Origin of the sequence: Chryseobacterium soli (genome assembly GCF_000737705.1) — a bacterium.
GTDB classification, from domain to species: domain Bacteria; phylum Bacteroidota; class Bacteroidia; order Flavobacteriales; family Weeksellaceae; genus Chryseobacterium; species Chryseobacterium soli.
The window spans coordinates 980,412-1,095,754 of sequence record NZ_JPRH01000001.1 but is presented as its reverse complement, the minus strand read 5'-3'; the positions used below and the strand labels follow the sequence as shown (position 1 = coordinate 1,095,754).

101 protein-coding genes and 1 riboswitch (1 of these 102 only partly in view) are annotated in these 115,343 nt (G+C 36.2%); of the genes, 37 read left to right on the top strand and 64 right to left on the bottom strand.

The window, feature by feature from the left end; translation table 11 throughout:
* The 4 genes from hemN to IW15_RS05005 form a co-directional block, all read right to left on the bottom strand.
* Positions 1-858: the 5' portion of an oxygen-independent coproporphyrinogen III oxidase gene (gene hemN, locus IW15_RS05020; protein WP_034709697.1), read on the bottom strand. The gene continues 501 nt to the left of window position 1, outside the view; 858 of the gene's 1,359 nt are visible here — the first part of the coding sequence; its start codon is at positions 856-858; its stop codon lies beyond the left edge, outside the window.
* Positions 859-948: 90 nt separating this feature from the next.
* Positions 949-1,860: a sialate O-acetylesterase gene (locus IW15_RS05015; RefSeq protein ID WP_084681365.1), complete on the bottom strand. Its 912-nt coding sequence runs from the start codon at positions 1,858-1,860 to the stop codon at positions 949-951.
* A gap of 123 nt (positions 1,861-1,983) precedes the next feature.
* Positions 1,984-2,997 carry a WD40/YVTN/BNR-like repeat-containing protein gene (locus tag IW15_RS05010; RefSeq protein WP_034709696.1) on the bottom strand — a complete coding sequence of 338 codons (1,014 nt, stop codon included), beginning with the start codon at positions 2,995-2,997 and terminating at the stop codon, positions 1,984-1,986.
* A gap of 60 nt (positions 2,998-3,057) precedes the next feature.
* A complete protein-coding gene (locus tag IW15_RS05005; RefSeq protein WP_051881758.1) occupies positions 3,058-4,701 on the bottom strand; it encodes an APC family permease in 1,644 nt (547 codons plus the stop codon).
* A gap of 167 nt (positions 4,702-4,868) precedes the next feature.
* Between IW15_RS05005 and pnuC the strand changes: the two genes are divergently transcribed.
* From pnuC to IW15_RS04980, 5 genes are all read left to right on the top strand, one after another.
* The gene (gene pnuC, locus IW15_RS05000) at positions 4,869-5,534 is read left to right on the top strand and encodes a nicotinamide riboside transporter PnuC (RefSeq protein WP_034709695.1); all 666 of its coding nucleotides are present in this window, start codon (positions 4,869-4,871) and stop codon (positions 5,532-5,534) included.
* Positions 5,535-5,544: 10 nt separating this feature from the next.
* A complete protein-coding gene (locus IW15_RS04995; RefSeq protein WP_034709694.1) occupies positions 5,545-6,210 on the top strand; it encodes a hypothetical protein in 666 nt (221 codons plus the stop codon).
* Between the two features lie 94 nt (positions 6,211-6,304).
* Positions 6,305-7,072 carry a diaminopimelate epimerase gene (gene dapF / locus IW15_RS04990; protein WP_034709692.1) on the top strand — a complete coding sequence of 256 codons (768 nt, stop codon included), beginning with the start codon at positions 6,305-6,307 and terminating at the stop codon, positions 7,070-7,072.
* 30 nt (positions 7,073-7,102) lie between these two features.
* Entirely contained in the window at positions 7,103-8,128 is a 1,026-nt protein-coding gene (gene mltG / locus IW15_RS04985; RefSeq protein WP_034709690.1) for an endolytic transglycosylase MltG, read from the top strand.
* Positions 8,129-8,297: 169 nt separating this feature from the next.
* Complete coding sequence (locus IW15_RS04980) at positions 8,298-10,817, top strand: TonB-dependent receptor domain-containing protein (protein ID WP_034709687.1); 2,520 nt, start codon at positions 8,298-8,300, stop codon at positions 10,815-10,817.
* Positions 10,818-10,881: 64 nt separating this feature from the next.
* Here IW15_RS04980 and IW15_RS04975 read toward each other — a convergent pair whose 3' ends face one another.
* Genes IW15_RS04975 through IW15_RS04955 form a run of 5 tightly spaced genes read right to left on the bottom strand, consistent with a single transcriptional unit; the run spans position 10,882 to position 14,734 of the window.
* Complete coding sequence (locus tag IW15_RS04975; RefSeq protein ID WP_034709876.1) at positions 10,882-11,334, bottom strand: adenylyltransferase/cytidyltransferase family protein; 453 nt, start codon at positions 11,332-11,334, stop codon at positions 10,882-10,884.
* Between the two features lie 11 nt (positions 11,335-11,345).
* A complete protein-coding gene (locus IW15_RS04970) occupies positions 11,346-12,110 on the bottom strand; it encodes a methyltransferase domain-containing protein (protein ID WP_034709685.1) in 765 nt (254 codons plus the stop codon).
* Between the two features lie 11 nt (positions 12,111-12,121).
* Entirely contained in the window at positions 12,122-13,144 is a 1,023-nt protein-coding gene (galE, locus tag IW15_RS04965; RefSeq protein ID WP_034709683.1) for a UDP-glucose 4-epimerase GalE, read from the bottom strand.
* 19 nt (positions 13,145-13,163) lie between these two features.
* Positions 13,164-13,607, bottom strand: coding sequence for a hypothetical protein (locus tag IW15_RS04960; protein WP_034709681.1), 444 nt, complete (start codon positions 13,605-13,607; stop codon positions 13,164-13,166).
* A 2-nt stretch (positions 13,608-13,609) separates the two neighbouring features.
* Entirely contained in the window at positions 13,610-14,734 is a 1,125-nt protein-coding gene (locus IW15_RS04955; protein ID WP_034709679.1) for a DegT/DnrJ/EryC1/StrS family aminotransferase, read from the bottom strand.
* An 86-nt stretch (positions 14,735-14,820) separates the two neighbouring features.
* Here IW15_RS04955 and IW15_RS04950 point away from each other — a divergent pair, with 86 nt between their 5' ends.
* Positions 14,821-16,425 (top strand): S8/S53 family peptidase, encoded by a 1,605-nt coding sequence (locus IW15_RS04950; RefSeq protein ID WP_034709677.1) that lies wholly within the window; start codon positions 14,821-14,823, stop codon positions 16,423-16,425.
* A gap of 601 nt (positions 16,426-17,026) precedes the next feature.
* On the opposite strand, the gene IW15_RS04945 is transcribed toward IW15_RS04950, so the two are convergent.
* Entirely contained in the window at positions 17,027-19,561 is a 2,535-nt protein-coding gene (locus IW15_RS04945; protein ID WP_034709676.1) for a phosphoenolpyruvate carboxylase, read from the bottom strand.
* 191 nt (positions 19,562-19,752) lie between these two features.
* Between IW15_RS04945 and IW15_RS04940 the strand changes: the two genes are divergently transcribed.
* From IW15_RS04940 to IW15_RS04910, 7 genes are all read left to right on the top strand, one after another.
* Positions 19,753-21,237 (top strand): serine hydrolase domain-containing protein, encoded by a 1,485-nt coding sequence (locus IW15_RS04940; protein WP_034709674.1) that lies wholly within the window; start codon positions 19,753-19,755, stop codon positions 21,235-21,237.
* A 120-nt stretch (positions 21,238-21,357) separates the two neighbouring features.
* Entirely contained in the window at positions 21,358-22,035 is a 678-nt protein-coding gene (locus IW15_RS04935; protein WP_034709672.1) for a hypothetical protein, read from the top strand.
* A 75-nt stretch (positions 22,036-22,110) separates the two neighbouring features.
* Positions 22,111-22,842 (top strand): hypothetical protein, encoded by a 732-nt coding sequence (locus IW15_RS04930; protein ID WP_034709670.1) that lies wholly within the window; start codon positions 22,111-22,113, stop codon positions 22,840-22,842.
* A 76-nt stretch (positions 22,843-22,918) separates the two neighbouring features.
* A complete protein-coding gene (locus IW15_RS04925; protein ID WP_051881756.1) occupies positions 22,919-23,524 on the top strand; it encodes a hypothetical protein in 606 nt (201 codons plus the stop codon).
* 202 nt (positions 23,525-23,726) lie between these two features.
* Positions 23,727-24,890 carry an iron-containing alcohol dehydrogenase gene (locus IW15_RS04920; protein WP_034709666.1) on the top strand — a complete coding sequence of 388 codons (1,164 nt, stop codon included), beginning with the start codon at positions 23,727-23,729 and terminating at the stop codon, positions 24,888-24,890.
* 237 nt (positions 24,891-25,127) lie between these two features.
* Positions 25,128-25,589: a lipocalin-like domain-containing protein gene (locus tag IW15_RS04915; RefSeq protein ID WP_034709664.1), complete on the top strand. Its 462-nt coding sequence runs from the start codon at positions 25,128-25,130 to the stop codon at positions 25,587-25,589.
* A 62-nt stretch (positions 25,590-25,651) separates the two neighbouring features.
* Positions 25,652-26,308, top strand: coding sequence for a GDSL-type esterase/lipase family protein (locus IW15_RS04910; RefSeq protein WP_034709663.1), 657 nt, complete (start codon positions 25,652-25,654; stop codon positions 26,306-26,308).
* Between the two features lie 163 nt (positions 26,309-26,471).
* Here IW15_RS04910 and IW15_RS04905 read toward each other — a convergent pair whose 3' ends face one another.
* The 22 genes from IW15_RS04905 to IW15_RS04800 form a co-directional block, all read right to left on the bottom strand.
* Positions 26,472-27,824, bottom strand: a complete 1,353-nt coding sequence (locus tag IW15_RS04905; RefSeq protein ID WP_034709662.1) for a DEAD/DEAH box helicase — start codon at positions 27,822-27,824, stop codon at positions 26,472-26,474.
* Positions 27,825-28,130: 306 nt separating this feature from the next.
* Entirely contained in the window at positions 28,131-28,640 is a 510-nt protein-coding gene (locus IW15_RS04900; RefSeq protein ID WP_034709661.1) for a hypothetical protein, read from the bottom strand.
* Between the two features lie 29 nt (positions 28,641-28,669).
* Positions 28,670-30,319, bottom strand: a complete 1,650-nt coding sequence (locus IW15_RS04895; RefSeq protein ID WP_034709659.1) for an ABC1 kinase family protein — start codon at positions 30,317-30,319, stop codon at positions 28,670-28,672.
* A gap of 210 nt (positions 30,320-30,529) precedes the next feature.
* Complete coding sequence (locus tag IW15_RS04890; protein ID WP_034709658.1) at positions 30,530-32,038, bottom strand: carbon-nitrogen hydrolase family protein; 1,509 nt, start codon at positions 32,036-32,038, stop codon at positions 30,530-30,532.
* Positions 32,039-32,242: 204 nt separating this feature from the next.
* Entirely contained in the window at positions 32,243-32,761 is a 519-nt protein-coding gene (locus IW15_RS04885; RefSeq protein WP_131368501.1) for a hypothetical protein, read from the bottom strand.
* Positions 32,762-32,849: 88 nt separating this feature from the next.
* On the bottom strand, positions 32,850-33,386 hold the full coding sequence (locus IW15_RS04880) for a hypothetical protein (protein ID WP_034709655.1): 537 nt from the start codon (positions 33,384-33,386) through the stop codon (positions 32,850-32,852).
* 145 nt (positions 33,387-33,531) lie between these two features.
* Positions 33,532-35,061 carry a glutamine-hydrolyzing GMP synthase gene (gene guaA, locus IW15_RS04875; RefSeq protein ID WP_034709654.1) on the bottom strand — a complete coding sequence of 510 codons (1,530 nt, stop codon included), beginning with the start codon at positions 35,059-35,061 and terminating at the stop codon, positions 33,532-33,534.
* A 156-nt stretch (positions 35,062-35,217) separates the two neighbouring features.
* Positions 35,218-36,456: a phosphoribosylamine--glycine ligase gene (gene purD / locus IW15_RS04870; RefSeq protein ID WP_034709653.1), complete on the bottom strand. Its 1,239-nt coding sequence runs from the start codon at positions 36,454-36,456 to the stop codon at positions 35,218-35,220.
* 249 nt (positions 36,457-36,705) lie between these two features.
* The gene (purH, locus tag IW15_RS04865) at positions 36,706-38,223 is read right to left on the bottom strand and encodes a bifunctional phosphoribosylaminoimidazolecarboxamide formyltransferase/IMP cyclohydrolase (RefSeq protein ID WP_034709652.1); all 1,518 of its coding nucleotides are present in this window, start codon (positions 38,221-38,223) and stop codon (positions 36,706-36,708) included.
* Between the two features lie 171 nt (positions 38,224-38,394).
* Positions 38,395-38,958 carry a phosphoribosylglycinamide formyltransferase gene (gene purN, locus IW15_RS04860; protein ID WP_034709651.1) on the bottom strand — a complete coding sequence of 188 codons (564 nt, stop codon included), beginning with the start codon at positions 38,956-38,958 and terminating at the stop codon, positions 38,395-38,397.
* A 153-nt stretch (positions 38,959-39,111) separates the two neighbouring features.
* A complete protein-coding gene (gene purM / locus IW15_RS04855; RefSeq protein ID WP_034709650.1) occupies positions 39,112-40,104 on the bottom strand; it encodes a phosphoribosylformylglycinamidine cyclo-ligase in 993 nt (330 codons plus the stop codon).
* A gap of 277 nt (positions 40,105-40,381) precedes the next feature.
* Positions 40,382-40,933, bottom strand: coding sequence for an NADPH-dependent FMN reductase (locus tag IW15_RS04850; RefSeq protein WP_034709649.1), 552 nt, complete (start codon positions 40,931-40,933; stop codon positions 40,382-40,384).
* Between the two features lie 37 nt (positions 40,934-40,970).
* Positions 40,971-41,699, bottom strand: a complete 729-nt coding sequence (locus IW15_RS04845) for a pirin family protein (protein ID WP_034709648.1) — start codon at positions 41,697-41,699, stop codon at positions 40,971-40,973.
* A gap of 157 nt (positions 41,700-41,856) precedes the next feature.
* Complete coding sequence (locus IW15_RS04840; protein WP_034709646.1) at positions 41,857-43,020, bottom strand: MFS transporter; 1,164 nt, start codon at positions 43,018-43,020, stop codon at positions 41,857-41,859.
* On the bottom strand, positions 43,017-44,549 hold the full coding sequence (locus IW15_RS04835; protein WP_034709645.1) for a GMC oxidoreductase: 1,533 nt from the start codon (positions 44,547-44,549) through the stop codon (positions 43,017-43,019). Before IW15_RS04835 ends, IW15_RS04840 begins: the two co-directional genes overlap by 4 nt.
* 241 nt (positions 44,550-44,790) lie before the next feature.
* Positions 44,791-46,209 (bottom strand): MFS transporter, encoded by a 1,419-nt coding sequence (locus tag IW15_RS04830; RefSeq protein ID WP_084681364.1) that lies wholly within the window; start codon positions 46,207-46,209, stop codon positions 44,791-44,793.
* Positions 46,209-46,730, bottom strand: coding sequence for a nuclear transport factor 2 family protein (locus IW15_RS04825; protein ID WP_034709644.1), 522 nt, complete (start codon positions 46,728-46,730; stop codon positions 46,209-46,211). Before IW15_RS04825 ends, IW15_RS04830 begins: the two co-directional genes overlap by 1 nt.
* Before the next feature lie 24 nt (positions 46,731-46,754).
* Positions 46,755-48,608, bottom strand: coding sequence for a glycoside hydrolase family 13 protein (locus IW15_RS04820; protein ID WP_034709643.1), 1,854 nt, complete (start codon positions 48,606-48,608; stop codon positions 46,755-46,757).
* A 72-nt stretch (positions 48,609-48,680) separates the two neighbouring features.
* A complete protein-coding gene (locus IW15_RS04815; RefSeq protein WP_034709642.1) occupies positions 48,681-50,837 on the bottom strand; it encodes a glycoside hydrolase family 97 protein in 2,157 nt (718 codons plus the stop codon).
* A 108-nt stretch (positions 50,838-50,945) separates the two neighbouring features.
* Positions 50,946-52,022, bottom strand: a complete 1,077-nt coding sequence (locus IW15_RS04810) for a SusE domain-containing protein (protein WP_034709640.1) — start codon at positions 52,020-52,022, stop codon at positions 50,946-50,948.
* Between the two features lie 19 nt (positions 52,023-52,041).
* Positions 52,042-53,643 (bottom strand): RagB/SusD family nutrient uptake outer membrane protein, encoded by a 1,602-nt coding sequence (locus tag IW15_RS04805; RefSeq protein WP_034709639.1) that lies wholly within the window; start codon positions 53,641-53,643, stop codon positions 52,042-52,044.
* Between the two features lie 12 nt (positions 53,644-53,655).
* Positions 53,656-56,409 (bottom strand): SusC/RagA family TonB-linked outer membrane protein, encoded by a 2,754-nt coding sequence (locus IW15_RS04800; RefSeq protein WP_185097415.1) that lies wholly within the window; start codon positions 56,407-56,409, stop codon positions 53,656-53,658.
* Positions 56,410-56,746: 337 nt separating this feature from the next.
* On the opposite strand from IW15_RS04800, the gene metG reads away from it, so the two are divergent.
* Both metG and IW15_RS04790 read left to right on the top strand, forming a co-directional pair.
* Entirely contained in the window at positions 56,747-58,783 is a 2,037-nt protein-coding gene (gene metG / locus IW15_RS04795) for a methionine--tRNA ligase (RefSeq protein WP_034709637.1), read from the top strand.
* A 34-nt stretch (positions 58,784-58,817) separates the two neighbouring features.
* Positions 58,818-59,501, top strand: a complete 684-nt coding sequence (locus IW15_RS04790; protein WP_131368499.1) for a hypothetical protein — start codon at positions 58,818-58,820, stop codon at positions 59,499-59,501.
* Positions 59,502-59,630: 129 nt separating this feature from the next.
* Here the strand turns inward: IW15_RS04790 and IW15_RS04785 are convergent, their stop codons facing one another.
* The 5 genes from IW15_RS04785 to IW15_RS04765 all read right to left on the bottom strand — a co-directional run bounded on the left by IW15_RS04785 (position 59,631) and on the right by IW15_RS04765 (position 65,740).
* Positions 59,631-60,335: a class I SAM-dependent methyltransferase gene (locus IW15_RS04785; RefSeq protein ID WP_034709633.1), complete on the bottom strand. Its 705-nt coding sequence runs from the start codon at positions 60,333-60,335 to the stop codon at positions 59,631-59,633.
* Between the two features lie 279 nt (positions 60,336-60,614).
* Entirely contained in the window at positions 60,615-62,207 is a 1,593-nt protein-coding gene (locus IW15_RS04780; protein WP_034709632.1) for an efflux MFS transporter permease, read from the bottom strand.
* Positions 62,208-62,352: 145 nt separating this feature from the next.
* Positions 62,353-63,471, bottom strand: coding sequence for an HlyD family secretion protein (locus tag IW15_RS04775; RefSeq protein WP_034709631.1), 1,119 nt, complete (start codon positions 63,469-63,471; stop codon positions 62,353-62,355).
* Positions 63,472-63,494: 23 nt separating this feature from the next.
* Positions 63,495-64,805 (bottom strand): TolC family protein, encoded by a 1,311-nt coding sequence (locus tag IW15_RS04770; protein ID WP_034709630.1) that lies wholly within the window; start codon positions 64,803-64,805, stop codon positions 63,495-63,497.
* An 89-nt stretch (positions 64,806-64,894) separates the two neighbouring features.
* Positions 64,895-65,740, bottom strand: coding sequence for a helix-turn-helix domain-containing protein (locus tag IW15_RS04765; protein ID WP_034709629.1), 846 nt, complete (start codon positions 65,738-65,740; stop codon positions 64,895-64,897).
* A gap of 71 nt (positions 65,741-65,811) precedes the next feature.
* Here IW15_RS04765 and IW15_RS04760 point away from each other — a divergent pair, with 71 nt between their 5' ends.
* On the top strand, positions 65,812-66,285 hold the full coding sequence (locus tag IW15_RS04760; RefSeq protein ID WP_034709628.1) for an Mpo1 family 2-hydroxy fatty acid dioxygenase: 474 nt from the start codon (positions 65,812-65,814) through the stop codon (positions 66,283-66,285).
* Here the strand turns inward: IW15_RS04760 and IW15_RS04755 are convergent.
* Entirely contained in the window at positions 66,282-67,349 is a 1,068-nt protein-coding gene (locus IW15_RS04755) for a DUF2891 domain-containing protein (protein ID WP_034709627.1), read from the bottom strand. The genes IW15_RS04760 and IW15_RS04755 overlap by 4 nt on opposite strands.
* Positions 67,350-67,504: 155 nt before the next feature.
* Between IW15_RS04755 and IW15_RS04750 the strand changes: the two genes are divergently transcribed.
* The gene (locus IW15_RS04750) at positions 67,505-68,395 is read left to right on the top strand and encodes a DUF4349 domain-containing protein (RefSeq protein ID WP_034709626.1); all 891 of its coding nucleotides are present in this window, start codon (positions 67,505-67,507) and stop codon (positions 68,393-68,395) included.
* Positions 68,396-68,443: 48 nt separating this feature from the next.
* On the opposite strand, the gene IW15_RS04745 is transcribed toward IW15_RS04750, so the two are convergent.
* The 4 genes from IW15_RS04745 to dnaA all read right to left on the bottom strand — a co-directional run bounded on the left by IW15_RS04745 (position 68,444) and on the right by dnaA (position 71,650).
* A complete protein-coding gene (locus IW15_RS04745; protein ID WP_034709625.1) occupies positions 68,444-68,821 on the bottom strand; it encodes a hypothetical protein in 378 nt (125 codons plus the stop codon).
* Positions 68,822-68,889: 68 nt separating this feature from the next.
* Positions 68,890-69,588: an SAM-dependent methyltransferase gene (locus IW15_RS04740; protein ID WP_034709624.1), complete on the bottom strand. Its 699-nt coding sequence runs from the start codon at positions 69,586-69,588 to the stop codon at positions 68,890-68,892.
* 32 nt (positions 69,589-69,620) lie between these two features.
* Positions 69,621-70,094 carry a low molecular weight protein-tyrosine-phosphatase gene (locus IW15_RS04735; protein WP_034709623.1) on the bottom strand — a complete coding sequence of 158 codons (474 nt, stop codon included), beginning with the start codon at positions 70,092-70,094 and terminating at the stop codon, positions 69,621-69,623.
* A 101-nt stretch (positions 70,095-70,195) separates the two neighbouring features.
* Entirely contained in the window at positions 70,196-71,650 is a 1,455-nt protein-coding gene (dnaA, locus tag IW15_RS04730) for a chromosomal replication initiator protein DnaA (RefSeq protein ID WP_034709622.1), read from the bottom strand.
* A 134-nt stretch (positions 71,651-71,784) separates the two neighbouring features.
* Between dnaA and IW15_RS04725 the strand changes: the two genes are divergently transcribed.
* From IW15_RS04725 to IW15_RS04705, 5 genes are all read left to right on the top strand, one after another.
* A complete protein-coding gene (locus tag IW15_RS04725) occupies positions 71,785-72,198 on the top strand; it encodes an acyl-CoA thioesterase (RefSeq protein WP_034709621.1) in 414 nt (137 codons plus the stop codon).
* A 99-nt stretch (positions 72,199-72,297) separates the two neighbouring features.
* Positions 72,298-73,146 (top strand): prephenate dehydratase, encoded by an 849-nt coding sequence (gene pheA, locus IW15_RS04720; RefSeq protein ID WP_034709874.1) that lies wholly within the window; start codon positions 72,298-72,300, stop codon positions 73,144-73,146.
* Positions 73,147-73,668: 522 nt separating this feature from the next.
* On the top strand, positions 73,669-74,373 hold the full coding sequence (locus tag IW15_RS04715) for a hypothetical protein (RefSeq protein WP_034709620.1): 705 nt from the start codon (positions 73,669-73,671) through the stop codon (positions 74,371-74,373).
* 110 nt (positions 74,374-74,483) lie between these two features.
* Positions 74,484-76,712: a DUF2339 domain-containing protein gene (locus IW15_RS04710; RefSeq protein WP_034709619.1), complete on the top strand. Its 2,229-nt coding sequence runs from the start codon at positions 74,484-74,486 to the stop codon at positions 76,710-76,712.
* Positions 76,713-76,823: 111 nt separating this feature from the next.
* Complete coding sequence (locus tag IW15_RS04705; protein WP_034709618.1) at positions 76,824-77,255, top strand: hypothetical protein; 432 nt, start codon at positions 76,824-76,826, stop codon at positions 77,253-77,255.
* Positions 77,256-77,310: 55 nt separating this feature from the next.
* Here the strand turns inward: IW15_RS04705 and IW15_RS04700 are convergent, their stop codons facing one another.
* Entirely contained in the window at positions 77,311-78,588 is a 1,278-nt protein-coding gene (locus IW15_RS04700) for a replication-associated recombination protein A (RefSeq protein ID WP_034709617.1), read from the bottom strand.
* Positions 78,589-78,690: 102 nt separating this feature from the next.
* Here IW15_RS04700 and yidD point away from each other — a divergent pair, with 102 nt between their 5' ends.
* Both yidD and lgt read left to right on the top strand, forming a co-directional pair.
* Positions 78,691-78,942 (top strand): membrane protein insertion efficiency factor YidD, encoded by a 252-nt coding sequence (yidD, locus tag IW15_RS04695; RefSeq protein WP_034709616.1) that lies wholly within the window; start codon positions 78,691-78,693, stop codon positions 78,940-78,942.
* Between the two features lie 442 nt (positions 78,943-79,384).
* Complete coding sequence (gene lgt / locus IW15_RS04690; RefSeq protein WP_034709873.1) at positions 79,385-80,233, top strand: prolipoprotein diacylglyceryl transferase; 849 nt, start codon at positions 79,385-79,387, stop codon at positions 80,231-80,233.
* 79 nt (positions 80,234-80,312) lie between these two features.
* Here the strand turns inward: lgt and IW15_RS04685 are convergent, their stop codons facing one another.
* Positions 80,313-81,830 (bottom strand): bifunctional ADP-dependent NAD(P)H-hydrate dehydratase/NAD(P)H-hydrate epimerase, encoded by a 1,518-nt coding sequence (locus IW15_RS04685; protein WP_034709615.1) that lies wholly within the window; start codon positions 81,828-81,830, stop codon positions 80,313-80,315.
* A gap of 253 nt (positions 81,831-82,083) precedes the next feature.
* Between IW15_RS04685 and mscL the strand changes: the two genes are divergently transcribed.
* Positions 82,084-82,464: a large conductance mechanosensitive channel protein MscL gene (gene mscL, locus IW15_RS04680; protein ID WP_034709614.1), complete on the top strand. Its 381-nt coding sequence runs from the start codon at positions 82,084-82,086 to the stop codon at positions 82,462-82,464.
* 48 nt (positions 82,465-82,512) lie between these two features.
* Here mscL and IW15_RS04675 read toward each other — a convergent pair whose 3' ends face one another.
* The 3 genes from IW15_RS04675 to IW15_RS04665 all read right to left on the bottom strand — a co-directional run bounded on the left by IW15_RS04675 (position 82,513) and on the right by IW15_RS04665 (position 84,575).
* On the bottom strand, positions 82,513-83,472 hold the full coding sequence (locus tag IW15_RS04675; RefSeq protein WP_034709613.1) for a D-2-hydroxyacid dehydrogenase: 960 nt from the start codon (positions 83,470-83,472) through the stop codon (positions 82,513-82,515).
* A 90-nt stretch (positions 83,473-83,562) separates the two neighbouring features.
* Positions 83,563-83,967 carry an LNS2 domain-containing protein gene (locus IW15_RS04670; protein WP_034709612.1) on the bottom strand — a complete coding sequence of 135 codons (405 nt, stop codon included), beginning with the start codon at positions 83,965-83,967 and terminating at the stop codon, positions 83,563-83,565.
* 191 nt (positions 83,968-84,158) lie between these two features.
* A complete protein-coding gene (locus IW15_RS04665; protein WP_034709872.1) occupies positions 84,159-84,575 on the bottom strand; it encodes a carboxymuconolactone decarboxylase family protein in 417 nt (138 codons plus the stop codon).
* 60 nt (positions 84,576-84,635) lie between these two features.
* On the opposite strand from IW15_RS04665, the gene IW15_RS04660 reads away from it, so the two are divergent.
* From IW15_RS04660 to gcvT, 4 genes are all read left to right on the top strand, one after another.
* Positions 84,636-85,514: an AraC family transcriptional regulator gene (locus IW15_RS04660; protein ID WP_034709611.1), complete on the top strand. Its 879-nt coding sequence runs from the start codon at positions 84,636-84,638 to the stop codon at positions 85,512-85,514.
* A 141-nt stretch (positions 85,515-85,655) separates the two neighbouring features.
* Positions 85,656-86,165, top strand: coding sequence for an isopentenyl-diphosphate Delta-isomerase (gene idi / locus IW15_RS04655; protein ID WP_034709609.1), 510 nt, complete (start codon positions 85,656-85,658; stop codon positions 86,163-86,165).
* Positions 86,166-86,168: 3 nt separating this feature from the next.
* Entirely contained in the window at positions 86,169-86,639 is a 471-nt protein-coding gene (locus tag IW15_RS04650) for a hypothetical protein (RefSeq protein ID WP_117584541.1), read from the top strand.
* 8 nt (positions 86,640-86,647) lie between these two features.
* Positions 86,648-87,724, top strand: a complete 1,077-nt coding sequence (gcvT, locus tag IW15_RS04645; protein ID WP_034709607.1) for a glycine cleavage system aminomethyltransferase GcvT — start codon at positions 86,648-86,650, stop codon at positions 87,722-87,724.
* Between the two features lie 197 nt (positions 87,725-87,921).
* Here gcvT and IW15_RS04640 read toward each other — a convergent pair whose 3' ends face one another.
* Positions 87,922-88,275 (bottom strand): arsenate reductase family protein, encoded by a 354-nt coding sequence (locus IW15_RS04640; protein WP_084681362.1) that lies wholly within the window; start codon positions 88,273-88,275, stop codon positions 87,922-87,924.
* A 118-nt stretch (positions 88,276-88,393) separates the two neighbouring features.
* Between IW15_RS04640 and IW15_RS04635 the strand changes: the two genes are divergently transcribed.
* The 4 genes from IW15_RS04635 (at position 88,394) to IW15_RS04620 (ending at position 92,503) form a co-directional block, all read left to right on the top strand.
* The gene (locus tag IW15_RS04635) at positions 88,394-88,864 is read left to right on the top strand and encodes an acyl-CoA thioesterase (protein WP_034709606.1); all 471 of its coding nucleotides are present in this window, start codon (positions 88,394-88,396) and stop codon (positions 88,862-88,864) included.
* A gap of 35 nt (positions 88,865-88,899) precedes the next feature.
* A riboswitch (Fluoride riboswitch) is annotated at positions 88,900-88,967 on the top strand.
* Positions 88,968-88,998: 31 nt separating this feature from the next.
* A complete protein-coding gene (locus tag IW15_RS04630; RefSeq protein WP_185097414.1) occupies positions 88,999-90,306 on the top strand; it encodes a voltage-gated chloride channel family protein in 1,308 nt (435 codons plus the stop codon).
* A 148-nt stretch (positions 90,307-90,454) separates the two neighbouring features.
* Entirely contained in the window at positions 90,455-91,327 is an 873-nt protein-coding gene (locus IW15_RS04625; protein ID WP_034709605.1) for a LysR family transcriptional regulator, read from the top strand.
* Positions 91,328-91,567: 240 nt separating this feature from the next.
* A complete protein-coding gene (locus IW15_RS04620) occupies positions 91,568-92,503 on the top strand; it encodes a YeiH family protein (RefSeq protein ID WP_117584546.1) in 936 nt (311 codons plus the stop codon).
* Positions 92,504-92,606: 103 nt separating this feature from the next.
* Here the strand turns inward: IW15_RS04620 and IW15_RS22305 are convergent, their stop codons facing one another.
* The 9 genes from IW15_RS22305 to IW15_RS04580 form a co-directional block, all read right to left on the bottom strand.
* The gene (locus IW15_RS22305; protein ID WP_084681361.1) at positions 92,607-92,801 is read right to left on the bottom strand and encodes a hypothetical protein; all 195 of its coding nucleotides are present in this window, start codon (positions 92,799-92,801) and stop codon (positions 92,607-92,609) included.
* Positions 92,802-93,089: 288 nt separating this feature from the next.
* Entirely contained in the window at positions 93,090-93,284 is a 195-nt protein-coding gene (locus IW15_RS04615) for a hypothetical protein (RefSeq protein ID WP_034709603.1), read from the bottom strand.
* 167 nt (positions 93,285-93,451) lie between these two features.
* On the bottom strand, positions 93,452-94,699 hold the full coding sequence (locus IW15_RS04610; protein WP_034709602.1) for an MFS transporter: 1,248 nt from the start codon (positions 94,697-94,699) through the stop codon (positions 93,452-93,454).
* A gap of 74 nt (positions 94,700-94,773) precedes the next feature.
* Positions 94,774-96,345, bottom strand: a complete 1,572-nt coding sequence (rny, locus tag IW15_RS04605; protein WP_034709601.1) for a ribonuclease Y — start codon at positions 96,343-96,345, stop codon at positions 94,774-94,776.
* Between the two features lie 233 nt (positions 96,346-96,578).
* Positions 96,579-96,866 carry a cell division protein ZapA gene (locus tag IW15_RS04600; protein WP_034709600.1) on the bottom strand — a complete coding sequence of 96 codons (288 nt, stop codon included), beginning with the start codon at positions 96,864-96,866 and terminating at the stop codon, positions 96,579-96,581.
* Entirely contained in the window at positions 96,866-97,168 is a 303-nt protein-coding gene (locus IW15_RS04595; protein ID WP_034709599.1) for a hypothetical protein, read from the bottom strand. Before IW15_RS04595 ends, IW15_RS04600 begins: the two co-directional genes overlap by 1 nt.
* Before the next feature lie 137 nt (positions 97,169-97,305).
* The gene (gene porT, locus IW15_RS04590; RefSeq protein WP_034709598.1) at positions 97,306-98,088 is read right to left on the bottom strand and encodes a type IX secretion/gliding motility protein PorT/SprT; all 783 of its coding nucleotides are present in this window, start codon (positions 98,086-98,088) and stop codon (positions 97,306-97,308) included.
* A 3-nt stretch (positions 98,089-98,091) separates the two neighbouring features.
* A complete protein-coding gene (gene ubiE, locus IW15_RS04585) occupies positions 98,092-98,823 on the bottom strand; it encodes a bifunctional demethylmenaquinone methyltransferase/2-methoxy-6-polyprenyl-1,4-benzoquinol methylase UbiE (protein ID WP_034709597.1) in 732 nt (243 codons plus the stop codon).
* Entirely contained in the window at positions 98,820-99,389 is a 570-nt protein-coding gene (locus IW15_RS04580) for a hypothetical protein (protein WP_034709596.1), read from the bottom strand. Before IW15_RS04580 ends, ubiE begins: the two co-directional genes overlap by 4 nt.
* A gap of 102 nt (positions 99,390-99,491) precedes the next feature.
* On the opposite strand from IW15_RS04580, the gene IW15_RS04575 reads away from it, so the two are divergent.
* Positions 99,492-100,559 (top strand): 3-oxoacyl-ACP synthase III family protein, encoded by a 1,068-nt coding sequence (locus tag IW15_RS04575; protein WP_034709595.1) that lies wholly within the window; start codon positions 99,492-99,494, stop codon positions 100,557-100,559.
* A 70-nt stretch (positions 100,560-100,629) separates the two neighbouring features.
* Positions 100,630-101,835, top strand: coding sequence for a metallophosphoesterase (locus IW15_RS04570; protein WP_034709869.1), 1,206 nt, complete (start codon positions 100,630-100,632; stop codon positions 101,833-101,835).
* A gap of 164 nt (positions 101,836-101,999) precedes the next feature.
* On the opposite strand, the gene IW15_RS04565 is transcribed toward IW15_RS04570, so the two are convergent.
* Together IW15_RS04565 and IW15_RS04560 are read right to left on the bottom strand one after the other, a co-directional pair.
* A complete protein-coding gene (locus tag IW15_RS04565) occupies positions 102,000-102,752 on the bottom strand; it encodes a polysaccharide deacetylase family protein (protein WP_034709594.1) in 753 nt (250 codons plus the stop codon).
* Between the two features lie 84 nt (positions 102,753-102,836).
* Positions 102,837-103,802 carry an NAD-dependent epimerase/dehydratase family protein gene (locus IW15_RS04560; protein WP_034709593.1) on the bottom strand — a complete coding sequence of 322 codons (966 nt, stop codon included), beginning with the start codon at positions 103,800-103,802 and terminating at the stop codon, positions 102,837-102,839.
* A gap of 354 nt (positions 103,803-104,156) precedes the next feature.
* Between IW15_RS04560 and ggt the strand changes: the two genes are divergently transcribed.
* Both ggt and IW15_RS04550 read left to right on the top strand, forming a co-directional pair.
* Positions 104,157-105,845, top strand: a complete 1,689-nt coding sequence (gene ggt, locus IW15_RS04555; RefSeq protein WP_034709592.1) for a gamma-glutamyltransferase — start codon at positions 104,157-104,159, stop codon at positions 105,843-105,845.
* A gap of 189 nt (positions 105,846-106,034) precedes the next feature.
* On the top strand, positions 106,035-107,315 hold the full coding sequence (locus IW15_RS04550) for a dicarboxylate/amino acid:cation symporter (RefSeq protein ID WP_051881754.1): 1,281 nt from the start codon (positions 106,035-106,037) through the stop codon (positions 107,313-107,315).
* A gap of 76 nt (positions 107,316-107,391) precedes the next feature.
* On the opposite strand, the gene IW15_RS04545 is transcribed toward IW15_RS04550, so the two are convergent.
* The 5 genes from IW15_RS04545 to gyrB all read right to left on the bottom strand — a co-directional run bounded on the left by IW15_RS04545 (position 107,392) and on the right by gyrB (position 115,100).
* Positions 107,392-108,243 (bottom strand): diacylglycerol/lipid kinase family protein, encoded by an 852-nt coding sequence (locus IW15_RS04545; protein ID WP_034709590.1) that lies wholly within the window; start codon positions 108,241-108,243, stop codon positions 107,392-107,394.
* Between the two features lie 44 nt (positions 108,244-108,287).
* Positions 108,288-109,121 carry an RsiV family protein gene (locus tag IW15_RS04540; RefSeq protein ID WP_034709589.1) on the bottom strand — a complete coding sequence of 278 codons (834 nt, stop codon included), beginning with the start codon at positions 109,119-109,121 and terminating at the stop codon, positions 108,288-108,290.
* Positions 109,122-109,223: 102 nt separating this feature from the next.
* Positions 109,224-111,158 (bottom strand): DUF3857 domain-containing protein, encoded by a 1,935-nt coding sequence (locus IW15_RS04535; protein WP_034709588.1) that lies wholly within the window; start codon positions 111,156-111,158, stop codon positions 109,224-109,226.
* 2 nt (positions 111,159-111,160) lie between these two features.
* Entirely contained in the window at positions 111,161-113,053 is a 1,893-nt protein-coding gene (locus IW15_RS04530) for a DUF3857 domain-containing transglutaminase family protein (RefSeq protein WP_034709587.1), read from the bottom strand.
* A 112-nt stretch (positions 113,054-113,165) separates the two neighbouring features.
* On the bottom strand, positions 113,166-115,100 hold the full coding sequence (gene gyrB / locus IW15_RS04525; RefSeq protein ID WP_034709586.1) for a DNA topoisomerase (ATP-hydrolyzing) subunit B: 1,935 nt from the start codon (positions 115,098-115,100) through the stop codon (positions 113,166-113,168).
* Positions 115,101-115,343 lie beyond the last annotated feature (243 nt).

The window sequence follows — 115,343 nt, the reverse complement described above, 5'->3', positions numbered from 1 at the left end:
TCCCACCTCAATATACCCTAAATCCTGAAGCAGTTTTTTTCCATCTTCATACAGACGGCGTTTTTCTTCTCCACTTGGTAAATCATTTTCATCAAAACCTCTCTGTCCTACACCTTTTACCCATGGAACGTGGGCATAAGAATAAAATGCAAGTCTGTCCGGTTTTAATTCAAGCGTTTTGCGAATTGTATGTTCCATAGCATCCCAATGCTGATGCGGAAGCCCGAAAACAAGATCATGGCTGATCCCTCTGTATCCGATTTCTCTGGCCAACTCTGTTACTTCCTTCACTTTTTCAAAAGGTTGTATCCTGTTGATTGCTTTCTGAACTTTCGGATCATAATCCTGAACCCCAAAACTTACTCTGCGAAATCCAAGATCATATAATGTCTGAAGATGTTCTCTGGTCGTATTGTTCGGATGTCCTTCAAAAGAAAATTCAGGATGTTCAGCAATATCTACGCTTTCAAAAATTCCTTCCAGTAATGCTTTTAAATTTTTTGGAGAGAAAAAAGTAGGCGTTCCACCTCCAAGATGAAGTTCCTTTAATTTTGGTTTTTCATTAAAAAGTTCCAGATAAAGCTTCCACTCTTTCAGTACGCTTTCAAGATAAGGAATCTCAACACTATGCTGTTTCGTAATCCTTTTATGACAGGCACAGAAAGTACATAAAGCCTCACAAAAAGGAAGATGTATATAAATAGAAATTCCCTCTTCCCCATTTGTCTCGTTAAAAGACCTGATTACACTTTCTTTCCATTTTTCAGGTGAAAATGTAGTCTCATCCCAATAAGGAACCGTAGGATATGAAGTATATCTTGGTCCGGGAATATTATATTTATCTATTAAAGAATTCATTGAAAATTTAAATTTTATAGGTGAAACCTCAAAAAGGATTTCGTAATGCAAAATTAAAAATAAGTTATGGATTTTGAATCATGAGTTATATTAGGGTTTATTTTCGAAATTTATAATGAGTCTAAATACTTCATTCGCAAAATTTTCACCCAAATCGATATAACCTGCACTGTCATAATGCCATGGATCATTACCGTAATTGTATTTTTTCGTGGATCGTACAATGGCGGCGTTCTTATCATCATTGACAAATTTTTCCTGCGCATATTGTACCAGCTCTCCTTTTGGCCAGACTTTTCCTTTTTCATTTTTCCCTGAATCTGAAATTTTTCCGATCACCACAGGAAGATCATCCGTTAATAAAGCCGCCCGCATCTGGTTCATCAATACTTTCAGATGATCGTAATAATGATTGGCAATCTCCTCCGTATAGCCTGCATCACTTTCGCCCTGCATCCATAAAATCCCTGAAGGAACCAGCTCATCTTTTTTCCCATTTCTGTCAACATCAGTTTCGGCTAAGGCATTTTTTAATGTTTTCAAAAAATGATCATATTGATTGATTCCGTTTTTGCCCTGAAAATCGGCATCCCAACATCCGAAATCAGCTGCTGCAAGGCTATCGATAGAAGTTCCTTCCCTGGCATATTTGATCAACAGGATTTTATCCTTGGGAAATAATTCTTTCATCCTTTTTGCAAATGATAATTCTAATCCGAACCTGTCTGAAAGTATATTGGTTGTTCCGTCTGTTTTAAATCCTGTTCCGTGCCCTGGCTTTAGGGCTTCCCATTTTCCGGTTCCTCCATTTATTTCACCATCCGCTACAGAATTTCCCTGAAAAATATAAACATCTTTATAATTTTTCAAATCACTGGGAAGATCTTTATTGTATCCAAAACCGTTCATATTCGATTGTCCGGCTAATATGAACACTCTCATTTTCTGGCCGAAAAACAGAGCTGGAAGGAAGAGCATCAGCATTAATTTCATATTCTTCATGTACAATTTTGTGTAAAAGTAAGGCGAAGTAATTTTAAACAGACTGTATTCGTAAAGATATCTTCTATTTCTCCGATCTACATTTTAATTTGCTCAGTGATTATTTTTGTATCTAAAATCAAGTTAGAGTTTTATTTCGATAACGGCTATTCTGTCTTTTCCTGCCAGTACCACCGAGTTTTTATTTACCCATTTCCCAACGAAAAACCCTTTTTCATCTGAAATTTTTTTCCATGTCTTCCCAAAATCTGAAGAATAGCTTATATGCTGGTCTCCAATTGCGATGATTTCTTTTCCTTTGGAGCCCGGTTTAATTTTCACGCAGGTGGTATACCCTGCATTCTGCCCGGAAGCCTGAATCTTCCAGGTTTTTCCACCATCATAGGTGGTTGCAATATTGTTGATATTGGCTTCTTGTTTGGTATAATCTCCGCCAGCTGCAATTCCGAACTGGTCATCATAAAAATCTATAGAGTATATTCCCTGGGAAGATTCTCCCTGAATAACAGGCGTATTAAAAATTTCAAACTGGTCATTTTTACGCGTAAGCCTTATTATTCTTGACGCTTTACCTCCTGTTGCAATCCATACATAATTTTTAGTGGAAGCAATATTGGTATTGCTGGCTGCAAATGCCGCTTCCCCCTCTTTTAATTGAACGTCATTCTTAAGGAAACTCCATTGATTATTGTTATAAACGGTCAGGCGTAATTTTCTATACTCTCCGTCTGAATCACTAAAAGCATAAGCGAGACGATCATTGACAAAGTGAAAAGCATCATAAAAAGCAGTTTTCGTCATGTCTGTAAAAACAATCTGTGATGTCAGGTTCTTTTTATCAATCTTAAAAAAACGGGCAGGACTTTCAATATTAATGGTATAAAAATTATTTTGATCCTGAGCTAGTGTTCTAAACTGAAGTTTTTCATCGTACAGTTTAACCTGTTTCTGATGATCCGGGTTTTTAAGATCTACAAAACCAAATTTTGATTCCGTGCCACTGTACCATATTTTTCCATCATAGATTTCAAGAGCACGTATGCTGATCTTATCCGTGAATATCGTTTTGAAACTCACCTGCTGGGAAAAAGCCAGTATTCCGGCACAGGCCAGTGAAAGTGAAAATAGTTTTTTCATATCAGACAAAAATAAAAAATCCACAGAAATCTGTGGATTTTTTTACTTTATATTTTAGTACTAGTCTAAATTTGGTTTTTCTAAAGGCTCCTGTTCAGCTTTAAAAGTCTCTCCATATTCTCCGTTTTGAAGTTTAGAGTGTCTTTTACTGTAAAGGAAATAGATAACGACTCCAATCAGCAACCATGCAAAAGAATACTTTTGAGCTTCGATGCTTAAGTTGAAAATCAGGTATACATTAATAGCAATTCCTAAACATGCAATAACCGGTAGAGCAGGAACTTTAAAGTTTCTTTGTAAAGCAGGTTCTTTTACTCTTAATACCCAAACCGCTACACATACCATCGTAAATGCGAACAATGTTCCGAAGCTGGTCATGTGTGCCAGATCGTTAATAGGGGTAAGAGAAGCAACTACAGAAATAACTCCTCCTAAAATAATAAGGTTTTTGGTAGGAACTCCCGTAGTAGGATTTACTTTTGCAAAGGTAGCCGGGATCAATCCGTCTTTAGACATTCCTAAGAAAATTCTGGACTGTCCCATAATCATTACCATCAATACAGAAATCAGACCTACTGTCGCTGCAATCGTGATAATGTATCCTGCCCAGGCATATCCTGCAATATCAAATGCATAGGCTACGGGAGCTTTAATAGCGTCCGGATATTTTCCAAGTGGATTAAAATCAGTATAATGCATCATCCCTGTTAATACCAGGGAAACCAATATATATAAAAGGGTACAGATAATCAGTGAAGCAATAATCGCGAAAGGTACATCCTTCTTAGGATTAATGGCCTCTCCAGCCTGTGTTGAAACGGCATCGAATCCTACATACGCAAAGAAAATAGCGGATGCTCCGGCTACGACTCCTCCTATTCCATAGGCTGAATGGGAAACACCATTCTCGGTAATAGTTGTAGCTTCAGGAATAAACGGCGTCCAGTTCTGAAGACCATGCCCGGAATTAATAATAATAAATGCCCCTGCAACAATCACAAAAATAATCGCTGAAACTTTAAGGATTACAATAAAGTTATTTGCTTTTGCCGCTCCTTTTGTTCCTCTGATTAAGATTGATATTACAAACAATACAATCACCAATGCCGGAAAGTTTAAGAAAAGTTTCATATTGAAAATTTCCGGAGCACTGTTGTACATATCGATAGTCGCTTGAAATGCTTTTAATTTATCCGGAGATAGATTACCGTCTGCAATTTGTTTTGTGGCTTCACCAAAAGCTTTATGTGCTGTTCCAGGATCTGTTGTGAGCCACATGGGAAGATGAAGGCCAAACATTTTGAGCAGTTTCCCAAAATATCCGGACCAGGATACGGCAACCGTCATGGATCCCATGGCATATTCTAAAATTAATCCCCATCCTATGACCCATGCAAAAATCTCACCCACTGTTCCGTACGCATAGGCATATGCTGAACCTTCAACAGGAAGGATGGAAGCAAACTCCGCATAACAAAGCGCTGCAAATACACAGGCAATCCCTGCTATGACAAATGACAGCGCCAGTGCCGGCCCTGCATTATAATAAGCTCCTGTTCCCGTAAGTACAAAAATTCCTCCTCCGATAATTGCTCCGATTCCAATAGCAGTAAGACTCCATTTTCCTAAAACGCGTTTCAACTGACTCTTTTTGATATCAGCTTCATAAGCGCTCATTGGTTTCTTAACCCAAATTTTAGACATATTTTATTATTTATTAAAGATTTACGAAAATATAAAAAATTTAGAAATACTAACGTTTATTGGCAAACTTTCATCATTAAATTTAAATTTTAAAATATAAAAAACTGATTTACATACAATTTAACTCATTTTTCGGTCATTCTGAATTTTTCCTTATTTTTGGGCGCATGAATGTATACGATCTTTTTGTAAAGCCCTATGAAACGTACACTGCTTTACAAATTTTACTGGAAGCCACAGGAGCCTTGTTTGGAGTCCTGAGTGTTTATTTTTCCATTAAAAAAAACATCTGGGTCTACCCTACAGGGATTATTTCTACTTTGATCTATGTATATATCCTTTTTAATTTCGGTTTACTGGGTGATTGTATGATCAATGTATATTATACGGCCATGAGCATCTACGGCTGGGTGCTATGGGCTAAGAATTCCGAAGATAACATTCACGTCGAAGTTTCCTGGGCCACAAAAAGAGAATGGGTATTTGGTATTTTCCTTTTTATTTTAAGTCTGGCTCTGGTTACAATTATTTATTATTACAAACCTTATATTGATAATGCCTTCTCTATGGAAGGAACCAGTTTGGGACTTTATCATCTTGATTGGGCAAATTGGCTGGACGTACTCACCACTTCTATATTTTTAGTCGGCATGTGGTTTATGGCCAAACAGCGCATTGAGAACTGGATCTTCTGGATTATCGGCGATTTTATTTGCATGCCCATGATGATTTTTAAGGGACTTGGAATCACTTCGGTTCAATATTTGGTATTTACTATAATGGCTATCATCGGATACCTTAAATGGAAAAAAAGTTTTAAAGAAAAAAAATAGCAATAAAGTCATGAAAAATTTATTTAAAATAGCGGTAAGCATTTTTGCTATAGCTAGTTTATCATCATGTTTAGCGTATGCTGACGGATATGGCAGCAACGGTTCTTCCTATGGATATGGAGACCCCTATTATAATAACGGATATTATTATGCACCTTCAGGATATTATGGAAGCGGAGGTTATTATGGTAATGACGGATATTATTACAGAAACGATGTTAATTATTATTATGATAACGGCTCTCCCTATTATTATTATAACAGCGGAAACAGCAGAAGAAAAGTATATGTTGAAAGAAGATCTACGGTAACTTCACAGAGACCGAATAACGGATTCCAGAATACACGTACTACCAATAACAATGGTTATAATAACAGCGGCGGGTTTAACAACAACAGAGGAAATAATAGCAATAGCAACAGCACCCGAAACAGCGGCGGAGGTTTCAGAACGCAGAATAATACGTATCAGAACCAAAGCAACCAGAATAACCAAAACAATGGTGGTTTCAGAAATACACAGCAGTATAATCAAAACCAGAATCAAAACAACACCAGAAGCGAATCTTCAAGTGGTGGATTCAGAGGAAGCAGCCAGAGCAGTACACCGCCAAGCAACACGCAGCAGAATACCAATTCTAACCGACAACAACAAAGCGGAGGCGGGTTTAGATAAAACGATTATAAATAAGAAAACGAACAGCTAACACTGTTCGTTTTTTGTTTGAAATATAGTAATTTTGCTCGTTAATTTTATACAGAAGAAAAATATGGAATTTTATAAATATCAAGGCACGGGAAATGATTTTGTAATGATAGACAACCGTGACCTTCAATTCCCTAAGGATACAGAAATCATCGGGAAACTTTGTGACAGACGTTTCGGAATTGGTGCAGACGGACTTATTTTATTGGAAAATGATGATAAATACGACTTCAAAATGGTGTACTACAACTCCGACGGCGGTGAAAGCACCATGTGCGGAAATGGAGGAAGATGCCTGGTTGCTTTTGCATTTTTCCTTGATATTTTTGAAGACAGATGTAAATTCATAGCCATAGACGGTGAACATGAAGCTGAAATTCACAATGGGATCATCAAATTAAAAATGATTGACGTAAATATGATCTCTACTGACGGAAACGATACAGTAATGGATACCGGATCGCCGCATTATGTAAAATATGTTGAAGATTTGGTAAATTATAATGTTTTTGCGGAAGGAAACAGCATCAGAAATTCAGAAAATTATAAAGAAAAAGGCATCAATGTAAATTTTGTTGAAAAAATTACAGATGATGAAATTTTCGTAAGAACCTATGAACGAGGCGTTGAGGACGAAACTTACAGCTGCGGAACAGGAGTTACAGCTTCTGCTTTAACTTTTCTGCAAAAAAATAATCTAATCTCTGTAAAAGTTAAAACTTTAGGCGGAAATCTTAAAGTACATGCTGAAAAAAACGGAAATTTCTTCCAGAACATTTGGCTTGAAGGTCCCGCAAAGCAAGTTTTTAGAGGTAAAGTAGATCTTATTTAAAAACAAAAACTTTTAATCAACTTTTTAATAATGAAAAAAGCTGTACTCATTATCATTCTGCTCATTGTTATCGTGGCAGGATTTTTTGGTTTGAGATTTTATACGACGTATTACGGAAACAACGTAGAAAAAGACGGATATGTTTTGATTCCCCATAAGGCAAATTTTAAGCAGATCATGGATTCTATTGCTCCGTATATTAAAAATAAAGAGTCTTTCGAAACCGTGGCAAAAGATAAAGATCTGGAACAGAATTTTAAAGCGGGCCGGTATCATATTCAAAGCGGTGCAGGAAACACCCACATCGTCAATATGATCAAAGCGGGAAATCAGACCGCCAATACATTTAGAATCGGTGATTTCGGAGATATCTATCAGATGGTAGGTAAAGTGACGAAAAAAACAGAATCGGACTCTCTTCAGTTTGTGAATGGTTTTAATGCCATCGCTGTAGAAAAAGGTTATCAAAATGCGGAGGATCTGAAAAAATATTTCTTCATAGACAGTTACGATTTTTTCTGGACCGTAAGTCCGAAAGAATTTTTCAAAAAATTTGAAGATCAGTACAATGAATTCTGGACCAGTGACAGAAAAAGTAAGGAACAGCAATCCGGATTAACGAGAGATCAGATCTATGCGCTGGCTTCCATTGTTTATAAAGAATCAGGAGGTAAGAAAGATGAGATGAAAACGATTGCAGGATTGTATCTGAACCGTTATAGAAAGGGAATGAAACTGCAGTCTGATCCTACGGTAATTTATGCAATTAATAAACAGACTAATTTTAAGGAAACCATCAAAAGGGTTTTCTATAAGCAATTATCCACTCCGTCACCGTATAATACATATGCCAATGCAGGTATTCCTCCGGGACCTATTTGTGTGGTAGATAAAAACTCTGTAGATGCGGTTTTAAATGCAGAAAAAAATGATTATATATTCATGTGTGCAGATCCTGCAAGGTTCGGATACCATAAGTTTACGGCAAGTGCTGCGGAGCATGCAGTGAATGCGAAAGCCTATCAGGATTGGCTCAATTCAAAAAATATTAAATAAAAAATAAATTTAACTTTATTTTAACAATTCTATAATTAACAATTAGCATTTAAATACGACCTATACATTTCAAACAATAAACAAATCGTAATATTTTGAAATTCAACCCAATTAGTGATTTCACAATATTAAGAGTTATATTCTCACGATTTTACACAAAAAATACCTTATGAACCAGACGGAAATTATCAACATTTTCACAAAAAAAACCTTAGGGCTTACGTTTGTACTTTCGGCAGCAGCAATGGCATTTGCACAGGAAAAAGCACCTATTTCAGGAACGATCGTTAACAAGAGCAATCAGCCTGTTCCTTATGCATCTGTAACCTTCACCAACAAAGCCAACAAGGCATTGAGCGATGCAGCTCTGACCGATGAAAAAGGACTGTACAAGCTAGACCTGGCTCCTGGAAACTATGATATAACAGTAGAGGCAATTGATCACAAAAAAAATACGGTTAATAAAGACATTAAAGGACCTGGAAATATCGGCGCTCTATCTTTGGAAGCTGAAGCGACAAGTTCCATAAGTACCAAAACTCAGGAAATACAGGGAGTTGTTATTACTGCTGCGGCTACAAAACCTTATAAAGTAGAACTGGATAAGAAAACGTATGATGTAAAAAGTGACTTAACTTCTGTAGGTGGAAACTTACAGGATGTATTACAGAACGTCCCTTCTGTAACGGTAGATACTGACGGAACAGTAAGTATGCGAGGGAGTTCTAATGTAAGATTTTTAATTAACGGGAAGCCATCTGCTCTATTAGGAATTGATGACGGAGCGAATGCTCTTCAGGCTATTCCAGCTGATCAGATTGACCGAATTGAAGTCATTACCAATCCATCTGCAAAGTATGATGCATCAGGAACTGCAGGTATTCTGAATATCATCCTTAAGAAAAACAATAAACTAGGATTTAACGGGAGTGTAATCGGTACGCTGGGTTACCTGCCAAAAACAAATCTTAACGTCAATCTTAGCTGGAAAAAAGGGAACTGGAACTGGTTTTTAAATGGCGGCGGCGGCTACCAGGAAGGGAAAAATAAGAACAGAACTACGACTAATTATACATCAGGAACTCTTCTTTCTGCATATCAAAACAGCGAAAATAAGACTCAGTCAAACAATTACAATGCAACTGCAGGAGTGGTGTATGATATCTCTCCTAAGACTTCTATTAACTTGAGCGGAACGATCCGTACTTTTGATAATACCAGTAATAACCCGATCAATTATATCGATAATAATCTGGATGGCAGTACTGTATTATCAGCCCGTAACTCCATCGGGGCGAATACCAATACAGGAATGCAGGGAGATTTTGGAATTGATCATAAATTCGATGATAAGGGTCAAAATATTTCATTATCAGTAAGTTTACAGAGAAATCAGTCTAATAATAACTCCGATATCACTGCGACTACAAATAATATTTTCAGTTCTTTTACCAATACTAAAGTAAAAACGTTAAACAAAGCCTTAGTAGGGAAACTTGATTATGAACTACCAATTGGAGAAAATTCAATGTTTAATGCGGGTTACAAATTAGATTATAATGATAACGATTATGACTATTTTGCACAGAGGCAAGAATCATTAGATCCATCTCCATCCATCCTGGGCAGGTTTACAGGAGTTTCAAACTACACTGAAATGTTTAATGCATTTTATGCCCAGTTCAAAAGTAAAATAGGCCCTGTAAATTATCAATTGGGCTTAAGAGACGAGATTTCTAATGTTGAATTTTCTTATCCGTACAGAAATCCTCAATATCCAGATGCAAATACCAATGTGGTCATAAACAAAAAGAAAAACTACAACAACCTTTTCCCAAGTGTATTTTTAAGCTATGATTTTGCAAAAAACAATCAGATCTTATTAAACTACTCCAGAAGAATAGACAGACCAAGATCATTTTTCATGATTCCTATTCCTTCACCCAGTGATGTAAGAAACTTATTCCAGGGAAATCCGGATTTGAATCCTTCTTATATTGACTCTTTTGAATTAGGATATAATTTATCTAAAAGTAAAGTGACGATTAACCCGACTTTATATTACAGAAAGGAAAAAGATAATGTACAATTTGCAGTCATTCAAGATTTAACTGATCCGGGATCATTTACTTCTACCCCATTTAATGTGGGATCAGAAGACCGATACGGTTTAGATTTTAATGGTACTTATGATCCTTTTGCATGGTGGAAAATCATGGGAAATGTCGATTTATTTGGATATAAAACTAAAGGAGATCTTTATATAGATGGTAATTTCGTTCAGTCTTATGACGGAAGTGGATTCTCTACAAGAGCAAGATTAGCCAATACATTCAAACTTGACAAAACATTTAGTTTTCAAATTCAAGGAAACTTTAGAGGCGGACAAAAAAATGCCAGCCAGGAGCAGAAATCTACGTACTTCTTTAACTTGGGTGCTACTAAAACCATCTGGAAAGGAAATGGTACCGTGGCATTTAACATTCAGGATATATTCAATACCCGGGCTAGACAGGTTACTACTTTTGGATCCAACTATACCAGAGATATGTATATGCAGTGGCAGCCAAGACAGTTCTCTCTTTCTCTGACCTACCGATTCAAACAAGGAGAAAAAGTAGAACAGCCTAAGAAGAAAAAAGACATCAATGCTAATGACAGCGGCGATGATCAGCAAGGACCAATGTAAAAATATAAACATAAAAAATCCCGAAATGAGAATTTCGGGATTTTTTTATTAATCTAATTTTAGATTATTTTACGGTTTCAACATCTAAATTCTTTGCTTTTTCAGCTTCAAAAATTCTTTTTCTCAGGTCACTGGAAGAAAACCGATGATCTCTTTTGTTATAAAAGATCTCTATTCCTTTCTCTTCACAGTATTTTTTACCTGTAAAATCTCTATCCATATAATCATCTCCGATGATTCTGACATCGATTACAAAAGATTTTAAAATATCTTCCAGATCTTCTTCTGTATAATAAGGAATGATCTCATCAACTGCATTTACTGCCTTAAGCTGAATATAGCGTTCAACGATGGTTTGGGTCGGTTTGTTCTTGTTGGGACGATCGTGTGACGGATCGATCTGCAATCCAACGATCAGATAATCGCATACGGTTTTAGCTTCTTCAAGCATTTTGATATGTCCGGCATGCAATAAATCAAATGAGGAAAATGTAATGCCTATTCTTTGTGTCTTCATAGTGTTAATCATTAAAATTTTGCTGATATAAACGTTCTTTTAAATGGATAAAAGACTGGTGATTCGGGAAATAAACTTTGTAATTCTTTTTTATAGTCATTTTTAAACTGTTCTTTCAGTTCTTCCGGAAGTTTATCTATGTAAGGGAGCATTGCTGTTCCGGATGTAAATGTAAAAATAGCGTCAGCATTTTCAAGAACATGTGGAAATACTTTTTCATAAACGGTAATTTCACTTCCGTTATAATCAAACAGTATTTTTGCATAGTCTTCTATTTTCAATACTGTATATTCTCTCTGCCAGGAATTGTAAGCGCTTTTATAAGGCTCTCTTTCCGCAACTTTTCGAAGCTGTTGATGCACGATATATTCATGATTGGAAGGAATCTGTACTGCCAACTGGCCTCCTGGATTAATTTTACCGATAATTCTTGGGAAAAGTTCTTTATGATTGCTGCACCATTGTATCGCAGCATTGGAAATGATCAGATCAAAAGTTTCATTCAGACTGAGCTGTTCTTCAATGGATCTTTTTTCAAAAGACAGTCTGCTTGTTTTATAATGCTTTGCTTTTTCAAGCATTTCTGCTGAAGAATCTATTCCTATGACTTTAGAATCTTCTAAATAATCCAATAGTTTAGAGGTTAATTCCCCTGTTCCACAACCCAAATCAATCACAGAGAGATCGGATTTCGACTTCACAAGCTTTAATAAATCAAAGAAAGGAGCAGAACGCTCTTCTTTAAACTGATCGTATACTTCAGGATTCCAAGCCATACTACTCTATTTTATGCGTTTCTTGAATTCAGATAATTCTGCCACTGCCACACGGTTCTCAAAGATTCCTCCAGTGAAGTTTCTGACTTCCAGTGAAGTTCCCTTTCCGCTTTATCTGCGTTTGCATAGGCAGTCGTAATATCACCTTCTCTTCTTGCACAAATCTGGTAAGGTACCTCTACATGATTAGCATTTTCAAAAGCTTTTACTACTTCCAATACCGATGATCCTTTCCCGGTTCCTAGATTATAGATGTCAATTACACTTTCCTCACTGCTGTTATTCATTAGTTTTTTCAACGCGTCAACATGAGCTTTGGCAAGGTCTACAACATACACATAATCGCGGATCGGAGTTCCATCCTCTGTATCATAATCATTACCCCAAACACTTAATTTCTCACGTATTCCAGCGGCAGTCTGCATTACATACGGAACCAGGTTACTGGGAACTCCAATCGGAAGCTCGCCAATCAGTCCTGAAGGATGAGCACCAATAGGATTGAAGTATCTCAAAAGTGTAATTTTTCTGTTGTATGCTTTCGCAAAATCAACCAGAATCTCTTCTCCCATCTGTTTAGTTTTTCCATATACACTTTCAGGAAGTTTCAAGGGAGTATTTTCATTGATGGGCATTACCTCTGCCTGTCCGTAAACGGTACATGAAGAGCTGAATATAAAGTTAGAAATCGATCTTTCTTTACATTCCTGCAGAATATTGATTAAAGAGAACAGATTATTTTCATAATAATCTACAGGTTTCAATTGGCTCTCTCCTACTGCTTTATAGGCTGCAAAATTAATACAGCCTTCAATATGATAAGCATCAAACACCTGAGTCAGAAGCTCTCTTCTTTTTAAATCGAAAGGATAAAAAGCCGGCTTTTTACCTGTAATTTCCTCTATATTTTTTAAAATAAATCTTTCCGAATTGGATAAATCGTCTACAATAACGACTTCAAAGCCATTATTAAGAAGTTCTACCACAGTGTGGGAACCAATGTATCCAAGTCCGCCTGTAACAAGTATTGCCATTTTTTTTGTAATAAATTTTTTATTCTTTGTGTTGTCCTATTTGTTCTATTTCATTCTTTGCTGGAATATGTCTAAAATAATTTATAAGTAATGTTGGCCCTATTAATAACAAAGCAAATCCAAACAAAAAAGAATAAATATGTATTCCCCATTTTCCTTCATAATTGATATAGAAACTTATCAAACCCAAAATGATTATTAAAGCACTTGAAATATTCAGATACATAAAAAGTTTTTTTGACTCTCTGAAAATATGTATAAATGCTACAATCAATAATGTAAATATTATAAAGTTTAAAAGATACAAAAGGGTTTTAAATTTAGAATACTTTTCTACTAATCTATAACCTTTAAGTAAAACATTAATTATAAATGCTCCATAATAAATAATCCAACCTAAAATAAAAATGATTGTAAAAAAATAAGCAAACTTATTTTTAAGTATTCTTTCGTCGTGAAGCATAATTATCCCATAAACTCCAAGACAGCATCCGTAATATACTTCAGCTGCTCTTCATCCAATTCTGTGTGCATAGGGAGTGATATCACCTGATCCAGCAGTTTATCTGTATTTACAAAATCAGCATCATTGCTTTCCTGGAAATAGGCTTTTTGTTTTCTTAATGCTACCGGATAGTAGATCATAGCCGGAATCTCTTTTTCAGTTAAGAATTTTTGCAAATCGTTACGTTTACCATTAAGGATTCTCAACGTATATTGGTGGAATACATGTGTAGAATTCTCTGCTCTTTTTGGTGTAAGAATATGCTCATTACCGGCAAAAGCTTCATCGTAATAATCAGCAGCTTTTCTTCTTGACTCATTATAAGAGTCCAGATTAGGAAGCTTCTTTCTTAATACAGCCGCCTGAATACTGTCTAGCCTTGAGTTTACTCCTACCTCATCATGGTAATATCTCTCATACATTCCATGATTTACGATACCTCTTAGACGATGTGCCAGTTCATCATTATTGGTAAAAATAGCACCTCCATCACCATAACATCCAAGGTTTTTTGATGGAAAGAATGAAGTGGTTCCTACGGTAGACATGGTTCCGGCCTGTTTTACAGTTCCATCTGAAAATGTAAACTGTGAGCCTATCGCCTGTGCGTTGTCCTCAATAACGTATAGATTATGTTCTTCGGCAATTTTTAAAATTTCTTCCATATTCGCACACTGTCCGAAGATGTGTACTGGAATAATTGCTTTCGTTCTAGGGGTAATAGCTTTTTTAATCTGATCTGTGGAAATCGTGAATGTATCGTAATCTACATCTACCAAAACAGATTTTAGTTTAAGCAGATGAATAACTTCTACGGTTGCTGCAAAAGTAAAATCGGCCGTGATTACTTCGTCCCCTTCTTTCAGGTCTAAAGCCATCAAAGCGATCTGTAAAGCATCAGTACCATTGGCACAAGGAATCACATGCTTTACGTCTAAATAAGATTCCAATTCATTCTGGAAAGACTTTACTTCAGGGCCGTTGATAAAGGCCGCCGAATCCATTACATTTAAAACTGCATTATCTACGTCATTCTTTATTTTGTAATACTGACTTTGTAAGTCAACCATCTGAATTTTTTTCATAAACAAATATTTGTGTAAAAATAAGGAATTTAAAATCCTTTCAAAAATTTTATTGATTTTGTTTTATCTTTATATAAAATAACTCCATGAAAAAACTTTTACTCTTTTGTATTTTAACAGGTTACTCGGCCATGCAAGCACAAACGGCTCTTGTATTTGTTTATTTTACAGATAAACCCAATAAAGCCGCATTTTATGCCAATCCTCTTTCTGAACTTACCCAGAAGGCCCTCAACAGGCGTACTACATTAGGTATTTCGCTTAATGATCAGGATGCACCGATTGAAGCATCTTACCTCCAAAATCTGCAGAATCTGGGATTCACGGTCACCGATTATTCCAAATGGCTGAACGGAGCAACTGTAAATGCTACCCCGGCACAGATCACTCTATTGCAGGCACAACCTTATGTACAATCAGTGGAAAGTTTTGCAAGGAACTCTACCGGCGGAACAAAAATGGCGAATATCAATAAATGGGATAACATCTCAGGAACCCATAAAACGATCACTACGTTTGATTATGGATCAGGTGCTGCGCAGGTAGATCAGGTCAATTTAAGACCTCTTCATCTGGCAGGATACACCGGATCCGGAATATCTATTGCTGTGATTGATGCAGGCTTTCCCACAGTGGATACAGGGTCTGCATTTTCTAGATTATGGGCTAATAATCATATAAAAGCCGGCTATGATTTTGTCACTAAAACCAGTAACATTTACAATACTTCCCTGAGCACACACGGATCTGTTGTTTTAGGGGCTATTGGCGGCTATATAGAAAGTACTTTCGTGGGGTCGGCTCCTGATGCTGATTTTTATCTTTACCGAAGCGAAAATGCAACTGTAGAAATCCCCGAGGAAGAAATATACTGGATCGAAGCTGCTGAAGAGGCTGATCGTAAAGGCGTAGATATCATCACCTCATCATTAGGCTATTATACTTTTGACGATTCACGGTATAATTATACATACGCCAATATGAACGGAACGACCTCCTTCATTGCAAGGGCTGCAGAAATTGCTGCCAATAAAGGAATTTTTGTTCTGATAGCTGCAGGAAATTCAGGAGCCCAGCCATGGCATTATATTTTAACGCCTGCAGATAATGCAAAAGTATTCAGCATAGGATCTGTAGACGCATCAGGAAATTCATCTGGATTTTCATCATTCGGACCTAATTCCGCAGGAATTATAAAGCCGGACGGAAGCACGAGAGGTACCGCCACCACAACCGTCTACAACAATACGACAACCACTGCCAGTGGAACATCCATTGCCACTCCAATTGCTGCCGGAGGTGCTGCATGTCTGATCCAGGCATTTCCCACTATGAACAGAGATCTCATGAGAACAAAGCTAAGACAGACTGCCTCATTATATCCCAATCATACCGACCAGATGGGATATGGTATTCTCAATTTCGGAAGCCTGTATAATTCTACTCTGAATACCTCGGAACTAGTACGGAAAGAAAAATTTGCGATATTTCCAAACCCGGTTAAAAATATTTTGAATATTGCTTCTGAAAGTGATATAAAATCATTAGAAATTTATGATAATTTAGGAAGGTTTATCAGGAAAAATACAGGTGAAAAATCGATTAAGGTTGAGGATTTTGCCAAGGGTGTTTATTATCTTAAAATCCAGACTAAAGATCGGGTGTATTATGAGAAGTTCATTAAGGAATAGCTTTTTCCTGCTAATTTTTTTATCTCGCAGATCGAGCAAATCACGCGGATTAAAATAGCACCTTTGTGAACTTTTTGGGGTTAAATTTCTATAACCACAGATTTCTCAGATGAACACAGATGATTGTGTTTTTTAACTCACGCAGATTATTCGGATTGAGCAGATTTTTCCTTTTGTGGTCAATAAAAATATTTGATTTTTCCTAGCTTATATGAACTTACTATCCAGCATTATTTAAACTAAAGTGTTTTAAATCTTTTGTGACTTTGTAGTTTATCTTTCTATAACCACAGATTTCTCAGATGAACACAGATGATTATGTTTTTTAACTCACGCAGATTATTCGGATTGAGCAGATTTTTCCTTTTATGGTCAATAAAAATATTTGATTTTTTCCAGCTTATATGAACTTACTATTTAGTATTATTTAAACTTAAAAACTAAGTATTTTAAATCTTTTGTGACTTTGTAGTTTAAAATTTACACCACAGATTTCTCAGATGAGCACAGATGATTATCTTCAACTCACGCACATACTACAAAAAAACAAAATCCTCTCAATACGAAAGGATTTTGTTTTATCATGTTTTCGAAGATAATTTTATGCTGAATTTCTGCTTGCATTGATATTTCCAAACAGAGAACGAGTTACCAGCTTTCCATAGGCTTCTTTATTTCCCTCTCCTTTCTGGATCTTCATTAATGCATATTGTTGGATACTCAGAAGTGGAAGTACAATTTTCTCGCGAATCTTTACTGATTTTCGGGATAAAGGATCTTCTTCCTGAAGCATTTTAAATCCGGTAAGTTCCAACATAATATTCTTTGAAAGGTTATATTCTTCAAAAAGGACATTCCAGAATGCTCCAAATTTAGGATTACTTTTAATGTAGTACGTCAATGGGAAATAGGACTTATTCATACTCATCATTGAGTTTAAGACTAATGTTTTAAAGAAATCGGATCCTTTATAAAGATCTCTTACTTCTTCAAACCTTCCCTGTTCTTTCATCTGCTCCATGGCAAAACCGAATCCGAAGAATCCCGGTACATTCTGCTTCAGCTGAGACCACGAACCCACAAACGGGATTGCTCTCAGATCTTCAAATCTAAGCTCACTGTCGCCTCCTCTTTTTGAAGGGCGGCTTCCGATATTGGTTTTCCCATAATATTCCAGGGTACTCATTTCCTGAAGGTAAGGAACAAACATGGGATGCGCCTTCAGATCTGAATATTTTTTATAACTGATATTGGCAAGTTCAGTGATTAATTTTCTTTCTTTTTCAGTCAGATCTTTTTTGGAATTCTTGAACACATCATTTTCTACGCCGGCTGTTAAAAGCTGCTCAAAATTATATTTTGCCTGTTCTTTATTTCCAAAAATACTGGTGATGGTCTGCCCCTGAATCGTTAGTTCAATCTTGTTATTGGCAATGGTATTACCTTGCGAAGCGTAGAAATCGTGGGTCTTCCCACCACCTCGTGCCGGCGGGCCTCCCCTACCATCGAAGAAAACGACTTTTATACCGTTTTGCTCTGAAAGACTCGTAAGCACTTCCTTAGCTTTATAGATCTCCCAGTTCGCTTTCAGGTAACCACCATCTTTCGTTCCGTCTGAGAAACCGAGCATAATTGTCTGCTGATTTCCTCTTTTTTGAAGATGTTTTTTATAAATAGGATTCTGATACAGTTCACTCATCACCCTTTCAGCATTATCCAGACCTTCCATCGTTTCGAAAAGCGGAACAATATCCATATTGATGTCCTGGTCCTGATATCCGCAGATCTTAAAGAAAGCATAAACATTCATGACATCTTTTACGGCGTCAGAATTGGAAATAATATACCGGTTCATTCCCCTGAATCCGTTCTGCTGCTGGATTTCTGTAATTTGTGAAACCGTCAGTAATGTATCTTTTACGATATCTTCAAAATCTTCCGCACTTACTTTATCTGAGATCTGAATTAGTTTATTGAATTTTTCTTCCTGACTGGCTTCTTGATTTCCATATACTTTGGCAAATACATCATCTATTACTTTCTGATGAATACGGCTGTCCTGACGGATATCGAGCGTGGCAAAATGGGTTCCGAAAATTTTCACACGATCTCTGAAATTCACCAGCAGATCAAGGAACAATCCATTGTGCTCATTAACCAGAATCTTTTCTGCTTCATCCGTTTTTTTAAGAATATCTTCAGAGGTAATGGTTTTTCCATCGAAAATAGCACCGTATAGCTCTTCGCTAAGCACTCCCAACACTTCTGAAACACCTCTAAAACTTAATCTTCTTCTGATAAATTTCAGATGGCTGTAATAAGATTTCAAAATTGCTGAACGAAGTTCTTCTGCAACCCTTTTAGTTACATCAGCAGTTACAAAAGGATTTCCATCTCTATCTCCACCCGGCCAGAACCCAAGCTGAATAATATCTTCATGAAGATGAAAATGGCCGTTTCCAAAGGTTTTTCTGATCTTCGTAAACAATTCTCCTATGGTGTCGTAATAGACATATCTTAAATAAGAAATAATACTGAGTGCCTCATCCACCGGAGTAGGCTTTTCTTTATTCACAAAAGGGGTTTTTCCCAGCTGTTGCAGGAGCATATCGATATTGGTAACAGAGTCTGTAGTGATCGCTGTTCTCAGGTCCTGAATAATCCGTTGCACTGAGCTTGGATAAAACTGTGTAGGGTGAGCCGTAAACACAACTTTTACCGTGAAATCTTTAAGTTTCTCACGAACTTTTTCAAGTTTGTGATCCAGAAGTGAACGTTCAAAAAGATGAGTTACCGTACCACTGTCGCTTTCGGAATGAAGGCTCGGAAATGCAGCATCTTCAATACTGTCGAACAGTACGACCTGTCTTTCTATATATTGTATGATTTTGAAAAGCAATTCTAATTTCTGCTCTTCTGTATGAAGGTCTGTATGGCTTTTAAAGAATTCTTCAACAATTTCTTCGGGAGTTTTCCCGGCCTCATAGCCGTTCTTACTTTCCTCATAAAGAAACGGGAGAAGCATCCCGATATTCGTCATTTTATCATAAGGCAGGCTCATAAATAATGAATTGTAGATCTGGAATTTATTTTCCACGATCTGCCTGAATTTTTCTGCGCGTTGGTCGTGTATCATACTAACAAATGTAGGGGATTTTGTTTTTAATCGGAACGAATTTTTATTTAAAATTAAAAATAATACAGAGATTTTATACTCTTTATAGTCATAGGTATTTTAAAAAAGTTGAAATTTATCAATCATTACTAATTTAGTATAATCGTGTAACAAAATTAGCTTCTGTAATGTTTAATGTATAAATCTGCTCTATGAAAACTTCAATAAGATTAATTAAAAATGTACTTTTCATCGCTTTGATGTTAGTTCCATTTTTACTCTCTGCGCAAAAAGTATCGGACAGTATTGATGTTTTTCTTAAGAATAAGATGAAACAGTTACAAATACCGGGACTTCAATTAGCCGTAATCAGGGATGGAAAACTTGAAAAACTCAGCAGTTATGGGTATGCTAATCTTGAGTACCGGATTCCCACTGCAAAAAATACTGTTTTTTCGATTAATTCAATGACCAAAGCCTTTGTAGGAGTGGCCATTATGCAGCTCCAGGAACAAGGTAAATTAAAAGTTGATGACTCTATTTCATTATATATTGCTGACCTCCCTGATCAATGGAAAAAGATAACGATCAGACAAATATTAAGTAATGTATCGGGACTTCCTAATAATATTGACCAGAAAGAACAGTTATTGGGAGATGGTAATGAAGAAAAAAACTGGGAACTGGTAAAACAGCTTCCCATGGAATTCACTCCCGGAGAAAAATTCAGTTATAACCAGACGGGATATATCATTATAGGAAAAGTAATCACCGCATTAAGCGGACAGCATTTCACAAAATTCATTGAAGAAAATCAGTTCAAACCCTGTCATATGCTCGTTACACAGTTTGGTGATTCCAATGATATTATTCCCAACAGTGGCGGTGCCTATTCTACCATTATCAATACTGGCGACAAGTGGATCAACAACGGAAAGCTGCATACTGTTTTTGCAGATTTCCCGGTGTTCTTCAGGACCGCAACCGGCATTATCTCATCTGCTGAAGATCTCAGTAGATGGCTTATTGCATTACAGAATGGTCAATTATTAAAGGATACAAGCAGTATTTCACAACTTTTTACAACCACACAGCTCAATGATGGGCATATCGGCGGATTTAATTCATTAACAAACGGTTATGCATTAGGCTGGCCTACCGTAGTGCGGGAAGAATATCCTGCAGCAGCTCCTGTAGGCGGGATGCGTTCAGCATTATTTGTCTATCCTCAAAATAATCTATCAGTGGTCGTATTAACGAATCTGCAGGGTTCCAATCCGGAATGGTTTATCGATGAGATTGCCAGCTATTATCTTCCCGGCATGAAGATAAAAAATGGTTTCGGCCTAAGCCCCAACATGAAATTATTACGCAAAGAGCTTATTAAAAAAGGATTTAAGAATACCAATCTGATTTATAAAACACTGAAACAAAACAATAAAAATTTCAATCTGACAGAAGGCGAAATTAACGCATGGGGCTATCAGTTGCTCAGTCTGGACAAAAAGGAAGAAGCTTTATTTATTTTTCAGCAGAATACGATGTTATATCCTGACAGCTCAAATGTTTATGACAGCTATGGCGAGATTCTGGAGACAATGGGACATCGTAAAGAAGCTATTATGAATTATAAAAAATCTCTTCTTTTAAATCCTGATAATACCAATGCAAGGGATTATTTAAAGGATAAGCAATAACATTTTTCTTTTTTGCCTATTGACTATCTGCATTGGCGGCATATAAAATCGGACATTTTTCAGGAAATTATACTCAATGATTTTATATATTTGAAATTAATTACCTATCCATTGACAAGAATGAAATTTCAGTTTGGAATTATATTTTACAGTATTCTCGAAATAATAACATTATTATCAGGCGTTTATTTTTTTAAACTGGCTCCTATCTTTTCTGTTATCTTTTTCATTGCTTTTATTACCATCGCAACTCTTTTGTATAAAGAATATACCGATAGCAAAAGAAAACCTGAAGTAATGAATGAAAAAGAAATTCCCAAAGAGATCAATTTAAAAAAACCTCTAACCTATTCCATTACTACTATTTTCAGTTATTTGATTTTCATTATTGTCAGTGTTTTTTTTCTAATACTTTACATTGACAAAACCCCAAAGCAGGAAATTTTTATCATGATAATGCCGATCGCAGTAATTTTACTTTTTATCATACTCATTATTATGAAAATCCGAAAGGCATCAGATGTCATCATCTCGATTAATGCTGTTGGAATTCAATTATATAAAAAGCCAAGAATGAGCTGGGATATCATAGAAAATCAAAGGCTTAGAAGAAGGTATGTAAGTCATCGGGAATCACGTTTTAATGAAAGAGGAGAAATTAATTATCTACAGTTCTTTTGTAAAGGTGAAAAATTTGAAGTTATCATTAGTGAGCTTGAAATTAGCCCCGATCTTTTAGAACATTATCTTAATATCTATAAAAATCTTTACCAGAAAAACAATTCAATGGATAATTAATTTGTCATAAAAAGATGATATTACAACAGTAAAAATCTGAAATAATTACTTATCTTAAGTTCCTTCTAAAAACTAATGAAAAACATACTCCCTTTTATATTATTATTTCTCTGTCTCAGTGCGTATTCTCAGAACAGGAAAAAAGACACCTTAAGCAGCGGGATGCCGGATTGTACGGAATCTCGTAAGAATGACAGCATCTACTTTAAAAAAATAACTAATGAAGGGAGAAAAACAGATTATAAGTTGCTCAATAAATTAATTATAGAGCAACTTATTCCTGAAAATATTCCTTCCAAAGATCTTGTCATCTATCTTAGTGAAAAAGTTGTTGCCCTGATTTGTCCCGAGGGATCCGATTGGTGCGCCAGCGGTATTAATGTGAAAAATCCCAATTATAATGAGTCCCATTTTTGGACACCGCAAACCCTTAAAATTTTCAATCAGCATTTTAATAAAAATATCATTCCCAAAAAGATAGAAATCGGAGGTTCATATGCTCTTCAGTATATTGATAAGGAGCATCCATTTACCAATGAATCGACTCAGGAATATATTCTAAGACAAGATACTGGTGAGTACCTTCAGAAAAAGTATCATGTCGTCCATAATAAAGACCATACACCCGTTAATTTAGCCCTGTCCAACTCCATTCTTATGAATTTCTTCAATTCTTTAGACCAAAAAGTAATGGTTATTGTAAAATATAATCATGTAGGCAACAGAGGTAAAGAACAACGAATGACATTTCAGTATACCAACAAAAAATGGAACCTTATATCGCATGAAGCGTTCGATTTGAATTAATTAAAATCCGAAGTTCATGAAGTAAAATGGCAGAGATCAAATCCCATTTTTATAAATTTGCACAAACACCTTTCTCATGAAAATAATTTCTGTTGTCTTTGTTTTAACTTCCGGTCTATTTTTTTCGCAGACGGCTAAAACAATTCCCACTGATTACAGAAAAATTCCGGAAATATTAGATACTGTTGATTATCTGTATCCATTTGTGAAACCGGACAAAAAATACGCCTACTGGAAGGTGCTTCGGAACATCAACGACCCGGAAAAAGCCATCATTTATGAAAGTCAGATGCCGGATTACATGACTATCAATGAACCTGCTCCTCCACAAGGTTTTTTTCAGGAATGTGTAACGGAAAACTGTTTTTCATACGTCATAGCCTGTAAAAGCGAACGGGCAGAATATTTTACCAATGAACAGCAGTTAAGAGATTTTATAGGATCTGTTGATAATATCTCTGAAGCTCTTCTTGTTGCAAAAACATATGGCTACACTTTTGACTCAAAAAACATACTCGGCGGATCTTACAAAATGGAAAGTGATTATTTCCTGCTGTATCTCTCAAAACCAAAGGACTGCCCTGCTCCCAAAGAATCTTTTTTTATAAGAATCAATAAAAAAACCGGAAAACTGGAAGAAAAAAGCAATGGATTGTATAAGAATGACAACTGCACTCAATAGAATTTAACTCCTATTAGCACAGTCACCTACAAATGTATGTACCTAATCAGAAAACAAACAGTACTACCTACTTATACTTTAGCAGAAATTAAAGCAAAATTTCAATAGTTTTCATCATATTCAATCATAGTAATTTTACCACTTTCTTAACTTAAATTTCATTGGGCATTCCGTACATTTGAGCTACAAAAATTTAAGAACAATGCTTAATTTCGAGTTTAAAAATCCTACAAAAATACTTTTCGGGAAAGGCGAAATCGCTAAAATCTCTAATGAGATTCCTAAAGACGCCAATATATTAATGATTTACGGAGGCGGAAGCATCAAGAGTAATGGTGTATACGATCAAGTAAAAGAAGCACTAAAAAACCATCAGGTACATGAATACGGCGGGGTTCCTGCCAATCCTGAATATGAAGTTTTAGTGGAAGCTTTACAGGTTATCAAAGAAAAAAAGATCACCTATCTTCTGGCTGTAGGTGGCGGTTCTGTTATTGACGGAACAAAATTCCTTTCTGCGGCTGCCAATTATGCTGGTGAACCATGGGAAATCCTTAAAAAACCGGTACGAACTTTTGAAGGGGAAGGTATGCCTTTCGGAAGTGTTCTGACGCTTCCAGCTACAGGTTCAGAAATGAACTCAGGATATGTGATTTCGAGAAGAGAAACGAATGAAAAATTATCTTCCGGAGGTCCAGGACTTTTCCCTCAGTTTTCTGTTTTAGACCCTGAAGTCATCAGATCTATTCCTAAAAAACAGATCGTTAACGGAATTACTGATGCCTATACACACGTTTTAGAACAATATATGACCGCTCCTTCTTCTGCAGACCTTCAGGAAAGAATTGCGGAAAGTATCCTGATCAGTCTTCAGGAAACGGCTCCTAAAGTATTGTCAGATGACTTTGACTACAATGCTGCCGGAAACTTTATGTGGTGCTGTACAATGGCTTTAAATGGGCTGATTCAAAAAGGAGTTATCACTGACTGGGCAGTACACGCCATGGGCCATGAACTGACTGCTTATTTCGGAATTGATCATGCGAGAACATTAGCTGTTATTGCTCCTTCTCATTACCGTTATAATTTTGAAGCTAAAAAAGGCAAACTGGCGCAATATGCTGAAAGAGTCTGGGGAATCAAAGAGGGAACCGTAGAAGAAAAAGCAGAACAGGGAATCAAAAAGATGGAAGAATTTTTCCACAGTTTGGATATCAAAACAAAGCTTTCAGAATATACTGAAGAGTATCAGGGAACTGCTGAGAGAGTAGAAAAAGCATTTACAGAAAGAAACTGGCTGGGATTAGGTGAACATAAAAACCTTACCCCACAGGATGCCTCAAAAATTGTAGCCATGAGTTACTAAAAACAGGAAGCTGGAAATATGGCATTCAAAGAAGTTATTGATAAGCTATGGCTGGTGATACCACCACTCATCAGGAATTATCTTACTTCTTCTGATTTTATTTCAGTATAATTCAACAAATTTCCAGCTTCTTACTATAAACTTTATTTATTTATAAACATTCGTTTAAAAAACCGTAATTTCATTATAAATATTTCAAATTTATTTATATTTTAGCATATTCTTAAATTTGTGAAAATGAAAAAACAGCTACTTTTATTTGCCTTTTCAGCCTTGGCACTTACTTCTTGTGAAGATGATAATATTAAAGCATATGAGATCGATATGCTGAAAGGAGATTGGAAAGAAAGCAAGAGAGAGGTTATTTCTGGAAAAGACAATAAAACCGTGCTTAACACTCAAATTCCTACGGGATGCAGTGCAAAAAATACGCTTTATTTCAGAACTGACTTTTACACCAGTTATACCGCTTATTCCGGAAACGGAATAGACTGTCAGGTAAATGCAGCTACAACAGGTAAATTTACGTATGATGAGGAGAATAAAGCTCTGAACATTAAGTTTGATAATAATGATGAGGATAAATATAAAGTAATGATTCTTACAAGCCAGGATCTGAAAGTCATGACACTTTCCAACAATATTGACCAAAACGGCGACCAGGTAGCCGACTATACGTACATTACGTACAAAAGATAATCACAAACTCCCGTTTTATCGGGAGTTTTTTTTATTTTTATGGTACTCTTAAATTAGAAACAATGAAGAAGATTTTTTCAGCATTCCTATTGCTGTCTTTTGCCCTTTTCTTTTCACAGGAAACAAAGCCGATGTTTTGGCAGGACATTCAAAATTTCAAAAAATTAGATCAGGAACAGGTACCCCCAAAAGATGCTATTCTATTGGAAGGAAGTTCATCCTTTACAAAATGGACGGATGTTGCCAGCTATTTCCCGGACAAAACGATCATCAACAGAGGGTTTGGAGGATCCAGACTGACAGATCTTAATGATTTCGCCAATGACCTTCTTGATCCTTATCAGCCTAAGCAGATCATTATCTACTGTGGTGAAAATGATTTTGCCGATAATCATCAGCTGAAAGCCAACGAAGTGGTAAAAAGATATAAAACGTTCTACAAAAAGATCCGCGAAAAGTTTCCGAACATTCAGGTGGATTATATTTCAATGAAGTATTCTCCAAGCAGAAAGGAACTTTGGTCACAGATGAAAGAAGCGAATAAAAAAATTGCTGCTTTCATGAAAAAGGAACCGAATGCAGCATTCATCGATATTACAAAAGTAATGGAAGACGCTAACGGAAATGTAAGAAAAGACCTTTTCGTAGAAGATATGCTTCATATGACTCCGGAAGGATATAAACTGTGGACTAAGGTTATGAATCCTTATATGAAATAGAATGTTTCTTAACCACCCCGTCAAATCTTTGATTTGCCACCCCTCCAAGGGAGGGGAATTGGATCCTACGAATTAAAGTGGCTTGATAGGTTTTATTGTATTCTTAAAAATTCAAATAAGTTCAGCATAAAAAAAGCTTCACTGTAATAGTGAAGCTTTTTTATTATTTCTTTCTCTTGGATTTCGAGATGGTTTTTTGCTGAGCACGGTTGGCACCGAATTTTTTTGGAGTCTTTCTTTTTGAAGGTCCACCCCAGTTTTCTTTTTTGTTCTTTTCCTTTTTCTCGTGGAAAGCTCCCCCTCCTTCATAAAGTTTTACCTGAGCAGGATTCTTCATTACGATTTCATCTTCTTCAGAAGCAATTTTCTTAGGATTGATGGTTACTTCTTCAGGAAAATCAACAAATTTAAGTTCTTTATCCATCAATAGTTCGATGTCTAGGATTAAAGGTTCTTCTTTCTTTGTTACGAAAGTGATTGCTTTACCGTCTTTATCTGCTCTACCCGTTCTACCGATTCTGTGGATATATTGCTCCGGAACTTCAGGTGTTTCAAAATTGATAACATGGGTAACATCAGAAATATCCAATCCTCTAGCCATGATATCTGTAGTGATCAGACCACGTACTTCCCCGTTCTCAAAGCTTTTCATTGCTTTCAGTCTGTAGTTCTGGGATTTATTGGAGTGAATGACATCAAATTGTCCAGGGAAAAGTTCATCAAACTTAGTAAACAATACGTCGGCATTCTTTTTATTATTATTAAAAATCAATACCTTGGACATGTCTTCATTGTTTTTCAATAAATGTTCAAGAAGATTGATCTTTGTATTAAAGTTTTCTACCTTGTACGCCGTCTGATCAATTTTTTCAAGCGGAGTTCCTGATTTAGCTAATGATATTTCAATAGGGCCTGCAAAATACTGTGCCAGCATTTCGTCCACCGCTTCAGTCATTGTTGCGGAGAAAAGAATATTTTGTCTTTTCTCTTTCATCATCTGAATAATGTGAGACAACTGAGGTCTGAAACCTAAGTTAAGCATCTCATCAAATTCATCAATAATTAATTTTTGAACTTCTCTCAGGGAAATTGCATTATCAATAGCCAGGTCCATTACCCTTCCCGGTGTTCCCACCAATATATCGCACCCGTCATTGAAAAGAAGTTTTTGAGTGTTGATATTCTTTCCACCGTAGATCCCAATTACTCTTGCCGTAATGTTCTCCGTTAATTTTTCAATAATTTCTGCTACCTGTACTACCAATTCTCTTGTAGGAACCAAAACTAAAACACTAGGGTTTCCGCTTTTGCTGTATTTCCATGCTTTAAGCACCGGCAATAGATACGCTAGCGTTTTTCCTGTTCCAGTTTGTGCAATTCCCATTACATCTCTTCCTGAAAGTATGGGCTTCAGACTCTTCTCCTGAATAGGCGTAGGTTCAAATAATTCCAAATCCGCCAAAACATCAAGAATTTTAACCGGCAGGTCAAAATCTGCAAAAGTGAGTTTTTCCATTTTGCAAAGATAAGTATTTAATTAACTTGTTAAATGTACAATGTATAATGTATGGGTTAAAAAGTATAATGTGTGATGGAGAGTGTAAAAGGTAGAAAGTATAATGTACAATGTATAGCGTAAAGAATAAATATGCATTTAACTAATAATCATATAGTTAGATTATTTATTTGAGGTTATGCTATATATTGATTCTTTCTCAAATTATCTTTTATCATAAACCTTTATTAAAACAATTTTTGACAAAAATCCCACAATTCTGAAACTATGAAATACATCTTACTTTGTACCATGTATATCGTACATTTATTTCAGTTGTACACTTTTACTGATTATTTTAATATCATCATCGAGCCACTGACTTGATATAATAATTACATATCCTTTCTTTTTTGGATCTTTTTTAATAGGAAATTTATCTTCCTCCCATTGTGAACAATGAGTAGAAATTGGTTCTACCAAAGGTTTCCATCCTGTTTTTGAAAGGGTATAGGCATAAAAGGGATGCCAGCAGCTGGTACACCAGCCGGGATAGAAACCTATTTCGTCCTTTCCATCGCCATTCAAATCTTTAAGGTTATAAATGGCTCCGCTATTAGCGGGTGAAATGGTAAAAGGTTTTATATTTTTATCACTGAAATAAATTGTAGTTTCGCACTTTCCGTCACATTCATCACTGCAGTCGTTTACTTTTACAAAGGCATATTCCTTGGTGCCGTTGCCGTCAAAATCTCCTAAAACACCGTCCTTATCTGATTCCTGTGCGTATGATAGAGAAAAACAGCTTATAAAAAGAGTTATAATAAGGGTTTTCATGATTGTTTATAGTTTAAAATTGATTTGTTTTATTTTCTGGTTACCCTCAACAAAAGAATGATTACCAACAGGATAGAGAATAAAAATCCCAGGATTGCCACTACAGACATTTCTCCAATTCTAGGGCCCGCTTCAGAAACAAAAACGATCGCCGTTGCAATCATGTTAGCGCCTAAAATCATGGCTAACATGAGATTGACAGTGCTTGATTTAATCAGCTGGTTTGTCTTTTCTATATTTTTAAATTCGGTGGAAACGGTGAATTTATTTTCATCCAGTTTTTGAAGAACAGATCGGAGTTCTTTCGGAATTTCATCTACGTTATCCGTGAAATTCATCATTCTGTCCATTCCGGTTTTCAAAAGATTTTTGGGATTGATCTTTCGGGTAAGAATTTTTTTCGTGTATGGACTTAAGCTTTTCACGATGTCCAGATCAGGGTTTATGGTGCGCCCTACTCCTTCTATCAATCCGATTCCTTTAAACAGCAGATAGAAATAATCCGGCATATGCAGACGGTTATCTTTCAGAACATCTTTCATTTTATTGATGATCTCCTGAGGATTTATTTCTTTAAGGGAGGTGCTGTGTACAAAATTCAGAATATCTTCCACATCATTTTCAAATCTTCTCTCATCCGGAATTTCATAGCTTACAGCCATTTTTTTAAGTGATCTTACAATCTTGTGAGCGTTTTTAGCCACAAAACTGACAATAAGATTTTCCAGAATCTCTTTATCATTCGGCTGAATCTTTCCTACTGCTCCAAAATCAATGAAAACAACTCTGCCGTCTTTTTTAACTAAAATATTTCCGGCATGGGGATCCGCATGAAAGAAACCATAGTCTAAAATCTGGGAAACAAATAATCGTAATCCTACTTCAGAAATCTTTACAGGATCGATTCCATGGGCAATAAGGCCTGTTTTATCTGTTACCTTAATTCCATCAATAAATTCCATACAAAGAACATTATTGTTGGATAAATCTTCATAGATTTTTGGAACATATGTTTCTTTATTATTTTTAAAATTCCGGGCAAACTGCAGGATATTATTCTTTTCGTTGATTAAAGATACTTCCTCCAGCAATGATTTTTCAAACGTTGAAATAGCCTGTTTCAGATTAAGCTTTTCTCCAATATCAGAATAGGATGAAATGATTTTTTCAAGATCTTTAATTAAGAGAAGATCATCTTCAATAACCGTCTGAACATCGGCTTTCTTAATCTTCAAAATCACTTCACTGCCATCGAGCAATACAGCTTTATACACCTGTGCAATAGAAGCCGTAGCCAACGGAATATGCTGAATTTCCTGAAAGTAGTCTTTCACCGAGATATTGAATTCATTCTCCATGATTTCTTCCACATTCATCTCTACGGTTTCCACTTTATCCTGAAGTTTCTGCAATTCCTGGACTAATTCCGGCGGAAGCAGATCTTCTCTGTTGCTGAAAGTCTGGCCAAGCTTTACAAAAGTAGGTCCCAATTCTTCCAGCACCAGTCTCATTCGTTCATAAACGGTCCCTTTTGATATGATTTCATCGTCATTTCCTGCCTCTTCTTCCTGTTTATTACCGCTGTTCATTCTTGCCAGCATATCTTTAAATCCGTATTTGCTGAGTACGGAAATCAAACGGGCGGATCTTTTCAGTTTTCTTTGTTGCTTGTCAAACATATTTGTAAAAATAGTGAGTTATAAGGTTATTCCAAAAATTATTCCTATTCTAACTTCTATTGAGTAGACTCCAGATATCAGACGTCAGATACCAGACTTACAACCAGAGTATTAAAGCTTAAAAATATGTATAAATATATTCCGAATTTCTTTAAACTTTCTATTTTAAGAATTAATATAAAATCCCGCTGAATGAGCGGGATTATTATTTTATTGTGATCTAAGATACGTTTCATACAAATCATTTCTCCGGTCTTTCATTACCTGTACGGAACCATTGTAATGAAGGTCTTTCAGAAGATTGAGATCGACATCCACAATCAGGGTCATCTCTGTATTAGGGGTTGCTTCTCCTTTGATGGCATTGGATGGGAAGGCAAAATCTGAAGGGGTAAATACAGCAGCCTGTCCAAACTGGATATCCATATTATTTACTCCAGGCAGGTTTCCTACACATCCGGCAATAGCTACATAACATTCATTTTCTATGGCTCTTGCTGCTGCACAATGGCGCACCCTGATATAAGCATTTTGAGTATCAGTAAGATAGGGCACAAAAAGAATTTTCATTCCCTGATCAGCCAAAATTCTCGGCAGTTCCGGGAACTCTACGTCGTAACAGATCACAAGACCTATTTTTCCGCAGTCAGTATCGAAAACCTTGATCTCACTTCCTCCTTTCATTCCGTAGTATTTCCTTTCATTTGGTGTGATATGGATCTTTCGATATTCGTCAATCCTTCCATCGCGGTGAAGAAGATAACTTACATTATACAAATCATTATTTTCAAAAACCGGCATACTTCCGGAGATAATGTTTACGTTATAGCTGATGGCCAGTTCAGAAATTTTATTTTTAATCTGCTCTGATAATTTCGCCAGCTCTATCATACTGTCCCTTTCTGAAAGTTTATTGAAAGGCGCTAATAAAGGTGTGTTGAAAAGTTCAGGAAAGAGAACAAAATCTGATTTGTAATCCCCCATCACATTTACAAAAAACTCAACCTGTTCATAAAAAGCATTGATATCTTTAAAATGCCTCATCTGCCACTGCACCAATCCAAGACGGATGATGCTATCCTGCATGGTATTGGGTTTTTTGCTGTAATACACGTTATTCCACTGTAGTAAAACTGCGTTTTCTCTCGAAGATTCATCTTCGGGAAGGTATTTTTTCAGGACCCTGATCGGAAGGAAATTATTTGACAACTGAAAGGATAATACAGGATCATAGATTTCCTTATCTCTTACTTTCCGGATATATTCTCTGGCCGACATTTCGTGGCTGTATTTATGATAACTCGGAATTCTTCCGCCCAGAATAATGGATTTCAGATTCAGGAGTTCACAAAGTTCTTTTCGGGCGTCATATAATCTTCTTCCAAGACGCAGCTCGCGAAATTCGGGGTCTACGAACACTTCTATTCCATACAGAACATTTCCTGTGGAAGAATGGGTATTAAAAGTATAATTTCCTGTGATATCGCTGTAGGTATGTTCATCGCCAAATTCTTCATAATTCACAATGATGGAAAGGGCTACTGCGGCCAGTTTTCCATCTACTGTTATGCAGATTTGTCCTTTAGGAAACATTTTAGTCAGCTTTTCGATGCTTTTTTTAGACCATATCGATTCTGACATCTGCGGATATGCGCGCTTCATTGTTACGACCAATTCATCGTAATCCTCCACAGTCAGAGGTCTTGTCTCTATTTGCATTTGATGTAATTTTACTTAAATTTAAGAAAAAAATAATCAATCACACCCTTCATTATTGGTATGATTTTTCAATATTTTATGTGTATTTAACTACACTTAGCCTGTTTTTATTCAAGATATCCACTGAACTTCACGGAAATATCTGCGGATCCTAAGCTTTTCCCCACAATATATTCATTAAAGAAATCATGATTGTATTGAAAATTAGTAGGAAGAATCCGGCACGGTGAGTTCAGAAATAGTACTGAATTCCACAGAATCTTTCGCCGTATTGTACTGGATATGCATGGCACGCCATTTTTTATTGACTACGTCTTCTTTTTTGGAGAACTGTTCCTGAATCACAAAATGCTGCTTCATATGATCAAAATCCTCATATTTCAGTTTGAACGTATTTTTAAGCTTTTCATCTACCAGGAATTCATATCCTTTGTAGGTAAAATATCCATATTTTTTTGATTGGATTTCTTTATTGATTCGTGGTGAATTTTCTTTGATGAATACCGGCTGGTTGTTGGCTAATAGAAGTTCCACCTCTTTTTTCTCCGGCTCAACGATTCCCGAGACTGTTATAAATTTTACGGTTTTCTTTTCATTAGAATCTGCAATAAGTTCATCAATTTCTTTAATCAGTTTATTACTACTGATAATGGTATGGATGTCAGGATTTTTGGTACAGCTGGTCAATAGGATCAGAAGTCCTGCAAATAGAATTTTTTTCATGGTTTCGTTTTTCAAAGACTACTAAAATAGAAAAAAATGGTGAAAATTTATAGAAGTTCTTAAAATATTGAAAGTATTCTATCCTTTTTTATGTATTTCTGAATATAAAGTCTTCAGCAATTACAAACTGGTTATTAATCATTAGCAACTGATGCGGCTTTATTATCTTATCACCGAAGTGTCTGATTAAAACATGATGTTTGCTGCATACTTTTTCCAGTTTTTCCAGAATTGAAAAGGGAGCATTCAACAATTTCCCACTTCCTTTTTGAATATTCTGAAGAAATACCTGTTCATTTATTCCCGTTTTTATTTTGATATAGTCTTTCCAATGCCTCCAGCCCTTCAGGCTTTCTTCAATAGATTTTTGAATATCATCAACAAAGAGGTCTATTTTTTCAGGTGAAGAATTGATATACGTTTCACAATAGGTTTCATTATGGTTGATTAATAAGGGATGTTGTTTGTATAACGCAAGCACTCCGATTTCCTTTTTCTTTACAAAAGATTCTTTCTTATTCTTAAAATCAAAACGAAACGTTTTATTTTCAATACTAAGAATAATATAAGTAGTTTGAAAATCTTCTATTTTTACTGTTTTATTATGGAATTGTTCAATTAGCATGTTTCACGATGATCAATTTTTATTTGTAGTCTTATCTTCCTTAAGTTTGCATTTTAATTAAATTTAGAAAAAATACTCAAGTAATAATAAAAAAAATCCTGCTTATAAAAATAGGCAGGATTTATATTATCATTTTAAAGCAGGATTATTCCCACTCAATCGTTGCTGGTGGTTTGCTTGAAATATCGTAAGCGACTCTGTTGATTCCTCTTACTTCGTTGATGATTCTGCTTGAAACCGTATCTAAAAACTCATAAGGAAGTCTGCTCCACGTTGCCGTCATAAAGTCGATGGTATTCGCAGAACGAACGACTGCTGTATATTCATAGGTTCTTTCATCACCCATTACACCAACAGATTTCACAGGAAGCAATACGACGAAAGCCTGAGAAACTTTTTCGTAAAGGTCATTTTTATACAATTCTTCAATGAAGATATCATCAGCTTCCTGAAGGATTTTCACTTTTTCCGGATCTACAGCTCCCAAAATTCTGATTCCCAATCCAGGTCCAGGGAAAGGATGTCTGTGTACCAAATGATGTGGAATACCTAATTCTTCACCCACCTTTCTTACTTCGTCCTTGAAAAGTTCTCTTAAAGGCTCTAACAGTTCGAAATCCATTTCTTCAGGAAGTCCGCCCACGTTATGGTGAGACTTGATCACTGCTGAAGGTCCGTTTACGGACTGGCTTTCGATCACATCAGGATAAATAGTTCCCTGTGCTAAAAATTTCGCGCCTTCAATTTTATGGGATTCTTCATCAAAAACATGAATAAATTCGTTTCCAATGATTTTTCTTTTTTGTTCCGGATCGTCAACACCTGCTAATTTGGTAAGGAATCTTTCTGAAGCGTCAACCAGTTTAATATTCATATTAAAATGCTCGCCGTAATTTTCCATTACTTTTACATCTTCATTTTTTCTCAACAAACCGGTATCTACGAAGATACAGTTCAGCTGATCTCCAATGGCTTTGTGGATCAACACTGCCGCTACAGAAGAATCTACTCCTCCTGAAAGTCCAAGGATCACTTTGTTATCCCCTACTTTTTCACGGATTTCTGCAACTGTTTTTTCGATATAGTTGGTCAGTTTCCAGTTTTTCTCTGCATTACAAATACTGAAAACGAAATTTTCAAGCATTTTCCCTCCTTCTTCCGTGTGAGATACTTCCGGGTGGAACTGTACGCAATAAATCTTACGTTCAGGGTTGGAAATAGAAGCGATAACACCGGATTTTGCATTTAATTCAAAACCTGCAGGCAGCTCTCCTACTTCATCAAAATGGCTCATCCAAACTACTGAATTTTGCGCCACTCCTTTCAGTAAAGCATTTTCTTTAATGATATCTAAATGAGCTTTTCCATACTCACCTTTTTCACCTTTATTTACTTTTCCACCTAACAAATGTGCTGTAAGCTGCATTCCGTAGCAAATTCCCAATACAGGAATTCCCTGCTCATATAATTCTTTTTCAACTAAATGGGCATTTTCCGCATTTACAGAACTTGGACCTCCGGAAAGGATAATTCCTTTCGGCTGTTTTTCTAAAATGTCCTGTAATGGGGTGTTGAAAGGTAAGATTTCAGAATATACTCCCATCTCACGGATTCTTCTTCCGATAAGCTGGTTGTACTGAGATCCGAAATCCAATATAATAATACCGTTATTCATTGTATAATTGATTTTAATTTTGAAGATGTCAGACTTCAGATAGCAGATGTGAGACTTTTTAGTCCGGGATCTTTTATCTTATGACTGATATCTAAATTTTAACTTCTTTACAAAAAAAGACTTGGAAATGTTCCAAATCTTTTTTCGTGATTTTTATTAAAACTTCCCGATGTCTTCTCTGTAGAAGCTGTAGTCGAAGTGTACATGAGCTGCATCTTCGTAGACTTTCTTACGGGCATCGTCATAGGTAGCACCTGTGGCCACAATGTTGAGTACTCTACCCCCGTTAGAAACTACTTTATCGCCTTTTTTAACAGCGCCTGCATACAATAGCTGGCTATGTTTTACTTTGTCTTCTCCTACGATTTCAAAGCCTGTTTCTATATTTCTTGGATATCCTCCGGAACACATTACCAGACAAACTGCTTTTTCGTCTTTAAAAGTAAGCTGAAGGTCTTTTCCTTCCATACAGTCGTTGATAACGTCTAACAGATTGTTTTCCATAAGGGCCATCAATACCTGTGTTTCAGGATCTCCGAATCTCATGTTATATTCAAGAAGGTATGTTCCGTTTTTAGTTACCATTAATCCGAAGAAAATGATTCCTTTAAAACTGAATCCTTCCGTTTTTAATCCTTTAACAGTAGGCTCCAGGATATTCTTTTCGAAATCTGCTTCATGTTCTGCTGTAAATTCCGGGCTTGGTGCCACAGATCCCATACCACCGGTATTAGGTCCTGTATCCCCGTTTCCGGCTTTTTTATAATCTTTCGCTGCAATACATGGGAATAATTTTTCACCGTTTGAGAATGCAATAATTGAAGCTTCAAAACCTTCCAAATATTCTTCGATCACTAAGCGGATCCCAGCATCTCCATAAATCCTGCGGATCATGAAATCATGGATCGTAGCTTCAGCTTCTTCCAAAGTATCGCAAATAACAACACCTTTTCCTCCTGCTAAACCACTTGCTTTGATCACCAAAGGATATTCCTGCGTCTGTACATATTCTTTAGCTTCGTTATATGAATCAAATACTACAGCTCTTGCCGTCTTGATATCATAGGTCTGCATAAATTTCTTAGAGAAAGCTTTACTTCCTTCAAGACTTGCCACTTTTTGGTTGGGACCAAAAACTTTCAGATCATGCTTTTTAAATTCATCCTTTAAGCCTGCTACAAGCGGTGCTTCAGGACCTACGATCGTTAAATCTACTTTTTCTTTAATAGCAAAATCTCTCAGTTCTTTAATCTCTGATAAATGAACATTTTTCCCTATTACATCGGTTGTTGCATTTCCGTTGGCAAAAAACATTTTACTCACTCTTGAGTCTTTCTGAAGTTTTGCAGCCAAAGCAGATTCTCTTCCACCTTCACCTATGATTAATATTCTCATACTTTATATAATTAACTAGTCTATAATATTACAAATATATAATTTTGAATGCTATAAATACAATCTCAAAATATAATTTTCTTAGTGTTTTTCTTTCTTCTCAACAGCCATTTTTAACACCGTATTTACTGGTATTTCTTTCAAAACCTATAATAATTAAGGTTTCAAAGGTATTAGTACGCAGTTAGAATTAATAATTACTGTCTAAAAAATGAAAGATTTTCCACTAACATTTTAATCTTAATTTAATTAATGGAAAAAATGTCTAACTCCAGTAAACATCATCGGGATGCCATGCTCGTTGGCTGCTTCGATGCTGTCCTGGTCTTTTACACTTCCTCCAGGCTGAATGATCGCTTTAATTCCCTGTTCTGCACAGAAATCTACGACATCACGAAAAGGGAAAAATGCGTCAGAAGCCAATACTAAGTCTCCTGTGAATTTTTCTTTAGCTCTTTCAATCGCCTGCTGAGTAGCCCAGATTCTGTTTACCTGTCCGCCTCCGATACCGAAAGCCTGAATTCCATTAGAAACAACAATTGCGTTGGATTTCACATATTTTACTACTCTCTGAGAGAAAAGTAATGCTTTTTTCTGTTCTTCCGTAGGTTGTACATTTCCTACTACTTTAATATCATCAGAGAAGATACTGTCGTTGTCCTGAACCAGAATTCCGCCATCTACTTTCACCCAGGTCTGCTTATCGGAAACCGGATTTACAATTTTAATAATTCTTAGATTTTTCTTCTTTCTTAAAACTTCTAATGCTGCTTCGTCAAAATCCGGAGCCATTACAATTTCAAGGAATGTTTTGTTTAATTCTTCTGCTGTTGCTGCATCGATTTTGTAGTTCATTGCAACAATTCCGCCAAAGATAGAAATCGGGTCACATTCGAACGTTTTCTGGTACGTTTCCAATGCTGAAGTTCCGATCGCAACGCCACAAGGAGTAGAGTGTTTTACGGCACAACATGCCATTTCTTCTTTGAATTCGGTCACTACTTTCCAGCAAAGATCCATATCGCGAAGGTTGTTGAAAGAAAGTTCTTTTCCTCCTAACTGTTCGAAATCTTTCATTGCTCCGTTCTCGAAAGTAGAAACGTAGTAAGCTGCTGTCTGATGAGGGTTTTCACCATATCTCAGGTCAGACACTTTTTTGTAAGAAGCATTAAGATACGTTGGATAGTCTTCATCTAAAAGCATTCTTGAAATAGCTGCATCATAAGCTGATGTAAGGTTGAATACTTTTCCGGCTAATTTCTTACGGGTTTCAATGTAAGTATCACCATTCTGCTCCATTTCAATTTTTACCGTAGCATAATCTTCTACATCGGTAATTACCGTAACAGAGTCAAAGTTTTTGGCTGCTGAACGAAGCATTGAAGGACCACCAATGTCGATAAATTCTACTTTTTCATGTAAAGAAATATCCTTGTTTACATTTTCAAAGAAAGGATAAAGGTTTACGATGACCATGTCTATAAGCCCGATTCCGTATTCCTGAACCGTCTTCATATGCTCTTCATTGGAACGTACAGCAAGCAATCCGCCATGAACTTTCGGGTGTAAAGTTTTCACTCTACCGTCCAGCATTTCAGGGAAATCGGTTACCTCATCAATCTGAATGGGATGTAAACCTGCTTCCTTCAAATGTTTGAACGTGCCTCCTGTAGAAATCAACTCGTAATTTTGGGCTTCCAAAAACTGAGCGAATTCGGTCAATCCACTTTTGTCAGAAACACTTATTAATACTCTCTTTTTACTCATTTTACTTTCAATTTTTTACTTTTTACAGCTACTTCAAACTGTATTCCCGGTCTTTCACCCCCGGATTTACTTTTATTTTACTTAGATTTTCCTTGTGTAAAAATGTATCGGTTTAACAATGTAACAATGATTTATAAAACTGTTACATCCTTAGATGAATACATTCGTTTTTTAGTTTCCTAATACTTTATTGATCGCTATCGGGAAAATTTCATATTCAATATGATGTACTTTTTCGGCAACTGTTTCAGCAGTATCATCTTCTGTTACTTCAAATGATTTCTGAAGAATGGCTTCTCCTTCATCAATTCCCGGAGTGACAAAATGTACAGTCGCCCCGCTTTCTTTTTCTTTAGCTTCAATTACCGCATGATGTACATGCATTCCCCACATTCCTTTTCCTCCGAATTTCGGAAGTAATGCAGGATGGATATTAATTATTTTACCGGTCCAGTTTTCACAGAACTCAGGTTTCAGAATGGAAAGAAATCCTGCCAACACGATCAAATCTGTATTTTCAGGAATAACTTTGCTTAATTCTGCACTAAAGTTTTTTCCTCTTGGAATCAGTATACTTTCTATAGCATGATTCTTAGCTCTCTCCAGTCCGTAGCATTCTCTGTCGGCTACTACCAAGCTGATTTTCGCATTCTGAATAGCTCCCGATTCAATGGAATCTATAATTCTCTGAAGATTGGTTCCTGAACCTGAAACGAGTATGACGATGTTTTTCATTTTTATTTTGTGAGTCTTGTCAAGGTTTAAAACCCTGATAAGACTTTGACTGTTATAAACCAGCCCCGATTGCAGCGGCATCCTTTTTTGTTGCGGCCGGAGCGAAGCGGAGGCCGTAATAAAAAAGATATAGCGGAAAGCGGGATTAAGCTCCTAAAATTTTAAATCTATTTTTTCAGTTCCTTCCGTGATCTCACCGATTTCGTAAGCATCATCTAAAAGGTGTAATACTTTTTCTGCATGAGCAGGGTCTACCACCACGATCATTCCTACTCCCATATTGAATGTTCCATACATTTCTTCACGGGCAATATTTCCTCTTTTTTCCAATTCAAGCATTACACTTGGGATCTGGATTTTGGAAGCATCAATAGAAGCACACAGACCTTGAGGAATAATTCTTGGAATATTCTCGTATAAACCTCCTCCTGTAATGTGAGCAATACCGCAAACTGCTATTTCTTCCAACAGTTTATGAATGTCTTTGTAATATAATCTTGTAGGTACCAATAAGGTTTCATATAATGGTTTCCCTTCAAATTCTTCTGCGAAATCAGGGAAGATTTTTCTGACCAAAGAAAATCCGTTTGAGTGGAATCCTGAGCTTGGCAGTGCAATAATCTTGTTGCCCGGTTTAATTTTTGAACCGTCAATGATCTGATCTTTTTCTACAATTCCTACACAGAATCCTGCAACATCATAATCTCCCGGCTTGTACATTCCCGGCATTTCAGCAGTTTCACCACCAATTAATGCACAGTTATTATCTTTACAAGCTTCTACCATACCTAGTACGATTTCGGCAGCAATTTCAGAATCCAGCTTTCCACAAGCTAAATAATCTAAAAAGAATAAAGGCTTGGCCCCGTGGCAAAGAATATCATTAGCACACATTGCAAAGCAGTCTATCCCGATAGAACCGTATTGTTTGGAATCTAACGCTACTTTCAGCTTTGTTCCTACACCATCCGTTCCGGAAACCAAAACAGGATTTTTGTATCCACCAATCTCATAGAAAGCACCAAAACTTCCCAAATTGTTCAATACATTGGAATTGTGGGTTTCGCTTACCGCTTTCTTGATCTTGTCAACGGTTTTGTACCCTTCTTCTTTGTCTACTCCTGCAGATTTGTATGTGTTGCTCATGCTTTATAATTTAGCAATGTATCAGTCTAATAATGTAACAATGCTTTGAATTGGTAAACTGTTACATTGGTCAATTGGTACATTTTAATTTTTATTTTATATCAATTTTGTAAAATAAAAAAGCCGACAATCTTGGTAGATTATCGGCCGTTATTTTATCTCAGAATTTCAGAGTCCACAGTTTCTCCTTTTTTTGAAAAACATTCTTTGAAGGTGGACTGAATTTTCATCTCTTTTCTTTTTGCAAAAATAGTAATTTTAAATTAATATTCAAATTCTATTTTTCAAGGATTGTTTCAACGGCTGCAATCTTTTTTATTTTATCCTTTAATTCACTGTCTTTCTCTTCGTTAGAAATCTTCTGAGCTGCTTTATCAAAGTTATCATTAAAGAAAGGAAGTGAGAATGTTTCTACAATATTTCCTCCATGGAAAGGAAAACGCTTGGTTGCCGCTTCCAAAACACCTGCTCCACCTCTTCCTCCAGGTGCTGCAGACATCAATAGCATAGGAACTTCATTCCATACTGTTCTATCTTTAATTCTGGATACCCAGTCAAAAATATTTTTAAAAGCAGTAGAATATGTTCCGTTATGTTCTGCTAAAGAAACCAACAGTATGTCTGCACCATCAATTTTTGCTGCAAAATCCTTTGCTTCCTGAGGAACACCACCTGTTAATTCTCTTTCATGTTTGTAAATAGGCATTTCAAAAGCATCAAGATCGATTACCTCTACTTCTGCATTTTCAAATTGAGTGGATGCATAGGCCACTAACTGCTTGTTCATTGAAGCTGCCGAGTTGCTTCCTGCTATTGCTAAAACTTTCATTATTATGTATCTATTTTTTTATCGTTACAAATTTAGTTTATTTAAGATAAGAAGGCAATTCCATAGGGACTTCCATCAAAAGAATTTCTGTATCTTCCTCTGCTTCTATATTAAAACTTTGGGTATCCCAGATTCCTAATCCGTCTCTTTCATTCAGAATACGGTCTCCTACTTTAGCACTTCCTTTTAATACAAATGCATACACTCCGTTTCCTTTTTTATTGAGGGTATAATTTTTACCATTCCCTTTTGTAAAATTCGCCAGATTGAACCATGCATCCTGATGAATCCATACCCCGTCATCATTTTTATCAGGTGATAAAATTTGCTGGAATCCATTGATTTTTTCTCCTTCTTTAATATTTTTCTGATCGTATCTGGGCTCTACATCTGCTTCTCTAGGAAAAACCCAGATCTGCAGAAATTTAACGGCTTCATCCTTATTTTTGTTATACTCGCTGTGCATCACTCCGGTTCCGGCACTCATTACCTGTATTTCACCTTTTTTAATCACCGCAGTGGTTCCCATAGAATCTTTATGCTCTAAATCACCTTCCAAAGGAATAGAGATAATTTCCATGTTTTTGTGCGGGTGCGTTCCGAAACCCATTCCCTGAGAAACAGTATCGTCATTTAAAACCCGTAATACCCCAAAGTTTGTTCTGTCATTGTTCTGATAGTTTGCAAAACTGAAGGTATGGTAACTGTTTAACCAGCCATGATTGGCATGGCCTCTCGTATCTGCTTTATGATAAACTGTTTTCATATTGTCATTATTTATAGTACAAATGTACGGGTTGTGGGGATGGGAAATGTTGACGTAGGATAAGAAGTTTGGTTGATGGTTTTTGGTTGTCTGTTGTTGGTGTTTAGCCTGTGCGTTAAGCTGATGTCTGAAATCTAACATCTTGATTCTTATCCAATCAAAATGCTTCTTTTATCTTAGAATTTCTCTTCAAATAGAAAAGGATGCCGCAGATAATAATTGTACAGAAAATTAAAAAAACCAGGATTTCAGAGGTATAATTGGAAAAATTACCCAGTACATTCGTTACAACACCGGTACCGATTTGATTGGCTGCCATAAGAAATCCGGACACCAATACCGAAAGTGTGGGAAATTCCACCGTTCCCCAGCCAATGGATCCGGGAAATATACTGCCCATAAAAAAGCCGATGAAAAACATCAGTACCAGCAGGATATTGATATTTGGATCTATCAGAAGAATGAAAAGCAATACTCCAACCAGCAAAGGAGAGAAAAGAAAAATTCCGGACAGGTCATTTTTTTTAGCAAATAATCCAAAAAGCAATCGGTTCAGGGCAATACCGCCCCAAAATAATGAAAGTCCAAGGCTGGCTTTATTATTTTCCAGTCCTTTATTTTTAAGGATAATGCCTCCAAAGCTTCCAAAAGTTCCTTCAATACATCCATACAGCACTATGACGGCAAAAAAGATCCATAATTTCCGGGGAATTCTGAGGTGCCCCGGAAGTTCAAAAAATGCTCCTTTTTCCAGTTTTAAAAATAAGAAGGCTAAACATGCTATACTAACCACGATGAAAATACTTCCGGGAACATACATCCAGTTTTTGACATCCCCGATAAGGTTCATCATCAGTGGTGATGTAGAAGTTCCCAATCCTACCAAAAACTGCAGGAGTAAAATGGCGGAAGATTTTCCTTCTTCAAATAAACTTGCTGCTAAAGGATTCAAAGTGGTGATAGAAAGACCAAAACCCAGTCCCATGCATGCTACCAGAATCATAAGTATAGGAAACAGCAGGTGGGAATTCATATTATACTGTAACAGCCATAATATTCCGGTAGAAACGATCATCAGTACAAGGCCGGAACCTAAAACAATTTTAGGTCCTAATTTATTAACTAAAAATGGCGCTCCCAAACATGAAATAATGATACAGATTACCTGTGGAATGAATAGGTTCCCAAATTGTGATGAAGACAGTCCAAATAAAGACTGATCTGTAAAAGCCGTTCCCAGTGCCGGAAATACAACGAAATTAACTCCGGTTAAAAAAGCTAATATAAAGACAACAACGATGGTAACCGTTTTAGAACTCATGATGTCAGCACCTCATTTTTAAGATGATCTCCTACTCTCAGAGCCATTGCAATAATGGTAAGTGCGGGATTTACAGCGCCGCTGGACACAAAAAATCCGCCGTCTACAATATAAAGGTTTTGCAGGTCGTGGGCTTTACAGTTAGTATCCACCACTGAAGTTGCAGGATTAAGACCCATCTTTGTAGTTCCGTTTTGGTGAGCAGGTGAAGCGACATCCATTCCTTTACTGAAATAGAAACCTTTAAACAGAAAGGTCTCGAACTTCCCTGATGCTTTGAGCGCTTTTATTAATTCTGATTTAAGAAATTCATGTCCTTTCTGATTGTTTTCGGAATAACTTATTTTGATCTGTCCGTCTTCTACAGTCACCCTGTTTTCCGGATCGGGAAGATCTTCTGAAGTCAGCCAGAAATCAACGGCATGTTCTGCCATCAGCTCAAAAGTAAAACCGGGTGCCGCCACCGGACTGTCGGCTTTGATCTGATGAGGATCCGATTTTCCCAACATCTGGATGTGTCCCAATGGGAACTTATAGTCTCTGTTGGCATGGTAAAAATCATTAATCCCGAATGTTTTTCCAAATTTTGTTGGATTCGGTTCCGTATATAAGGCAACGAGTGCCGTATTCTGATGAAACATATAGTTCCGTCCCACCTGATCTGAAGTATTCGCCAACCCATTCGGAAATTGTTCGCTTTTACTTTCCAACAGGATCGCAGCAGAGTTAATAGCTCCTGCCGAAAGGATGACAAGCTCTGAACTGAGTGTTTTAGTTTCTCCATTCTGTTCTACTACGACTTCGGAGATTTTCGTCCCGGAAGCATCTGTATTGAGTTTCAAAACTTTTGTATTAACCATCAATTCAACATTGGGATATTCTAATGCTTTGGCTAATGCACAAAGATGGGCATCCCCTTTCCTTTCAGATGCATCGGGAAAACCATCAAAACGGTCTAAGATGTAGGGCGCATTTGCTGTTGTATGGGGTGTAAAATTAACACCAATCGGCAGTTCAAAAGGATGAAGTCCATAATCCGTTAATTCATCCACAATTTCCTGAATTCTTGGCTCATGTGGCAATGGCGGATTTGGATAAGGTTCCGAATCAAACGGTTCTGTAGGATCCGATCCTCTTTTACCATGAACATGAAAAAGCTTTTCAGCTTCCAGATAATAATTTTGTAAATCTTTATATTGAATCGGCCATGCTGGTGAAACACCGCCATAATGCTGTATTTCTCTGAAATCTTCTTCTCTTAAACGAAACAAAGCTGCACCGTAGAATTTGGTGTTTCCTCCAACATTATAATGCATTCCCGGACGGAATGGTTTTCCATGTTTATCCAGCCACAGATCGTTTGTGGTATATCTGTTTTTTTCAAAAACCTCAACGGAATCCCAGTTTTCTTTTTCTATCGGCACATAATCGCCTCTTTCAATAATCAGAATTTTTTTACCGGTATCGGCAAGTCTGTATGCCATTGTTGCTCCTCCTGCTCCACTTCCTATAATGATGATATCGTACATTTTTAATAATTTGATTACTCTAAATTATAGAATTAAAATCAGGAGCAGCTTAATAAAAGATTAAAATTCGATAGATAATATGAATGGGTATTGGAATTTAGATACCAGATGGCAGACATCAGACATCAGATATTAGACTTACAATCTGACCGTTATATCTAAATCTTTATTTTACTAACAAAAAAGCGGGCTAAAAGCCCGCTTATATTGATGGTATGATAATATAATTTTAAATTGAATTTTAAAAATGAACCTGTTGAATTTCTTCTTCGATCTCTTTTGGAGTTTCGTCTCCTGATTTTATAAAGATCATCGTAATCACTGCTGCAATGAGCATACATACACCTCCAACGACAACATAATCCATGGCCTGGTTTCCAAAAATATTGCTGACAATCGGACCTCCGAAAACTCCATTTATGATTTGCGGAATTACAATGAAAAAATTAAATATTCCCATATAAACTCCCATTTTTTTCTGTGGAATGGCATCAATCAGCATTGCATAAGGCATCGCTAAGATACTCGCCCACGCAAATCCAAGTCCGATCATAGAGAGCTTCAGGTAATCCACATCTTTAATGAAGTACATTGAGATCAGCCCTAACCCGCCGCAAAAAAGTGCCAGCGCATGCGTCTGTTTTTTTCCGATCAGTTTAGCAATAGGAGTCAGCAAGAACGCAAACGGAATCGCCCAAAGGTTATAATATCCGAATAATTTTCCGGTAAGATCTCCTGCTTTATTAAATTCCGCAGAATGGGTATCCTGTGGAGAAAGTCCGAAATGATGGGTAGCAAGGGCACTTGTTGTAAACACCCACATGGTAAATAAGGCAAACCATGAGAAAAACTGTACGGCTCCCAGCTTTTTCATAAGTAAAGGTATTTTAGCAAAATCCTTAAAGATATCACTGAATTTAGAGTGTTCTTCAACGATCTCTTTTCCGTTTTCAAATGATGCAAATTCCTGTGGAGAATATTCTTTAGTCGTTACTATTGTATATAGTATGGACAGTATTAAAACGCCCGCTCCTATATAGAATGCATAAATTACATTGTCTGCCACAAAACCGGCCTGTGCTACATTAGAAATCCCTAATTTAGTAAGCCAGTCCGGCAAATAGGAACCAACAACCGCTCCTATCCCGATTAATATAGTCTGTACTGAAAACCCGATGGTTGCCTGATGTTTTGGAAGCATATCCCCTACCAACGCTCGAAAAGGCTCCATAGCAACATTAATGGAAGCATCCATCATGGCTAAAAATATTACCGCTAAAAGCAATACATTCGCGGCCATCATCTGGGTTGCAGAAGCTGCGTTAGGAAGCATCACCAAACCAATCGCGCACAAAACCGCACCAATTAAAAAGTAAGGTTTTCTTCTCCCTAACGGGCTCCAGGTGTTATCGCCCATATGACCGATGATCGGCTGAACAATAAGTCCTGTGATAGGGGCAACGAGCCAAAACCATGATAATTCGTGAACATCTGCTCCGAAATTGGCTAAAATCCTGCTCGCATTTCCGTTCTGCAAACCGAAAGCCATCTGAATACCTAAAAACCCCATGCTCATATTGATGATCTGAGCCATGGAAAGATTTGGTTTTTTTACTCTTCCAAATCTACCCTTATCGTATTTCCCTTCCATCTCTGCCATTATTGTTTCAGTTTTTGGATTAATATATCTTCTATTGGCGTCTTTTCTACGACTACTTTATCCACGACCTCATTAGGAACGGTTACAGAAAGTACATATTGTTTTACTTTCCAGCTTCCGTTTATTTTTTCAACGACTCCGGAACCTCTGCAGATTTTCATCTGAGTATCCAGTAATTCGTCAAACCAAGCCAGTTTTCCGTCTTTACTGAAATAGATATTTCTTTTTAATGCTGTAAAATTCCAGGTTCTTTTTTTGTCAAAATGGGGTTTTGCCCAAACCATAAAAGCTTTTTTATCCCAAACTTCGGTGGCATCGGTTCCAATAAAGGTAGATTCATCTGCAAAATAATTGAAATAAGCTGTAAAATCTGCTTTCGCAGCAGCTGTGTTAAAAGCATCAAGCATCATATTGATCTCAGCTTTTTCTTTTCCCAATTGGGTAGCTGTCGACTGTGCAGAAATCCCTGTAAAGCTCAATATACAGAGCATCAGGGTATAGAATATTGTTATTTTTTTCATGTTTTAAAAGTAATTTATTTGAGATTATTTCTGTAACTCAATAATAAATGAAGTTTTTGCAGGAATTGTTAAGCTGTTTCGCAGAGAAATTTCCTTACCGGAAATCACTTCTTTTCCTTTTGAAGTTGTATTCAGGGATTCTGCAAAGCGTTTAAGATCTACTGTGGTATCCTTTTCATTATTATTGATCACCACCATTACACTTTCTTTGTCATTGTACCTGAAATAAACAAATACATTATCTTGTGGAATATAATTCTTCGTTTTTCCCGTGTGAATCACTTCTTTTCCTTTTCTCCAGTTCAGTAATTTTTGGGTAAACTGGTAATATTCTTTTTGTTCGGCAGTCTGATTAGAAGGCTTAAAAGCATTCTGCTTATCTGATTTCCAGCCTCCCGGGAAATCTCTGCGGATATCTGCGTCACCTCCTTTATTTTTATCCCCTCTCATTCCTACTTCAGATCCATAATAGATCTGTGGAATTCCCCGAACAGTAGAAATTAGGGTAAGAGCCATTTTGTAGGCCTTGGGATCTGCGTTAAAAATTTCATTCCATCTTTCGGTATCGTGGTTTTCAAAGAATACCATAACATTATTGATGTCTGGATATAGGAAATCGCTGGCAAAAACATTATAGAGTTTAGTTAATCCGCTATCCCATCCGTCTTTTTCTTTAAATGCTTTAGGCATATCACCGTAAAGCATAAAATCCATAACAGAAGGCAGATTAGAGTTATAATGCGCTGCCTCTCCAGTTTTTGAATCTTTTTGCCATGCTGAAATATATCCTGCGGTATTCAGCCATGTTTCCCCTACGATATTGAATTTTGGATATTCATCTGTAATTGCTTTGGCCCATTTTGCCATGGCTTCTTTATCATTGTAAGGATATGTATCTACCCTGAAACCTCCTAACTCAGCATATTCAATCCACCAGATGGAATTCTGGATCAAATATTTTAAAACTAAAGGATTCTTCTGGTTAATGTCCGGCATTGTGGTATCAAACCAGCCATCCAGGGCATATTTTTTATCAATTTCTGATGCGTTGGTATCAAACTGGGTAGTGGTTTTGTAATTGGAGCGGAAAAACCCTTTATCTCCTTCACTGAACTGATGAATCCAGTCTTTTTCAGGAAGGTCCTGTATCATCCAATGTGAAACTCCCCAGTGATTGGTTACATAATCCATCACCAGCTTCATATTTCTTTTATTCAGGTTACGGGAAAGCTCGCGGTATTCCTCATTGGTTCCGTAGCGGCTGTCAATGTTGTACAGGTCTGTTTGTGCATAACCATGGTAAGAATATACTTTTTCGTTGTCCTGATTTACGGGAGTCAGCCATACAGCGGTTGCCCCCATATTTTGGATATAGTCCAGATTGTTGATAATTCCTCGCAAATCTCCGCCGTGTCTTCCGTTGGGAAGGCTTCTGTTGGCTTTTTCCGTGAGTTGGGGATTGGAGTCATTCTTCTCATCGCCATTGGAAAAACGATCAGGCATGATAAGATACATTACATCTTTTGAACTAAAAGATTCTCTATTCGCAGAATTAGCTAACCTTTGCTTTAGTTCGTAAGTATAGGTACTTTTATTTTTAGTATCCTTTTTACTGGTAATCGTAAACTTCGGAACGTTAATCTCGTTTGTATTGACCGTAAGAAAAACGTAGTTAGGATTTTCAACCTTCTGGATGTTCTTTATTTTGATGCCGTCTGAAAGTTCAATTTCACTTTTGGCAATATCTTTTCCGTAGACTAAGATTTGTAGTTCAGGATTTTTCATTCCTTTCCACCAAAAGGCGGGCTCTACTTTCTGAATTTGAGAAAAAGCAACTGAAGCTATCGAAATAGCAAAAACCGTATATATTTTTTTCATGCTGGATCTGATTAAAAAACCTTACAGGCTGTGTCTACCTGTAAGGTTGTATTTATTACTGCATTCTGATCATTATTTTATTGGCTTGATGGAAATTGCAAAACCTCCACTTCTTGCCATTTTAAAATTCAATTTAGATTTGTCCGTAATCTGCTTTTTGTAGATGTTATAGCTTTGGGGATTGTCAATATAATCGGCATCTTTTCCATCTTCATACACGGTTGCTTCATATTTCTTCCCTTTGTCCAAGAATGAGAAATCTACTGTATAGTCGCGTTTGTTCTCATCAGTAATTCCCCCCACAAACCAGTTGTCTGTACCTTTTGCTTTTCTGGCTGTGATCACATAATCTCCCGGTTCTGCCGATAGAATTTTGGTATCATCCCAATCTGCAGCCACATCTTTAATAAACTGGAAAGCATCCATATGCTTTTTGTAGTTTTCAGGTAAATCTGCAGCCATTTGAAGCGGCATATACATGGTAACATACAATGCGAGCTGTTTTACTAACGTAGTTTTCACAAAACGTTTGTCTCCAGGAAAATAGTAATCTAATTTTGTCTGGAAGATCCCCGGCGTATAGTCCATAGATCCACCCATCCATCTTGTGAACGGAAGAATGGTCTGATGGTCTGCGTTGTTTCCTCCAAATGCTTCATATTCCGTTCCACGTGCTGCTTCTGCGGAAATATAGTTTGGATAGGTTCTGCTTTCTCCTGTCGGACGTACAGATTCGTGAGAATTGACCATGATTTTATATTCATTGGCTTTTTCTGCAATTCTGTAAAAATGGTTGATCGTCCATTGAGAATAATGATGTTCTCCTCTAGGAATAATATCACCTACATATCCGGTTTTTACAGCATCATATCCATATTTGTTCATCAACTGGAACGCTTTATCGGACCATCTTTCATAGTTGGTGGCAGAACCTGATGTTTCGTGATGCATGATAAGCTTAATCCCTTTAGAATGGGCATAGTCATTCAGCATTTTGATATCAAAATCCGGGTACGGCGTGATAAAGTCGAACACAAATTCTTTTGAATGTCCAAACCAGTCTTCCCAGCCAGTATTCCAACCTTCAATCAATAATCCTTTGAAACCGTTTTCTGCTGCAAAGTCAATATATTCTTTAACTTTTGTGTTATTGGCAGCATGTTTTCCGTTCGGAGTCAGTTTTGTGAAATCTGTTTTACCCAAATGCACATTTTCTGCGGTAGAGTAAGCCCATTGAGATTTTCCGATGATCATTTCCCACCATACTCCCATGTATTTTGTAGGGTGAATGTATGAAGTATCGGTATATTTTGTAGGTTCATTAAGGTTAAAGATCATTTTAGAATCCATTACTTCTTCTGCTTTTGGAGATACGATAATCGTTCTCCAAGGCGTTACCGAAGGCGTTTGAATATACCCTTTGGCCCCTTGTCTGTCTGCCGTAAGATGTGTTTTGAATTTAAAATTCTGAGCATCTACCTCTAAATGTGAAGCGGGATAATCTAATACAGCTGCTTCCGCAACGTTAACATATAATGGATTTTTACCTTCTTTTTTAAGCATCAATGGAGACTGAACTGCATTTTTAACCAAAGACTGAGAAGCATTGGCATCAAAAGCTTTATCCCATCTTGCCGGAATTTCAGATATTTTTGTTTCCTGATACTGATATTCCTGAGAATCATAGTCTGCAACAATCCACCAGGCTTTCATATCTGTTGGAAAATCGATTTCAGAATCTTCTTCTCTGATCACAAAATAATTAAGATTTTTCTGCTGCGGGAATTCATACCTGAATCCCAATCCGTCATTGAACAACCTGAACTTCACCACAATACTTCTTTCAGTAGAAGCCTGATTTAACGTCAATGCTAATTCGTTGTAATGATTGATATAATTCTTTTTCTCTCCTAGTATCGGCTGCCAGGTTTCATTTTTAGAATCTCTTTTTTCTTCTGTTTTTGTAAAACCGTTATTCAGATCAAATTTTGCATCTTCGGGCTTTGCAATTTCAGAGGCGAATTTTATAGAAGTATCTTTAAATAATCTCAATCCTAATTTGGAATCTTCCACCACGGTTACCCCATTATATTTCAGGTTGTAGTAAGGAACGCCCTGTTTCAGCTGAAAGTTCATTTCAAACTTTCCATCCGGCGATTGTAAAGATTGCGCATGTACACTCCCAAACATCATTGAGAGCAAAAATGCCCCAACTGTAATTTTCTTCATAATGACTATTTATATGCTTTAAAAATAAAGAAAGTGCTGCTAAAAAGCAACACCTTACTTTATAAATTCAATGTAAATTAATAATAAATGTTTACTTTTTATTGCGTCTTAATTTACTGGTATTACAGAAAAATCTCCCGTCATATCATTAAAGTAAACATTGTAAGTGAAGGCAGTAGTCACGGGAATATTTCCTCCTCCTACAGCTGCTGTTCCAAAAAACTCCTGAGCCACTCCCCAACTTGTTGTCCAGGCATGATTAGCTCTAAATTTAAATTCTCCAGAGCTTAACACTACGTTTTTCTTTACCCAAACATGCGGATCAAAAGTTGACTGGTCCATATTTACATCCGTATTCCAATCACTGGAAGCTGTTCCGATCATAGAAATTGAAGTGTAGGTCGTAGTTGGAGCAGGAACTGCAGTAAATGTATACGTTAATGCAGATGTATTAATTGTTAATTTATAATATCCAGCTGCTGAAACTGTAATATTGCCTGATGCACCACTTGTGCTTAATACCCCTGCGCTACCCATTCCATATTGTGTGTCCCATGATCCCGGAGTTTTAATTATTTTAAACCCTCCAGCAGCAAAATAACCTGTGTAGGTATAAACATTTGCCGTAGTAGTTTTTAAAAGCGGGTAAATTTTTGCATTTGCAGCTGCATTATCCCAAGCTCCTGCGGTAGCATCGCCAATCAGAAATAAATCGGTATAGGTATACACTGGTCCATTAATAAACGGTGTAACTTTTAAAGGAACTATATTTGAATAATGCGTTTTTGTTGAAACACTAGTCTTCAGTCTAACTTCAATATCAGTGGGTGTAGCACTGCTAACCCCTAATGATAATACGATGTTATTCAATTCATTAACAGTCATACTGTACGTTTTTACTCCAGGAGTAAGTGCTGTAGCTTTGAAGGTAGCAAAATTAGTTCCCTTCAAGGCAAATTCAAGTTCATTGGTTAATTGAACCTTTACCCCAAAATCAGAGTCAACCCAATTAAAAGTAACAGCTGCATCAGTAGGGTTAGTACTTAATAATACTACGGATGTTTTATCGGCTGATAGTACAGGGTTGGTACCGTCAGTTAATACTGCCAAATCTTCATCTTTTTCACAAGAAGCCAATAAAAATCCGGTAAGAATTATAGTGAATATTTTTAATAATTTTTTCATCTTAAAATAATATTTAAAATTAATATCCAGTGTTTTGAACTAAATTAGGGTTTGCAACAATATCTTTTGCAGGAATAGGATATAAGTTTCTATAGCTCTCAACAGCTTTTCCATCTTTTACATTTCCTTTCCAAGGCCAAACATAATCTCCGGTCGTAAATTTTCCAAAACGGATAAGATCTGTTCTTCTGGTCATTTCCCAAGATAATTCTCTTGCTCTTTCATCTAGAATAAAGTCTAAATTAATGGAAGTAACATTCCCATTCGTGTTCCCATACGCTCTCTGTCTCAATTGATTTACATACCCAATTGCTGTTGCCATATTTCCACTTCCCCCTCTTAATGTTGCTTCAGCATACATTAAATAAATATCTGCCAAACGGTATAATGGAATATCTGCTTCTACCCAGTTTTTGTCTGCTCCGGGAGTTCCATTGCTTTTAATATTTTTAAATTTGATGAAAGCATACCCATCATTAAAAGAACCTAAATCATTAATTTCAAGATTCTGTCCGGTAGTAAAAAAGTTACCTCTCTTGTCTGAACCATCAGTAGGAAATTTTCCAACAAAAGCTTTTGTCGTTCTAATTCCACTCCATCCCCCATTGATTCCAAAATCTGCGGCAGCCATTGAACCCCCGACCGAAGCATGAACTAAATAGGTTGTACCTCCATTGGTTTGGGTATTAAGTCCATCAAAATTAACCGTGAAAATTGCTTCCGGATTGTTAACATCATTATCTGCAAGGAACAAATCTCCATATTTGGATTTTAGAGAATATCCAGCTGCTATTACTTTATTACAATAGGTAACACAATCATTATTTCTTTGAGTTCCGGTATACACTCCGGCATTAAGATAAAGTCTTGCCAGTAGTGACCAAGCTGCCGCTTTGTCTGCTCTTCCATAAGCGTTTGATCTTGGTTCTTTCAGATCGTTGGCACATGCCAATAGTTCCTGTTCTACAAAATTAAATAAGGCAGTTCTCTCAATTCTTTGAGGTGGATTTACAGATCCCGGAAGATAATCTTCTTTTACAAAAGGTACATTTCCGAATAGATCTAATGCGTGATAATAAGATTGTGCTCTTAAAAATCTCGCTTCTGTACGCATGTATTTAGCCTGAGTTAAGTTGTCTCCGGTGATGTTATTAGCAGCCAGCTTTTCATCTGATACATTTCTCAAAAATTCATTACAATATGCAATTTCTGCGTAAATTCTGTAATAAAGTGCTGCAATAAATTCATTAGAAGAATCCCAGGTCATCTTATGGATTGTATGTAAGTTCCCATCATTCCAACCGATTACTGCTTCATCCGTAGAGATTTCCTGCATCGTATACATTAATCTTGTATACTGAGAAAACCCTCCGTTGATTCCATTGATATCACTGTCAGGATAATTTCCACCATCTCCGCTTACTTGCCCTCCCATCGCAAGACCACCATAGAGCTTAGCTAAAAGATTGGGATAATTTCCAAAATCCTTGTAAACATTTGCTGAAGTTGTATCGGTAATGGGTTCTCTTTCTAGATCATTAACACATGATGTTGCTGATAACAATCCAATCATGGATGCTGTTAACAATATATTTTTAAACTGAATTTTATTTGATTTCATCTTACTTATTAATTAAAATTGAAAATTAAAGCCTAAAGAATAAACTCTTGGCATTTGATAATAACCATTATCTATTCCTCCAAAAACTTCAGGGTCAACACCACTATATTTTGTAATAACAAAAACATTTTGAGCCATTCCATATACCCTTAGATTGCTTCCTTTATAGAAAATATCCCTAAAATTATAGCCAACGTTCACATTATCCAGTCTCAGGAATGATGCGTTTTCTACATATATATCTGAAAAGTATTGTGGAACCGAGAATTGGTAAACAGGTGCTGTTGAATATACGTTCTGTAAATATTCATTGGTAGATGCGGACTGTAATGAGCTATTGGATGCAGCATTGTTATATACATAATTTCCTAATACTGCTCTTGCACTCAATCCAAAGGTCCAGTCTTTATATGAAACTTTAGTAGAGAATCCTAAGATGGCATCAGGTGTGGTAGATTTATAATAATATTTATCTAATGTATTGATCTGTCCATCTCCATTTCTGTCAACATATACTCCGTTCATTGGTTTTCCATTACCGTCATATGCCTGCTGATACACCCAAAATGCGTTAGGTGCATATCCTACGGCATGGGCCTGAATCGTATTTCCAGATCCGCCATCAATTCCTCCCACAGGAATATTGAAAGTAGGATCTGCTCTATCTAAAAGATTGGTTATTTCCGGTTTGTAGTGGGTAGCATTAAAATTAAGTTCCCAAGTTGTATTTTGGTTTTTAATAGGGACTATATTAATACTTCCTTCTATACCTTTATTTTTCATATTCCCTACATTAAGTAAATTCTGGTTACTTAAATCTCCTGCTGCAATGGGGGAAAGAACCAGTAATTTCTCTGTATCTTTCTGAAATAAATCTATAGAACCATATATTCTATTGTTAAGAAACCCATAATCTAACCCTAAATTCTTACTGGTTGTAGTCTCCCAAGTAAGGTTAGGATTATATATATTAGCTCTGAACATATAGTAATATTGGTTTCCAAATTGATAATATGCTCCTTCATTACTCGGATTATAAGCTGCATACGCCGGATAATTAAATGGTTTGTTTCCATCCAAAGCCGGTAATTCCTGCTGTCCGGTTTTTCCCCAACCCGCTCTCAGTTTCAATGTGCTTATTGAAGATATATTTTTAATAAAACTTTCTTCATTTAATTTCCAGGCTACAGATACTCCCGGGAAATTACCCCAAAGATTATCTTTTGTTCCGTTATAAAAGCGGGAAGATCCGTCTCTTCTTAAAGATCCTGAAATAATATACTTATTGGCAACAGTGAATATGGCACGCCCATAGAAAGATATCAAGGTATTTTGGCTCTCAAAATCATTATTAATTTTAGTCGGAGCATTGCCTTTATAATTGATAGATCCTGGAATAATCGTACGGAAATCCTGGTAAGAATATCCCGCTGTAAGATCCACGCCTGTATTGATTGCAGAAATATTTTTTACATAGTTAAAATAAGTTTCCAATAACTTATTCTTTTTTTCCATGCTATAGATTGTTGAGCTTCCTGCATCATTTATACCGGGTCTATACATCGAGCTTACTTTTTTCTGCCCATCACTTTTTGTATAATCATACCCCGCATTTACGTTGAAATGAAGATCGGGAAGAAAATGAAATTTATAATCTAACTGGATGTTTCCCAATCCACGTAAAACAGATGAAACATCATGAATCCCATTGATCATCCCTAGTGGGTTAGAAGTGGCATTCACATTAAATCCGTTTGGAGATCCAGAATCCAGCCATTCATAATATCCTCCAAAATTAGAATTGCCCGAATACACAGGTTGTGTCGGATCAAAATAAGTAGCCGATTTTATTACTCCTCCATCAACAAATCTGTTGTCTGTAAAAGTACCTTTTGCATTTACGTTCAAGGATAAATGATTGTCAAAAAACTTAGGACTTAGATTCAGACCTACTGATGTTCTTTTAAAAGAGTTTGTTTGTACAATACCATTCTGCTCATTATATCCAATGGATAAGCGGTACGGTAATCCTTTAACCCCTCCTGTAAAAGCTAAATTATTATCTGTTCCCCAGGCTGCCTGATAAATCTTATCCTGCCAATTGGTGTTTGCATTCCCTAATTTCGCTTTATATGCAGGAGAAGCATAAGTATTGACAAAATTCCTGAATTCATCAGCATTTAAAACATCAACATTTCCCATTTTTGTAGAAACGGAGGCCACTGTTGAAAAATTAACTTTGAATTTGCCCGTACTCCCCTTTTTTGTTGTAATAAGGATCACCCCATTAGTTGCACGGTTACCATAGATGGCTGTGGCAGAGGCATCTTTCAGAATATCAAATGTTTCGATATCATTAGGATTTATAAGAGACAAAGGATCAGATGCCCCGTTTACCCCTACAAAATCCTGTGGTACACCATCAATTACAATCAATGGAGAGTTATTTCCATTTAACGATGCAGTACCCCTGATTCGGATAGCTGTACCCGATCCCGGCGCTCCATTGTTATTAGTGATTTGCACTCCGGGTGTTTTCCCCTGAATCAGCTGCCCGGCAGAAGTTGCTCCTCCGTTAAAGTCTTTTGCGGATACAGAAGTGATAGAGCCCGTAAGGTCGGCCTTCTTCTGCTTACCATATCCAATCAATACAACTTCATCAATTTTTTTCTCTTTTGTGGTAGAGTCTTGTATCTGCGCATGCATAATTGAGCTTGCCAATAAAAAAGCAGGCGCAATCTTTAATACCATTATAGAATTTTTCAAAATATAGTTTTTAAATAAGTTCGTTTTTTTCCAGTGTTTTTGGCAGGAAGCCAGTGATGCAATTTAAAAAAAAAATATAATTATCATAATTTTAATGAAAAATTATGATAATTTATGTACATTAAACGACATTAATACACTAAAACATTGTTTCACATATGATTACATTAAAATATGCAATGCATAGTATATACTTAGTTTTAACAATAAGTTAAACATTTGTTTAACTACAATTCACATTTAAAGTCGTAAAAGAAACTTATTGCTCATTATCGCTGCAGAGAAGAGGCAAATTCGGGAGATTATGCGTATCTTTGCAGACAAAATTTTACTATAAATGTCAAACAGAAAGATGATTACGGCAGCTTTGCCTTATGCAAACGGACCGGTTCATATAGGACATTTGGCAGGTGTATATATTCCTGCGGATGTCTACGCAAGATTTCAAAGAAGATTAGGAAAAGACGTAGCTTTTATCTGTGGTTCTGACGAACATGGAATTCCCATTACCATCAGAGCAAAAAAAGAGGGAGTTACGCCTCAGGATATCGTTGACAAATACCATGAAATCATTAAAAAATCTTTTTCTGATTTAGGAATTTCATTTGATGAATATTCGAGAACGACTTCTAAAAAGCATCATGAAACCAGCCAGGATTTCTTTAAAGTTCTTTATGAAAAAGGGAAATTCACGGAAGAGGTTTCTGAGCAGTATTTTGATGAGCAGGCTAATGAATTTTTAGCAGACCGATATATTGTAGGAACGTGCCCTAACTGCGGTAACGAAAACGCGTACGGAGATCAGTGTGAGAAATGCGGTTCTACCCTTTCGCCTTCTGAGCTTATCAATCCAAAATCGATGTTGAGCGGAAATGTTCCGATCCTTAAAGAAACAAAAAACTGGTACCTTCCTTTAAATGAATATGAAGACTTCCTGAATGAATGGATCATTGAAGGTCATAAAGACGACTGGAAACCGAACGTTTACGGACAGGTAAAATCATGGCTTACCGACGGTTTAAAACCACGTGCAATGACCAGAGATCTTAACTGGGGAGTTCCTGTTCCACTTCCGAATGCAGAAGGAAAAGTATTGTATGTATGGTTTGATGCTCCTATCGGCTATATTTCTTTTACCCAGGAATGGGCAGCGAAAAACGGAAAAGACTGGAAAGACTACTGGCAGAGTGAAAACAGTGATTTAGTGCATTTTATCGGAAAGGATAATATTGTATTCCACTGTATTATTTTCCCTGCGATGATGAAGGCTCACGGAGATTATATCATGCCTAAAAATGTTCCTGCATTTGAGTTTTTGAATCTGGAAAATGATAAAATTTCTACGTCAAGAAACTGGGCCGTATGGGCTCATGAATATGTTCAGGATTTCCCTGGGCAGCAGGATGTATTAAGATATTCTCTTCTTTCTTCAGCACCTGAAACCAAGGATAATAACTTTACCTGGAAGGATTTCCAGACGAAAAACAATTCTGAACTGGTTGGAATTTTTGGTAATTTCATTAATCGTGTTGCGGTTTTAATGCACAAATACTATGATGGAGTTATTCCACAGGGAGATATCAATAGTCCGGAATTAAAAGAAATCAATAAAACTGCAAAAGAGATCTCAGGATTTCTGGAAAATTATGAATTCAGAAATTCATTAACAGCTTTGATGAATCTTGCCCGTTTTGGAAATCAATATCTTCAGGCGGAAGAGCCTTGGAAAACCATTAAGGACAATCCGGAAAAAGCAGCTCAGTCATTGTTTGTTGCGGCTCAGATTGCTGTAGCTTTGGCTCAGTTATGTGAACCTTTTATGCCTTTCAGTTCTGAAAAGCTTTTAAATATGTTTAATGTTTCAGCTGTGAAATGGGATGATGTTGAGACTCAATCAGTATTAATCGAAAGCGGTCATACCATCAATGAAGCTTCTCTTCTATTCTCAAAAATCGAAGACAATGTTATTGAGGCTCAAATCCAAAAATTAGAAGATACAAAACAAAATAATAAAAAAACAAATCCTAACGCAAACCCTATGAAAGAGGAAATCACTTTTGATGATTTTACGAAAATCGACCTGAGAACAGCAACCATCATTGAAGCTGAAAAAGTAGAAAAAGCAGATAAACTTTTAAAACTGACTGTTGATACAGGTGTTGACGTAAGAACAGTGGTTTCAGGAATTGCTGAGAGCTTCACTCCGGAAGAAGTAATCGGAAAACAGGTAATGATTTTACTGAACCTTGCTCCGAGAAAAATTCGCGGGATTGAATCTCAGGGAATGTTATTATTAACGACAAAAGAAGATGGTAAATTATCTTTTGTTACGCCGGATGACAGCGATGTAAAAAACGGTATTGAAATCGGATAAATTCTAATTAAAACTATATAAAATGGGCATTTTTATGCCCATTTTTTTATTAATTATGGTTAACAGAAATGTCTTAAAGAAACTTTCCGGTTTTGAATTAGAAAAATATGTAATAGAAGGTAACCGCTTTACTCCCGAGGCAGTTCAGATGGCTTTTGAAGTTCTTGAGGAAAGAGGACGAACTTTTACAGACGAAGAAAAAATCAGTATTCAAAATATCATTCAAAACAAAAGGGAATCTGAAATAGCAAAAAAGAACGAAGAAATTGAAGACTGGAAAGACCATATTACTACAGATTCATCTGCCGTCAGATTATATTCAAGAGCATTGCTTTTGAGCTCAAGTATATTTCTGGGAACTTTTTATGGTGCTTTTTTGTTAAGTCTAAATTTTATAAAACTAAAAAAATACGCTTCAGCAGTATTTACTATGGTGTTCGGAATCATCTACATTCCTTTTCAATATTATACTTACAAATTTTTAATGGAAAATGGTTTTTCAAGCTCTTCGAGATATAGTCCCGAAATTCTTCCTTTAATTTTAGGTCCATTACTTTTAATTATAATCTGGGTTCTAATGATGCCTAAAAGACTTGTCTATAGAGCGCAGTCATTCATTTTCCCAGTAATTCTTGGAATTGCCATGCTGATTTTGATTTTCATCAACTATTATGAATTGTTTTCAAGTTATTTTTTACTAAGATTGGCTAAATTATAATATAAATTTCTAATGTTGAAAAAGTATAACCTTCAATATTTTAGATAAAGAAAGACGCATAAAATTTATGCGTCTTTTTTATTTTTATTCTAAAGATTACTCCGACTTTTCCGAAATGATACAGAATATTTATTTTTTCGTCAGTTTTGCCAGATAAGCATCTTCGTCCTGCACTACTTTTTCAATCGTGAATCCATTGTTTTCTGCAGCCTTTTGTAAGGTGGTAAAATCAAGATACAGCCATTTTATAGGATCTTCAGATTCTTCTTTATAGTGCACAACATAGTCCAGTTCACCATAATAACCTCCAGCCGGAATATATACTCCCCCATCTTCATCACGGTCAAACATATATAAGATATCTGTACCGTCAATAAGAATCTGACCGTTTTCGTTCAGTAAAGTATATAATTTCTGAAGGTACGTATCAATTTTTGAAAGGCTTTGAAAAATCCCGGTACCGTTCATTAATAATAAAACAGTATCAAAAGTTTCTCCTGAAAAATCCAGCATATTTTCACAAACCGCTTTTTTGATTCCTCTCAACTTACAGATCTCAATAGATTTAGGGGAAATATCCAATGCCAACACATCAAGGTTTCTTTCATTTTGAAGATACAGGGAATGCGAACCCGCTCCGGCTCCTATATCCAGAACTTTTCCTTCTGCTGATTCCAGGGCTTTCTGCTCGACTTCATTCATTTCTTCAAAATCCCTGAAAAGATATTCTACCGGAAGCTCATCAAGTTCAGAAATTGAAGTTTCGGTCTGCAGATCTTCAGGATTTTCATTGTGGTAATAGTCCCAAATCGCCTTACCCATTAAGTCTTTCATAGCTTTCTTTTAAAGTTCCAAAGATACGGCTTTTTACATTTAATAATCTGCACTGTCTTTTCAACATGAATCTATTTCCAAATCCATATTACCTGACCGACCAATACAATTCAAGTATTATTTAGAAAAGATTTTATAACGAGCATTAGTCATCCTTGTCGGGAATTGTTGAAAATACAGTACAAACAAAACTTAAAAATTAGCCTCAGCACCCCTAAAAACGTAAAACCCCAGCCTTACAAAAGGTCCAGGGTTTTACTAGTGAAAAACAAGGTATCTTTATATCGCAGGTCCTGCTGCGTCTTTTATATCTTCCAATAATCTTTTTCTTTCTCTAAGCCTCCTTCTGGCAATTACAGATTTTCCACTCAGCACTCTTATAAATTTTAAATACCGGAAACGTTCTTTTCCGAAGTGATGAGTGAGTATGTACACCAATACTCCAAATCCCACCAGAATGATGTACCCGAATATTTTTTTACCGGAGGCGATGACTGCATTCAGCTGGATGGATTTCATATTGGCAGCGATATTTTGAGGATTCACCATCATCCCGTCAATATATACTGCAAGATCTCCTACTGCTACGATCTGAAAACGGTATTGGAACCATGAATACAGCGTAGAGAAAAATCCGACCGCCAAAAAAGTACGCCATACAAGTACAAGTCCGATTGCTGCCAGCATTTCATCCATTTCCAATTTATCTAATGTATAGAACCAAACTGAAATGAATAAGGAGCACGTTCCATATCCCTTCAGGAACATGGGCAGATACCAGTTTTCATAATTAAACTCCAATACCATGGAAAAGTACATAATGATTGTATAACCCATCATTGCTGAGAATCCTGAAAAAATATACATTTTCAGCGGAATCTCTTTTTTAAACCAAAATATAGCAATCACTCCCGCCAAAATAATCCCCGGAATCATCAGAACACTCAATCTGGCATTGGTCAGCTGGTCATATCCCAGTACGCCGACAGCAAATGTATTTTGAATAGAAGTAGTTCCCAGGAACATTCCCAGCCAGAACAGCATAAACAATCCATGCTGAACATTATTCCTTTTAAATATGGCAAAGGACAGATAAGGTCTTTTCAACGTCATCTGTCGGATAGCCAGCAATGCAAAACTCACAAAAGAAGCTATACTTGCATTCATAATATTTTTGGAATTCCACCAGTCCTGCTGTTTTCCAAAAGAAAAAACATAAGCAGCAAATATAAAAGTGGAAACAAAAAGCAGAATACTGAGCCAGTCAATATAATGCAGCGGAACTTTTAAGGCAAAATATTTATCATGCATAAAAATCCAGTGAATGAGTGCAAGAATAAAGCATAAAATGGAAACAATGAGATAAAAATGCTGCCAGTTATACCGAATGGAAACATCCGCAGCATAATACGCCGCCACTTGATTCATCACTAAAACAAAGGTATAAAATGCTCCGTAAAACATACCCCGGTGCCCGATCATAGCCATTAACGGCAGGAATAATTCAATCGTCACCATCATTTTTAAAAATCCGATAACAAGTGATGTAAAAATAAAGATCATGGGCTGCTGGCTGGTAGCATTCACATAACTAAGTAATCCCAGTATTACAAGAAGCAGTATCATTTTGTCTCTGACTTTAAATCTCATTTTCATTCTGAGTACGACAGGCATACAAGCTCCCATCCCAATTGTGGTAGCATAATTTGCCCACATAAAATATTCTGTCATGGAGCCGGTACCACTTGCCACATAGCTGATATTCCCGGTATACACTCCACCCAACGGCATCACTACCGTAAGTAGCAATACAATCAGCAGCAGCTGTATGGGTTTTGGTACCCAATCATGATATAATCCTTTGTTGTACATTTTTTTGTTTTTTTTTGATATCAGATGTCAGACGCTAGATGTTAGACCTTACTTGTCAACGTATAAATTTCAGTAGTAAGAATATCATCTTATTCAAATAAAAATCTGAATGTCTGATGTCTGAAATCTAGCATCTTGGTTCTTATCAATCAATATTCACATTCATATTCATTCCCGCACTTAGCTTGGCTACATCTTCTTTTTTATTGGAAGACGTAAACTCTATCCTTACAGGAATACGTTGCTGTACTTTAATAAAGTTTCCGGTAGAATTATCTGTAGGAACGCTGGAATATCTTGAACCCGTAGCTGCAGAAACAGCCGTCACAATTCCTTCAAATTTCTGTCCGCCTAATGCATCCGCAGTCATCATTATCTTTTCACCGATTTTTACGTTAGGCATCTGGCTTTCGAGGAAGTTAGCGGTTACCCATTTCTGTCCATTCAGCACAATCGTAGCAACTTGTTGTCCGGGTTGAATTAACTGACCTTCAGAGATGGTTCTTCGACCCATAATTCCGTTATAAGGTGCGGTAATTACGGTATAAGACAGGTTAATTTTTGCCATATCCAACGCTGATCTTGTTCTCTTGATTTCAGCGTCATTAATCCCCAGTTTACTTTTAACCTCAGTAGTAGAAAGGTTGGCCGATTGCTTCTGATTCACCAATGTTTCATAGGCGGCCTTTTGAGCATCATATTCAGTTTTTATCTGATCATACTGCTGTCTGGTTACCGCTTCAGAAGCTAACAGGTTTTTGTATCGGTTTAAATTCTGTTCTGCATTCCATAACCTAGCTTTAGCACCCGCAATATTAGATTCCATCACACTTACATTATTGGAAACGGTATTAACGGATGAACTTGTTGCCGATCTTTGTGCCAATGCATTTTGATAAGCCGCTTCAGCCTGCCCTAATTGGGTTAAAAGCTCGCGGTCATCCAATACAACTAACGTATCTCCTTTCTTTACCTGCTGGTGCTCAATGAATCTGATTTCTTTGATATACGCTGAAACCCTGGTATTGATGGGATTTATAAACTCCTCCACCTGAGCTGCTTCTGTATAGGTTTTGTCTCCGATATGAAAATATTCGCGGATAAGCCAGAAGAGTCCGAATCCTATCACCAGAAAAACGATGATGTTGGAAATGATTGCTCTGATCTTATTCTTTTTATTTTGTTTATGTTTTGCAGATGCTCCGGATTGTACAGGTGCTGGAGCAGCTTGTGTATGTTGAGTATTTTGTTCCTTGTTTTCCATTATCTTGATTTTCAGTTTTACAATTAAAGAGTCCCTGTAGATTTCAGTACATTATAATATTGGTATAACACATTGATTTCTGCATTGGCAAAATCCAGTTCCGACTGCAGCTTCTGATTCTGCGCATCGATCATTTCAGCCTGTACGGCTAACTGATTCAAATATTTAGCTTCCGTAATCTTATAATTTTCTTCGGCTAATTTTTTCGCATCATCCAAAATTTCTGCCTGCTGTATTGATTCCTGGTATTTCACATAGGCTGCATTCACGGCCATATCTACATTCTGCTGTACCAAAGTCATCGCATCATCCGCCTGGGTCTTCTGCAATTCTCCAAGTTTTACCCTTTCTTTCGTTTTATACAGGTTGTCGATATTATAACTTAAAGAAACGCCGGCCTGCCATCCTCCGGAATACATATCCAACACAGGATTTCTTGTCGTGATCGGTCGTTGCATTGTATATCCTCCAAATCCTGCTACCGTAGGCATCTTATCGGTTTTAATGATTTCGATATTCTTATCGGCTACATCGATATTTTTCTTTGCAGATTTCAGTTGAGGATTAGTTTCATGGGCTAGATTGATGTAATAATCCATTCCGATACCCGTTTCTTTATTCGTTAAGCTTTCAATAGGAATAATTTCAGTATCTGTAGGCAGGCCTAAAGCAATACTCAGGTTGTAATTAAGTATTTTCTTATTGTTGGCTAAAGTTAAAATCCCCTGATCGAGATTTTTAATCGCCAGTTCTCCACGGATCACCTCATTTCGGGTCACCATCCCCTGCTGATAGAATTTCTGTATATTTTTCAGACGTTCCTGAGCCAGTTTTTTATTATTCTGGAAAACAGATTCCTGATTTAAAATCTTATAGACATCCAGATAATTGGAAATCACTAAAAATTTAACATCCTGCTGGTTTCTTTCTAAATCCAGTTCAGCCAGCTGCTCGCGGAGTCCGGCCAATTCAATAGACTTATTCACCAATCCTCCTTTAAAGATAAGTTGAGTGGCCTGTACGGCATATGAACTTCCGTAATGAGGCATCGGAATCGTTGTTGAATTGGAAAAATCACTGTCTATTGCAACTACATTTCCCAAATAAAACTGACTTGTAGAAGCCATAATGGTGGGTAATTTTTGAAGTTTTGCGACTCCTGTCTGCTGTTTGGCAATATCTATATTCTGAGCGGTTATTTTCAGCTGCTGATGATTTTGAACAGCAAGTTCTGCCACTTCTTTTGCGGTCAGCTGTTTAATTTCTTGTGAAAAAAACAGCGCAGGGAATAGTGCTATCACTAGTGATAGTGCTGTTTTTACATTCTTTGTCATTTTACCTTGTTTTACGAGGACAAAGTTACAGAGGAAACAGTGGCAAGGAAATGTTTGATACTTGGAAAAAGATGTTCAAATGTAGGATTTTAACTTTCGAACTGATGACGGTACTGAACAGGACTAAGTGCCAAATGCTTCTTAAAAAAGTGAGAAAATGAATATTGATCACTGAATCCAAGAATGGATGAAATCTCTGAAACAGGCTTTTTCGAAGAGTTAAGCAACACCTTAGCTTCATTCATTACAATAACGGCTATAATCTGACTTGCCGACTTGCCGGTAATGGTTTTAACCACAGAAGAAAGATGTCTGGTTGTAATCGACTGCCGTTGGGCATAAAACTCTACAGTTCGTTCTGAAAGATGATATTCTGCAAGATCGGTTAAAAACAGGAAAACAATCTCTTCCTGCCTGGACATCTGGCTCATTGAATTATTATCTTCATTAGAAATAATCCCGGCCATCTGGTAAATAAAAACAGAAAATAAGCTTTCGACAATTTCCTGTTTATAGATCATTTCCGTAGAAGAATCTAAAATAAATTTAAGGAAATTGACGCTTTTCCATACAATTTCCATCTCATCTTCCTGAAAAGGAACACCTTTATTCATCTGCTGCCGGAAATATCGGTACGCAATCAATCGGTTAAACTTCAAAGATAAAGCAGAAATAAATTCTCTTTTATAAGATACCATTCTGGACTGGAAATCATCACTTACAGAAACCATTTCGTAGACTGTCTGCGGGTCTGTTACCATAAACATATTGGCGGAAAGTTCAAGGTCGCTGAAATGTTGGCGGAGTTTTATCGTTCCTGTTTTAATAAAAATAAAAGCGGGATTATCGGGCCGGAAAGGCTTATCAGCGGAAATTCTCTCAAAGATATTTTCCTGGGTAAAAATCTCAACTCCATATTTTTCTAAGATAGACATAACGCAAATGTAATCAAAGTCTTCAGTGATTACAAAATTTTATTAAATTAGTCTTTTCCAAAATGGTCATCATGAGAAAAGTCGATTTATTTTTTGCGGAATACAGCGAAAGCCATAGAAATGCAGCTAACAAACTGATTCACTGGATCTGTGTCCCCTTGATTTTCTGGACAATATTAGGTTTTATCTCTCTCATTCCATCACCTCATTTTTGTGCACCGTATTTTGGATGCATCAGTATATTGAGTACAGTGATCATCATTTTGGTGAGTCTTTTTTATCTGAGACTGTCTGTTTTAATCAGTCTTATTATGATTTTCGTGATGGTTCTGATGGAACATTTAACCTATACCGTTAACATACAATTCGGAAAACAATCATGGATCGTCTACCTTTCTGTTTTCGTAATTACATGGATTTTGCAGTTTGTAGGGCACAAAATAGAAGGAAAAAAACCATCTTTTCTTAAAGACATCAAGTTCCTTCTCATTGGCCCTATCTGGCTTTTAAGTTTTATCTTAAAAAAAACAGGAATACGATATTAACCTTCGAGGGCATACACCGCAAAACTGGCCAGCCAGTGATCTCCGCCATAATTCCCCTGAAATAATAATGGAAGCCCGTTCGCTAAAAACACATTAGCCGTTTTCTGGAAATTCTTTTTCAACGGATGGCCGTCAGGAAGTGTTTTCGCAATTCCCTTCATACACCACGCTTTTGTAAATGACAATCCAACTAAATGGATCGTCTGATAATCGCTGAGATCGCTTACTACAGGTATTTTTTCTATGTTCTCTAAACTTCGCTTCTCATAAAAATTATTTAGCCACTGTACGTATTCTTTCTGGGAAATCACTCTACGCATCAGATCTGCAATTTCAAGGCTTGGCGAGAAAAAATCTGAACCGTCAGGCTCCAAATAGGCAGGTGTTTTCTGGTCTTTTAAAAAGAAATATTTTGCTTTTTCTACAAGCATGTTTTCAAACTCTTTATCTTTATTCGCCCGGGCCCAATCTATGGCAAAAGCCATCGCAAAGGCGGTATTGGGATGAACTCCGGTTCTGGTGGGATAAGTCTGCTTGGGAAGATATGTTTTCCAGGATGTTAAAATTCGGTCGGTTAAGGGTTTCAGATTCTGGTGCCAGAGCTTAGCTTTTGGATGGTCCCATGTGGTTAGCTCTTCATCAAGTTTCAGCAGCCACGCCCAGCCGTATGTTCTTTCAAAAGTACCTGTGAGTTCATATTTATTGAAATAATCCGCTTCCGACTGCAGGTTTTCTTTTTGAAAGGACTGATCAAGAATCTTTTCAATCTCTTTGGCTACCGAAAGGTCAGGTTTGGTCTTTAACAGCCGAACCAGCATCCAATGCCCATGCACCGAGCTATGCCAATCGAAACAACCATAAAAGCTTGGATGAAGCGCTTTTGGTGTTAAAGGAACTTCCTTTTCATTGTTAATGATATGGGCTGTTTTATTTGGGTATTCCTGATTGATGCAGTGAAGCGGTTTTTCGGATAATTTGACGGCCATTTCATCGGTCAGTTTCGGAACTTCCTGAGCATAGATTAAAAACGGAGCACATACGATTGCTAAAAGACTCTTTTTCATTTGATAAAAATATAAAATAATTTAAACTCCGACCTCTTTCAACAATTAAAAATGCTTCATTATTATTTTAAAAGTAAAATCCATTAAAAATTATCTATTTAAAAGCAAATCTACATTTTAAGCATAGTTTTTGATAGCATACAGAAAAAATAATCATGAAACGTCTATTGACATTACCTTTATTTTGTCTGATCTCTATGCATTGCAACAAACAACAGCCCCAGTCTGTCAATGCCGATCTTGTCGAGGTTTTACAGGAAGATAAGGCATTTGAAAATACTCCGCCACCACCGCCTCCCCGGGAAAGTCCTGTAAATAAAAGCACGATGGTTTCTTCTTCGCCTGTAACAGGTCAACAGGAACCACAACCCAGTGTGGAACCAATTTCTAAAAAGATCATTAAAAACGGAGAAATCAGCATCCAGGTGGGTGATGTCAAAAAAGCACAGCAACAGTTGGGGGATATTCTCAAAAAAAACAAAGCATACATACAAAAAGAAGAATACCAGAATACAGATACTGCTGAAAAAATAAGCCTGGTTATCCGGGTCCCGCATCAGGAATTTGATGGGCTTGTCAATTCTTTTTCAGACGGAATAGGATCTGTTACCTCAAAAAATATTTCTACTAATGACGTGACCGAAGAATATACCGATGTTTCCATACGGCTGGCTAATAAAAAGATTTATCTTGAAAAGTACCGCAACATGTTAAAAACTGCGGCCACCACAAAAGATATTCTGGAAATTCAGGAAAATATCCGTGAACTTGAAGATGAGATAGACACTTCTGAGGGGAGGCTTAGATTCATTGATGATCGGGTGGATTTCAGTACGTTACATTTAGACCTGTATAAAGAGAAAGTACGAAGTTCTGCAACTTCAAAGATTGGCTTTGGAAGCCGTTTTGCAGATTCTTTAACGGAAGGTTGGAATACTTTTGTAGGCTTCTCTCTCGGTCTTATAGCGCTTTGGCCGTTTTTATTGATCATTCCTCTTATTATATTTCTATGGAAAAAATGGAGGTCCAGAAGAAAGAATAAATAAAAAATCCGGCTATAATCAATAGCCGGATTTTTATGTATTGAATTAGAATTAAGCGTTGAAGTGTAATTTCACAGCTTCTAACACCTGTTCTTCAGACATTTGCTGAGAAGAGTCTAATGTAATTTTCAGATTTTTGTACTGTGCTGTATCTAAAAGATGGTTTTTCAATTCTTCCTGAGCAACGCCAGGGCCGGTCACAAATAATTCAACACTATTGGTAATGGCTTTTTCAATTTCCTTGAAATACTTCTCCTTGTGGGCATTCTCTGAATTGTGGAACGCATATTCGCTTGAATTCCCGCCAGTATTTTCTGATTGTATCGTATCAAAAATTTCAAACTCTGAAACATTCTGGCCGTCATTGTTTTTAACAATAACTGCTTTTTTTTGATCTAACCAAAGACCTGCTAATTTTTTTTCTGACATTATTCAATTTTTTAGTATTAGCTAAAGCGCAAGAATAATGCTAAAGATACGTTAAGGGTGTGTTAAACTTATTTTCCCAACACAAATACAGCAGGGATTTTATGAAGTTCTGGCTTGTGTTTCTGCCATTCTTTGATGGTTCTGGTTTTAATGAATTCATGCTCCGGATCGTTGATATTAGCTGCAATACAGAGTTTTGTATTAGGTGATAAAAACTTGCACAGATCTTCAAAAAGCGGATTATTTCTATAGGGAGTTTCCATGAAAATCTGAGTATATCCAGTCTTTTCAACCAAGCTTTCCAAATGAAGCATCTGTCTTTTTTTCTCTCCTTTTTCTATGGGAAGATATCCGTTAAAACTAAATTCCTGGCCGTTGAAACCACTGGAAATCAACGCTAAAATAATCGACGAAGGCCCTGAAATAGGGATTACTCTGATATTTTTTTCATGACACCATTTAACGATCAGATTTCCCGGATCTGCAATACAGGGAAGTCCGGCTTCTGAAAGCAACCCAAAATCCTGACCTTTACGCATCAGTTCCTGAGCTTCTTTAATATCAGCATTTTCCGTGTATTTATCCAGTAAAAACAGTTTTAAATCTGCTTGTTTTTTCTCAGGTGCAAAAAATTTAATAACCTTGCGAGCTGTTTTTTCATTTTCTACAAAAAAATAATCCGTCTGCATGATATATTCTTTCATGACCGGTGAAAAATGGCTGATAGAAGTATTTTCTGATAAATAAGCTGGAAGTAGGAAAAGCATTGTATAAGGTATAAATGGTGAATAAAATTAAGTTATTTTGAGTTTTTAATGGCTGAAAATTCAGTCATCAACTGTTGTGCAATTGTGTTACATCTGTTTTCCAGTAATTGGAAAACATGTTCAAAGTCCTTCATATCTCCCCAGTACGGATCGGGAACTTCTGTATCTGAATTGTTTCCATCGGCTTCTAAAAACAAAGAAATCTTTTGTTTCTGTTCATGAGGAGCTTTCGACATCACATCCTGATAGACTTTACGGTCCATACAATAGATGAGATCAAAATTTTCAAAATCTGAATTCGTGATCGGTCTTGATTGCTGCATTGAGATGTCTATTCCGTGGTTGGCGGCAGTTTTAACAGCCCTTTTATCGGGATGTTCTCCTTCATGCATAGAAATAGTACCGGCAGAATCTACAAAAAATTCACCGGAAAGTTTGGTTTTCATAATTCCTTCTGCTAAAGGGCTTCTGCAAATATTTCCCAAGCAGACCATCAATATTTTCATATTTTCAAATTATAACTGGAACTAAAATTTTAAACAAATCTAAATAAAAAATGAAGAATATCCCTATTCTCCATTTTCTTTATTGTCAGTAAATTATGATCTTACTTTTTGATTCTTTCGGAAAGATCTTTAACGTATTTTTTTACTTCTTTATCTATTTTAGACACATCTTTAATGGTATCACAAGCATACATTACCGTAGAGTGGTCTTTTCCGCCCATTTCCTCCCCTATTTTAGTGAAGGTGGCATTGGTGAGCTCTTTAGAGAAATACATCGCCAATTGTCTCGGCAGAGCGATTTCTCTTTTTCTTGTTTTGGATAAAAGCTGTTCTTTTTTGATTCCAAAATAGTCGCACACCACTTCCTGAATGTAAGGAATATTGATGATCTTCTTTTGGTTGGCAGCAATTTTACTGATGGTATCTTTTAATAGCTCAAGACTTAATTCTGTTTTGTATACCGTAGAATACGCAATTACAGAATTGATAACCCCGATAAGCTCCCTTACATTGGTTTTCGTTTCTGAAGCAAGGAAATCCAGCATATCATCAGTAAGGACGATTCCGTCTCTGCTTAATTTATCTACAATAATTTTTCTACGGGTCTGTAAATCCGGAGATTTAATTTCTGCTGAAAGTCCCCATTTGAAACGGGAAACAATTCTGTCCTGGATATCCATGATATCCGCCGGAGCTTTATCTGAAGTAAGGATAATCTGCTTTCCATTCTGATGCAGGTGATCAAAAATATGGAAGAAGCTATCCTGGGTAGCGGATTTTCCGGATAAGAACTGAATATCGTCAATGATCAATACATCGACCATCTGATAAAAATTAGCAAATTCTGTCTGCTTATGGGCCTTTGCAGAAGAAATAAACTGCTGAATGAATTTTTCAGAAGAAAGATAAAGAACTACTTTATCTGGAAACTGGCTTTTCACTTCTAAACCGACAGCCTGTCCCAGGTGGGTTTTTCCAACACCGTATCCTCCATATAAGAATAATGGGTTGAAAGCCGTTGCACCCGGTCTTTTAGCAATGGATCTAGCTACTGTAGCTGCAAACTTGTTGCTTTCCCCTTCTACATAGTTATCGAAAGAAAAATCAGACTTCAGGTTAGAGTCGATATTTACTTTCTTAATTCCCGGAACAACAAAAGGGTTGACGATATTTGATGAAAATCCCTGAGGCATTGTTTCCTGGGTTCTTGGAGTAGGGACGCTTTTCCCTTTCATATTCATAGTAACGGGTTTCTCTAAACCATTAGGTCTGTTTTCCATTACAGAATACCATAATTTAACTCCTTTTCCTATATTTTTCTTAAGGGCAGCAGAAAGAAGAGATAAATAATTATCTTCGATATATTCCTTGTAAAAATCACTCGGAACCATTAACGTAAGGTTATTATCAGCCAGGGAAATAGGCTGAACTTTATCAAACAGTAAATCGAAAGATTTTTCAAGCTTCTTTAAATCAGAATTGTCTTCAGCCGCGTTCAAATTGTCTCGCATGAACTGAAGGCACTTCCGCCATATCATCATTAAATTTTCATCCATATTTATGCCCCGATTGTTCTTAGTTAGTCCGTTTTTTAGAAGGAAGACAAAGGTCCACTTTTTTCTTTTTAAAAAAAAATATTGCGGGTATTGATTATTTAAAAATATATTTGTATGTATAATTTGAGACGAAAATGATACACACAAAACACTCATTACGAGTACGTTACGGAGAGACAGATCCCATGAAATATGTTTACTACGGTAATTACGCCGAGTACTTCGAAATTGGAAGAGTAGAGCTATTCCGAACCATAGGAATGTCATACGATGAGATTGAAAACCAAGGAATTTGGCTCCCTGTCTCAGAGTATAAAATTAAGTATTTGCGGCCGGCTTTATATGATCAAAAATTAGAAATCCATACCTACCTGAAAAAAATTCCGGGAGTAAAAATTGAATTTGAGTATGAAATTTACAATGAAGAGCATACTAAAATTACCGAAGCTTCCACTACCCTTTTCTTTTTGGATTCCAACACCAATAAAATTATCAAATGTCCCGATTTCCTGATCCGGCTGATTGAAAAAAACTGGAAAGAGGAATAATCTGTTATAATAATTAGGGTTTAGCCTATTTAATGATGATATTTGAAGTGAATAAAACAAAATGAGAAAAAAATAACTTTTTGAATTGATATGAAAAAGATGAAGATTGCATTTTTAGGTCCGCATGCCAGTTTTACCCAGCTGGCGACCACCCAGCTCTTCCCGAATGAAGAACTTTTACCGCAGGCCAATATTCTGGACTGCTTCAATGCTGTAGAAAATGGAGACGTCGACAAGGCAGTCGTTCCCCTGGAAAATTCTATTGAGGGAACGGTTTCTATGACCCTGGATTATTTATACAAAACCCCGGCGATTAAAATCGAAGCTGAAGCCGTAATGCCTATTGCCCACCACCTGATGATCCATCCTGAGAATACTATTGAGGATATTGAAATCATTTACTCACATCCTCAGGCGCTGGCGCAGAGCTTCCATTTCCTAGATACCCATTATAAACACTATAAAAGAAAGGATTTTTCGTCCACAGCAGCAGCAGCAAAATATGTTTCTGAAAACAAGGATATGAAGATTGCAGCGGTGGCTAATCAGTTTGCTGCCAATTTATACGGTTTACAGATTATCAACCGTAATATTCAGGATTTTGAACAAAATCACACAAGATTTATTGTGATTTCTAAGCAGAATACTCAGTACCAGAACAGCAGCCTTCAGATAATAGGCGAAAAATCAGGCTTACTGATTACTCTTCCTGAAGACCATCCGGGAGGATTACATCAGGTTTTATCTGTTTTTGCATGGAGGAAAATGAATCTCAGTAAAATTGAGTCCCGAACCTTAAAAACAGGACTTGGAAATTATTTTTTCTTTATGAATGTAAATGGAAAATGGGAGGACGTTCTGCATGGAAATGCTTTACAAGAACTTGAATCAATCAATGCAAATGTTGACTTCCTGGGAAATTATAAAGAATTCCTGTTGGAAAGTTAAAAACATTTACATTATTACACACAGCACTGCTTATCGTAAGCAGTGTTTTTTTTATGATCAGAATTGAAGTCAAAGGTTAATAAGATCATTGATCTCCGTTATATCCTGAAAAAAAACAAGAATCTGTCTTAAATTCCAGTTTTTTCTGCTAATAACAGCAAATCATTTTCATCTATTTTTAAAAAAAAATGAGAAATAATTAACTGTCCTGTTTTTCATCACTTATGTCAGTCGATTAAGTCATACTGCTAGATTGGCAGATATTACATATGACAAAACTGCTGCCTAAAAATTAAATTAATTCAATTTAAAGAGACATAATTAGTTAATAATTTTAACACAAAACCTAAATAATCATTTAAAAAACCTCGACCAACAAAGGAAACAAAGGATATTATCAATTATAATATAAACATATGTTTAATAAATTCACATAAAAAACACTATACAATTAAATTATATCAACACATAAGGCATGATTATTGCATTATGAAAAATTGAAAACTAATTAAAAATTTACACATGAAAACTAAGATTTACAGCTTACTAATGGCTGTTTCAGCAATCCCGGTTTTTTCACAAGTTGGGATTAATACCTCTACGCCAAGTGCGACTCTTGACGTTAACGGAACAGTGAAAGTTCGTAATATTCCTGCAACAACAGCATTGCCAGGATATCAAATTTTGGCGCTTAACGAAGGAAGTGCTCAAATATCTCAGGTAGACCCTCAGGTCCTGCTAAATACAAACACCAATACTTCAGTGTATGCTGCAAAAAAAACAGCAGGAATAAGTTTACTGAGTTTGGGATTATTTCCTGCAGGATTTAGGGCAGTTAACTTTCTGGCAGCAGAAAGAACATTGGGTGACACTGCTTTGTTTTCTGACACGGACAACTCCTATACCATCCCTTCTTCCGGAGTATATCAAATAGGATTTAGTTTCCGTTATGGTACAGGTCTTCAGGCGGCAATATTAGCCAACTCACCTGGTATTGGAATTGTCAGAACAAGAGCGGGAGTAGCTACCACTATCGATAACCGCCCTTTCAGTGGTGCGAATCTAATTCTTCTGAGTCTTACTATTTCTGAAGGCAGTATCAATTCATTGTACACCTTGCAGGCCGGAGATAAAATCTCATTAGGTCTTACCGGATCTTCATTACTTGATGCTGGATTATTAGGATCCAGTGTAAGTTCTTTTTACATTTACAAGGTATCTAATTAGAAAGACATTCAAATTTAATTACTCTACACAATTAATCCATCTCAGCTTCTGTGATGGATTAATTTTAACCTCTTCGCAAAGATTTATCTATATTTGGCAAAAACTATAGAATGAATGAACCTCTTCTTATTATATTAATTATAGCTGTTGTATTCATTTTCGGCCGGTTGAACAGTAAAATTAAAAGACTGGAAAATGAAGTTTCGCAGCTCAATAAGAGAATCAACTCTTCTTTAGATCAACCTAAAATAATACAAAATCAAAATCAGCAAGCGGATCATACGTCCATTGCAGAACAGAATAACACCTTAAAAACCAGTATACCCAAAGAGACACCTGTTACCAATGACAGTCCGGTATTACCTCAGGAAAAAGACTGGATTGCTCCTGTCATGGATTTTTTAAAACAAAACGCACTCACCGTTATCGGAATTTTCACGTTGGTTCTGGGAATAGGGTATTTTGTAAAATATGCCATTGATAATAACTGGATCGGTGAAACTGCAAGAGCCGGAATAGGTCTTTGCACGGGAGTTGGTATTCTGTTAACTGGATATTTTCTAAGAAAAAATTACAGTGTTTTTTCTTCTATCATCACGGGTGGAGGGATTGCTGTTTTATATTTTACTACTACCATTGCGTTCAGGGAATATCATTTATTCACTCAAAATACAGCTTTTGCAGTCATTACTTTCATCACAATCATCTCAATTCTTCTCCCCTATTATTATAAGAGTGAAATATTAATTATCTTCTCATTAATAGGTGGATTTTCTGCTCCTTTGATGATCAGTACAGGACAAAGTAATTATCATTTTCTTTTTACTTACCTTACTTTACTGAATATTGGAATGCTGGTTGTCGTATTCCTGAAACATTGGAGAAGCATCGGATGGGTCTCATTTTTATTCACTACTTTATATATTTTGTATTGGACTTACAATCAATCTCAGCTTCTCAGTATTGTATTTTACAGCATCAATTATATTATTTTTTATGTTTTTGCATTACAGGAATATCTCAGGAAAAAGACCATGTCTCCTTCCGACATATTGATGTTGGTATTGATTAACTTCTCCAGTATCATTGGAATGGTTTATATTTTCAACAAGCTCAATTATGAATCGTCAGCTATTTTCCCGATTATTTTTGCTTTAGTAAATGGAGCTCTTCTTTTCAGGGAGCATGCACAGAAAAATATCGGTATTGCTTATTCTGTTTTTGCCGGAATTACAATCAGCCTTGTTACGATTGCTGCTGCTTTGCTGTTTAAAGTCCATTTGATTACCAGTGTATGGGCTGTAGAAGCTACTCTATTGCTATTTATATGGAAAAAAACGAATCTTAAAATTTTTAAAACATGCTTTAGCGTTCTGTTTCCTTTAGTCATCATAGCGCAGATCATGACCTGGTTACAATACATTAATGCCAATCAATTATCGGTTGTCTTCAATCCGATATTTTTAACAAGTTTAGTAACTGTCATTTCGATGGTTGTGAATCTGTTTTTATTAAAAAAAATACATGAAACCCAGAAGCAGGGCTTTTTTCCTGAAACTATTTTTTCTACGATAAGCTATGCCGTGATCTATACTGCAATGCTGCTGGAGATCATTTACCACATTTCCGGAATGCAGGGATCCGTGATTATAAGCATTGGTGTCCTATTCAGCATTTATTATATTTTTATCTTACTGTTGTTAAAAGAGCAATTATCTCTTAACAGCAGCTTTCAAAACGGGCTGATTTATCTTTTACTTTTGCTGGTGGCAGTGCATGTGTCTTTTTCGGCATCAGAGATTTCAACATCTATTTTATCGCATAGAATTCCATTTAGTTTTTACTGGATACACTTACTATACTGGATGCCATTTCTGTATCTGTATGCTGTAACTCCCCGTTACTCTGATTTTTATACGGCAAAAACATCATACTGGATCATTTCTTTTGTTTTTGTGCTTTCGGTAAGCTCTACTTTCTATCACCTTTATATGTTAACTATGGCGAATGATATTCCTTCTTCCTATAAAGCAAGCCGGCATTTTAATATTCTGTATCTCCCGATCTTGTGGACGGTTATTGCAACCGTTTTTATTTACATCGGCTTACAAAAGAAAAATCCGGAGTATAATAAAATAGGTTTTGCACTTATCGGTATTATGGCAGTAAAGCTGTATGCTTATGATGTATGGCAAATGGACAATATTTCAAGGATCATTGCATTTATCATTCTGGGAGTTATCCTGCTGCTGAGTTCATTTATGTTTCAGCGGCTTAAAAATATCATTACAAATCTGGTTGATAAAAAAGAAATACAAGATGAAAACATGCAATCCTAACATCAACAAAAGCATATATTTAGATAATATGTAAATTATAATAAAAATTTATTCAGATTTTATAAAAATTAACTATATTTATCACGTTTTTAATAGTTATATATTCTGATTATGAAAAAAATTCTCTATTCTTTTTTCCTGTTATCTTTTGCCGCTTTATCCGCACAAAAGAATCCTTCCATAAAGTTTGCAGTAGCCAATGACGTTGTCGGGACTGTAGATATGTTCAATGCCAGAAAGAGCATCGTTCAGAGTTCAAATGTTTATAAAACCCAGGCTGCTCTGCCCCAGAATCTAAAAAAGTACAGTTACATTGCCGATCAGGGAATTACTGAGTTTAAAATCAAAAACGGATTTCAGGGTTTAGATAAAATAGCCTTGTCACAGCTAAACGAACAGTATAATATCGCACAGGACACTCCTGTCTTCATCGAAGGATATGAGTTTACCAACACCAAAACAATGGTATATGGAGATATTCTCATTAAAACTGAAGTTAAAGATTACAACGGTAAAAAATCTTTATTTATTACGACTAAATAGTTTTTCTATAGCATATTTATAACAAAGGATACTCTTTCGGGTATCCTTTATTGTATTAATATTTGTTCGTCCATTTTTTCTTAAGCTCTTCATAGATTTTCTTTTCAGTAGCATTATTTCCGGGTTCGTATATCTTTACGTCCCTGATTTCCTGAGGCAGAAAATCCTGCTCTACAAAATTTCCATCGTAGGAATGGGCATATTTATATTCTTTTCCGTAGTCCAGATCCTTCATCAGTTTCGTAGGTGCATTTCTGAGATGCAGAGGAACCGGAAGGTTTCCGGTTTGTTTTACAAGTGCCAGTGCATCATTGATGGCCATATAGGCGGAATTACTTTTAGGAGAAACTGCAAGATAGACTGCCGTTTCACTTAAAATAATTCTCGACTCGGGATTTCCAATGACATTCACCGCCTGAAAACAGTTATTGGCGATTACTAAAGCATTCGGATTAGCCAATCCTATATCTTCAGCAGCTAAAATAAGCATTCGCCTTGCAATGAATTTAATATCCTCGCCACCGGCAATCATCCTGGCCAGCCAGTAGACCGCGCCATTAGGATCACCGCCACGCATTGACTTGATGAACGCTGAAATAATATCATAATGCTGCTCGCCATTTTTATCATAGAGCGCCATCGTCTCCTGAAGAACTGAAAGCACATCTGCATTGATAATTTCATTTGTATCAGAGTTTTTATACTGATTAAGCACAAGCTCCACAGAATTGATCAGTTTTCTGGCATCTCCTCCTGAATATTGTATAAAAGCTTCTTTTTCAAGGATTTTAAAATCCGTGCCTTCATCTTTATTGTATCTTTCGGAAGCTGTATCAATCAGTTCTTCAAGTTTTTCATAACTCAACGCTTTCAGAATATACACCTGACTTCTTGAAAGCAAAGCGGAAACCACTTCAAAACTCGGATTTTCTGTGGTAGCTCCAATCAGGACAATCCATCCTTTTTCAACAGCATGAAGAAGTGAATCCTGCTGTGATTTATTAAATCGGTGAATTTCATCAATAAATAAAATAGGTGATTTTCCCGAAAACAGATTTTGATTCTTCGCATCTTCAATAATATCACGTACATCTTTTACTCCTGAAGAAACCGCTGAAAGTTTATAAAAATTCCTCCCCGATTTTTCAGAAACAATTTCTGCAAGCGTTGTCTTCCCGGTTCCCGGAGGTCCCCAGAAAATCAATGAATTCAGCGTATTGTTCTCTATCATTTTTCTTATCGTACCTTTTTCACCGGTAAGGTGCTCCTGCCCGAGAACTTCTTCTAACGTTTTCGGTCTTAATTTTTCAGCTAGTGGGATATTTTGATTCAAGATAATTTTAAATTTTTGAATGAATGTTTCAAAGTCTGACTGCCTGAAACTTCTAACAAATTTAAACTAATTTTCATTTTTTTACCCTATTTTTGCATTGTTTTGAAACTTACATTCAATAAAATCATTACTTTTCCGCTGGTAATTTTAATAAAATTTTACCAATGGTTCATCTCGCCGTTACTTCCTAAAAATTGCCGTTATGAGCCTACCTGTTCGCATTACATGGTGAAAGCGCTGCAGGTTCATGGGATATTTAAAGGATTCTGGCTGGGAATCAGAAGAATTTCAAAATGCCATCCCTGGGGTGGAAGCGGTTATGATCCCGTACCTCCAAAGAAATTAAATCAGTAAACCAACTATTAAATAAATAGAAATGAGTCATATTTTTTTCAGAATTTACCTCGTCGTATTTGTATGCGTCACTCAGTGTTTTTTTGCACAGGAATATCCCGGAGGCTTATCTGACGGAACTCTAAAAGTAAATGAAACCGCTCTTCCCGTAAAGATTTATTCTACTACAGAAGCAGGTGATCTTAATGCTTTTCCCGACAAAACTACCGAAAATAATGTTTTGGTTATTTTGAATGAATCAAGTTTTGAACCTTCTTTTTATAGCTTCACAGCAGGAACTCTTGCAAAATATAAAGCTTCAAAATATCAGTTGTTAGATAAAAACTTCAAACCGATCGGCAACCAGATTACAGGAGATAATATCAAAAACTTTAAGTATGCTGTAAAATCCAACAAGCAGATTACCGCTAATGATCATGTAACCCTTGAAACTCCTTTTTCCATCTGGGATCCTTCCAAAGGTATCCAGCTTGGTCCAATTACTTTACATTTCTACAGTTTAATGTTTGTTCTTGCTTTTGGTCTCGGTTATGTTATCATGAGTAAAATCTTTAAAATAGATAATGTTAACCAAAAATACCTGGAGCCTCTTTTTACCTGGACTTTAATTGGAACGATCCTTGGGGCGAGACTGGGACATGTTATTTTCTATCAGCCGGAATTATTTAAAGAAGATTTCTGGAGTGTATTTTTACCAATCAGCACCAAAAACGGCTTAAAATTCACCGGATTTTCCGGATTAGCAAGCCACGGGGCCACTATAGCAGTTATTATTACTACATTATATTATTCGTTCAAGATCATCAAGAAAAATCCTTTATGGGTTCTGGACAGAGTAGGAATTGTTGTAGCGTTGGGCGGCACTTTTGTAAGATTAGGAAATTTCTTCAACTCTGAAATCATAGGAAAACCGATTGATCCAACTTCTCCGTTTGCCATACTTTTCCCGCAACAGAGCAGTGAATACGGCGCTACGGTTCCCCGCTATCCTACTCAGCTATTCGAAGCATTCGGCTATATCTGTCTGTTTGTTTTGTTATGGATACTTTACAGAAAAACAAGTAAAAAATATCAGCAGGGATGGCTTTTCGGACTGTTTTTTATCATTCTTTGGGCCATCAGATTCTTTGTAGAATTCTTAAAAATGCCTCAGGGTGATGAGTTCATTCAAATCGGTGGATTGAATACCGGACAGGTACTTTCTATTCCGTTTATGATTGCAGGAGTTATCATTATGTTTATGTCGAATAAATTTAAAATCACTCAGGCTGAAAACGAAAAACCAGACTAGTACACATCTTCATTGAAGACGATCTATAAAAAAGGCAAATTTGCGATGATGCAAATCTGCCTTTTTTCTTTCCCATATGTTAGAGCTTTATGGCCGTCATTTTATGAAGCTCTTCAAAAACATTTCCAAATTCATTGATTACATCGGTAGGAAGCATCGACTCCTGCGAATGCTTTTCAGCGGCAAGATCGGCTGCCCTTCCATGAAGCCACACTCCCAGAATACAGGCATCTTCCTCAGAATATCCCTGAGCCATGAGAGAAGTGAGCAATCCTGTAAGAATATCTCCACTTCCACCCTTTGCAAGGCCCGCATTTCCTTTTATATTATAGAAAACGTTTCCTTCGGGAGTAACCACCTGGGTGTGATGGTCTTTTAATACAATATAAACATTCAGTTCTTTTGCTTTTTTCCGGGCTAATACAAGTCTTTCGAAAGAATCTACGGTACTTCCAAACAACCTCTCAAATTCCCTAGGATGTGGAGTTATAATGGATTTTTTAGGAATCATTTTCAAATTTCCTTTAGCTTTTGAAATCATATTTAAAGCATCAGCATCTAAAACCAAAGGTTCAGAATAATTTTTCAGAAATGATAAAAATGCTTTTTCTGTTTCAGGGTGGGTTCCCAAACCTGGACCAATTCCGCAAACAGCGTCTTTTTCCATATCAAAATGGTCAACATACTGATTTCCCCCTTCTAGAAACATCGCTTCCGGGCATGAAACCTGGAGGATGTCGTATCCGCATTTCGGAGCCAAAGTGAAAGTCAGGCCGGCACCGGTTTTCAAAGCTGATCTTGTAGCCAGTACTGCTGCACCTATTTTTCCATAGCTTCCACCACTAATCACCACTTTACCATACGTTCCTTTATGTGAAAAATCTTTTCTTGGTTTGAAAATATGCTTAACCAAGTCATCATCAATCACAAAATCATTCGTTTCTGTCGCTGAAATATATTCCCTGCTCAACCCAATGTCTAAAATGATAACTTTTCCGGCATATGGCCCTGTTTCAGGGTGAAGGAAACTTTTCTTCCAGGATTGAAAGCTCAATGTATAATCAGATCTTAAAACCGTAACTCCCGCATCAGAAAAACTATCTGCAAACAGTCCTGAAGGAAGATCAATGGAAATCTTAACATTTTCTTTTAAATTGATCTGATTAACCAGCCTTTTATAGATTCCTTCCAACGGTCTGGACAGTCCTGTTCCAAAAAGAGCATCAATAATCAGCGTTTTGCTGTCAAAATGATACTGATCGATCTCTTTAAATTCCCTGATCGAAATTCCGGAGACATCTTTTAGTCTCTTAAAATTAACCAATGCATTATCTGAAAACTTCATTTTGGGATCCTGTACAAATATATCCACATCAAACCCTTTCAGATAAAGCATTCTTGCGACTGCAAACCCATCCCCGCCATTGTTTCCGTTTCCGCAGAAAACAGCACATTTTCTATGATTCTTACAGTTCTCGGAGATCCAGTCTGCACATGCCAGTGAAGCTCTTTCCATCAATTGTACGGAAGATATAGGTTCGTGGGAAATTGTGTATTGATCACAACGGCGGATCTGTTCTGCAGTGAAAATTTTCATGATTAATCGTAAGTTTTAAGCAAATTACAAAAGATTTTTCTAATATTATCTACCTGTAATCTATTCCATGTGAAAATCTTCCTGTTCCGTTGTGCTTTAAAACAGCTTAAATTTAAATTCATTACTCAAATAAAATACAAGATCAATTATCCATTAATTCATTCTGTATCGAATAAAAAAACCTTAAAATTTCGCGTTTTTTACATTTTTTAATTATATTTTTGTGTATATACTAATTAAAAAAATATAAATTATGGGATTTGTTACTGAGTTTAAAAGTTTTGCTTTTAAGGGCAATGTGCTTGATTTAGCTGTCGGTGTTATCATTGGTGCAGCTTTTGGAAAAATTGTTTCTTCTCTGGTAGAAGACGTTATTACACCATTACTCCTAAATCCAGCATTAAAAGCTGCTGGTGCAGAAAACATTTCTAAACTTTCCTGGAATGGCGTGATGTATGGGAATTTCCTTTCTGCAATCATAAGCTTTTTATGTATCGCCTTGGTTCTTTTCTGGATTATAAAAGGAGCAAATAAAATTAGCAAAAAAGAAGATCCGGCTCCGGCAGGACCTACAGAAGACCAAAAATTATTGATGGAAATCAGAGATTTGCTGAAAAGTAAAAACACTATATAATATAAAAACACCTCAATTGAGGTGTTTTTTATTTTTATCTGATTCAGATTAATGGATCTGTAAAATGCTGGAGATCTGTTCTGCTAAAGAAAGACCGATTCTATCCTGAGCTTCCATCGTTGAAGCGCCGGTGTGGGGCGTCAAAGAAATTTTAGAATGCGTAAGAATATCTTTAGAAGGTGTTGGTTCGTTAATGAATACATCCAATCCTGCAAATCTTACCTTTCCGGAATCAAGAGCTTCTATTAATGCTTTTTCATCAATCACTCCACCTCTTGAACAGTTTACGACAGCAACGCCGTCTTTCATGATATCAAATTCATTTTTACCAATCATATATCCGTCTTTTTGAGCCGGAACGTGAAGGGTAATAAAATCTGAATGCTTCAAAACGTCCTGTAAAGGCTCAGTTTCAATATCTACGTTAATGAACTGATTGTTATAGAATTTTACTTTAATGCTTGCTCTTCCTATATTATTATCAGCAGCGATTACTCTCATACCAAGTCCTAAAGCAATTCTTGCCACCTCCTGTCCGATTCTCCCCATCCCTACAATACCGATGGTTTTCCCTCTTAATTCAATCCCTGCAGCATATGCTTTTTTAAGACCTGAAAACTCTGTATCCCCTACTACTGGCATTTTCCTGTTGGAATCCTGTAAGAATCTTGCTCCTGAAAACAGATGTGCAAAAACAAGTTCAGCAACCGATTCTGAAGAAGCTGATGGTGTATTGATCACATGAAGTCCTTTTTCTCTTGCATAATCTACATCGATATTATCCATTCCTACTCCTCCTCTTCCGATAATTTCAATCGAAGGACAGCCATCAATAATATCTTTTCTTACCTGTGTAGCACTTCGTACCAGTAATGTACGGATCTTGTGTTCATTAATGTAATCTACCAAAAACTCCTGCGGAACTTTTGCAGTAATCACTTCAAATCCTTTCTCAGTTAATGCATCAATCCCAGATTGATCCAAGCCATCGTTTGCTAAAATTTTCATAAATACAATTTATATTTAAAAATTAAAGAGATTTAAAGAGTAAAAAAATCCTTGTGATTTCTTATTCCTTAAATCTCTCCATTATCTGTTTTAATCTTCTTTAAAAACTTCGATAGTAACCTGCTTTTCTACCAAATCCGTAAATTTCCCTTTGTATCTTGTAGCTCGCACAAGGTGGTTGTCGATCCAGTGGTAGTTTCCGCCTCTTGGTTTTCCGCACAGTACGCTGTGGTATTTAAAACCATGCTTATCCAGCCAGTCTATTGTAATTTGTTTTAGATTTTCTGTTCTTGAAGTGAAAAAGCAGATCTGGTGTCCCTCGTCATACCATTTGTTCACGGTTTCCAAAGCATCCGGATAAGGTTCACAGGTAACCATTCTTTCTGGTTCTTCATTGGGAACATCATCTGTAATGGTTCCGTCAATATCAATTAAATAGTTTTTTACCCCGTCCTTAAGAATTGGACTTATATGCTCATTATATTCTAATTCCATCCATAAAAAATTGAATTGCAAAGTTAAGGTTTTTACATGTAAAGAAATCATTAAACTTAGTTTATATTGATTTTTAACATCATAAACATGCATTTAATGGATAAATTAAACATTTACCTTGCTATTTCTGCAATTATGGTTAAAATTTTTCATTTTTTATCCTCAAATTTCAATATAAAATTATGTAGAGGCTAAAATTTATCACCCAAACTTATCCGCAGCCTGTTCAAAGCATTCATTAGGGAGATACTGGCAGTTAATTCTACGACTTCTTTTTCTGGAAACTCTTGCTGCAATTCTTTAAGAATATATTCTGTTTCCTCTGTCAGATTCGTTACTGCGTCAGCCCATCTTAATACCAGGACCTGTCTGGTACTGAATGAAACAGAATGTTTATATCCGGGAATTTTATCTATTAAAGATTGTTCAAGTCCCATTTCCCGCAATTCATTGGAGTGAAAGCTGCAGCAATATGAGCATCCGTTTAACTGGGATATTCTTAATTCGGCAAGGGCGATAAGCGCGTTATCCATTCCGGAATTTCTGATACTTGTATGTGCCTGATACAAATGCCCCACTGTTCTTTTTGAAATTTCTTTATAATCCATACTTTTTTTTGACAAAGTTAGCGGTACGGCCATTTTTAAAAGAGTATAATAAACGGATCATTGAGTAAAAATAAAAGATTTACTTTTGCAAATCCAGACTTCACAGGAATGAACCACATACAGGAACTTATTGAAATAGAAATCACTGAACTTACAGAGTGGCAGGACAGATTCCGTACAAATAGCTTTTTTGAACTGGTATTCATTCTTAAAGGAAAAGGAATTCAAAGTATGGAGTATAAAACCCGGAATTACCAAAAAGACGATTTTTTTCTTCTTCCTTACTCCAAATGTCATGCTTATGAAATTACAGAGCCAACGACATTTTTGTTCATCCGGTTCACAGAGCATTATTTTAAAAATCTCAACAATACATCCATAGATTATCTGCAATGGTACAGCAGGCTTAATTATATTATCGGTTTTTATGATTTCAGTACCGGACTGCCTGTTGCGGATGAAAAAGATAAAAATCTGGTGAAGAAACTGTTTGAAATCATTTGGAATGAAAAAGCAAAGCCTTCAGAATATTCAGAAACCGTCACAGCCAATAGCTTGTCTTCCTTGCTGACCATCATCAGCTCAAAGTTGAATCCGGAAGTGTCTCAAAAAAATGACAGTAAATTTTCGGAGATTATTCGACACATCAATCAAAATATTATTGATGAAAACAAACTATCTGTTGTTTATCTTTCCGAGCGCTTCAATATTTCCAACAAATATTTCAGTGAGTATTTTAAAAGAAACAGTCATGAATCATTGAAAGAATACATTCAAAAAACAAAACTTCAGATTGCCGTCAACAGAATACAATGTACACAGACCCCTCTTCAGGAAATCGCCTGGAGTTTGGGTTTTACCGATGGAAGCCATTTAAATAAATCCCTGAAAAAACATTTTGGACTGACTGCATCTTTACTAAGAAAAGCGAAAAAATAGGATTAGTATAGTATATTTTAATGGCATTACTCAATGAAAAACACCATCATCAGGGCCTCTGGTTAGTCTCAGTATCGCTTTCGGATATGATGTTTCCCCAAAAATTTCCAAAATACATTTATTAAACTTACATTTGTAGAAATGGAAGAATTCGTAGTTTTAGTAACTCCTGAAGATGAAGTTTTGGGTCTGATGGAAAAACAGCAGGCTCACATCAATGGTTTGCTGCACCGTGCATTTTCTGTATTTCTATTCAATAGCAAAGGCGAAATGCTGCTGCAAAAAAGAGCTTCGGGAAAATACCACTCTCCCAACCAGTGGACCAATGCAGTATGCTCACACCCCAGAGAAGGGGAAACCTATCTTGAAGGCGCTAACCGCAGATTAAAAGAAGAACTGGGAATTGAGGCTGACCTTTCAGAAAAATTCAATTTTATCTATAAAGCAGACGTCGGCAAAGGCCTTTGGGAGCATGAGCTCGACTATGTTTTTATCGGAAATCATGAAGATGAGTTTCAATTGAATAAGGATGAAGTGGAAGAAGTGCGATATATTTCCATGGCCGATCTGGATACAGAAATAATGAATTCCCCTGAAAATTTCACAGAGTGGTTTAAAATCATTCTTGAAGAATATAAGCACCATTTTTAAGTGATGAAGAAAACAGCATTAGTAATAGCTTTTGCATTGGGAAGCTTTGCCTTTGCCCAAAAAGCACAGAGTTTTGACAGCTCCAATTATTCCATCAACATTCCCGAAGGATGGAAGTCTACCAACGACAGTGATATTATCAACATTTTTCCTACCAGCGAAATCGGAGCAATTACGATTTCGGAATATCACGATTTAGACCTTCCAAAGGCAGAAATGAAAAAATTTATTCTTGCTCTTTATCAGTCTAAGGAAGAGGAACAAAAGGTAAAAGAAAACAAAGGTAAAAAAGGATATACAGAATATTTTTACGAATATTTTGATGAAAAAGAAAAACTTTTCTGGATCACCAGGGCTTTCCAGAAAGATAAAGATCTTTATCTGGTTTCCATCAACTGCGGACAGAAATACTGGAACGGAAACTATATGAACCTTTTCAACGAAACTTTCAATAGTTTTAAAATAAAGAAATAAAAATTAATATGAAGAAAACGGCCTTGTACGACAAACACGTCTCTTTAGGAGCTAAGATCGTACCTTTTGCAGGTTATGAAATGCCTGTGCAATATTCCGGAGTAACGGAAGAGCATTTTGCAGTAAGAGAAAAAGCAGGATTATTTGATGTTTCCCATATGGGACAGTTTTTTGTTGAAGGTCCGGAAGCTAAAGATTTGCTGCAGATCGTTACCACGAATAACGTTGATGCTTTAGAAAACGGAAAAGCTCAGTACACTTGTCTTCCAAATGAAAATGGAGGTATTGTAGATGATTTGATCGTTTATAAAATTGAAGACGGAAAGTATTTCGTAGTGGTAAATGCTTCTAATATTGAGAAAGACTGGAACCACATTGTAAAGTTCAATAAATTCGATGCAGTTCTTACAAATGCTTCCGATGATATGTCTTTACTGGCAGTACAAGGACCAAAAGCTACTGAAATCCTTCAAAAGCTTACCGATATCAACCTTTCTGAAATTCCTTATTATCATTTCACTATAGGATCTGTTGCCGGAGTAAATGATGTTATTATTTCCAACACAGGATATACGGGAAGCGGAGGTTTTGAAATTTATTTTAACAATGATAATGCTGAATTGCTTTGGGACGAAATCATTAAGGCAGGTCAGCCTGAAGGAATTATTCCATGCGGATTGGCAGCAAGAGATACGTTAAGACTTGAAAAAGGTTTCTGCCTTTACGGGATGGATATCGATGATACCACTTCACCTATTGAAGCAGGATTGGGCTGGATTACGAAATTTGATAAAGATTTTGTGGCCAAAGATATTTTTGCCAAACAAAAAGAAGAAGGGATTACCAGAAAACTGGTTGGTTTTGAACTTCAGGATAAAGGGGTTCCAAGACATGACTACCCTGTTGTAGATGCAGAAGGAAACGTCATTGGAAAAGTAACTTCCGGAACGCAGTCTCCTATGAAAAAGATCGGTCTGGGATTGGCGTATGTAGACAAGCCACATTTCAAATTGGGTTCTGAAATATTTATTCAGATCAGAAATAAAAATATTCCAGCTAAAGTAGTGAAAACTCCTTTTGTATAACTGAATATAAGATCATATACAAAAACCCGCTGACCATTTCAGCGGGTTTATTTTTTTATTTTTATGAAAAACAGGCACGCATAACATTTCATCCCAACCTAGCCATTTATATTGAAAATAGTATATAATTACACCCTATTTTCTGCTAATGATTGTTATATTATTGATGCTATCATTACATAAAAACTAGTGTTGAATTAATTTTTTCCAAAAAAAGATTCCAACTCGGAAATATTCTTTTTGTCATTTCCAACAAAAACGTGGGTATCGGTAAGGAAAACCGGACGCTTTAAAAATGTATAATGATCAAGAAGTAATTCTTTATAATCTTCCTCCGTCAAAGTTTTCACATCGATTTCTCTCAGTTTAAGCTGAGTAGATTTTTTACTGAATAATGCTTCATAAGACCCTGTATGCTTATACATTGCTTCTAATTCTTCTTCCGTGATAGGATCTTTTTTGATCTCGCGAAGCTCCCAGTCTTTAAGGCTGAACTTTGCTAATATTTTTCTGCAGGTATCGCAGCTATTAAGATGAAATACTTTTTTCATTATTATTATTGAATTTCTATTATTACACAAATGTAACCTTTTAAAAGTTGATACATCTAAAGTCGTATTTATCTGAAGTTTAAAAATTATTAAATATCTTTATTCAAATTTTATAAAAATGCAGAACAAACCTATTACCTTCCAATTTATTTCAGAGCCTTCAGATGTCAATTATGGAGGAAATGTACATGGAGGAAGTGTTATGAAATGGATTGATCAGGCTGGCTATGCCTGTGCTACAACGTGGAGTGGGAATTATTCTGTAACGGTGTATGTGGGAGGCATCCGTTTTTATGAGCCTATAAAAATCGGTGAAATCGTACAGGTTGAAGCCCAGGTTATTTATACGGGTTCTTCAAGTATGCATATTGCCATTAATGTTTTTTCAAGAAATCTGAAACAGCCGGTTTTCGATAAAAAAACCCATTGCATTATTGTTTTTGTTGCGGTGGATGAAAATGGTAAAAAATTACCGGTCCCAAAATGGATTCCGGAAACCGAAGAGGAAAAGCAGCAGGAAAAATATGCTAAACGCCTTATGGATCTCAGAACACAGATTGAAGACGAAATGAAGCCATTTATAAAGTAAACGGATTGGTTTTTCATCGGTTATCATAATATTTGCAGGATCAAGGAAATGGTGTTCTTCCTTCCCCAACCGCTTTACAAAAGCTGATGACGCCTGATTAACAGATTATTAACAATAACTGATCAGGAATTATTATGTTTAAACCTCAACGAAATTTAAGTAAAACAATATCAGTGTACACCCGGTTTTTCTTTAGAAAATTTCCGGCAATTCCGTCTATTGCAAAATGGCTGTGCATCAGTATCATCATCGGTTTACTGGTAGGAACGGTATCTGCCGGCTTTCTGCAGTCGCTGCAATGGGCCACTGATTTCAGGGAAAATCATATCTGGGTTATTGCTTTTCTTCCGGTTGCTGGTTTTTTGATAGGCCTTTTATATTACCGCCTTGGCAAAGATATTGAAGCTGGGAACAATCTTCTGATCGACAGCATTCATGATCCTAAAGAAATTATTCCGTTCAGGATGGCACCTTTTGTCTATCTTGGAACGATGGCTACACATTTTTTTGGAGGTTCTGCAGGCCGTGAAGGGACTGCTCTTCAAATGGCTGCTGCCATTGCAGATCAATTGAGCAAACCTTTTAAACTCAACAAAGAAGAAAGAAAGATACTCCTTATTGCTGCCATCGCTGCAGGTTTTGGGTCTGTATTCGGAACTCCGCTGGCAGGTGCCGTTTTTGGCCTTGAAGTATTTTTAATCGGAAGAATTCGTTATAATGCTATTTTTCCGGCTTTTGCATCTGCCATACTCGCCGATTGGGTAACAGATCTCTGGCAGGTAAAACACACCCATTATCATATTGATCTGGTTCCTAAACTTGAGTTTCTACCTATTTTATACAGTATTTTGGCTGGTATCGCTTTCGGAATCTGCGCAGCAACATTCAGCAGATCTATTCATTGGGCCGGTTCGGTTTTTAAATCAAAAATTAAGTATCCTCCCCTGCGTCCTGTTGTTGGAGGTATCCTGGTCGCGGCGGCAGTTTTCGCAATGGGAACAACGAGGTACATCGGACTGGGAATCCCAGTCATTATAGAATCTTTTGAACAACAGCTTCCCCTATATGATTTTGCCTTAAAAATGATCTTTACGATCGTAACCCTTGCTGCAGGTTTTAAAGGTGGTGAAGTGACCCCACTGTTCTTCATTGGAGCTACTCTTGGAAGCGGCCTGTCACTTTTTATCCCACTCCCTTTCGGTTTACTGGCCGGTATGGGATTTGTTGCTGTATTTGCAGGAGCCACGAACACTCCATTAGCCTGTATCCTGATGGGAATTGAACTGTTTGGAGCGGAATCCGGGATTTACATTGCTATTGCCTGCGTGGTTTCTTATCTGCTTTCCGGACACAACAGTATTTATACAAAACAAAAAATTGGGGAACCCAAAAACAGCAGATATGGAAATCATCAGAATAAAAGTATGTCTGATATTGGGTGAAAAATTATAGATGTTAGATATCAGATCTCAGACTTTAGATTCATAAATATGGGTTTACATTTAGATTGATAAGTTCTATATTTTGTTCTCATCCATACATCCGGAAATTATTTATTTTTATTAAGTTCATTTATTTACACTTATACCAATGTTTGATTACAGATTAAAAGTTTTTCATACCGCTGCTGCCAGACTGAGCTTTACAAAAGCTGCAGAAGAACTGCATATTTCCCAACCCGCTGTAACCAAACATATCAAAGAGATTGAGAATCAGCTGAACACCAAATTATTTGACCGAAAAGGGACTTCCATCCAGCTCACTCAAAGCGGAAAAACCTTGTATGGATATGCCGAAAAAATCCGCAATCTGTACCGGGACATGGAGTTCGAAATCGGACAGATCAATCAACAGCATAAAGGAAAACTGATTATTGGAGCCAGTACAACCGTTGCACAATATATTCTTCCCGAGATTTTAGCAAAATTCAATACGTATTATAAAGACATTAAAATTGAGCTCCTTACCCATAATACGGAAGATATTTCAGAACTATTGAAGCAAGGCAAGATCGATCTGGGTATCATTGAAGGTGAGTCACAGTCTTCTTATTTTGATTATAAAATTTTTAAGCCTGACGAAATCGTTCTGGTCGCAAAAGCAGACCATCCGCTGGTCCATAAAAATCTGATTGTAAAAGATCTGTATACCCTGAACCTGATTTTCAGGGAACAAGGTTCAGGAACCCTGGAGTTTATCCAGAACCGTCTGAAAGAAAAGGGCATTCATATCGATGAACTGAATACAGTCATGCATCTGGGAAGCAGTGAAAGTATTAAAAATTATCTCCTCCATTCCGACTGTATGGCGTTCTTATCAATCAGTACAGTCCTGAATGAATTGAAATACAATTCCTTAACCATTATCGACATTAAAAATTTCAGTATTGAAAGAAATTTTCATTTTATCCTTCCAAAAGGCGAACAATCTGAGCTGATTAGGTTCTTTTTGTCTAAAGTGTGATTTGTCGTTGGCTGTCAGTTGTTAATTTTGGGTTTTTAGTGTTTGGTTTTTAGTGTTTAGGCTGTGCGTTGAATTGATAGCCTTATGTCTGATGTCTAGCATCTTGATTCTTTGCTCTAAAATTTCATTTCTAAACTTCTATTTTATCCATAACTAAAAGTTATTCTACATAACAAAATACAATATACTTTGTAATAATAAATTGCGGAATTTTGAAGAATGATTTCAAAACTTCATCCTATGAAATATTTCATTCAAAATGAAAAGTCTCAAAGAATACTATTTATCCTTTTGGCACTTCTGTGCCTTACTCCATTAGTTTCCTCTCCTATTGCACTGGCACTTGGTTTTGCACTGGCAGTTTGCATCGGAAACCCATTTGAAAAGCATCTTCACCGGTATATTCAGCTGCTGCTTCAGATATCGATTGTAGGATTGGGTTTCGGACTTAAGCTGAATGAAGCACTCCATGCAGGAAAAACAGGATTTACTTTGACCGTCATGAGTATTATTACGGTTATGGTACTAGGCTATTTTTTAGGAAATTTTTTTAAGCTGGAAGGAAAATTATCCTATCTTATTTCTGTTGGAACTGCCATCTGTGGCGGAAGTGCCATTGCGGCTGCTTCTCCGATTATAAAACCCAGCACCAAACAGATTTCTTTGGCACTCGCTATTATTTTTACCCTGAATTCTATTGCTCTGTTTGTTTATCCTGCCATTGGACATTTATTACATCTGTCTCAAGAACAGTTTGGGCTTTGGTGCGCGGTGGGAATTCATGATACAAGCTCTGTAGTCGGGGCAGCGGGAAAATATGGAAATGAAGCGCTAAAAATAGCAACGACAGTAAAATTAGCCCGTGCTTTATGGATTATTCCGGTATCTCTGATTACCATGTTTATTTTTAAGAATAAAGAAACCAAGATTAAAATCCCCTGGTTTATAGGATGGTTTATAGTGGCAATTGTTTTAAATACTTATTTTCCTGTCTTTGAAACGATCAGTACAGCCATCACCAATATCGCAAAATCCGGCCTCAATCTTACTTTATTTTTTATTGGTTCCAGCCTTTCAATAGAAACCTTAAAAACGATTGGTATAAAACCGCTGGCGGTTGCTGTACTTCTTTGGATAACCATAAGTATTGGAAGTCTTTTGTTTATTATTCATTAAAAACAACAGAAGCCATTTGACATTCAAAAGGCTTCTGTTTTATTAAATGTGGAAATGTTTATCTGGAAATAATTAAGTTAACGAAACGAAAGACGGTTGACCGTTACACTTCGTTACAAGTATATACTTGAGGGCAGGCAATGTATGAAGAACAGTATTTAGGGCCCGTTACAGCACCTGAACAACTGCATCCACACAGTGACAGATCAGGATTGATAAATTGAGTTCCGCCTCCAACAATCTCTTTAAGATCGGCTTTCTTTAGCTTTTTAGCGTTTTTAAAAATAGTGTTTGACATGTGATTTGATTTTTGGTGTTAATAATTTGTCTTACTTCTCAAAAATAATAAAAAAATACAGTATTAACAAAAAATTCAACAATAAAACAAATAATAAATACCTTTATTTAAATTATTAATCAAAATTAATATCCATATTACACCTTAATTAAATACAAATTTTAAAAAATCAATTATTATTTTTACATCAACTTCAATGCTGACATTACATATAATAAATAACCCCTCTGAAATCAAAGGGATTATTATTATTTACATATCGAATTATAGGTCTACGATAACATTATTTTAGATATTCGTACCACATGTGTATACCTGTGGGCATCCGAAATACGTTGAGCAATATTCCGGACCTGTTACGGCACCTGAACAGCTGCATCCGCATAGAGACAGATCCGGCTTGATTTTACCGATTCCTCCTACGATGTTTTTAAGATCTTCTTTCTTTAATTTTTTAGCGGTTTTAAACATGTTGTTTGTCATGGTTTTTAATTTTTAGTATTAATTATAGTTTTAGTTACTTCCCAAAGTTAAACAATTATCTATTATACAAAGCATAATTGATCGGTCTTTTTATTAATTTATTAGTATTGTTTCAGTCCATATGGGGTCAACAAAAAGCATATTGAAGTATTTCTTATATAATTCATCTACTCTGTAAAATCCAGATCTTTGTTATGGGTTTCTGAAATGGTAAAAGATGAATAGAATGCGAGGCCAAAAACAACGGCTCCCACCACTGCTGCACTCACGATCACAGAGAAGTTGTTTTTAAGATGATCAAAAGAAAAAATCATCACAGGCACTAAGCCTCTAACCATATTAGGAACTGTAGTGGTAGCAGTATTTCTGATGTTCGTACCGAACTGCTCTGCTGCCAGGGTGACGAACATCGCCCAATATCCTGTTCCCAATCCAAGCCAGACACAAAAGATATAATACTTGGTTTCTGTATCCGTATTTCCGAAAAGCATTATAGCCGCACCAACCAGCGTAAAGGCCAGCATATAAAAAATCGCCATTTTTCTGGATTTTAACAGATGAGAGATAAAACCACTTAACAGATCACCGACAGAGATGCCTACATACGCCCACATAATTGCTTTACCCGGGTTGATCTCTTTTATTCCCATTTCAGGCGCAAATTGATTGGCTAATACCGCCAGAATCCCAATACAGTACCAGGTAGGCAATCCTACTGCAATACATTTCAGATACCGTATCAGCCTGTCCTTATTGGTAAAAAAAGACAGGAAATTACCTTTGGAAAGAGATTGGTGGTCTATTTTTTTATAAATCCCGGATTCTGAAACGCTTATTCGGAGAAACAGAAGCATTATCCCCAGTACTCCCCCGATGATATAGGAAATATTCCATCCGCCTGCCAATTGTACGGTCAATTGGGCAACGACCGCTCCCATTAGTCCAAAGCCCGCAACCACCGAAGTTCCTATTGCTCTTAAATTTTTAGGAAGACTTTCGGAAACCAGTGTAATTCCCGCCCCTAATTCTCCTGCTAAGCCGATCCCTGCAACAAATCGTAATCCGGCATAGGAATATACCAAATGTTCTTTTGGAAAGTACGGTAAAAATCCACAAGCTATATTAGCCAGAGAATACACCAGGATAGAACCGAAAAGTACTGAAAGACGTCCTTTTTTATCTCCAAAAATTCCCCAAAAAATACCACCTATCAAAAGTCCTACCATCTGACAGTTCAGGATAAAGGTACCATCAGCGTCAGGATTGAGGCCTAAAGCCTTTAAGCTGGGAATCCTTACAATTCCAAATAAAAGGAGGTCATAGATGTCTACAAAGTATCCCAGCGCAGAAATAATAACCGGAATTGAAAAAATATATTTCAGTTTTGAAGACAAAGGTATTTCAGTCGTTGACATTTTTTAAATTTTGATAAAAATAAAAAACCTTTCAATTACTTGAAAGGTTTTTATAAAATATCTTGATCCGATTATTATCTTGCAATATTTACGGCTCTTGTCTCTCTGATTACCGTTACTTTAACCTGTCCCGGATAGGTCAATTCATTTTGGATTTTTTCTGAAATGTCGTAAGATAACTGAGAAGCAGTTTCGTCATTTACTCTTCCGCTTTCTACCATCACCCTCAATTCTCTACCTGCCTGGATCGCATAAGCACTTGATACTCCTTCAAAGCTTAATGCTGCCGCCTCAAGGTCTTTCAAACGCTGGATATAAGATTCCAGTACCTGACGTCTTGCTCCAGGTCTCGCTCCTGAAATAGCATCCGCCACCTGAATGATCGGAGATAGTAATGAAGTCATTTCAACTTCGTCGTGGTGAGCTCCAATAGCATTGATCACCTCAGCATTTTCACCGTATTTTTCAGCCCACTGCATTCCTAATAAAGCGTGAGGAAGTTCAGATTCCTGCTCAGGAACTTTTCCTATATCGTGAAGAAGACCTGCTCTTTTCGCTAATTTTACATTTAATCCTAATTCTGCAGCCATTGTCGCAGCAATATTAGCTACCTCTCTTGAGTGTTGAAGCAGGTTCTGTCCATAAGAAGAACGGTATTTCATTCTTCCTACAATCTTGATCAATTCCGGGTGAAGACCATGAATTCCAAGATCAATAATGGTTCTCTTTCCAACTTCAATAATTTCCTCTTCGATTTGTTTTCTTGTTTTTTCTACAACTTCTTCAATTCTTGCAGGGTGAATTCTTCCATCGGTAACCAATCTGTGGAGTGATAATCTCGCAATTTCTCTTCTTACCGGATCGAAACATGAAAGAAGGATCGCTTCTGGAGTATCATCTACAATAATCTCTACTCCTGTGATAGCCTCCAATGCACGGATATTTCTCCCTTCTCTACCGATAATTCTACCTTTTACTTCATCAGATTCGATGTTGAAAACAGATACTGAATTTTCAATAGCCTGTTCCGTTCCAATTCTCTGAATCGTCTGAATAATAATTTTTCTGGCTTCACTTTTAGCGTTTAACTGCGCTTCTTCCATGATGCTCTGTACATGTGCCTGAGCTCTTGTTTTAGCTTCTGCTTTCATGGATTCTACCAACTCAGCTTTAGCTTCTTCAGCGGTATAATTAGATATTCTTTCAAGAATTTCAACTTTTTTATTGGTAATGGAATCTAATTCCTGCTGCTTTCTATCTAAGGCTTCATTTTTCTTGGCATAATCAGCAATCTGCTTATCCAGGTCTTTTTCAAGTTTTCCTGTTTTGCTCAGTTCGTCGTTTACCTTGTTTTCTTTATCCTTAATTCTCTTCTCTCCTTCCTGCATTTTTCTTTCTCTTGACTGAATGTCTGCATCGTGTTGAGACTTCAATTCAAGGAATTTTTCTTTGGCCTGAAGGTTTTTTTCTTTCTTTATGGATTCGGCTTGTACGTTCGCTTTTTCTATTAAATTTTCGGCATTTTTCTTGGCATCATCTATAATAAATTTAGCTTTAGTATTCAGTGAACTTTTAGAGGATAGCATCCCTAAAACTGCACCTACTACTAAGCAGATCACGCTTATAATAATAGCGGTTGTTGTCATAATATATATTGAGTTTTAATTGTCATCATAATCATATTTATATAAAAAAAGCCCACAATAATTCAGGGATTGAGAGTAAACTCCTAATCAACACGATTTGAACTGATTTCCACTGTCTGTAATCCGGGAATCCGGCACGCCATTCGATGGACATTTGTTCGGTTATTGCTTAGCGTTGAGTTTACCTTAAATGTGTTAGAACTATTGTAGGCAGAACTTTTGGGAAAAAATATCTATTTCCCGTTTTCATCCAGTGACCGATTAATTTGCGTTAATCTTTCGTTGGTTGAATGTATATTTTTTTCGTAATTGAGAGAAACTACTTCCGCGTTGGTCCCCAGTTTAAGGGCACACATCGCCAAAGCATCCTGTTTATCTCTAACATCGAAGTTTTGTTCAAAATCTTTAATCATATTCTCTATCTGCTTCCCTACTTTACGCAAAGTTTCCTCCTCTGCTGCCGGTACGTTCAGCGGATATACTCTTCCAGCAATGTTTACGGTTATTCTTCTTACCTCCATTATAATCCACTGTTTTGAAGCTGAGCAATACAGAAATCAATCTCTTTCACTAATCTGTTAATATGATTTTTCATCAACCTATTGTGTTCAGGATTTCCTGATATTGCTGAATAAAGTTTTATATTTTTTTGTTCTTCTGCTAATACCTGATTTTTCCGCCTCTCTTCATCGTACTTCTTCTTCAGATCTTCATGTTCAGCATTTAGTTCTGATAATTTTTCAGCAAGACTTTTATAATTCTTTTGTAAATTCCAAATCTTTTTTTCTAATTCTGAAAAATTGTTTTCTAAATCTTGAAGCATTTCAGGTTTTGTATATTCTAACTAATAGCAAAAATAAAAAAATATTGACATTAATAAAAATAAAACGCTCTATATTTTAGTATCTATACAAAAAAGGAGGTGCAAAAGCACCTCCTTTATATTTTAAGTCCTATTTTTTATTCAAATTTTAACATAAAAAATACAGCTCTGGTCTGTAATGTAGATACTGCAGACGTCCAATAAGGAGGCGTTGTTGCATTATCTGCCACTTTTTCGTTGTTCATAAAGAATGTTCCTCTGATGGCTGGGGTCAGTTTAAATTTATTGAAATATAACTGGATTCCCATTTCAGCAGACCATGCAAAATTATGCGTAGTAGACCTGAAAACCTGCTGCATGTTATCATCAGTAGAGTCTGAATTCGACTGAAGATTAACAATATAGTTCACCCCTGCTGCCACATATGGTCGTGAGTTGTACCATCTCTGACCATGAAGTTCTAATAATACAGGAATGTCTACCAGAGTAGATTTGATTTCTCTTACTCTGTCTTTGTCCGTTAACGGAATTGGGATAAAAGCAGGATTGGTCAAAGTTCCAGCCGCGTACTGATCATTCGACTGTGTATTAAAAGTCAATTGCCTCTGAGCAAATTGTAAGCCTGGTTCCATTCTTAGATCCAGATAGTCGCTCAGTCTCCACTTACCGATAAGTCCGGCACCAAAACTGTAGCTTTCTTTGGATGTAACAAGATTCTGGTTACCATTCATACCGTATCTCGGGTTTAAGACAATACGATAGTCTAGTTTATTGCCGTTCAAATAAAAACCCCAACTGAATGTCTGTTCGTCGAAATCTTCCAACTTATCCATTCTGTTTCGGGTTCTGAATTGCGCATCTGCAAAAATGGCAATATTTACTGAGGCTAAAACCAGTGCTTTTAATAAAAATTTATTCATAGGTTACTTTGTTGCTTTATAAATTGTGGCTATACCTAAACTTAGTTTTTTATATTCAACTTTCTTAAATCCTGTATCCAAAAGAATTTGTTTCATCTTCTCCCCGAAAGGAAATGCATTTACAGAATCCGGAAGATATGTGTATGCCCTATTATCTTTAGAGATCAATCTGCCGATGGCAGGTAATACGTTTTTGAAATAAAACATATAAAATGGTCCTAAAAACCCCTCAACCTTTGAAAACTCCAGTATGTAAACACTCTTGTTATCTTTAACTACTCTTCTTAACTCTGCTAAACCTTTTCTAAGATTTTCAAAATTCCTCACTCCAAATGCAACGGACACAGCATCAAATCTATTTTCCTCAAAAGGTAAATTCTCCGCATCCCCCTTTTGCATGGAAATTTTGCCGTCTAAATTAAGTTTTTTTATTTTAATAACGCCAACATTTAACATTTGTTGCGATAAATCTAAACCAATTACTTTTGCATTGGTTCCTTTTTCAATTGTGATGGCCAGATCCCCCGTTCCTGTAGCCACATCCAGCACTTCTTGAGGGTTGTCATTTTTCATCCATTTGACCAGCGTATTTCTCCACAAAACATCAATTTTCATGGATAAAACATGATTTAAAAGGTCATATTTGGGTGCAATGTTGTCGAACATATCCTCTACCTGGCTCTTCTTGGGAGCTTCAGAATTGTAGGGAGTTACTTGGTTGATATCTTTTGTCAAAACTTATAATATTCTTTATAATAATTAAGGTAATCTTGTTTTCTGAAAATCTTGGATCTTGATTCTACCTGCTGTATATTCTTGATAAGCTTGTCATAATCTTCATCTACATTATAGTAAAAATCTTCAGTGTAGAGTTTATTGAAGCGTTTTGCCCCTCCAAAATATTCCTTCCCGTCAATGACGGTTTTATCAAGGTTCAAAAGTAATGAATCTTTTTTAAGATTATACCCATAATATTGGCGGTTAACATAATAATCCTGATGGGCAATGTTTAAAAGTCCGCGGATTTTATTCACTTCAAATGCAGAATCATACAGCATTTTCTTATTCTGGTCAAAAACTTTAATGGAATTTTTTCCCTGTTTCAGGTCTACATGCACATACTGGCCTGCTGAAATAATGCCCTCAGAGCCATTATTAATCTTATAATAGTACGTATTGGGTGTAGGGTTGTCTACCAGGAAATAATTTTTCTTTGCTAAAAAAAGGAAGTAGATCCCAAAGGCAGCGATAAACACCACAACAGCAACAAGTAAGCCTTTTAAGGACGGATTATTTTTCATAGGTTGTACAATACAAGTTTTGCAAATTTAATAATATTTTTAATTTTTCGTTATTAATATTAATTATTAACTTTGCGTCTTTAAAAAAAATCAAATAAACGAATGCCGAATACAATCATTATTGGTTCTGGATCCTATATTCCTAATAGAGTTATTGGTAGAGACTTTTTCATGAATTCTGAGTTCTACACAGAAGATGGCGTGAAAATCGAAAAGCCTGCTGAAGAAATTATTTCAAAATTCGTGGAAATTACAGAGATAGAGAACAGAAGGTTCATAGAAGACGATCTTTCCAACTCGCAAATCGGTTACGAAGCTGCCAAAATTGCTATTGAAGATGCAAAGGTAGACGGAGAGGAACTGGATTATATTATTTATGCCAGTAATTTCGGAGAGGTTACGATAGACGGATATGTAAACTTCATGCCCAATATGGCAGCGAGGGTAAAAAATAAGCTTGGAATCAAAAACAGAAAATGCATCACCTATGATATGATTTTCGGTTGCCCGGGCTGGGTAGAGGCTATGATTTTAGCCGACAACCTGATTAAAGCTAAAGCAGCTAAAACAATCCTTGTGATTGGTGCTGAAACATTAAGCCGCGTTACAGATCCGCATGACAGAAACAGAATGATCTTTGCTGACGGTGCAGGTGCAGTCGTAGTAAAAGCTACTGACGAAGAGAATGTAGGAATTATTGCCCATAATACAATCTGCGACAACGGTCCGGAATTGTGTTACCTGGAAAATGCATCTTCCATCAATGCAGATGCCGATCAGAAACGTCTTTTTGTAAGAATGCAGGGAAGAAAAATCTATGAGTACGCCCTTAAAAACGTACCTGTAGCCATAAAAGAAACCATTGAAGATGCTGATCTTTCGATTCAGGATATCAATAAAATATTGATCCACCAGGCTAATGCTAAAATGGATTATGCAATGATTGAGAGACTTCATAGACTTTATGATGTGAAGGACTATGATCATTCAATCTCACCAATGACGATTCAGGAATTTGGAAATTCTTCTGTAGCGACTATTCCTACCATGTTTGATTTAATAATTAAAGGAAAAATGGCAGGTCAATCGTTTAAAGATAAAGGTAACATTGTGATGACTTCGGTAGGTGCCGGAATGAATATCAATGCTATCGTTTACAGATTTCCTTAAAAATATTTTAATTAACAAAAAATATAAAAAGCACAGGGAATTATTCTTTGTGCTTTTTTTAAACATTATTATGCAAAGAAATTTTTTACTTATTGCTGCAGTCTTCTTATTTCTAGAAGCGTATATCTATCAGGCAATAAGAACATTAACGGATAACTCCTGGATAAGAGCCGGATATTGGATTTTATCTTTGGCGGTTTACGGCTTTTTCGCTTACGAAGTTTCCCACTTCCAAAGATCAGACAGAAGCACTGTGAGGGCTCAGATTATGATCTCTCTATTTTTAGTTTTTATTTTACCTAAAATTTTCATCGTTCTGTTTTTGTTGATTGATGATATTTTCAGAACGGGAGGGTATTTAATCGGACTAACGAGGCCAACCGAGAACTTTTTCCCGGAAAGAAGAAAGTTTTTAAACATCATGGGGCTTGGTTTAGGAGGTGTACTTTCTGCATTATTTATTGATGGAATCACTTTTGGGAAATACCGTCATAAAGTAAGAAGAGTGAGAATAAATTTCACCAATCTTCCGAAAAGCTTTAAAGGCTATAAAATCATACAAATCTCAGACGTCCACAGCGGAAGTTTCTCAGACCCAAGTAAACTGGAACATGCCATTGATCTAATTAATGAACAAAACCCTGATTTGGTTCTATTCACAGGAGATATGGTGAATAATATTGCGGATGAATTCAAACCGTTTATTCCTTTATTTTCAAAGATCAAAGCTAAAGATGGGAAATTTGCGGTACTGGGAAACCATGATTACGCAGATTATGTGACATGGACTTCACTTGATGCAAAAAAGAAAAATCTGGATACACTTATCGATTATGAAAAACAGGCAGGTTTTGATATGCTTCGAAATGAACATAGAGTAATTGAGAAAAACGGTGAAAAAATTTATATTCTAGGCGTTGAAAACTGGGGATTAAAACCCTTTCCACAATTTGGAAAACTGGATGACGCTTTGAAAGGAGTCCCGGAATCAGCAACAAAGATATTAATGAGCCATGACCCTACCCATTTTGATTACGTGGTTAAAAAACACCCAATCGACGTTCATTTAACACTATCCGGCCACACACATGGAATGCAGTTTGGTTTAGATTTAAAAAACATAAAATGGTCACCTGTACAATATCGTTACCCGAAATGGGCTGATTTATACGAAAGTGAAGGTAAAATGCTTTATGTAAACAGAGGTTTTGGTGTATTAGGGTACCCTGGAAGAGTTGGGGTTTTACCGGAAATTACGCTTTTTGAATTGGCTTAATATTTTTCTCCCTCGGATATTTTTTAATTCATGGAAATATTTGTGGAATTTTTGTTTAAATTATTTCTCGCAGATTTCACTGATTAAGCAGATTTCTTTCAAATAATTAATCTAAAAAGAAAACAAACATCTGTGTAAACCTGTTAATCTGAGAGAGAAGAAAATTAAAAAATATAATCTTTCATACGGGAAGTAGCCATCTCCTTCTCGTTGATCCAGCTAAGGAGGGCATCTAATTTGTCCTCCATTTTTTTGCCTGAAAATAAGCTTCTGTAGAAAGGAATTTCAAACGGGTACTTTTTAAAATCAGTAAACTGCCACGAGTTCAGATAGATCAGAACGAAATCATCATTCTTCAATGTTTCGAACACCATATTCTTGTAGTATTTCATCGGCAGAACCTGGAATACAAAATCATTATACGGTAACTGGCTGTAAGGAGAGATACTTTCCGGAACAATACTCAATCCGTCTTCTTCAGTGATCTCTGTGTTTCTTTGTAAGCGTTTGAAGGGAAAAAGAATTTCCGCATTATCAATATTGGAAACATAATTGAATTCCAACATTTTTAAATCTTCCTGACGAAGCCGGATATCTTTCTGACGAATTCCTCTTATTTGTTTTTCTAAAAATTCTTCCGTCTTTTTTTTAGCTTCTTCAATTTCCCGAAGATTTGAGTCTTTATTATAAAAAGCAATTTCATGCCCTTGGGATGAAATTGCTTTTATAAGATTTTGGAGTTTTTCAGTGAGAGAAATCTCAATAAAAAAGCTCGCTTTATTGTCATGAATATCTAAAGTTCTGAGAATAGCTTTTGTATTATCTTCTGTAATTTTCAGTCTTTCAACATCAGAGATCTGAACACCATTTTTGGCCTTAGCCTCAATATTTATTACATTAAAAGTGAATAATACCATATAAACTATTTTCTATATAAAATTTATAAACTACATTAAATCAGACGTTAAAAGTGTTTTTATTTAAACTAAAACTTTAAATAATTAATTTTTCTCTAATTTAACTTTTAAATTCTTGATCATGTCCTTAGACATTTCGGAAATTCCAAAATCGTATGTCAGTCCCCAGTCTTTTTTAGCAATGGAATCATCAATGGATGACGGCCAAGAATCTGCAATAGCCTGTCTGAAATCTGGTTTATAATCAATCTTAAAATCCGGAATTTCTTTCTTGATTTCTTCCGCCAGTTCTTTTGGAGTGAAAGACATTCCACCCAAATTATAAGACGAACGGATCGTTAGACTTTCTTTTGGAGCTTCCATTAATTTCAATGTTGCATTGATGGCATCATCCATATACAACATCGGCATTGCTGTATTTTCTGAAATGAAACTGGTATACTTTCCTTCTTCAACAGCTTCGTAAAAAATCTCTACAGCATAGTCGGTAGTTCCTCCACCCGCTGGAGTTTTCCATGAAATCAATCCGGGATACCTGATGCTTCGCACATCTACTCCATGCTTATCAAAATAATATTCGCACCATTTTTCACCTGCCATTTTAGAAATCCCATACACTGTAGTAGGATTTAAAACAACATCCTGAGCTACATTTTCTTTGGGAATTCCTTTTCCAAAAACTGCGATTGAACTTGGCCAGAAAATCTTTTTAAGCAAACCTTCTTTAGCCAATTCACAAAAGTGAAGCAATGGCTCCAGGTTTAATTTCCATGCGAAAATAGGCTGCTTTTCTGATGTTCCTGACAGAAGAGATGCTAAGTGGTAGACTGTTGTAATTTCATAGTCTTTAATCACCTGTTTTACCAATTGGGTATTGGTAACATCCATTCTTTCGTAATATCCGGCAGAAGTAATTCCTTTCTGCCATCTATCCAATCCTGAAGCTACTACATTTTCGGCTCCGTGGATTTCAACAAGTCTGTTCGTAAGTTCGGTACCGATCTGTCCCAGGGCACCCGTAATCAATATTTTTTCCGTATAGGATTCCATTTTATACTTTTTTTAGAATTGTACAAAAGTAAAAAAATCATGCTAATCATAATAAAAAAAGGTTCATTTAAAAAATACCACTATTTTTAATGTGAAAAGGAAATTAAAATAAGACTTTAAAAAAGGATCTCTCTGATAATTTTTCATCAGTTATACTTTTAAAAAAATAACATTTACTATAAAAGTCACTCATTATATCAATAAAAAGGCTGTTATACCAGTAATATAATTGTATAAATTCATAAAAATCATATAAAATATAACCTGGATAAAAAAGGAAGAATACACGTTTCATGGCGACAGCAATGGTTCTCATTAAAAAAATATATACTTTTGTTCTTTAAACTCAATGGTATGAAAAAGATTTTTATTGCTACCGTACTTTTAGCCGGAAATTTTTACTGGGCTCAGTTCACCGATATCAACATCGTAAAGGAAGTTAAAGTAAAAAACAAAGGGGTTGTAGTCTCTGCACATCCTTTGGCGAGTGAAGCTGGAGCAAAAGTGTTAAAAATGGGCGGTAATGCATATGATGCTATTATTGCCACACAATATGCCCTGGCAGTTGTGTATCCTCAGGCCGGAAATATAGGCGGCGGCGGTTTTTTGGTGGGAGTAAAAAATAACGGTGAGAAATTTACGCTGGATTACCGGGAAACGGCTCCTAAAAAAGCTTCCCGGGATATGTACATTGATAAAACAGGGAAAGCCAATACCGATTTATCTCAAAACGGAAGATTAGCAGTAGGAATTCCGGGAAGTATCGCCGGTTTTTTTGCTACTCTGAAATATGGTAAGCTTCCTATGGATAAAATTATCCAGCCTGCTATTGATCTGGCCGAACAAGGCTTTGCTATTACAGAAAAAGAAGCTGATATGCTTAATACCCATAAAGAAAGCTTCCAGAAACATAATTCATCTTCTATAATTTTCGTAAAAAATACGCCCTGGAAAGCAGGTGATATTCTGGTTCAAAAAGAACTGGCAGAAACACTGAAGCTTATTCAGAAATTAGGAGCAAAAGGTTTTTATGAAGGAAAAACAGCTGCTCTTTTGGTAGCTGAAATGAAAAGAGGAAATGGAATCATCACCATTGAAGATTTAAAAAATTATAAAGTTGCCGAAAGAAAAGCACTGGAATTTGATTATAAAGGAAATAAGGTAGTTTCCATGCCTCTACCCTCCAGCGGCGGTGTTCTTTTAGCTCAAATGCTCAGAATGGCGAGCTTTGAAAATCTTGAAAAATACCAGCAGAATTCTACTCCGGCTGTACAGATTATGGTAGAAGCAGAACGAAGAGCTTATGCTGACCGGGCGGAATATATGGGCGATCCGGATTTTATCACGGACAAAACCAATTATCTAATTTCTGATGAATATCTTAAAGGAAGATGGAAAAGTTTCAGCTTCAATAAAGCAACGCCCAGTTCGGAAGTAGGAAAAATCATTAATCAGCCTAAAGAATCCACTGAAACCACCCATATTTCTGTAATTGATAAGGAAGGAAACGCAGCATCGGTAACCACCACATTAAATGGATATTACGGAAGCAAAGTAATGGTTTCGGGAGCCGGATTCTTTTTAAATAATGAAATGGATGATTTCTCTATAAAACCTGGAGTTCCTAATATGTTTGGGGCTGTAGGTGGTGAAGCGAATTCAATTCAGCCTAATAAAAGAATGCTTTCTTCGATGACCCCTACTATTTTACTAAAAGATGGAAAACCCTTTATGGTAGTGGGAACTCCAGGTGGAACTACAATTCCGACTTCGGTATATCAGTCTATCGTAGACATTGTGGACTTTAAGTTAAATGCCAATATTTCCGTGAATGCTCCTAAATTCCACCATCAGTGGCTTCCGGAAACTGTAACGGTAGAAAACAATTTCCCGGAATCAACGATCGCAGATCTTAAAACCAAAAATTATGTGGTTGAAAAGGTTAAACTGATTGGAAAAACAGAAATGATCGTCATTGACACTAATGGAAATATTCAGGCTGTTGCAGACGGAAGAGGTGACGATTCTGTTGCTGTTGAATGATAATTGGTTGATGGCTGTTAGTATTTGGTGTTTAGTTTTTAGTGATCTTGGTACTGATTGGTGTGGTAAGAAATAAAAGATTTTTCAAAATGCTGTGGATCAGCTGAGAATGTATTTTTATGACTTTCGTCATGAATCCCGATAAAATTTTCTTATTTTTCGCCATTCAAAAATCAAAAATCATTGCATTTGAAAGCTAAAAAAATACACCACCAACTTTACTTCCAGGTTATTATCGCGATTATTGCCGGTATCTGTTTAGGAAGATTTTATCCTGAATTGGGAGAAAAAATGAAGCCATTGGGCGACGGCTTCATTAAACTGGTAAAAATGATCATCGCTCCGGTTATCTTCATTACCCTTACTTTGGGAATTGCCCATATGACCGATCTTAAAAAAGTAGGAAGAATTGCGGTAAAGGCCATGATCTACTTTTTTACTTTTTCTACATTAGCTTTGATCATAGGGTTGATTGTAGGAAATATTTTACAGCCTGGATCCGGATTAAACATCGATCCTGCGACACTTTCCGGTGATGTTTCCCAATACCAGCAGAAAGCACACGAATCTACGCTTACAGGATTTATTATGAATATCATTCCTGAAACGTTATTCAGTCCGTTGATTGGTGAAAATATCCTTCAGGTACTGCTTGTTTCGGTATTAATGGGAGTGGCTTTAGTGTTAACGAAAGAAAAAAGCAAAAGAGTAACGGAATTCCTCCAGGATTTGTCAACTCCTATATTCAAAATAGTCCATATGCTGATGAAAATGGCTCCTATTGGAGCTTTCGGAGCAATGGCTTTCACGATTGGAAAATACGGTCTGCATTCTGTTATCAACTTATTATTTTTAGTAGGTACATTCTATATTACCTCTGCCCTGTTTGTGGTGTTGGTTTTAGGTGCTGTTGCCTGGTATAACGGGTTCAATATTTTTAAACTGATCTATTACCTTAAAGAAGAACTTTTACTTGTATTGGGAACAAGCTCTTCAGAATCTGCACTTCCTGGTGTGATGGAGAAGCTCGAAAAAGCCGGCTGTTCAAGAGCTATCGTAGGTTTGGTAGTGCCCACCGGTTATTCTTTTAATCTGGACGGAACCAATATCTACATGACTCTGGCCTCTTTATTTATAGCACAGGCTCTGAATATCCATCTTCCGATTGAAAAGCAGATCATGCTTCTTCTTGTGGCTATGCTGAGTTCAAAAGGGGCTGCCGGAGTTACAGGTGCCGGATTTGTTACGCTGGCTGCAACGCTGGCTGTTGTTCCTGAAATTCCTATTGCCGGCATGACCTTGATTTTAGGAATTGATAAATTCATGAGTGAATGCCGTGCTTTAACGAATGTCATTGGGAATTCTGTAGCTACTGTAGTGGTAGCCAACTGGGAAAAGCAACTGGATAAAGAGCAATTGCATTTTTGCCTGGATCATCCTCACGAGATTGAGAAAAAACTTGAGATGTAAAATAAGCATCTGTAAATAATAAACCCCGGTTTCAGCTAGCTGAAACCGGGGTTTATTATTTTAAAATTGTAAGCTATTATATAAGAATATTTAAGCTCGCAGGGGAAACTTTTACATGAACAGGTGATTTTATTTTATTAAACTCTCCATCAAGATGCCAGTTTGTGGTATTGACCTTAAATTCTATTTCTGAAACAGGAAGATACGTTACATAATCATCGTCTTTCAGTTTTTTAGTAAACATTCTATAGGCAAAAAGAGCGGAATAGGATAATGGAAATTTTTTCACCAGTACCATATCTACCAGTCCATCACTTTTGCTTGCATTGGGTGCGATGTACGCATTGTTTCCAAATTGGCGGGTATTGGCAATATTCAGCATAAGATATCTTCCATTGTACTTCTGATACTGCTCCTCGGAAAACTTCACCTTTATCGGTTTGTAATTAAAAAAGGTTTTAAGAGAAACCTTAATATAATTTTTAAAACCGCGGTCTGTTTTTTCAAATTCCTTGACCACTTTACCATCAAATCCTGTCCCTGAAACATTGATAGATAGTCTTCCATTGACCGTAAATGTATCAATTTTCCTGGATTTTTTAGCCGTCAGTTTTCCGAGCAATTCGTCCAAATTTTTGCTAAATTTCGTTTCATTGGAAAATCCGTTTCCTGAACCTGCCGGAAAAATTGCCAAAATTTTATCTGTACTGATAAGATTTTTTGCCACAGTAGAAATAGTTCCATCCCCTCCTATCGCTACAAAAATATCAATATTATCAAACTGTTTTTGGATAAAATCGTCTGTTCCCTGAATAGATTCTGAGATATAATACAGAGGGTCCTGAACCTTTTTTCTCAATTCATTGAGAAATGGCTGATAATTCTTTTTAGCTGAAAAAGGATTAATAATAAAAGCTACTTTTTCCATCACCGCAAAAATAGAAAATGCTTCTGTAATTGGGAAACAATAATTTACTTAATTTTCATTCTTTCTTTAAATTCCGGAGTTAAAGTACCTTTTAAATCCGCCCAGGAAACAGGAATGATAATATCTCCTGCGGCAAAAGCAGTGATTTCATATGGACTGTAATGAAAATATAGATTTTTATCATCAAAATAAAAATTATTTGAAACAGGAATTATATCTACCAAAAGCATCTCTGAATTTTTCACTTCACCTTTTTCATCGGTAGTTCCACTTGGTACCTTGTTAATATTGTTCATTAAAATAGGCTCAAGCTTGCTTTTAGAAATCGTAGTAATGTCTTTCAACTCCACTTTTCTATTGTTTTTAAGATCAAAAACTCTTTCTACATAGCCATATTCGTCATGAGCACCTCCGATATACGCATTTGAAGAGTATTGTATATGCATATAACCGTTGGTATTGGAAACCAGCTTCATATCAGAATCTGTATACCAGGTCTGTGCATTGGTGATATCTGAAATAAAATCTTTAGTGTCCTGCTCCGTAGAGGTGAAGTATTGTTTCTTTTCTTTTTCCAAATAGGCCTGAAGACCATTTTTAGAAAAGTCTCTGCTTCCTTTATTATTCAAATAAATGCTGTCCAAAAGCTTTTGGTCTTTTATTCCAGGAAAAACAAGGAGCTTAGAGGTATATCTAAGGCTCAAGAATTTACCTATTTTAATGGAATCATCTACTTTAACAGAATCTACTTCAAACTTTTCGGGCTGGGCAGTTTGCTCGGTTTGTGCTGTATTTTCCTGCTTAGTCTGCTCCGTTTTTTTACACGCAGAGAAAATAAAGAAAGAGGAAAGCGCCAGAATGGCAGTTGTATTTTTCATATTATTATTTTGTATAGATATGCAAAAACCATTCAAAAGATGAATGGTTTTTAAAAATATTCTGTTTTTAATGTAAACATTGTTTACATTTTACATCAAAAATTATTTCTTAATGAGGCTTATTACCTGGTTTTCATTTTTAGAAGCGGTTTCCCATATTTTTTTAAATGCGGGATAATATTCTTTAGGATAATCCGGGCTGGCGACTTTCGTTGTTGAAGTTACTTCCAGCTTATTTCCTTTCTGTTCTACCGCATAACTATATTCTATTTCCTTATCTTCCGTTACAATTCTTTTATTTTTAGGCATTTCTTCAATAGTGTACCCTTCTGGAATTTCTAATATTACTTTTTTAACTTTAGTGTATGGAGTAAGAAAATCTATACGGTACTTTCTTTCCCCAGTCTGGTCAAATTCATTGGAATTTTTACTTAAAAATAACATTGGATTGATGATTATTTTCTTTCCAACTCTATCAATTAAGTTTTCTGAAGAAAATTTCATTGTGCTTTCAAATTCTCCATTATCTAATACTTTAGAATTAATGTCAGTAAAATCAACATCAAAATTTTCTTTATATTGCTTTTTGTACTTATCTGCATTTTCATCATAGCCTTCTTTTGTCAGCATTGCAAATGTCCCTTTATTTTTTTCAGTATAATTTCCAGTAATCAATCCATTGTCATCAATTTTCACGTCAACATTCAGATATCGAAAGCTTGTTTTAGAATTCACCATTTGAATTTGTTTCGCACTTTCTTTTGAAAACACAATACCATATTGATTCCAGTCTCTTGCAGGCAATTCATCTAATGATGACTGCTTAGAAGTCGCGTCATATAAAAGGTACCCCTCTTTATTTTCTATTGCTGCAATAACAAAATCTAATTTTGAAGCATCTGGAAATGCCATATTAATTAATCCATTATCTACAGTAGAAATAGCCAAAGGCTCAGCTTTCAATCCGGCTTCTCTCAGCATCAAGATTAAGAAAAGGTTGATATCCCCGGCATTACCACTTTTGGTTTCTAAAAGTTTTTTGAAACCATTTTCCGTTCCAATACCTCTTTTCTTATTCCATGTAAAGGTATCTCTTACATATTTGAATATTGCATTCGCTTTTTCAGTATCATTTTTCATATTCAAAACATCTGCCGGCATATTTTCCTTTGCCAGTTTAGTCTTTTCTAATTGCCCTCCAAAACTCTTATTTTCATAAAGCATTTTACGCATTTGCTCCCATGACATAGAATATTGCTGAACATTACCAGAAAAAGTAGTGGAATGCAATTCTGCACTTATTTTACCTCTGTAATTTCTATCATTATTCACAAATTTCTCTGTTTTAAAACTTTTCACGTTATCAAACCCAAATTTATAAGTTTTATACTGTACATCATTTGCATGACTTTCATCAATTAGTCTATAGTTTGGAGTAATTGCGCCTACATAATTTATATTATACAACACATTAATAGGTGTATTTAGAACATATTCAGTATATAAGGACGGAATATCATCTTCTATGGTCACTTCCGGAACCGAAAATAAGAATGGAGATTCAATTTCATATCTATACTCTAATACTGAACCGTCTTTAACATTTGGAAATGCTAATTTAGCGATCAGAATATTTTCATCTTCTTTACTTTTATACCTCGAGTCTTTATCTATTTTTGTAGAAACTACTTTGCCATTTTCAAGATTATAGGTAGAAGCTTTCATATTAGAAAGATATTCATGAGCTCCTCCAGTCTGAAAAAGTGGAATTTCAAGATTAAGCCATTTTTCTGCTTTATCTTTATTGTATATTTTTATTCTGTAAAAATATCTTTTACTAAGCAGACCTGAAGTACCACTAATTACAAAACTTTCGGATCTATATAAAAATTCTGCAGGAGCATTTTCATCAATCAAAGACTTGGGTTTTGACAAATCTGCTTCATTAAATTTAGGAGGGGTAAGAAATTCATGTTTCTGAGCATTAAAAACAGTTAAAGTTATGATGCTGCATGTGAATAATATTATTTTTTTCATGGTTAGATCTTCGTAATTAGAATTTTTGTGTTATCAATGTTCATTATTTTTTTCCTGAAACTGATATAGTTATTGTATTTTTCCTTAGTGTATATTCCTTTTTTTATTTTTATAATCCTTTGTACTTTAAGATTGTCTCCATTTTTCACAACCTTCAATGTGTATTCTCCAAATTCAGAATTAAGACTAAAGTCATCCGGTATTTCTTCTATTTTATAATTTTTTGGAATTATGAAATCTATATCATACTCATCCTGAAAAGCCTGTCCTATTTCAAATGGAAGTTCTCTGTTTTCATCATTCTTATAGATATTACTTGAATATATTGGCACTGCTCTAAACATCATACTGCTGCCTGCTTTTTTTGAAAAATTAACGGCCTTAAAATCAACATTAAATTTGGCAATAGCATTATCCTTATCATTCACAAAATTTTTCATTTCAATTTTTTCAAAATTCAAAACGTCAAATTTCTTTTTAAGTATTTCATTTTTCTCTGTTGGAGATAGACTTACAAAACCAAAATTATAATCATACTGGCTTCCGGCAAATGACATTAGTGCTTCCCCATCAATACTATTATCTTCATTAATTTTCACCTTCAACATTTGTTTTTCTGTATTCTGTTCAGCGGAAGAGCTTGGTGTATTAATAAATTCTATTCCATCTTTTTTAATGGCAAGCACATTTCTATCTGTAGTAGAAAAACTCAGATGATTAAAAGCAATCTGCTGGGATGTATTTTCAAGCCAAATATTCCCTTTTTCAGTGGGAACCATTAAAATCGCATGGTTACCACCCATTTTAGGGAAGTCCGGATCAAATAAAACTTGAGATGGGTTTGAATTGATTACACAATAGTAAGAAGGAATCCCTGCTTCATCCAATAATGTCTTCATATAATTGGTAAGGCCTTTACAATCTCCATATCCTTTTTTGTACACTTCATCAGGAAGCATTGGCTGCCAGCCTCCAATACCTAAAGCTACAAATATGTATCTCGTTTTTGCCTGCATATATTGGTAGAGCTTTTTCACTTTTTCTTCTGTAGAGCCCTGAAGATTAAGAGATGCTACTTCGGCTTTAATAGACGGTGTGGAGACCGACACAGGCTGTAGAATATTATTATAATACCAAGTGCCAAATTCTTTCCAGCTGTTGATACCTCCTTTATGCCCTTCAAGATTAAACTGAGCTAAAGAAAAACTTACTTTTGGTAATATTTTTACAGGTTGCGGAAGTAATGATAATCCATCAATAGCCGCAACATTTTTATAAGCATAAGATTTTTCTTCTCCGCTGCTATTCTCCTGAACATTTGCATAATTATATTGAGATGCATACGTTTTCGTTCTGAGCTCTATTCCCGATTTATTAATAACCTTAAACTGCGCTTCTTCCAGGGAAGTATTAAGTGTTGAGAATGGAACAAAATCCGGAATAAACACAGTATTTTCATTTGTAGTAGTATATGAAAAATCTACGGTATAAGGATATTGTACAGAAGAATACGGCAACACCAAAATTCTACTATCGGAATAAAATGAGCTTTGTGAATTATTCGAAAAATCACTAAAATCAGACTTTGAAAAGCTTTTTACTTTTTTACCAGATTCATCATATATTGTAACTTTTACATCAGATACATGATCACCTTTTCCATAAGGAATGTAGACCATAGCTTTTGACACTCCATCTTTATTAAGAACTGTCGTAACGGTATTGTACTGATATTTTATTTCATCAATTTTATTGATTTGTACTGTCGTAAAATCCCTTCGGATAACAGCATCAGCGTTTTTCTTTAAATTTTCGGGAATGGCAGTAGCCGGAAAGGTCTGCGCATAATATATTGAAGCTAAGGAGAAAGCCCCAATACAAAGTATTTTCATCATATATATTAAAATTAGGCAAAAATAGTAAAATCTTAACAAATGTTAAAATTATTTTTTTGGCACAAAAAAAGGCTTCATTGCTGAAGCCTTTATGTATTTATTCCCAGATTAATTATGCATCAATCTTAGCATATTTAGCATTTTTCTCGATAAATTCTCTTCTTGGCGGAACTTCATCTCCCATTAGCATAGAGAAAACACTGTCGGCTTCTACTGCATTGTCAATGGTTACCTGCTTTAGAATTCTATGTTCAGGGTTTAGAGTTGTTTCCCAAAGCTGTTCAGGGTTCATTTCCCCAAGACCTTTATAACGCTGTACCTCAACACCTTTACCATCCGGAGATAATTCCAGGGTAAACTGCTCACGTTCTTTTTCGTTATAAGCATATACTTTTTTGTTACCTTTCTTTAATAAGTATAACGGAGGTTGTGCAATATAAATATATCCGTTTTCAATAAGCTCCTTCATAAATCTAAAGAAGAAAGTAAGAATCAGGGTAGAAATGTGAGATCCATCAATATCAGCATCGGTCATGATAACCACTTTATGATATCTTAGTTTAGCCATATTCAATGCTTTGCTGTCTTCTTCTGTTCCTACGGAAACACCAAGAGCTGTATAAATATTTTTAATTTCTTCGTTATCATACACTTTATGAAGCATAGACTTCTCAACATTCAGAATCTTACCTCTCAAAGGAAGAATGGCCTGGAAGTGTCTGTCTCTACCCTGCTTTGCTGTTCCACCTGCGGAATCTCCCTCCACAAGGAACAATTCAGATTCTTCAGGACTTTTTGATGAACAGTCAGATAATTTTCCGGGAAGTCCGGAACCGCCCATTGGCGATTTTCTCTGAACCATTTCACGAGCTTTCTTCGCTGCCTGTCTTGCTTTTGCCGCTAAAACTACTTTCTGAACAATAATTTTTGCTTCATTAGGGTTTTCTTCAAGGAAGTTGGTAAGCATTTCCCCTACAATTTTGTCAACCGCTCCTGAAACTTCAGAGTTTCCTAGTTTCGTTTTCGTCTGACCTTCAAACTGAGGTTCCATTACTTTTACAGAAATTACAGCAGTCAATCCTTCACGGAAATCATCACCGGTAATTTCTACTTTTTCTTTCTGAGGAATTCCTAAATCATCTGCATATTTTTTCAAAGTTCTCGTCAAAGCACGTCTGAAACCTGCTAAGTGAGTTCCCCCTTCATGGGTATTGATATTGTTTACATAAGAGTGAAGATTTTCACTGAATGAAGTATTATAACGCATAGCAACCTCAACCGGAATATCATCTCTTTCCGCTTCCATGAAGATCACATTCTCCATGATAGACTCTCTGTTTCCGTCAATATATTCAACGAACTCTTTTAGTCCTCCTTCAGAATGGAAAACTTCCGCAGGAAATGATCCGTCTTCGTTAGGATTTCTCTCATCAATAAGGGTTATTGTAATTCCTTTATTAAGGAAAGCCAGTTCACGTAATCTTGTGGCAAGCGTATCGTAGTTGTAAACCGTTTCCTGAAAGATTGTATTATCCGGTTGGAAGAAAACTTCTGTTCCTCTTTCGTCGGTAATTCCTATTTCAGCAACATCTGCAAGTGCTTTTCCTTCTGAATATTTTTGTTGATATAATTTACCGTTAAGGCTTACTGTAGCCACCAATAAAGTGGAAAGTGCGTTCACACACGATACCCCAACTCCATGAAGACCTCCGGATACTTTGTAAGAATCCTTATCAAATTTTCCTCCTGCTCCAATTTTAGTCATTACAACCTCTAAAGCAGATTTTTGTTCTTTTTCGTGAAAATCTACAGGAATCCCTCTACCGTTATCTTTTACAGAAATACTCTCTCCTTCATGGATGGTTACCAAAATGGTATCGCAATACCCTGCCAAAGCCTCATCGATAGAGTTATCTACTACCTCATAAACCAAATGATGAAGACCTCTTACTCCTACATCACCAATGTACATAGATGGTCTTAATCGAACGTGTTCCATGCCTTCTAATGCCTGGATACTACTAGCTGTATATTGTTTTTGACTCATATAAAATTAATAAATTTGCCTAATGCAAAGACCTACAAATATCGTGATTTTTTTCGACTTATGAAAGTTAAAATGTGTCAAAAAAGTATTGTTTTAAATATAAAAAACAGACTTTGGCCAGTATGATTATTGATGGTTCTTTTACCAACGAACTTTATACTTTTCAGAATCAATTTTTTATCACTTTAAAAGATAATCTTATCCTTTATTTCTTTTCAATCAATTTTTCGAATCTTCACAGCA

What these genes read in the sequence shown, in the direction of transcription:
- IW15_RS05015 (WP_084681365.1), bottom strand. Translation starts at nt 1,860, where the DNA reads ATGAAGAATATGAAATTAATGCTGATGCTCTTCCTTCCAGCTCTGTTT.
- IW15_RS05010 (WP_034709696.1), bottom strand. Translation starts at nt 2,997, where the DNA reads ATGAAAAAACTATTTTCACTTTCACTGGCCTGTGCCGGAATACTGGCT.
- IW15_RS05005 (WP_051881758.1), bottom strand. Translation starts at nt 4,701, where the DNA reads ATGTCTAAAATTTGGGTTAAGAAACCAATGAGCGCTTATGAAGCTGAT.
- pnuC (WP_034709695.1), top strand. Translation starts at nt 4,869, where the DNA reads ATGAATGTATACGATCTTTTTGTAAAGCCCTATGAAACGTACACTGCT.
- IW15_RS04995 (WP_034709694.1), top strand. Translation starts at nt 5,545, where the DNA reads ATGAAAAATTTATTTAAAATAGCGGTAAGCATTTTTGCTATAGCTAGT.
- dapF (WP_034709692.1), top strand. Translation starts at nt 6,305, where the DNA reads ATGGAATTTTATAAATATCAAGGCACGGGAAATGATTTTGTAATGATA.
- mltG (WP_034709690.1), top strand. Translation starts at nt 7,103, where the DNA reads ATGAAAAAAGCTGTACTCATTATCATTCTGCTCATTGTTATCGTGGCA.
- IW15_RS04980 (WP_034709687.1), top strand. Translation starts at nt 8,298, where the DNA reads ATGAACCAGACGGAAATTATCAACATTTTCACAAAAAAAACCTTAGGG.
- IW15_RS04975 (WP_034709876.1), bottom strand. Translation starts at nt 11,334, where the DNA reads ATGAAGACACAAAGAATAGGCATTACATTTTCCTCATTTGATTTATTG.
- IW15_RS04970 (WP_034709685.1), bottom strand. Translation starts at nt 12,110, where the DNA reads ATGGCTTGGAATCCTGAAGTATACGATCAGTTTAAAGAAGAGCGTTCT.
- galE (WP_034709683.1), bottom strand. Translation starts at nt 13,144, where the DNA reads ATGGCAATACTTGTTACAGGCGGACTTGGATACATTGGTTCCCACACT.
- IW15_RS04960 (WP_034709681.1), bottom strand. Translation starts at nt 13,607, where the DNA reads ATGCTTCACGACGAAAGAATACTTAAAAATAAGTTTGCTTATTTTTTT.
- IW15_RS04955 (WP_034709679.1), bottom strand. Translation starts at nt 14,734, where the DNA reads ATGAAAAAAATTCAGATGGTTGACTTACAAAGTCAGTATTACAAAATA.
- IW15_RS04950 (WP_034709677.1), top strand. Translation starts at nt 14,821, where the DNA reads ATGAAAAAACTTTTACTCTTTTGTATTTTAACAGGTTACTCGGCCATG.
- IW15_RS04945 (WP_034709676.1), bottom strand. Translation starts at nt 19,561, where the DNA reads ATGATACACGACCAACGCGCAGAAAAATTCAGGCAGATCGTGGAAAAT.
- IW15_RS04940 (WP_034709674.1), top strand. Translation starts at nt 19,753, where the DNA reads ATGAAAACTTCAATAAGATTAATTAAAAATGTACTTTTCATCGCTTTG.
- IW15_RS04935 (WP_034709672.1), top strand. Translation starts at nt 21,358, where the DNA reads ATGAAATTTCAGTTTGGAATTATATTTTACAGTATTCTCGAAATAATA.
- IW15_RS04930 (WP_034709670.1), top strand. Translation starts at nt 22,111, where the DNA reads ATGAAAAACATACTCCCTTTTATATTATTATTTCTCTGTCTCAGTGCG.
- IW15_RS04925 (WP_051881756.1), top strand. Translation starts at nt 22,919, where the DNA reads ATGAAAATAATTTCTGTTGTCTTTGTTTTAACTTCCGGTCTATTTTTT.
- IW15_RS04920 (WP_034709666.1), top strand. Translation starts at nt 23,727, where the DNA reads ATGCTTAATTTCGAGTTTAAAAATCCTACAAAAATACTTTTCGGGAAA.
- IW15_RS04915 (WP_034709664.1), top strand. Translation starts at nt 25,128, where the DNA reads ATGAAAAAACAGCTACTTTTATTTGCCTTTTCAGCCTTGGCACTTACT.
- IW15_RS04910 (WP_034709663.1), top strand. Translation starts at nt 25,652, where the DNA reads ATGAAGAAGATTTTTTCAGCATTCCTATTGCTGTCTTTTGCCCTTTTC.
- IW15_RS04905 (WP_034709662.1), bottom strand. Translation starts at nt 27,824, where the DNA reads ATGGAAAAACTCACTTTTGCAGATTTTGACCTGCCGGTTAAAATTCTT.
- IW15_RS04900 (WP_034709661.1), bottom strand. Translation starts at nt 28,640, where the DNA reads ATGAAAACCCTTATTATAACTCTTTTTATAAGCTGTTTTTCTCTATCA.
- IW15_RS04895 (WP_034709659.1), bottom strand. Translation starts at nt 30,319, where the DNA reads ATGTTTGACAAGCAACAAAGAAAACTGAAAAGATCCGCCCGTTTGATT.
- IW15_RS04890 (WP_034709658.1), bottom strand. Translation starts at nt 32,038, where the DNA reads ATGCAAATAGAGACAAGACCTCTGACTGTGGAGGATTACGATGAATTG.
- IW15_RS04885 (WP_131368501.1), bottom strand. Translation starts at nt 32,761, where the DNA reads ATGAAAAAAATTCTATTTGCAGGACTTCTGATCCTATTGACCAGCTGT.
- IW15_RS04880 (WP_034709655.1), bottom strand. Translation starts at nt 33,386, where the DNA reads ATGCTAATTGAACAATTCCATAATAAAACAGTAAAAATAGAAGATTTT.
- guaA (WP_034709654.1), bottom strand. Translation starts at nt 35,061, where the DNA reads ATGAATAACGGTATTATTATATTGGATTTCGGATCTCAGTACAACCAG.
- purD (WP_034709653.1), bottom strand. Translation starts at nt 36,456, where the DNA reads ATGAGAATATTAATCATAGGTGAAGGTGGAAGAGAATCTGCTTTGGCT.
- purH (WP_034709652.1), bottom strand. Translation starts at nt 38,223, where the DNA reads ATGAGTAAAAAGAGAGTATTAATAAGTGTTTCTGACAAAAGTGGATTG.
- purN (WP_034709651.1), bottom strand. Translation starts at nt 38,958, where the DNA reads ATGAAAAACATCGTCATACTCGTTTCAGGTTCAGGAACCAATCTTCAG.
- purM (WP_034709650.1), bottom strand. Translation starts at nt 40,104, where the DNA reads ATGAGCAACACATACAAATCTGCAGGAGTAGACAAAGAAGAAGGGTAC.
- IW15_RS04850 (WP_034709649.1), bottom strand. Translation starts at nt 40,933, where the DNA reads ATGAAAGTTTTAGCAATAGCAGGAAGCAACTCGGCAGCTTCAATGAAC.
- IW15_RS04845 (WP_034709648.1), bottom strand. Translation starts at nt 41,699, where the DNA reads ATGAAAACAGTTTATCATAAAGCAGATACGAGAGGCCATGCCAATCAT.
- IW15_RS04840 (WP_034709646.1), bottom strand. Translation starts at nt 43,020, where the DNA reads ATGAGTTCTAAAACGGTTACCATCGTTGTTGTCTTTATATTAGCTTTT.
- IW15_RS04835 (WP_034709645.1), bottom strand. Translation starts at nt 44,549, where the DNA reads ATGTACGATATCATCATTATAGGAAGTGGAGCAGGAGGAGCAACAATG.
- IW15_RS04830 (WP_084681364.1), bottom strand. Translation starts at nt 46,209, where the DNA reads ATGGCAGAGATGGAAGGGAAATACGATAAGGGTAGATTTGGAAGAGTA.
- IW15_RS04825 (WP_034709644.1), bottom strand. Translation starts at nt 46,730, where the DNA reads ATGAAAAAAATAACAATATTCTATACCCTGATGCTCTGTATATTGAGC.
- IW15_RS04820 (WP_034709643.1), bottom strand. Translation starts at nt 48,608, where the DNA reads ATGAAAAAAATATATACGGTTTTTGCTATTTCGATAGCTTCAGTTGCT.
- IW15_RS04815 (WP_034709642.1), bottom strand. Translation starts at nt 50,837, where the DNA reads ATGAAGAAAATTACAGTTGGGGCATTTTTGCTCTCAATGATGTTTGGG.
- IW15_RS04810 (WP_034709640.1), bottom strand. Translation starts at nt 52,022, where the DNA reads ATGAAAAAATTATTAAAAATATTCACTATAATTCTTACCGGATTTTTA.
- IW15_RS04805 (WP_034709639.1), bottom strand. Translation starts at nt 53,643, where the DNA reads ATGAAATCAAATAAAATTCAGTTTAAAAATATATTGTTAACAGCATCC.
- metG (WP_034709637.1), top strand. Translation starts at nt 56,747, where the DNA reads ATGTCAAACAGAAAGATGATTACGGCAGCTTTGCCTTATGCAAACGGA.
- IW15_RS04790 (WP_131368499.1), top strand. Translation starts at nt 58,818, where the DNA reads ATGCCCATTTTTTTATTAATTATGGTTAACAGAAATGTCTTAAAGAAA.
- IW15_RS04785 (WP_034709633.1), bottom strand. Translation starts at nt 60,335, where the DNA reads ATGAAAGACTTAATGGGTAAGGCGATTTGGGACTATTACCACAATGAA.
- IW15_RS04780 (WP_034709632.1), bottom strand. Translation starts at nt 62,207, where the DNA reads ATGTACAACAAAGGATTATATCATGATTGGGTACCAAAACCCATACAG.
- IW15_RS04775 (WP_034709631.1), bottom strand. Translation starts at nt 63,471, where the DNA reads ATGGAAAACAAGGAACAAAATACTCAACATACACAAGCTGCTCCAGCA.
- IW15_RS04770 (WP_034709630.1), bottom strand. Translation starts at nt 64,805, where the DNA reads ATGACAAAGAATGTAAAAACAGCACTATCACTAGTGATAGCACTATTC.
- IW15_RS04765 (WP_034709629.1), bottom strand. Translation starts at nt 65,740, where the DNA reads ATGTCTATCTTAGAAAAATATGGAGTTGAGATTTTTACCCAGGAAAAT.
- IW15_RS04760 (WP_034709628.1), top strand. Translation starts at nt 65,812, where the DNA reads ATGAGAAAAGTCGATTTATTTTTTGCGGAATACAGCGAAAGCCATAGA.
- IW15_RS04755 (WP_034709627.1), bottom strand. Translation starts at nt 67,349, where the DNA reads ATGAAAAAGAGTCTTTTAGCAATCGTATGTGCTCCGTTTTTAATCTAT.
- IW15_RS04750 (WP_034709626.1), top strand. Translation starts at nt 67,505, where the DNA reads ATGAAACGTCTATTGACATTACCTTTATTTTGTCTGATCTCTATGCAT.
- IW15_RS04745 (WP_034709625.1), bottom strand. Translation starts at nt 68,821, where the DNA reads ATGTCAGAAAAAAAATTAGCAGGTCTTTGGTTAGATCAAAAAAAAGCA.
- IW15_RS04740 (WP_034709624.1), bottom strand. Translation starts at nt 69,588, where the DNA reads ATGCTTTTCCTACTTCCAGCTTATTTATCAGAAAATACTTCTATCAGC.
- IW15_RS04735 (WP_034709623.1), bottom strand. Translation starts at nt 70,094, where the DNA reads ATGAAAATATTGATGGTCTGCTTGGGAAATATTTGCAGAAGCCCTTTA.
- dnaA (WP_034709622.1), bottom strand. Translation starts at nt 71,650, where the DNA reads ATGGATGAAAATTTAATGATGATATGGCGGAAGTGCCTTCAGTTCATG.
- IW15_RS04725 (WP_034709621.1), top strand. Translation starts at nt 71,785, where the DNA reads ATGATACACACAAAACACTCATTACGAGTACGTTACGGAGAGACAGAT.
- pheA (WP_034709874.1), top strand. Translation starts at nt 72,298, where the DNA reads ATGAAGATTGCATTTTTAGGTCCGCATGCCAGTTTTACCCAGCTGGCG.
- IW15_RS04715 (WP_034709620.1), top strand. Translation starts at nt 73,669, where the DNA reads ATGAAAACTAAGATTTACAGCTTACTAATGGCTGTTTCAGCAATCCCG.
- IW15_RS04710 (WP_034709619.1), top strand. Translation starts at nt 74,484, where the DNA reads ATGAATGAACCTCTTCTTATTATATTAATTATAGCTGTTGTATTCATT.
- IW15_RS04705 (WP_034709618.1), top strand. Translation starts at nt 76,824, where the DNA reads ATGAAAAAAATTCTCTATTCTTTTTTCCTGTTATCTTTTGCCGCTTTA.
- IW15_RS04685 (WP_034709615.1), bottom strand. Translation starts at nt 81,830, where the DNA reads ATGAAAATTTTCACTGCAGAACAGATCCGCCGTTGTGATCAATACACA.
- mscL (WP_034709614.1), top strand. Translation starts at nt 82,084, where the DNA reads ATGGGATTTGTTACTGAGTTTAAAAGTTTTGCTTTTAAGGGCAATGTG.
- IW15_RS04675 (WP_034709613.1), bottom strand. Translation starts at nt 83,472, where the DNA reads ATGAAAATTTTAGCAAACGATGGCTTGGATCAATCTGGGATTGATGCA.
- IW15_RS04670 (WP_034709612.1), bottom strand. Translation starts at nt 83,967, where the DNA reads ATGGAATTAGAATATAATGAGCATATAAGTCCAATTCTTAAGGACGGG.
- IW15_RS04665 (WP_034709872.1), bottom strand. Translation starts at nt 84,575, where the DNA reads ATGGATTATAAAGAAATTTCAAAAAGAACAGTGGGGCATTTGTATCAG.
- idi (WP_034709609.1), top strand. Translation starts at nt 85,656, where the DNA reads ATGGAAGAATTCGTAGTTTTAGTAACTCCTGAAGATGAAGTTTTGGGT.
- IW15_RS04650 (WP_117584541.1), top strand. Translation starts at nt 86,169, where the DNA reads ATGAAGAAAACAGCATTAGTAATAGCTTTTGCATTGGGAAGCTTTGCC.
- gcvT (WP_034709607.1), top strand. Translation starts at nt 86,648, where the DNA reads ATGAAGAAAACGGCCTTGTACGACAAACACGTCTCTTTAGGAGCTAAG.
- IW15_RS04640 (WP_084681362.1), bottom strand. Translation starts at nt 88,275, where the DNA reads ATGAAAAAAGTATTTCATCTTAATAGCTGCGATACCTGCAGAAAAATA.
- IW15_RS04635 (WP_034709606.1), top strand. Translation starts at nt 88,394, where the DNA reads ATGCAGAACAAACCTATTACCTTCCAATTTATTTCAGAGCCTTCAGAT.
- IW15_RS04630 (WP_185097414.1), top strand. Translation starts at nt 88,999, where the DNA reads ATGTTTAAACCTCAACGAAATTTAAGTAAAACAATATCAGTGTACACC.
- IW15_RS04625 (WP_034709605.1), top strand. Translation starts at nt 90,455, where the DNA reads ATGTTTGATTACAGATTAAAAGTTTTTCATACCGCTGCTGCCAGACTG.
- IW15_RS04620 (WP_117584546.1), top strand. Translation starts at nt 91,568, where the DNA reads ATGAAATATTTCATTCAAAATGAAAAGTCTCAAAGAATACTATTTATC.
- IW15_RS22305 (WP_084681361.1), bottom strand. Translation starts at nt 92,801, where the DNA reads ATGTCAAACACTATTTTTAAAAACGCTAAAAAGCTAAAGAAAGCCGAT.
- IW15_RS04615 (WP_034709603.1), bottom strand. Translation starts at nt 93,284, where the DNA reads ATGACAAACAACATGTTTAAAACCGCTAAAAAATTAAAGAAAGAAGAT.
- IW15_RS04610 (WP_034709602.1), bottom strand. Translation starts at nt 94,699, where the DNA reads ATGTCAACGACTGAAATACCTTTGTCTTCAAAACTGAAATATATTTTT.
- rny (WP_034709601.1), bottom strand. Translation starts at nt 96,345, where the DNA reads ATGACAACAACCGCTATTATTATAAGCGTGATCTGCTTAGTAGTAGGT.
- IW15_RS04600 (WP_034709600.1), bottom strand. Translation starts at nt 96,866, where the DNA reads ATGGAGGTAAGAAGAATAACCGTAAACATTGCTGGAAGAGTATATCCG.
- IW15_RS04595 (WP_034709599.1), bottom strand. Translation starts at nt 97,168, where the DNA reads ATGCTTCAAGATTTAGAAAACAATTTTTCAGAATTAGAAAAAAAGATT.
- porT (WP_034709598.1), bottom strand. Translation starts at nt 98,088, where the DNA reads ATGAATAAATTTTTATTAAAAGCACTGGTTTTAGCCTCAGTAAATATT.
- IW15_RS04580 (WP_034709596.1), bottom strand. Translation starts at nt 99,389, where the DNA reads ATGAAAAATAATCCGTCCTTAAAAGGCTTACTTGTTGCTGTTGTGGTG.
- IW15_RS04575 (WP_034709595.1), top strand. Translation starts at nt 99,492, where the DNA reads ATGCCGAATACAATCATTATTGGTTCTGGATCCTATATTCCTAATAGA.
- IW15_RS04570 (WP_034709869.1), top strand. Translation starts at nt 100,630, where the DNA reads ATGCAAAGAAATTTTTTACTTATTGCTGCAGTCTTCTTATTTCTAGAA.
- IW15_RS04565 (WP_034709594.1), bottom strand. Translation starts at nt 102,752, where the DNA reads ATGGTATTATTCACTTTTAATGTAATAAATATTGAGGCTAAGGCCAAA.
- IW15_RS04560 (WP_034709593.1), bottom strand. Translation starts at nt 103,802, where the DNA reads ATGGAATCCTATACGGAAAAAATATTGATTACGGGTGCCCTGGGACAG.
- ggt (WP_034709592.1), top strand. Translation starts at nt 104,157, where the DNA reads ATGAAAAAGATTTTTATTGCTACCGTACTTTTAGCCGGAAATTTTTAC.
- IW15_RS04545 (WP_034709590.1), bottom strand. Translation starts at nt 108,243, where the DNA reads ATGGAAAAAGTAGCTTTTATTATTAATCCTTTTTCAGCTAAAAAGAAT.
- IW15_RS04540 (WP_034709589.1), bottom strand. Translation starts at nt 109,121, where the DNA reads ATGAAAAATACAACTGCCATTCTGGCGCTTTCCTCTTTCTTTATTTTC.
- IW15_RS04535 (WP_034709588.1), bottom strand. Translation starts at nt 111,158, where the DNA reads ATGAAAAAAATAATATTATTCACATGCAGCATCATAACTTTAACTGTT.
- IW15_RS04530 (WP_034709587.1), bottom strand. Translation starts at nt 113,053, where the DNA reads ATGATGAAAATACTTTGTATTGGGGCTTTCTCCTTAGCTTCAATATAT.
- gyrB (WP_034709586.1), bottom strand. Translation starts at nt 115,100, where the DNA reads ATGAGTCAAAAACAATATACAGCTAGTAGTATCCAGGCATTAGAAGGC.